This window comes from Variovorax sp. GW460-12-1-14-LB1, assembly GCF_059423605.1.
In genome coordinates this window covers 1-109756 of sequence record NZ_JBWKYF010000001.1, presented here as the reverse complement: position 1 = coordinate 109756, position 109756 = coordinate 1, and the positions used below count along the sequence as shown (strand labels likewise).

General features: G+C 69.1%; 105 protein-coding genes, 2 pseudogenes and 2 riboswitches. Of the genes and pseudogenes, 58 read left to right on the top strand and 49 right to left on the bottom strand.

Features of this window, described 5'->3' with window-relative positions:
- Positions 1-23: 23 nt before the first annotated feature.
- Both AC07Y4_RS00535 and AC07Y4_RS00530 read right to left on the bottom strand, forming a co-directional pair.
- Positions 24-497 (bottom strand): acyl-CoA thioesterase, encoded by a 474-nt coding sequence (locus AC07Y4_RS00535; protein ID WP_495274073.1) that lies wholly within the window; start codon positions 495-497, stop codon positions 24-26.
- On the bottom strand, positions 475-1917 hold the full coding sequence (locus AC07Y4_RS00530; RefSeq protein ID WP_495274072.1) for an NAD-dependent succinate-semialdehyde dehydrogenase: 1443 nt from the start codon (positions 1915-1917) through the stop codon (positions 475-477). The genes AC07Y4_RS00535 and AC07Y4_RS00530 overlap by 23 nt, the downstream gene beginning before the upstream one ends.
- 65 nt (positions 1918-1982) lie before the next feature.
- On the opposite strand from AC07Y4_RS00530, the gene AC07Y4_RS00525 reads away from it, so the two are divergent.
- Complete coding sequence (locus AC07Y4_RS00525; RefSeq protein ID WP_495274071.1) at positions 1983-2624, top strand: glutathione S-transferase; 642 nt, start codon at positions 1983-1985, stop codon at positions 2622-2624.
- A 30-nt stretch (positions 2625-2654) separates the two neighbouring features.
- Here the strand turns inward: AC07Y4_RS00525 and AC07Y4_RS00520 are convergent.
- A pseudogene (locus tag AC07Y4_RS00520) lies at positions 2655-2912 on the bottom strand (alpha-hydroxy-acid oxidizing protein); the annotation flags it as partial.
- A gap of 58 nt (positions 2913-2970) precedes the next feature.
- Here AC07Y4_RS00520 and AC07Y4_RS00515 point away from each other — a divergent pair.
- Positions 2971-3234 carry a hypothetical protein gene (locus AC07Y4_RS00515; protein WP_495274070.1) on the top strand — a complete coding sequence of 88 codons (264 nt, stop codon included), beginning with the start codon at positions 2971-2973 and terminating at the stop codon, positions 3232-3234.
- Between the two features lie 107 nt (positions 3235-3341).
- Here AC07Y4_RS00515 and AC07Y4_RS00510 read toward each other — a convergent pair whose 3' ends face one another.
- From AC07Y4_RS00510 to AC07Y4_RS00485, 6 genes are read right to left on the bottom strand one after another with little or no spacing between them, the layout of a single operon-like run.
- Complete coding sequence (locus AC07Y4_RS00510) at positions 3342-4499, bottom strand: iron-containing alcohol dehydrogenase (RefSeq protein WP_495274069.1); 1158 nt, start codon at positions 4497-4499, stop codon at positions 3342-3344.
- A 28-nt stretch (positions 4500-4527) separates the two neighbouring features.
- Complete coding sequence (locus AC07Y4_RS00505) at positions 4528-5742, bottom strand: L-dopachrome tautomerase-related protein (protein ID WP_495274068.1); 1215 nt, start codon at positions 5740-5742, stop codon at positions 4528-4530.
- A gap of 46 nt (positions 5743-5788) precedes the next feature.
- Positions 5789-6079: a putative quinol monooxygenase gene (locus tag AC07Y4_RS00500; protein ID WP_354398560.1), complete on the bottom strand. Its 291-nt coding sequence runs from the start codon at positions 6077-6079 to the stop codon at positions 5789-5791.
- A gap of 14 nt (positions 6080-6093) precedes the next feature.
- A complete protein-coding gene (locus tag AC07Y4_RS00495) occupies positions 6094-6888 on the bottom strand; it encodes an SDR family NAD(P)-dependent oxidoreductase (RefSeq protein WP_495274067.1) in 795 nt (264 codons plus the stop codon).
- 19 nt (positions 6889-6907) lie between these two features.
- Positions 6908-7756 (bottom strand): type 1 glutamine amidotransferase domain-containing protein, encoded by an 849-nt coding sequence (locus AC07Y4_RS00490; protein ID WP_495274066.1) that lies wholly within the window; start codon positions 7754-7756, stop codon positions 6908-6910.
- Between the two features lie 26 nt (positions 7757-7782).
- Entirely contained in the window at positions 7783-8487 is a 705-nt protein-coding gene (locus tag AC07Y4_RS00485; RefSeq protein WP_495274065.1) for a type 1 glutamine amidotransferase domain-containing protein, read from the bottom strand.
- 119 nt (positions 8488-8606) lie between these two features.
- Here AC07Y4_RS00485 and AC07Y4_RS00480 point away from each other — a divergent pair, with 119 nt between their 5' ends.
- Positions 8607-9509 (top strand): LysR family transcriptional regulator, encoded by a 903-nt coding sequence (locus AC07Y4_RS00480; RefSeq protein ID WP_495274064.1) that lies wholly within the window; start codon positions 8607-8609, stop codon positions 9507-9509.
- Positions 9510-9829: 320 nt separating this feature from the next.
- Here AC07Y4_RS00480 and AC07Y4_RS00475 read toward each other — a convergent pair whose 3' ends face one another.
- The 4 genes and pseudogenes from AC07Y4_RS00475 to AC07Y4_RS00460 form a co-directional block, all read right to left on the bottom strand.
- Entirely contained in the window at positions 9830-10330 is a 501-nt protein-coding gene (locus AC07Y4_RS00475) for a helix-turn-helix domain-containing protein (protein ID WP_495274063.1), read from the bottom strand.
- A gap of 311 nt (positions 10331-10641) precedes the next feature.
- A complete protein-coding gene (locus tag AC07Y4_RS00470; protein WP_495274062.1) occupies positions 10642-10962 on the bottom strand; it encodes a helix-turn-helix domain-containing protein in 321 nt (106 codons plus the stop codon).
- Between the two features lie 178 nt (positions 10963-11140).
- Positions 11141-11398 (bottom strand): annotated as a pseudogene (locus AC07Y4_RS00465) (helix-turn-helix domain-containing protein); the annotation flags it as partial.
- Between the two features lie 100 nt (positions 11399-11498).
- Positions 11499-11867, bottom strand: a complete 369-nt coding sequence (locus AC07Y4_RS00460) for a hypothetical protein (RefSeq protein ID WP_495274061.1) — start codon at positions 11865-11867, stop codon at positions 11499-11501.
- Between the two features lie 177 nt (positions 11868-12044).
- On the opposite strand from AC07Y4_RS00460, the gene AC07Y4_RS00455 reads away from it, so the two are divergent.
- The 4 genes from AC07Y4_RS00455 to AC07Y4_RS00440 all read left to right on the top strand — a co-directional run bounded on the left by AC07Y4_RS00455 (position 12045) and on the right by AC07Y4_RS00440 (position 15773).
- Positions 12045-12476: a YchJ family protein gene (locus tag AC07Y4_RS00455; RefSeq protein ID WP_095746929.1), complete on the top strand. Its 432-nt coding sequence runs from the start codon at positions 12045-12047 to the stop codon at positions 12474-12476.
- A 27-nt stretch (positions 12477-12503) separates the two neighbouring features.
- A riboswitch (TPP riboswitch) is annotated at positions 12504-12609 on the top strand.
- A 92-nt stretch (positions 12610-12701) separates the two neighbouring features.
- Positions 12702-14585, top strand: a complete 1884-nt coding sequence (gene thiC, locus AC07Y4_RS00450) for a phosphomethylpyrimidine synthase ThiC (RefSeq protein WP_487850296.1) — start codon at positions 12702-12704, stop codon at positions 14583-14585.
- Between the two features lie 82 nt (positions 14586-14667).
- A complete protein-coding gene (locus AC07Y4_RS00445) occupies positions 14668-15360 on the top strand; it encodes an HAD family hydrolase (protein WP_062478714.1) in 693 nt (230 codons plus the stop codon).
- An 86-nt stretch (positions 15361-15446) separates the two neighbouring features.
- A complete protein-coding gene (locus tag AC07Y4_RS00440) occupies positions 15447-15773 on the top strand; it encodes a thioredoxin family protein (protein ID WP_354348244.1) in 327 nt (108 codons plus the stop codon).
- A gap of 279 nt (positions 15774-16052) precedes the next feature.
- On the opposite strand, the gene AC07Y4_RS00435 is transcribed toward AC07Y4_RS00440, so the two are convergent.
- Complete coding sequence (locus AC07Y4_RS00435) at positions 16053-17093, bottom strand: AraC family transcriptional regulator (protein ID WP_095746925.1); 1041 nt, start codon at positions 17091-17093, stop codon at positions 16053-16055.
- Between the two features lie 127 nt (positions 17094-17220).
- Between AC07Y4_RS00435 and AC07Y4_RS00430 the strand changes: the two genes are divergently transcribed.
- The 10 genes from AC07Y4_RS00430 to AC07Y4_RS00385 all read left to right on the top strand — a co-directional run bounded on the left by AC07Y4_RS00430 (position 17221) and on the right by AC07Y4_RS00385 (position 28681).
- Positions 17221-18393: an isovaleryl-CoA dehydrogenase gene (locus tag AC07Y4_RS00430; protein ID WP_062478706.1), complete on the top strand. Its 1173-nt coding sequence runs from the start codon at positions 17221-17223 to the stop codon at positions 18391-18393.
- A gap of 69 nt (positions 18394-18462) precedes the next feature.
- The gene (locus AC07Y4_RS00425) at positions 18463-20130 is read left to right on the top strand and encodes an AMP-binding protein (RefSeq protein WP_487850295.1); all 1668 of its coding nucleotides are present in this window, start codon (positions 18463-18465) and stop codon (positions 20128-20130) included.
- On the top strand, positions 20127-21749 hold the full coding sequence (locus tag AC07Y4_RS00420) for a carboxyl transferase domain-containing protein (RefSeq protein WP_495274060.1): 1623 nt from the start codon (positions 20127-20129) through the stop codon (positions 21747-21749). The genes AC07Y4_RS00425 and AC07Y4_RS00420 overlap by 4 nt, the downstream gene beginning before the upstream one ends.
- Positions 21750-21762: 13 nt before the next feature.
- On the top strand, positions 21763-22557 hold the full coding sequence (locus AC07Y4_RS00415; protein WP_159279449.1) for an enoyl-CoA hydratase/isomerase family protein: 795 nt from the start codon (positions 21763-21765) through the stop codon (positions 22555-22557).
- 19 nt (positions 22558-22576) lie between these two features.
- Positions 22577-23248 (top strand): DUF4126 domain-containing protein, encoded by a 672-nt coding sequence (locus AC07Y4_RS00410; RefSeq protein ID WP_095947914.1) that lies wholly within the window; start codon positions 22577-22579, stop codon positions 23246-23248.
- Positions 23241-25241 (top strand): acetyl-CoA carboxylase biotin carboxylase subunit, encoded by a 2001-nt coding sequence (locus AC07Y4_RS00405; protein WP_307584292.1) that lies wholly within the window; start codon positions 23241-23243, stop codon positions 25239-25241. The genes AC07Y4_RS00410 and AC07Y4_RS00405 overlap by 8 nt, the downstream gene beginning before the upstream one ends.
- Positions 25242-25300: 59 nt before the next feature.
- Positions 25301-26263 carry a DUF4349 domain-containing protein gene (locus AC07Y4_RS00400; RefSeq protein WP_495274059.1) on the top strand — a complete coding sequence of 321 codons (963 nt, stop codon included), beginning with the start codon at positions 25301-25303 and terminating at the stop codon, positions 26261-26263.
- A gap of 279 nt (positions 26264-26542) precedes the next feature.
- The gene (locus AC07Y4_RS00395) at positions 26543-27376 is read left to right on the top strand and encodes a hypothetical protein (RefSeq protein WP_487850293.1); all 834 of its coding nucleotides are present in this window, start codon (positions 26543-26545) and stop codon (positions 27374-27376) included.
- 65 nt (positions 27377-27441) lie between these two features.
- Positions 27442-28071 carry a glutathione transferase gene (gene yfcF, locus AC07Y4_RS00390; protein WP_487850292.1) on the top strand — a complete coding sequence of 210 codons (630 nt, stop codon included), beginning with the start codon at positions 27442-27444 and terminating at the stop codon, positions 28069-28071.
- 34 nt (positions 28072-28105) lie between these two features.
- On the top strand, positions 28106-28681 hold the full coding sequence (locus tag AC07Y4_RS00385; RefSeq protein WP_487850291.1) for a hypothetical protein: 576 nt from the start codon (positions 28106-28108) through the stop codon (positions 28679-28681).
- Positions 28682-28690: 9 nt separating this feature from the next.
- Here the strand turns inward: AC07Y4_RS00385 and AC07Y4_RS00380 are convergent, their stop codons facing one another.
- Complete coding sequence (locus tag AC07Y4_RS00380; protein ID WP_095947916.1) at positions 28691-29005, bottom strand: EthD family reductase; 315 nt, start codon at positions 29003-29005, stop codon at positions 28691-28693.
- Between the two features lie 87 nt (positions 29006-29092).
- Between AC07Y4_RS00380 and AC07Y4_RS00375 the strand changes: the two genes are divergently transcribed.
- The 8 genes from AC07Y4_RS00375 (at position 29093) to AC07Y4_RS00340 (ending at position 36071) form a co-directional block, all read left to right on the top strand.
- On the top strand, positions 29093-30013 hold the full coding sequence (locus tag AC07Y4_RS00375; protein WP_487850290.1) for a 2-hydroxyacid dehydrogenase: 921 nt from the start codon (positions 29093-29095) through the stop codon (positions 30011-30013).
- A gap of 93 nt (positions 30014-30106) precedes the next feature.
- Positions 30107-30856 carry an IclR family transcriptional regulator gene (locus AC07Y4_RS00370; protein WP_487850289.1) on the top strand — a complete coding sequence of 250 codons (750 nt, stop codon included), beginning with the start codon at positions 30107-30109 and terminating at the stop codon, positions 30854-30856.
- A complete protein-coding gene (locus AC07Y4_RS00365; RefSeq protein ID WP_307638112.1) occupies positions 30853-31254 on the top strand; it encodes a cupin domain-containing protein in 402 nt (133 codons plus the stop codon). The genes AC07Y4_RS00370 and AC07Y4_RS00365 overlap by 4 nt, the downstream gene beginning before the upstream one ends.
- Positions 31255-31277: 23 nt before the next feature.
- Positions 31278-32291 carry a Bug family tripartite tricarboxylate transporter substrate binding protein gene (locus tag AC07Y4_RS00360; RefSeq protein WP_487850288.1) on the top strand — a complete coding sequence of 338 codons (1014 nt, stop codon included), beginning with the start codon at positions 31278-31280 and terminating at the stop codon, positions 32289-32291.
- On the top strand, positions 32288-33514 hold the full coding sequence (locus AC07Y4_RS00355) for a CaiB/BaiF CoA transferase family protein (protein ID WP_487850287.1): 1227 nt from the start codon (positions 32288-32290) through the stop codon (positions 33512-33514). The genes AC07Y4_RS00360 and AC07Y4_RS00355 overlap by 4 nt, the downstream gene beginning before the upstream one ends.
- Entirely contained in the window at positions 33511-34680 is a 1170-nt protein-coding gene (locus AC07Y4_RS00350; protein WP_487850286.1) for an acyl-CoA dehydrogenase family protein, read from the top strand. The genes AC07Y4_RS00355 and AC07Y4_RS00350 overlap by 4 nt, the downstream gene beginning before the upstream one ends.
- Positions 34681-34689: 9 nt before the next feature.
- On the top strand, positions 34690-34986 hold the full coding sequence (locus tag AC07Y4_RS00345; protein ID WP_487850285.1) for an acylphosphatase: 297 nt from the start codon (positions 34690-34692) through the stop codon (positions 34984-34986).
- Between the two features lie 164 nt (positions 34987-35150).
- A complete protein-coding gene (locus tag AC07Y4_RS00340; RefSeq protein WP_487850284.1) occupies positions 35151-36071 on the top strand; it encodes a hydroxymethylglutaryl-CoA lyase in 921 nt (306 codons plus the stop codon).
- A 13-nt stretch (positions 36072-36084) separates the two neighbouring features.
- On the opposite strand, the gene AC07Y4_RS00335 is transcribed toward AC07Y4_RS00340, so the two are convergent.
- Genes AC07Y4_RS00335 through nirB form a run of 4 tightly spaced genes read right to left on the bottom strand, consistent with a single transcriptional unit; the run spans position 36085 to position 41602 of the window.
- A complete protein-coding gene (locus tag AC07Y4_RS00335; RefSeq protein WP_487850283.1) occupies positions 36085-37836 on the bottom strand; it encodes a bifunctional protein-serine/threonine kinase/phosphatase in 1752 nt (583 codons plus the stop codon).
- A 17-nt stretch (positions 37837-37853) separates the two neighbouring features.
- The gene (locus AC07Y4_RS00330; protein WP_369645300.1) at positions 37854-38666 is read right to left on the bottom strand and encodes a formate/nitrite transporter family protein; all 813 of its coding nucleotides are present in this window, start codon (positions 38664-38666) and stop codon (positions 37854-37856) included.
- Positions 38667-38716: 50 nt separating this feature from the next.
- Positions 38717-39058 carry a nitrite reductase small subunit NirD gene (gene nirD / locus AC07Y4_RS00325; RefSeq protein ID WP_062477342.1) on the bottom strand — a complete coding sequence of 114 codons (342 nt, stop codon included), beginning with the start codon at positions 39056-39058 and terminating at the stop codon, positions 38717-38719.
- 24 nt (positions 39059-39082) lie between these two features.
- Complete coding sequence (gene nirB, locus AC07Y4_RS00320) at positions 39083-41602, bottom strand: nitrite reductase large subunit NirB (RefSeq protein ID WP_487850282.1); 2520 nt, start codon at positions 41600-41602, stop codon at positions 39083-39085.
- Between the two features lie 449 nt (positions 41603-42051).
- On the opposite strand from nirB, the gene AC07Y4_RS00315 reads away from it, so the two are divergent.
- The 5 genes from AC07Y4_RS00315 to AC07Y4_RS00295 all read left to right on the top strand — a co-directional run bounded on the left by AC07Y4_RS00315 (position 42052) and on the right by AC07Y4_RS00295 (position 45668).
- Positions 42052-42540: a YbaK/EbsC family protein gene (locus AC07Y4_RS00315; protein ID WP_062477348.1), complete on the top strand. Its 489-nt coding sequence runs from the start codon at positions 42052-42054 to the stop codon at positions 42538-42540.
- Positions 42537-42806 (top strand): DUF1289 domain-containing protein, encoded by a 270-nt coding sequence (locus AC07Y4_RS00310; protein WP_487850281.1) that lies wholly within the window; start codon positions 42537-42539, stop codon positions 42804-42806. Before AC07Y4_RS00315 ends, AC07Y4_RS00310 begins: the two co-directional genes overlap by 4 nt.
- Positions 42803-43441 carry a 2-hydroxychromene-2-carboxylate isomerase gene (locus tag AC07Y4_RS00305; RefSeq protein WP_095746907.1) on the top strand — a complete coding sequence of 213 codons (639 nt, stop codon included), beginning with the start codon at positions 42803-42805 and terminating at the stop codon, positions 43439-43441. Before AC07Y4_RS00310 ends, AC07Y4_RS00305 begins: the two co-directional genes overlap by 4 nt.
- A 212-nt stretch (positions 43442-43653) precedes the next feature.
- Positions 43654-45348: an MFS transporter gene (locus AC07Y4_RS00300; protein ID WP_062477354.1), complete on the top strand. Its 1695-nt coding sequence runs from the start codon at positions 43654-43656 to the stop codon at positions 45346-45348.
- Positions 45349-45479: 131 nt separating this feature from the next.
- Entirely contained in the window at positions 45480-45668 is a 189-nt protein-coding gene (locus tag AC07Y4_RS00295; protein ID WP_056577413.1) for a hypothetical protein, read from the top strand.
- A gap of 16 nt (positions 45669-45684) precedes the next feature.
- On the opposite strand, the gene AC07Y4_RS00290 is transcribed toward AC07Y4_RS00295, so the two are convergent.
- Complete coding sequence (locus tag AC07Y4_RS00290) at positions 45685-46815, bottom strand: ABC transporter substrate-binding protein (RefSeq protein WP_495274058.1); 1131 nt, start codon at positions 46813-46815, stop codon at positions 45685-45687.
- A 185-nt stretch (positions 46816-47000) separates the two neighbouring features.
- Here AC07Y4_RS00290 and uvrA point away from each other — a divergent pair, with 185 nt between their 5' ends.
- From uvrA to AC07Y4_RS00265, 5 genes are all read left to right on the top strand, one after another.
- Entirely contained in the window at positions 47001-52751 is a 5751-nt protein-coding gene (uvrA, locus tag AC07Y4_RS00285) for an excinuclease ABC subunit UvrA (RefSeq protein ID WP_487850300.1), read from the top strand.
- 117 nt (positions 52752-52868) lie between these two features.
- Positions 52869-53918, top strand: a complete 1050-nt coding sequence (ocd, locus tag AC07Y4_RS00280) for an ornithine cyclodeaminase (RefSeq protein WP_062477364.1) — start codon at positions 52869-52871, stop codon at positions 53916-53918.
- A 34-nt stretch (positions 53919-53952) separates the two neighbouring features.
- Complete coding sequence (locus AC07Y4_RS00275; protein ID WP_487850280.1) at positions 53953-54999, top strand: histone deacetylase family protein; 1047 nt, start codon at positions 53953-53955, stop codon at positions 54997-54999.
- 106 nt (positions 55000-55105) lie between these two features.
- The gene (locus AC07Y4_RS00270; RefSeq protein WP_095947927.1) at positions 55106-56074 is read left to right on the top strand and encodes a Bug family tripartite tricarboxylate transporter substrate binding protein; all 969 of its coding nucleotides are present in this window, start codon (positions 55106-55108) and stop codon (positions 56072-56074) included.
- A gap of 225 nt (positions 56075-56299) precedes the next feature.
- Positions 56300-57496, top strand: a complete 1197-nt coding sequence (locus AC07Y4_RS00265; protein ID WP_487850279.1) for a porin — start codon at positions 56300-56302, stop codon at positions 57494-57496.
- A 110-nt stretch (positions 57497-57606) separates the two neighbouring features.
- Here the strand turns inward: AC07Y4_RS00265 and AC07Y4_RS00260 are convergent, their stop codons facing one another.
- On the bottom strand, positions 57607-58431 hold the full coding sequence (locus AC07Y4_RS00260) for an HAD-IIB family hydrolase (RefSeq protein WP_487850278.1): 825 nt from the start codon (positions 58429-58431) through the stop codon (positions 57607-57609).
- A gap of 95 nt (positions 58432-58526) precedes the next feature.
- Here AC07Y4_RS00260 and AC07Y4_RS00255 point away from each other — a divergent pair, with 95 nt between their 5' ends.
- The 5 genes from AC07Y4_RS00255 to AC07Y4_RS00235 all read left to right on the top strand — a co-directional run bounded on the left by AC07Y4_RS00255 (position 58527) and on the right by AC07Y4_RS00235 (position 63674).
- On the top strand, positions 58527-59522 hold the full coding sequence (locus AC07Y4_RS00255) for an ABC transporter ATP-binding protein (RefSeq protein WP_487850277.1): 996 nt from the start codon (positions 58527-58529) through the stop codon (positions 59520-59522).
- 8 nt (positions 59523-59530) lie between these two features.
- On the top strand, positions 59531-60373 hold the full coding sequence (locus AC07Y4_RS00250) for an ABC transporter permease (RefSeq protein WP_369630239.1): 843 nt from the start codon (positions 59531-59533) through the stop codon (positions 60371-60373).
- Positions 60374-60458: 85 nt separating this feature from the next.
- Positions 60459-61649: a hypothetical protein gene (locus tag AC07Y4_RS00245; RefSeq protein WP_487850276.1), complete on the top strand. Its 1191-nt coding sequence runs from the start codon at positions 60459-60461 to the stop codon at positions 61647-61649.
- On the top strand, positions 61646-62686 hold the full coding sequence (locus tag AC07Y4_RS00240; RefSeq protein WP_487850275.1) for a DNA methyltransferase: 1041 nt from the start codon (positions 61646-61648) through the stop codon (positions 62684-62686). Before AC07Y4_RS00245 ends, AC07Y4_RS00240 begins: the two co-directional genes overlap by 4 nt.
- Positions 62687-62870: 184 nt before the next feature.
- Positions 62871-63674: an ABC transporter permease gene (locus AC07Y4_RS00235; RefSeq protein WP_487850274.1), complete on the top strand. Its 804-nt coding sequence runs from the start codon at positions 62871-62873 to the stop codon at positions 63672-63674.
- 28 nt (positions 63675-63702) lie between these two features.
- On the opposite strand, the gene AC07Y4_RS00230 is transcribed toward AC07Y4_RS00235, so the two are convergent.
- The 6 genes from AC07Y4_RS00230 to phaP all read right to left on the bottom strand — a co-directional run bounded on the left by AC07Y4_RS00230 (position 63703) and on the right by phaP (position 69036).
- Positions 63703-65331 carry a peptide chain release factor 3 gene (locus AC07Y4_RS00230; RefSeq protein ID WP_062482912.1) on the bottom strand — a complete coding sequence of 543 codons (1629 nt, stop codon included), beginning with the start codon at positions 65329-65331 and terminating at the stop codon, positions 63703-63705.
- Positions 65332-65407: 76 nt separating this feature from the next.
- Positions 65408-66001 (bottom strand): GNAT family N-acetyltransferase, encoded by a 594-nt coding sequence (locus AC07Y4_RS00225; RefSeq protein ID WP_487850273.1) that lies wholly within the window; start codon positions 65999-66001, stop codon positions 65408-65410.
- Between the two features lie 25 nt (positions 66002-66026).
- Entirely contained in the window at positions 66027-67100 is a 1074-nt protein-coding gene (locus tag AC07Y4_RS00220; RefSeq protein ID WP_307584315.1) for an alpha/beta fold hydrolase, read from the bottom strand.
- Complete coding sequence (locus AC07Y4_RS00215) at positions 67097-67540, bottom strand: hypothetical protein (RefSeq protein ID WP_487850272.1); 444 nt, start codon at positions 67538-67540, stop codon at positions 67097-67099. Before AC07Y4_RS00215 ends, AC07Y4_RS00220 begins: the two co-directional genes overlap by 4 nt.
- A 46-nt stretch (positions 67541-67586) precedes the next feature.
- Complete coding sequence (locus AC07Y4_RS00210) at positions 67587-68516, bottom strand: alpha/beta fold hydrolase (protein WP_095947938.1); 930 nt, start codon at positions 68514-68516, stop codon at positions 67587-67589.
- 22 nt (positions 68517-68538) lie between these two features.
- The gene (gene phaP / locus AC07Y4_RS00205; RefSeq protein WP_062482351.1) at positions 68539-69036 is read right to left on the bottom strand and encodes a TIGR01841 family phasin; all 498 of its coding nucleotides are present in this window, start codon (positions 69034-69036) and stop codon (positions 68539-68541) included.
- Positions 69037-69287: 251 nt separating this feature from the next.
- A riboswitch (S-adenosyl-L-homocysteine riboswitch) is annotated at positions 69288-69356 on the top strand.
- A gap of 65 nt (positions 69357-69421) precedes the next feature.
- On the opposite strand from phaP, the gene ahcY reads away from it, so the two are divergent.
- From ahcY to AC07Y4_RS00185, 4 genes are read left to right on the top strand one after another with little or no spacing between them, the layout of a single operon-like run.
- On the top strand, positions 69422-70861 hold the full coding sequence (gene ahcY, locus AC07Y4_RS00200) for an adenosylhomocysteinase (RefSeq protein ID WP_062482353.1): 1440 nt from the start codon (positions 69422-69424) through the stop codon (positions 70859-70861).
- A 5-nt stretch (positions 70862-70866) separates the two neighbouring features.
- Positions 70867-71700 carry a TlyA family RNA methyltransferase gene (locus tag AC07Y4_RS00195; protein WP_487850271.1) on the top strand — a complete coding sequence of 278 codons (834 nt, stop codon included), beginning with the start codon at positions 70867-70869 and terminating at the stop codon, positions 71698-71700.
- A 10-nt stretch (positions 71701-71710) separates the two neighbouring features.
- Complete coding sequence (gene metF / locus AC07Y4_RS00190; protein ID WP_062482359.1) at positions 71711-72535, top strand: methylenetetrahydrofolate reductase [NAD(P)H]; 825 nt, start codon at positions 71711-71713, stop codon at positions 72533-72535.
- Positions 72536-72588: 53 nt separating this feature from the next.
- Positions 72589-73227: a septal ring lytic transglycosylase RlpA family protein gene (locus AC07Y4_RS00185; protein ID WP_307584318.1), complete on the top strand. Its 639-nt coding sequence runs from the start codon at positions 72589-72591 to the stop codon at positions 73225-73227.
- 10 nt (positions 73228-73237) lie between these two features.
- Here the strand turns inward: AC07Y4_RS00185 and AC07Y4_RS00180 are convergent, their stop codons facing one another.
- Positions 73238-74197 (bottom strand): 23S rRNA (adenine(2030)-N(6))-methyltransferase RlmJ, encoded by a 960-nt coding sequence (locus AC07Y4_RS00180; protein ID WP_487850270.1) that lies wholly within the window; start codon positions 74195-74197, stop codon positions 73238-73240.
- Positions 74198-74359: 162 nt separating this feature from the next.
- Between AC07Y4_RS00180 and AC07Y4_RS00175 the strand changes: the two genes are divergently transcribed.
- From AC07Y4_RS00175 to mdtD, 6 genes are all read left to right on the top strand, one after another.
- Positions 74360-74962 carry a hypothetical protein gene (locus tag AC07Y4_RS00175; RefSeq protein ID WP_487850269.1) on the top strand — a complete coding sequence of 201 codons (603 nt, stop codon included), beginning with the start codon at positions 74360-74362 and terminating at the stop codon, positions 74960-74962.
- Positions 74959-76236 carry a S1C family serine protease gene (locus AC07Y4_RS00170; protein WP_487850268.1) on the top strand — a complete coding sequence of 426 codons (1278 nt, stop codon included), beginning with the start codon at positions 74959-74961 and terminating at the stop codon, positions 76234-76236. Before AC07Y4_RS00175 ends, AC07Y4_RS00170 begins: the two co-directional genes overlap by 4 nt.
- Positions 76237-76441: 205 nt before the next feature.
- Positions 76442-76873, top strand: coding sequence for a 50S ribosomal protein L13 (rplM, locus tag AC07Y4_RS00165; RefSeq protein WP_062479213.1), 432 nt, complete (start codon positions 76442-76444; stop codon positions 76871-76873).
- 12 nt (positions 76874-76885) lie between these two features.
- Complete coding sequence (gene rpsI / locus AC07Y4_RS00160; RefSeq protein ID WP_062479216.1) at positions 76886-77278, top strand: 30S ribosomal protein S9; 393 nt, start codon at positions 76886-76888, stop codon at positions 77276-77278.
- A gap of 197 nt (positions 77279-77475) precedes the next feature.
- Positions 77476-77841 (top strand): iron-sulfur cluster insertion protein ErpA, encoded by a 366-nt coding sequence (erpA, locus tag AC07Y4_RS00155; RefSeq protein WP_056577477.1) that lies wholly within the window; start codon positions 77476-77478, stop codon positions 77839-77841.
- Between the two features lie 90 nt (positions 77842-77931).
- Positions 77932-79365, top strand: a complete 1434-nt coding sequence (gene mdtD, locus AC07Y4_RS00150) for a multidrug transporter subunit MdtD (RefSeq protein WP_487850267.1) — start codon at positions 77932-77934, stop codon at positions 79363-79365.
- A gap of 6 nt (positions 79366-79371) precedes the next feature.
- Here the strand turns inward: mdtD and AC07Y4_RS00145 are convergent, their stop codons facing one another.
- The gene (locus AC07Y4_RS00145) at positions 79372-80520 is read right to left on the bottom strand and encodes an anhydro-N-acetylmuramic acid kinase (protein WP_487850266.1); all 1149 of its coding nucleotides are present in this window, start codon (positions 80518-80520) and stop codon (positions 79372-79374) included.
- 17 nt (positions 80521-80537) lie between these two features.
- A complete protein-coding gene (locus tag AC07Y4_RS00140; RefSeq protein WP_062479224.1) occupies positions 80538-81884 on the bottom strand; it encodes a M23 family metallopeptidase in 1347 nt (448 codons plus the stop codon).
- 160 nt (positions 81885-82044) lie between these two features.
- On the opposite strand from AC07Y4_RS00140, the gene tyrS reads away from it, so the two are divergent.
- Positions 82045-83277, top strand: coding sequence for a tyrosine--tRNA ligase (gene tyrS / locus AC07Y4_RS00135; protein ID WP_139706046.1), 1233 nt, complete (start codon positions 82045-82047; stop codon positions 83275-83277).
- 55 nt (positions 83278-83332) lie between these two features.
- Here tyrS and AC07Y4_RS00130 read toward each other — a convergent pair whose 3' ends face one another.
- Together AC07Y4_RS00130 and AC07Y4_RS00125 are read right to left on the bottom strand one after the other, a co-directional pair.
- Positions 83333-83950 (bottom strand): OmpA family protein, encoded by a 618-nt coding sequence (locus AC07Y4_RS00130; protein WP_062479230.1) that lies wholly within the window; start codon positions 83948-83950, stop codon positions 83333-83335.
- A 4-nt stretch (positions 83951-83954) separates the two neighbouring features.
- Positions 83955-84434: a FecR family protein gene (locus AC07Y4_RS00125; protein WP_487850265.1), complete on the bottom strand. Its 480-nt coding sequence runs from the start codon at positions 84432-84434 to the stop codon at positions 83955-83957.
- Between the two features lie 151 nt (positions 84435-84585).
- Between AC07Y4_RS00125 and AC07Y4_RS00120 the strand changes: the two genes are divergently transcribed.
- Both AC07Y4_RS00120 and dtd read left to right on the top strand, forming a co-directional pair.
- A complete protein-coding gene (locus AC07Y4_RS00120) occupies positions 84586-85500 on the top strand; it encodes a cation diffusion facilitator family transporter (protein WP_062479235.1) in 915 nt (304 codons plus the stop codon).
- The gene (gene dtd / locus AC07Y4_RS00115) at positions 85497-85940 is read left to right on the top strand and encodes a D-aminoacyl-tRNA deacylase (protein WP_487850264.1); all 444 of its coding nucleotides are present in this window, start codon (positions 85497-85499) and stop codon (positions 85938-85940) included. Before AC07Y4_RS00120 ends, dtd begins: the two co-directional genes overlap by 4 nt.
- On the opposite strand, the gene AC07Y4_RS00110 is transcribed toward dtd, so the two are convergent.
- The 3 genes from AC07Y4_RS00110 to AC07Y4_RS00100 are packed head-to-tail and all read right to left on the bottom strand — an operon-like array spanning position 85912 to position 87952.
- Entirely contained in the window at positions 85912-86526 is a 615-nt protein-coding gene (locus AC07Y4_RS00110) for a class I SAM-dependent methyltransferase (protein ID WP_487850263.1), read from the bottom strand. The genes dtd and AC07Y4_RS00110 overlap by 29 nt on opposite strands.
- A gap of 15 nt (positions 86527-86541) precedes the next feature.
- A complete protein-coding gene (ybeY, locus tag AC07Y4_RS00105; protein WP_487850262.1) occupies positions 86542-87009 on the bottom strand; it encodes an rRNA maturation RNase YbeY in 468 nt (155 codons plus the stop codon).
- A gap of 1 nt (position 87010) precedes the next feature.
- Positions 87011-87952 (bottom strand): PhoH family protein, encoded by a 942-nt coding sequence (locus AC07Y4_RS00100; protein ID WP_062479248.1) that lies wholly within the window; start codon positions 87950-87952, stop codon positions 87011-87013.
- A gap of 168 nt (positions 87953-88120) precedes the next feature.
- Between AC07Y4_RS00100 and ruvA the strand changes: the two genes are divergently transcribed.
- The 4 genes from ruvA (at position 88121) to AC07Y4_RS00080 (ending at position 92141) form a co-directional block, all read left to right on the top strand.
- Positions 88121-88693: a Holliday junction branch migration protein RuvA gene (ruvA, locus tag AC07Y4_RS00095; RefSeq protein ID WP_056577514.1), complete on the top strand. Its 573-nt coding sequence runs from the start codon at positions 88121-88123 to the stop codon at positions 88691-88693.
- Positions 88690-89586, top strand: a complete 897-nt coding sequence (locus tag AC07Y4_RS00090; RefSeq protein ID WP_487850261.1) for a hypothetical protein — start codon at positions 88690-88692, stop codon at positions 89584-89586. The genes ruvA and AC07Y4_RS00090 overlap by 4 nt, the downstream gene beginning before the upstream one ends.
- Before the next feature lie 35 nt (positions 89587-89621).
- Complete coding sequence (locus tag AC07Y4_RS00085; RefSeq protein WP_095947951.1) at positions 89622-90614, top strand: helix-turn-helix domain-containing protein; 993 nt, start codon at positions 89622-89624, stop codon at positions 90612-90614.
- A gap of 120 nt (positions 90615-90734) precedes the next feature.
- Positions 90735-92141, top strand: a complete 1407-nt coding sequence (locus tag AC07Y4_RS00080) for an aldehyde dehydrogenase family protein (protein ID WP_487850260.1) — start codon at positions 90735-90737, stop codon at positions 92139-92141.
- 34 nt (positions 92142-92175) lie between these two features.
- Here AC07Y4_RS00080 and AC07Y4_RS00075 read toward each other — a convergent pair whose 3' ends face one another.
- The 10 genes from AC07Y4_RS00075 to AC07Y4_RS00030 all read right to left on the bottom strand — a co-directional run bounded on the left by AC07Y4_RS00075 (position 92176) and on the right by AC07Y4_RS00030 (position 106085).
- On the bottom strand, positions 92176-93327 hold the full coding sequence (locus AC07Y4_RS00075; protein WP_487850259.1) for a serine hydrolase domain-containing protein: 1152 nt from the start codon (positions 93325-93327) through the stop codon (positions 92176-92178).
- Entirely contained in the window at positions 93324-95633 is a 2310-nt protein-coding gene (tynA, locus tag AC07Y4_RS00070) for a primary-amine oxidase (protein WP_487850258.1), read from the bottom strand. The genes AC07Y4_RS00075 and tynA overlap by 4 nt, the downstream gene beginning before the upstream one ends.
- Positions 95634-95702: 69 nt before the next feature.
- Entirely contained in the window at positions 95703-96665 is a 963-nt protein-coding gene (locus AC07Y4_RS00065; protein ID WP_095746874.1) for a helix-turn-helix domain-containing protein, read from the bottom strand.
- Positions 96666-96791: 126 nt separating this feature from the next.
- On the bottom strand, positions 96792-97787 hold the full coding sequence (locus AC07Y4_RS00060) for a Bug family tripartite tricarboxylate transporter substrate binding protein (RefSeq protein ID WP_487850257.1): 996 nt from the start codon (positions 97785-97787) through the stop codon (positions 96792-96794).
- Between the two features lie 25 nt (positions 97788-97812).
- Positions 97813-99087 (bottom strand): alkyl sulfatase dimerization domain-containing protein, encoded by a 1275-nt coding sequence (locus AC07Y4_RS00055; protein ID WP_487850256.1) that lies wholly within the window; start codon positions 99085-99087, stop codon positions 97813-97815.
- Entirely contained in the window at positions 99084-100418 is a 1335-nt protein-coding gene (locus tag AC07Y4_RS00050; RefSeq protein WP_487850255.1) for a DUF1254 domain-containing protein, read from the bottom strand. Before AC07Y4_RS00050 ends, AC07Y4_RS00055 begins: the two co-directional genes overlap by 4 nt.
- A 5-nt stretch (positions 100419-100423) precedes the next feature.
- Positions 100424-101812 carry a DUF1254 domain-containing protein gene (locus AC07Y4_RS00045; protein WP_487850254.1) on the bottom strand — a complete coding sequence of 463 codons (1389 nt, stop codon included), beginning with the start codon at positions 101810-101812 and terminating at the stop codon, positions 100424-100426.
- Positions 101813-101857: 45 nt separating this feature from the next.
- Positions 101858-102859 (bottom strand): Bug family tripartite tricarboxylate transporter substrate binding protein, encoded by a 1002-nt coding sequence (locus tag AC07Y4_RS00040; RefSeq protein WP_487850253.1) that lies wholly within the window; start codon positions 102857-102859, stop codon positions 101858-101860.
- A 29-nt stretch (positions 102860-102888) separates the two neighbouring features.
- Complete coding sequence (locus AC07Y4_RS00035; protein ID WP_487850252.1) at positions 102889-105000, bottom strand: acetate--CoA ligase family protein; 2112 nt, start codon at positions 104998-105000, stop codon at positions 102889-102891.
- Between the two features lie 23 nt (positions 105001-105023).
- Positions 105024-106085, bottom strand: a complete 1062-nt coding sequence (locus AC07Y4_RS00030) for a porin (protein ID WP_487850251.1) — start codon at positions 106083-106085, stop codon at positions 105024-105026.
- 262 nt (positions 106086-106347) lie between these two features.
- Between AC07Y4_RS00030 and AC07Y4_RS00025 the strand changes: the two genes are divergently transcribed.
- The gene (locus AC07Y4_RS00025; protein ID WP_223301435.1) at positions 106348-106971 is read left to right on the top strand and encodes a Crp/Fnr family transcriptional regulator; all 624 of its coding nucleotides are present in this window, start codon (positions 106348-106350) and stop codon (positions 106969-106971) included.
- Positions 106972-106996: 25 nt separating this feature from the next.
- Here the strand turns inward: AC07Y4_RS00025 and AC07Y4_RS00020 are convergent, their stop codons facing one another.
- The 4 genes from AC07Y4_RS00020 to AC07Y4_RS00005 form a co-directional block, all read right to left on the bottom strand.
- Positions 106997-107611: a YdeI/OmpD-associated family protein gene (locus tag AC07Y4_RS00020; RefSeq protein ID WP_095947961.1), complete on the bottom strand. Its 615-nt coding sequence runs from the start codon at positions 107609-107611 to the stop codon at positions 106997-106999.
- Positions 107608-108555 (bottom strand): phosphatidate cytidylyltransferase, encoded by a 948-nt coding sequence (locus AC07Y4_RS00015; protein ID WP_307638136.1) that lies wholly within the window; start codon positions 108553-108555, stop codon positions 107608-107610. The genes AC07Y4_RS00020 and AC07Y4_RS00015 overlap by 4 nt, the downstream gene beginning before the upstream one ends.
- A gap of 5 nt (positions 108556-108560) precedes the next feature.
- The gene (locus AC07Y4_RS00010) at positions 108561-109226 is read right to left on the bottom strand and encodes a lysophospholipid acyltransferase family protein (RefSeq protein WP_487850299.1); all 666 of its coding nucleotides are present in this window, start codon (positions 109224-109226) and stop codon (positions 108561-108563) included.
- Positions 109227-109300: 74 nt separating this feature from the next.
- Positions 109301-109741, bottom strand: coding sequence for a hypothetical protein (locus AC07Y4_RS00005; RefSeq protein WP_062482724.1), 441 nt, complete (start codon positions 109739-109741; stop codon positions 109301-109303).
- Between the last annotated feature and the right edge of the window lie 15 nt (positions 109742-109756).

Here is a 109756-nt window from a genome sequence, read left to right as displayed (position 1 = left end):
TGGCTCCTCGTCCGCAGCCCTGGTTAGTGCTTCGGCGTGACGGCCGGCGGCGAGACCGCCGCGATGCGCTGCCGCACCGCGTCGGGCCAGGGCACCGGGCGGTGCGTGTGGTCGTCGCAGATCACCGTCGTCACGCGGGCCTCGAACAGCGCCTGCGCTTGCGCCGGGTCCTCGAGCCTGCAGAGCACCTCGGCACTGGTGCGGCCCAGGCGCAGCACCCGCATGCGCATGTGCAGTTCGGCGTCGCGCGGCGCCGGGCGCAGGTAGTGCACGTCGAGGCGCAGGATGACCTGCGAGCAGGCGCCGCTGCCCGGCGCGGGCAGCCCGACGGCCACCGCATGCTCGTTGCGCGCGTCCTCGCACCAGCGCAGGTAGGCCAGGTGATGGACGTGGCCCAGCGCATCGAGGTCGCTCCAGCGCACCTGCACGCGCAGGCTCCAGTCCCAGGGGGGTGGAGCCTCCGCCGAAGCTTCTTCAGGCGACGCCCATGCAGACATACTTGAGTTCCATGTAGTCGTCGATGCCGTGGCGCGACCCTTCGCGGCCCAGGCCCGATTGCTTGATGCCGCCGAAGGGTGCCTCGGCGGTCGAGATCAGGCCGGTGTTCACGCCGACCATGCCGAACTCCAGCCGCTCGGCGATGCGCCAGCTCCGGCGCAGGCTGCGCGTGTAGATGTACGAGGCCAGCCCGAACTCGGTGTCGTTCGCAATCCGGACCGCCTCGTCCTCGTCGGCGAAGCGGATCAGCGGCGCGAGCGGGCCGAACGTCTCCTCGCGGGCCACGAGCATCGAGGACGTGACGCCAGTCATCACGGCCGGCTCGAAGAAGTTGCCCTCCAGCCGCCGCCCGCCGACCGCCAGCTTCGCGCCGCCGGCGAGCGCATCGGCGATGTGCTCCTCGACCTTCTGCACCGCCTTGGCATCGATCAGCGGCCCGATCTGCACGCCGGCCGCGACGCCGTTGCCGACCCGCAGCGCCGCGACCCGCGCCACCAGCTTGGAGGCGAAAGCGTCGTACACCGCATCGTGCACGAGGATGCGGTTCGCGCACACGCAGGTCTGGCCGTTGTTGCGGAATTTGGCGACCATCGCGCCCTCGACGGCCGCGTCCAGGTCGGCGTCGTCGAAGACGATGAAGGGCGCATTGCCGCCGAGCTCGAGCGACAGCTTCTTGATGGTGGGCGCGCTCTGCTTCATCAGCTGGCGGCCGACTTCGGTCGAGCCTGTGAAGCTGATCTTGCGCACTTGCGGGTTGGCCGTGAGTTCGCCCGCGATCTCGCTGGCGCTGCCGGTCACGATGTTGATGACGCCCGGCGGAATACCCGCCTGCTCGGCCAGCACGGCCATGGCGAGCGCGGAGAAGGGTGTCTGCGAGGCGGGCTTGACCACCATGGTGCATCCCGCGGCCAGTGCCGGGCCCAGCTTGCGCGCCAGCATGGCGTTGGGAAAGTTCCAGGGCGTGATCGCGGCGCAGACGCCGATGGGCTGGCGCAGCGCGACTAGGCGGGTGTTGGCGTTGGCCGAGGGGATTACCTCGCCGTAGGTGCGGCGCGCTTCCTCGGCGAACCACTCGATGAAGCTCGCGCCGTAGGCGACCTCGCCACGCGCCTCGGCCAGCGGCTTGCCCTGCTCGGTGGTCAGGATCAGCGCCAGGTCGTCCTGCGCGGCCATCATGCGCTCGAACCAATGGCGCAGTAGCTCCGAGCGCCGTTTGGCGGTCAGCGCGGCCCAGGCCGGCAGCGCGGCTTCGGCGGCCTCGATGGCCTGCCGCGTGGCGGCGCCGGACATGCGCGGCACATGGCCGATGGTCTCCGCCGTGGCGGGATTGCGGACCGTGATGGTCTCGGGGGCGTCGAGCCAGATGCCGCCGATCAGTGCTTGCTGGCGAAACAGCGTGGGGTCCTTGAGGCCTTGCATGATGGAAATGTCTCCTTTGAACGAATGATGATGCATGATATATCTTTTGACTGAAAAGCCATGCAATGAAGCTGTTCCACTCTCCCGCGTCGCCCTTCGTGCGCAAGGTCACGGTGACCGCGATCGAGCTCGGACTGGCGTCGAGGATCGAGCCGCTGCCGGCCGCCGCGAGCCCCGTCCGGCCCGACCTCGCGGTGGCTGCGCACAACCCGAGCGGCCGCGTGCCGACCTTGCTGACCGACGACGGCATGGCGCTCTACGACTCGGCGGTGATCTGCGAGTACCTCGATGTGCTCGACGGCAGGCAGCGCGTCTTTCCCGCGCCGGGTCCCCTGCGCTGGCGGGCGTTGCAGGCGCAGGCGCTGGGTGACGGCCTGCTTGAGGCCGCGCTGCTCGCGCGCTATGAAGGCACGCTGCGGCCCGAGTCCTGCCGCTGGCCTGCGTGGACGGAAGGCCAGTTGCGCAAGGTGAGCGCCTCGCTGGACGCGGCGGCGGCCCATGTCGCAGGCGCCGACGATGCCTTCGACATCGGCCACATCACGATCGCCTGCGCGCTGGGCTACCTGGACTTTCGCTTTCCGGCCCTGGCCTGGCGCGAACGTCGGGCGGAGGCGGCGGCTTGGTTCGAGGCGGTGCAACAACGTCCTTCGATGGTCGCTACCCGGCCCGCCGATGGCGGCGCCCGCCAGGCTCCATCCGGCCGCTGAAGGGCCTGCCCGGGTGCCGCGCGGCTTCGTTCAGCCCCGGCGGGCGATCAGGCAGTCGGCGTTCAGATCCCCGATGCCGGCCACGCAGAGCATGGCCATGTTGCGGCCGATCTCCTCGCGCAGCAGCCAGATGGCATGTGCGACACCGGCCTGTCCGCCCACGGCCGCCGCTTACATGAAGGGACGCCCGACCCACACGCAACTGGCGCCGAGCGCGAGTGCCTTGAGCGCATCGCCCCCGCGGCGCACACCGCTGTCGAGGAGCACGGGAATGCGGCCGCCGACAGCGCCGCCACGGTGTCGGCGCAGTCCAGCAGTTCAAGCGTGCCGTCGCGCAGATGTGGGTATGAGCCGCTGGGATGAACCAGCGTCCATCGGCGGTTCTGTAGAAGTCCGACTTGAGTTCGCGTGCCTGGGAGGCCTGCGGCACGCGGTGCCCGTGCTGCGTCTGAAAATGGGACGGTTCGAGCGCGCATGCGGCCTGGACCGCATCGATCTCGGTCGTCTGCGGTTGCCGCTGCGCGTGGCAAGGTGCTGCGCCGTCAAGACCATGCCGTTCTCGCCGGTTGTCGGTGCTTGCGAGGGGGCATGGGCGGCTTCGTTGGCTTGACGACGGAAGAATGGAACGGGCAAGTGCCATGGGGCCGTAAATTAATCGGAGCGTGGTGCCACGAATCGATGCCTCGGGCCGTTGGGCCCGCCCTGCGCCCCGCTCCGTCAAAGACTGGCCAACAGCACCGCGCGGCTGACGTCCAGCGTGACGTCCTGCCGCTCGCCGAGCTGCGTCATGCCGTGCGCCGCGAGCTGGGCCACGACCTTCTCGACCTCCTCGGCACCGATGCCGTAGGACGACAGGCGCGTCGGGATGCCCAGTTGCTCGAAGAAGGCACGCGTGTGGGCGATGGCCTGGTCGATGCGTTGCTCCTCGCTGCCGCCGGCCAGTCCCCAGACGCGTTCGGCGTACTGCAGCAGTTTGGTGCGTTTGGCCTCGCGGCGCACCTGCAGCATCGACGGCAGGACGATCGCCAGCGTGCGCGCGTGGTCGATGCCATGCAGCGCGGTCAGCTCGTGGCCCACGACGTGCGTGGCCCAGTCCTGCGGCACACCCGCGCCGATCAGGCCGTTGAGGGCGAGCGTCGCTGACCACATGAGGTTGGCGCGCAGCGCCTCGTTCTTGGGCTCGGCCAGCGTCCGCGGGCCGATCTCGATCAGGAGCTGCAGCAGGCCCTCGGCCAGGCGGTCCTGCACCATGCCGCCCGCGGGATGGGTCAGGTACTGCTCCATCACGTGCGTGAACGCATCGGCCACGCCGTTCGCCACCTGCCGTGCCGGCAGCGTGAAGGTCTTGGTCGGGTCCAGGATCGAGAAGGCCGGAAACACATGCGGGCTCATGAAGACCAGCTTGGTCTGCGTGGCCTGGCGCGTCACCACCGCCGCGTTGTTCATCTCGGAGCCGGTCGCGGGCAGCGTCAGCACGCAGCCCAGCGGCAAGGCGCGGTGCACGTTGCGGCCCTCGCTCTCGAGGATCTGCCAGGGGGCGCCCTCGAAGTCCGCGGCCGCGGCCACGAACTTGGTGCCGTCGATGATCGATCCGCCGCCGACCGCGAGCAGGAAGTCGCGGCGCTGCTCGCGCACTTGCGCGACGGCGCGCATGAGCGTCTCGTAGGTGGGGTTGGGCTCGATGCCGCCGAATTCCTGCACGTCGCGCTGGCCGAGGGCGCGCCGGACCTCGTCCAGCGTGCCGTTCTTCTGCGCGCTCGCTCCGCCGTAGAGCAGCAGCACCCGTGCGTTGGCGGGGATCCGCCGGTCCAGCTGCGCGATGGTGCCGGGGCCGAAGACGATGCGTGTGGGGTTGTGGAAATCGAAGTTCATCATGGTGCTTCTTTCTTGGCGCAGGCCGTCTTCAGCGGGTCGATGCCTTGCGGGCGCCGAGCGGCAGCCGCCACAGGTCGTAGCGCTCCGCGCCGCTCTTCACGGCGCCGGCGAAATGGTTGTTCAGCGCGCTAGAGGTGAAGACCAGGTCGCCGCCCGGCAGGAGGGCAGGCGTGTCCGGCCAGTGCACGCCGTCGTCCGAAGCGATCAGCGACATCGTGTTCGTGCGCGGGTCGTACTTCACGATGCCGTTGCGCGTGACGTCGGTGATGTAGAGCGCACCCTTCGCGTCGGTGACGATGCCGTCGGTGTTGCCGCCAACCGGGCCCAGGTCGCGGACGGCCGCTGTGACCTGCGCCTCGCTCGCATCGGCCTGGCGCAGGATCGCGGTCGGGATCGCATGGGCGCGGGTGCCCGTGGTCACGGTCCAGTACAGCGTGCGGCCATCGGGCGACAGCGCGATGCCGTTGATGCCGATTAGCAGTGGGTTGCCGGCCCAGACTTCGGCGCCGTGCGAGACGACCTTCGCCTCGCGCTCGATCTGCAGCGCTGGATGCCGGTCCAGCACGCGCCGGGCCTGGCCCGAGGCGAAGTCCAGCACGATCACGCCGACCATGTTGTTCGGCGCGCTGCGCATCCCGCTGTCGGAGATGTAGGCCACGCGGCGGCGCTCGTCAACCGCGATGTCGTTGAGGAAGCTGCCCTTGCGGTCGGCCACACCGTCGAGTGGAATGTGCTTGACCGTGCGGCCGGTCTTGAGGTCGAGCACCAGCACCTTCTGGGCGCCGGCCGGGGCCTCGGACTCACCAGCGATGAAGCCCATGTCGAGCGCCCAGAGCCAGCCGTTGCGACGGTCGACGTGGAAGCCGAGCACGTTGCGCAGATTCTGTTCGGGTGCCGCGGTCGTGGCGTTGCCGGTCAGCGAAGGGAAGGCTGTGAGCCTCGCCGGGCCGCTGCGCGCGCTCAGGTCCAGTCGGCTGAGGGTCGCCGGCGCGGCGGCTGAGATCAGGCGCGGCGTGCTCACATAGGCTTGGCCCTGGGCGTCGAAGTGGATGCCGGCGATCGGCGCGCCGACCGAGCCTGCGAAGGGTGCCGGATCGGCGCCGCCCTCCGAGGCGGCCCAACTGACGCCGGCATAGCTGCGCCAGCGTTCGAGCGGCAGGCCTTCGGCCGCGTGGGCGGCGTGCGTGCCGGTGACGAGGGCCGCCAGTGCGAAGGCGGCGATGCGGAAGGAGCGATTGAACATGGTGGTGCTTTGTATGGAAGGAAAAGGAAGGGATAGGGCGGCGCCCTCATGCGACCTGCTTTAGGTGCAGCAGCTCGAAGGCGCCGATCAGCGGGCCGGCGGTGGCACGGAAGTCGTCCATGTGCGGGCCGCGCATGTGGAGTTCCCAGGACGCGCGGTCGCGCCAGCGTTCGAAGAACACGACGCGGCCGGGCTGCGCCAGCGACTCGTGCAGCTCGTAGCTGATGCAGCCCGCCTGCGCGCGTGCCAGCGGCGCGAGCGCAGCCTGCGCCCTCACGAGCGTGGCTTCATGGCCCGGCTTGGCCTGGACGAGGGCGACGATGACGAGATCGGACATGCGGTGCGCCCGGCTCAGAGGATCGAGCGGAAGGTGCCGCCCTCGACGCGCACGGCCGCGCCGTTGGAGGCCGCGCCCTTCGGGCTGGCCAGCAGCGCCACCATGGCCGCGACCTCGTCGGCTTCGATCATCCGGGCGATCAGCGAGCTGGGGCGGTAGGTCTTGAAGAAGTGGGCTTCGATCTCCGCGTCGCTCATGCCGGCACGCGGCGCGGTCTGGCGCAGGTAGTCCACGATGCCTTCGGAGCGGGTGGCGGCCGGCAGCACGCTGTTGACCGTCACGCCCGTGCCCTGGGTCAGTTCGGCCAGCCCGCGCGAGACCGCGAGCTGGGCCGACTTGCTCACGCCGTAGTGCACCATGTCCGGCGGCGTGAACGCACCGACCTCGCTCGAGATGAAGATCACCCGGCCCCAGTTCTTCCGCAGCATGCGCGGGAAGTAGTGGCGCGACAGCCGCACGCCCGACATCACGTTGACGTCGAGCATGCGCAGCCAGTCGTCGTCGCTAATCTCGGCGAAGGGCTTGGCTTCGTAGTAGCCCAGGTTGTTGACGAGGATGTCGGTGTCGGGCTGCGCCGCGATCAGTGCGGCGGCGCCGTCGGCGGTGCTCTGGTCGGACACGATGGCCGACAGCCTGGTGCCCGGTGCCGCCGTGGCGATCTCCGCCACGGCGGCGTCGAGCTTGTCGCGGCTGCGTCCGGTGATCGTGACCGCCACGCCTTCGGCGGCCAGGGTGCGGGCGATGGCCAGTCCGATGCCGGCCGTGGCGCCGGTGACGATGGCCGTCTTATCTTGGAGTTGCAGATCCATGGAGAATTCCTCGAGAGGTTTACTGGAGTCGTTTGAGCATTTCGTGGGCGACACCGATCGCCGACGCGGGGTTCTGGCCGGTGATCAGCTCGCGGTCCGTCACCACGTTCGCGGTGAAGGGCGTCTGGTTGCTGCGGTAGCTGCCGCCGGCCTGCTGCAGCGCGGTCTGGGGGTAAAACTTCATGACGCCGCCCTGCAGCAGGGCCTTGGCGAGCTCTTCCTCCTGGTTGCTGATCACGGTCATGCGGTAGCCGGCGTAGATCCAGTCCGGCCGCTGCGCGACCGTGCCGCTCGCCGCCAACTGGCGCGTGAAAGCCGGCGCATCGGACAGCGTCGACAGCAGGGCGATCGGGCCGTGGCACACCAAGGCCGTGGTCTTGCTGCGGGCATGGAAGTCCGCTAGCAGCCGGCCGAGCGCGGGGCTGGTCAGCAGGTCCTGCATGGGCGCGTGGCCGCCGGGCACGTAGACCGCGTCGAAGCGCGCGTAGCCGATCTGCTCCACGCGCGAGAGGCTGATCACCGGCGATTCCGTGCGCGAGGTGAGCTTGAGCTTGTCCAGCAGCGCCTGGTGTTCCCGCAGCGCGGCTTCGTCGCCGTCGAAGTGCGTCTTGTCGGCCGAGGACACGTCCAGTGTCGGCGCATCGCCCTTGGGCGTGGCGAAGGTCAGCTGGTGGCCGGCCTCGAGCAGCAGCTTCACCGGCTGCATCAGCTCGTTGAGGTAGAAGCCGGTGGCGAAGACCTTGCCGTCTTTCAGGTCCAGGCGGTCGGCATCCGACAGCACGACCAGCACGTTAGCGGCTTGGGCGCCGAGGGCGGACAGGCCGAGCAGGGCCGCGGCGACGAGTTGGCGAAGTGGCAGGTGGGGCATGGGGTGGCTCCGGTTGGCGTGGGTGCTCAGTCCTGGCGCAGCAGCAGGTCGCGCATCGCGGCGCCCACGCCCGCGGCCGACTGCGGGTTCTGGCCCGTGACGAGCCGGCCGTCGACCACGACCTTGGCGGTCCAGTCGGGCGCCGGATGGTGGTGCGCGCCACGCTGGGTGAGCATGGAGGCGAGCAGGAAGGGCACGACCTGCTCGAGCTGCACCGCGCGTTCCTCGTCGTCGGTGAAAGCGCTTAGATTCTTGCCTGCGACCAGGTAGGCGCCGTTGCCCAGCGTCACGTTGACCAGTGCCGAGGGGCCATGGCACACCGCGCCGACCACGCCGCCCGCTTCGTAGATCTCGCGCGTCACGCGGGCCACGTCGGGGCTGGTGGGGAAGTCCCACATTGCGCCGTGTCCGCCGGCGAAGAAGATCGCGCTGTACTTCGAGGCGTCGACATCGCCGAGGGCGCGCGTGTGGCTCAGAGCATCACGGAATGCAAGGTCCGCCCAGTAGCGGACGTTGACTGCATCCTTGAAGTCAAGGCCATCGACCGGCGGTTCGCCGCCCTGGATGGAGGCGAGCTCGAACGGAATGCCTGCGGCCTCGAGTTCGGCCAGCGGATGGGTCAATTCGCCGAGGTAGAAGCCGGTCGGCTCGCCGGTGGCGCCTTTGGTGCCGTGGCTGGTGAGCACCATCAGCACAGGCTTGCGGGCGGCGGTGGGAAGTGTGGAAGTCATCGTTGGCTCCTGACAAGGTGAGGGAAATAGGTGTTGACGTCCTATGCATTGAATGTATTGACCGCTCTCTCGGGGATAAACTGACCCTCGGGAAAAACATTTGTTCTTCAGGAGTCAAGATGAGTCGGCGATTCGATCACCTCGGGGATGTGGAGACCTTTGTGACGGTGATCGAGAAGGGTTCCATGACGGCGGCTGCGGTCGTGCTGGGGACGACGCCTTCCGTTCTCAGCCGTGCGATCACGCGCCTCGAGGGCCGGTTGGGCGTGCAGTTGCTGCGCCGCACGACGCGGCGCTTGAGCCTTACCGAGCACGGCCGGCTTTACCTGGAACAGTCGCGCGCGGCCTTTGCGCTGATCGACGACGCCGAGCGCGCGATGCAGGGGCAGGGCGACGAACTGACGGGCAGCGTGCGCCTGAGCGTTCCCACCACGTACGGGCATCACCGGCTGCCGATGCTGCTGCAGCGCTTCTCTGCCGCGCACCTGCAGGTGCGCGTCGAACTGAACATCACCAACCGCAACGTCGACCTCGTCGCCGAGGGCTACGACCTCGCGATCCGGTTGGGCCAGCTGCCCGACAGCGGGCTGGTTGCACGCAAGCTTGAAGACGCGCCGATGTGCCTGATTGCGGCTCCGGGCTACGTCACGCGCGCAGGTGCGCCGGGCAGCATCGGCGAACTGGCGCGGCACGCCTGCCTGCCTTTCGTGATGCCCAGCACGGGCCGTGTGTCGCCCTGGATCCTGCAGGATGACGGGCGCGACGTGGATTGGACGCCGCACGGCAGCCTCCATGTGTCGGATGACGTGCTGGGTGTGGTCTCGCTCGCGCTGGGCGGCCTGGGCATCTGCCAGACCTACGACTTCATTGCGCGCGATCTCATCGCACAGGGGCGCGCGGTCGAAGTGCTGACGCAGGCGCGCGGGCGCTCGCGGCCGTTTTCCGTGATCTATGCGCCACACAGGCGACTGTCGTCCGCGTCGCGGGTGCTGATCGATTCCTTGGTTGGGGCGGTGACTTGAGTTGGCGGCTGGATCGCCTGGGGCGTCGCCTTCATGCTGACCGTCGGCTTGGCCTCAGTGGGTTCGTTGAAGGGGCGCGATCGACAGGAGCTCGATGCGCAGCACCGAAACGCGGCCCGCATGAGACGCTCATTGCTGCAATTCTCAGGTCTGGGAATTCGATACGGTAACCCTGAGTGACCCCACAGCACTACACCGAACATACTGCGTAGTTTGACAAGAGTGGCTTCAATGCGACGACCTCGCTTCGACGCGGCGTGAGGGCAGCCGCCGGTCGCGCGGCCGCAACCGACGGCGACGAACGGGCGGCTCGTCAGCTATCAGAGGGTGCGACCGACCAAGCCCTCGATGATTGCGCTCGGGGAACTGGCCGTACGCAGGAGTCGATCCACATCTTGCCGCGACGGCGCGCCGAACTCGCGACGGTACTCGCGGCTGAACTGCGAAGGGCTTTCGTAACCGACATGAAAAACTGCGGTAGAGGCATCCAGCTGCTCTGTGAGCATCAGCCGGCGTGCCTCATAGAGGCGAAGGTGCTTCCAAAACTGCAGTGGACTCATGACAGTCAGTTGCCGGAAGTGGTGGTGAAAACGGGAAGGGCTCATCTGCACGAGATCGGCCAACGATTCGACGTGCAGCAGTTGGGCGGAATTCGACTTCAGCCAGCCAATGGCTCGGGCCACGCGGTGGCCTTGACTTCCCACGGACGCTAGCTGCCACAGCAGCCCGCTGCGCTCGCCGAGGAGAACACGGTAGTAAATTTCCCTCTCGATCAAAGGGGCGAGAACTGTGATGGCCTGCGGTTCGCCAAGCAACTGCACCAGCCGGTCGTCTACCCGCCGTCGGCTACTTGATCGACCAGGGGGCTGACGTCGAACATGCGATCAGCGTAGTCCAGAATTCCTGCCGATTCCATAAAGGGGGGGCGGCTCCCTTTCGACATCACCTGCCCCGCCTGCCAGTCCTAGTGCCATCGGTAAGAAGGCTAGCGCAGCCATCGGCAATGTCGCCGATGCGGTCGTGGCATCGCTGGTGTAGCGCTGGGAGAGGCTCGATGTTGAAAATCCAGCCAAAACTTCTGGATTCCAGAAATTTTCAGACCTATATGACTGAGGTGAGCACGCAGGAGAGCTCAGCTCTTTCGAGTTGGCTTTCGTGCATGACCGACGGGTTTGTCCAGGTCCTTAAAAAATTCTGATGGTTGGACGCCGAGGCCTTCGATGATTTTGAGGATGTTGATGAGTGCGAGATTGTGCTCGCCGCGTTCAATTCCACCCATATAGCTGCGATCTATTCCGCAAGCATCGCCAAACGCCTCTTGCGAATAGCCAAGGTCCTTTCTGCGGCGGCGAACGGCTTCTCCGAAAGCCACTAGCTCCGAGGCTTTCTGTTTGTCCGATGTACCAGTTTTGACCATCCGCCAATGGTCTTGCCATCCCGCATAAAGCTCCACGGGATAAAATTGCGCGGGATATAGTTACCATTTGAGAAAAGAGTTTCAAAGAGCGTCGAGAGCCTTGGGTGTTGGATTCCGCCGATCGCTGACCCTAGATTTCCATTGAATACTGACCCACCCGTTTTGTGAGCCTGAAGGCTTCACAGTGTGGATAAGTGCTTGGTGTTCTCCTTGTGTGGATCTGCCGCAGATTGCGCCGCTGTTTGCGCGATTTGGTTGCCTCGATCGCGAGCCAGGTCGCGAGCTTCTCGGCATAGGGATCGAGCTTGCTTGAACTCGTCCGCTTGGCGTAGCGCGGCTCTTCATCGCCGGCTCGCAGGTACTTCTTTACGGTGTTGCGAGACAGGCCTGTACGCCTGGCTATCTCGCGAATGGACATCTGCTCGCGCAGGGCCCAGCGTCTGATGACACTCAATGTCGCCACGTCTATCACTCCTAGGATCCCCTGCTTTAAAAATCAGCAGGGTAGGGTTTTACGTGGGTCAGTCTTAGACGGAAATTACTGCGTTAACTGGGTCAAATTTCGGCGGCAATCAACACGCCCCGACGATGGCAAGCCCAACCGACCACGGAATGTCCATGTCACTGCGCTCGCGACGCGAGACGCCATCCATACGGGTCAGCATCGTGCGTCGCTGGTCCGGCGTGTTGATGAGGAACTTGACGACGCCTGCAATGCCGCAAAGGGCAACAGCGCCTCCGATGATCATCAATCCCCAGACTTCCATATTGAACGTGAGGGGAAATGCACCATCGGCGCTTGCGACAAAGGGTTCGCGTCCCCTTCGCGTGACAACGATTTGTCCGGCGCGCCATGCGTTGAATCCGTGCAGAAAGGCAAAGACGCCCAAGGAGAGGGTCGCAGTGAGCATGAAGAACAGCTTGAGGAATCGCAAAAGCATGCTTTGGTGTTCAGCTTGAAGGAACGAAACGCCAGACGACTGTAGCGACACAAGCCATTGGCGCAAGAGGCCCTGGCGCCTTTGGCCCCGGCAGGTCCTCGCAAAGCGGGCATGCCCGAAGCCCCCCACACCCCACCTTCAGCCCCCGCCGCGCCAAGTGTTCCAATAGAGCCCTTCATGAGCGCCACCGACCCCACTCCCGGCCCCTGCCCCTGCGGCCGCACCGACCGTCGCGACAAGCCCATTGGCTACGCCCTGTGCTGTGGGCGCTACCTCGACGATTTCGAGAACACGCCGGCGCCCGACGCCGAATCGCTGATGCGTTCGCGCTACTCGGCCTTCGTGCTGGCGCGTGCCGACTACCTGCTCGCCACCTGGCATGCGTCGAAGCGACCGGCTTCGGTCGAGTTCGAGCCGGGCGTCAAATGGCTGGGGCTGGACATCCGCTCGCGCTCGGTGCTCGATGCCGACCATGCCGAGGTCGAGTTCGTCGCCCGCCAGCGCGGCGCGACAGGCGTGGCGTTCCGCCTGCACGAGCGCAGCCGCTTCGTGCGCGAGGACGAGCGCTGGTTCTACGTCGACGGCGACCTGCACCAGCCCCCGGGTTGACGGCGGCGGGCTTCGGCCCGCACAATCGGCCCCGCTCCGGGGTGCACGCATGTGGTGTGCTGAGATGGCAAAGCTGCCGACCCGCGAACTTGATCCGGGTCATACCGGCGTAAGAAGAGCTGCACTCCCTGACTTCGGTCCGTCACTCACTTTTTCGGTGGCGGGCCTTCCGAGGTCCATCGAGCGATTGCGGAGCACCCTTTCCCTCAACAAGGAGTGCCCCCGATGAATGCCCCCGACAAATTCACCTCGCTGCTGTCGCTGACGCGCGAACCCTTTCCCGCCTCGCACAAGTGCGTCATTCCGGGCAGCCGGCCCGACCTGTTCGTGCCCGTGCGTGACGTGGCGCTGACCAACGGCGAAACCGTGTCCCTGTACGACACCTCGGGCCCCTACACCGACCCGAAGGTCGAGATCGACGTGCGCCGCGGCCTGCCCGACGTGCGCAGCGCCTGGGTCATCGAGCGTGGCGACACAGAAAGCTACGAAGGCCGCACGCACCACGCGCTGGACGACGGCGCCAAGAACGAAGACCGCGACGCGCAGCGCCTGGCCGAGCTGCGCGCCGGTGCCTCGGCGCTGCAACGCACGCCGCGCCGCGCCAAGTCGGGCGCCAACGTCACCCAGATGCACTACGCGCGCCGCGGCATCGTCACGCCCGAAATGGAATACGTGGCCGTGCGCGAGAACGGCAAGCGCGAGTGGATGGCCGAGTACCTGGCCAACGAGGAGCGCGCCAAGCGCGTGGCGGGCAACCCGATGGGTGCGAGCATTCCGCGCATCATCACGCCCGAGTTCGTGCGCGACGAGGTGGCCCGTGGCCGCGCGATCATTCCCGCGAACATCAACCACCCCGAGGTCGAGCCGATGGCCATCGGGCGCAACTTCAAGGTGAAGATCAACGCCAACATCGGCAACTCGGCCGTCACCTCGAGCATCGAGGAAGAGGTCGAGAAGCTGGTGTGGGCCATCCGCTGGGGCGCCGACAACGTCATGGACCTGTCGACCGGCAAGAACATCCACACCACGCGCGACTGGATCGTGCGCAACTCGCCGGTGCCCATCGGCACGGTGCCGATCTACCAGGCGCTCGAAAAGGTGGGCGGCGTGGCCGAAGACCTGACCTGGGAAATCTACCGCGACACGCTCATCGAGCAGGCGGAGCAGGGCGTGGACTACTTCACCATCCACGCGGGCCTGCGCCTGCCGTTCATCCACCTCACGGCCGACCGCATGACGGGCATCGTGTCGCGCGGCGGCTCGATCATGGCCAAGTGGTGCATCGCGCACCACAAGGAGAGCTTCCTCTACACGCACTTCGAGGACATCTGCGACATCATGAAGGCCTACGACGTGAGCTTCTCGCTCGGCGACGGCCTGCGTCCCGGCAGCGGTGCGGATGCGAACGACGAGGCGCAGTTCGCCGAGCTGCGCACGCTGGGCGAGCTCACGCAGATCGCCTGGAAGCACGACGTGCAGACCATGATCGAAGGCCCGGGCCACGTGCCGATGCACATGATCCAGGCGAACATGGACGAGCAGATCAAGCACTGCCACGAAGCGCCGTTCTACACGCTCGGCCCGCTGACCATCGACATCGCGCCGGGCTACGACCACATCTCCAGCGCCATCGGCGCCGCGATGATCGGCTGGGCCGGTACGGCGATGCTCTGCTACGTGACGCCCAAGGAGCACCTGGGCCTGCCCGACCGCGACGACGTGAAGCAGGGGATCATTGCCTACAAGATCGCCGCGCACGCGGCCGACGTGGCCAAGGGCCACCCGGGTGCGCGCTCGCGCGACGACGCGCTGAGCAAGGCACGCTTCGAGTTCCGTTGGCAAGACCAGTTCAACCTGGGCCTGGACCCCGACACGGCGCGCGAATTCCACGACGAGACGCTGCCGAAGGACTCGAGCAAGGTGGCGCACTTCTGTTCGATGTGCGGCCCCAAGTTCTGCTCGATGAAGATCACGCAGGAAGTGCGTGAGTACGCGGCCAAGAAGGGCGTGGCCGAGGCGGCTGCCATGGCCGAGGGCATGGAAGAGAAGTCGAAAGAATTCATGGCCGGCGGCGGCGAGATCTACATCCCGATCCGGCCAGTGGCCTGAGATGGCCCGATAGCCTGAGTCTCCCCGTGCGGAAAGGGGGCGTTGCTACCATGGGGCCAGACCCCTGAACTCCTGCCTCGCAATGACCCCTTTCCCCTTTTCCGCCGTTCTCTTCGATTGCGACGGCGTGCTCGTCGATTCCGAACCCATCACCAACCGCGTGCTCGCCGACATGCTCGGCGAGCTCGGCTGGCAGCTCACGGCCGAGGAATCGATGAACATCTTCACCGGCAAGGCCGTGAAGGACGAGACGGCGCTCATCGAGGCCAAGACAGGCTTCAAGATCACCGACGACTGGCTGCGCGGTTTCCGCGCCCGCCGCAACGAGGCGCTGGACCGCGACCTCGTCGCCATTCCCCATGCGCCCGCCGCCATCCGCGAGATCCATGCGCGGCTCAAGGGCCGCATCGCCTGCGCCTCGGGCGCCGACCGCCACAAGGTCGAGCTGCAGCTGGCCAAGGTCGGCCTGCTCGACTGCTTCGAGGGCCGCATCTTCAGCGGCCACGAGATGCCGCGTTCCAAGCCGCATCCCGATGTGTACCTGGCCGCGGCGGAAGCGCTCGGTGTCGATCCGAAGCGCTGCGCGGTGGTCGAAGACACGGTCACCGGCGCGATGGCCGGCGTGGCCGCGGGCGCCACGGTGTTCGGCTACAGCACGGGCGAGTCGGGCCACAGCGGCCCGGGTGCGCTGCGCGCCGCGGGTGCCGTGGCCGTGTTCAGCGACATGACCGGGCTGCCCGCGTTGCTGGCCGGGTACGGCCTGCAGGCGGCCTGAGTTTCTGGTGCAATGACGCCCGTCAGCGCGTGGCGCGCCCGTCGCCTTCACGCGCTTCTTCCCACGAATTCGCAAGGACCCTGCCCATGACCTCCGAGTACCAGACCGAGCAACCCGACCGCAGCGAGATCGACGCGCTTCAGGGCCCGGCCGTGGTGGAGTTCGGCACCAACTGGTGCGGCATCTGCAAGGCTGCGCAGCCGAACATCGCCGAGGCCTTTGCCAAGTACCCGAACGTGCGCCGCATCAAGGTGGAAGACGGCAGCGGCCGCCCGCTGGGCCGCTCGTTCAACGTGCGGCTGTGGCCCACGCTGGTGTTCCTGCGCGACGGGCAACAGGTCGCGAAGCTGGTGCGGCCGGAAGACAGCCAGTCGATCGCCGATGCGCTGGCGTTGATCGATTCGCCGGCCTGAGTTCCGTTATTGAGGGCGACGCTCCCGCCGACGGGGAGCCTTGCTCCGCGAATGTCCCCCGGGGCTTCGCCCCTCCTCCTTGATTTCGCTGCGCAAGGCACCCCATCGGCGTGAGCGTGGGGCAGTGCGGTTGTTGATCGGCCGCACACCAGCGCTGTTTCCCGTGCGCAGGACACTGGGTGCTTCCCGCAGCGAAATCAAGGAGGAGGGGCGAAGCCCCGGGGGACATTCGCGGAGGGAAGTACCCGGTGGCCTGTGCACGCGCCCTGAACAAGCGCCCTACAACCCCAGCTGCCGAAAATCCCGAGGCGCGTGCCCCGTCCACTGCAGGAACGCGCGCGAAAAGCTCTTCTCGTTGCGAAAGCCCACCGCCAGCGCCACCTGCTTGATCGGCCGCGTCGTCCGGCGCAGCTGCTCCACCGCCAGCTCGTGCCGCACTTCGTTCTTCAGCACCTGCAGCGAGGTGCCTTCCTCATGCAGCTGCCGGTGCAAGGTGCGCCCCGACACGTTCAACAGCCCCGCCAGCGCCTCGGCCGTGGTCGCCTCGCCCGCGCGCGCGCGCAGCAGTTCGCGCACGCGCTGGCCCAGCAGGCGGTCGCGGCGGTACTGCAGCACCGTGAGCGGCAGGGCGCGCTTGAGCATGGTGCGCAGCGCGCGCTCGTCGCGCAGCAGCGGCAGCGCGAGGTAGCGCTCGTCGAAACTGATGCTGGCCTGCGGCGCGTCGAAGTGCACGTCGGGCGTGAACATCAGCGGGTAGGCGTCGCGGTGCGGCGGCGCCGCGAACGGAAAGGTGGCCTGGCGCAGCGAGATGCGCGAGTCGATGGCCCAGCACACGTAGCCGTGCATGAAGCGCAGGCTGGTCACCAGGCAGAACTCGCGGAATGCAGGGTCGAGCGGGCGGTTCTCGGTGATGCGCAGCGTGGCCACGCCGCCGGTCACTTCCAGCGCGAGCGTGATGTCCTCGGTCAGCAGGCGGTGGTGGCGGCACCAGCGTTTCATGGCCACGCCCAGGTCGGGCGAGGTGAGCGAGGCGCGGCACAGCATGCCGTAGCTGCCCCAGGGCAGGCGGCGCGAGAACCAGCCCAGCGCCTCGTCGTCCAGCTCCTGCATCGCGTGGCCCGACAGCGCCTCGAACTGCGCGGCCGTCACCCGGGCGCCCGGACGGGCCAGTTCGCGCGGCGCGATCTGTGCCGCCTGCAGGGCCTGCGCCGGGTCCTTGCCGTAGCGGGCATACCCTTGCACGATGGCTCGCACGAAGGCCATCGGCGTGACGGCGCGGGCGGGTCGCAGGAAGGCGGGGGACGACGTGGTGGAGGGCATCGGTCGTGGCGCAATTTGCAACCATTGTGGCGCCAATTGCGGCGCCACGAGGCGTAAGCTGCGTTTTTTCAAGCGCCATCCGCGCGGGCAGCCCTGCGCGCCGACCCCTTCAGAGGAGACAAGACTCATGCACGATTTCGGCCTCAACTTCGACCTGGGCGACGACATCGACGCGCTGCGCAGCGCGATCCAGGACTTCGCCGCCAACGAAATCGCGCCCCGCGCCGCCGAGATCGACCGCGACAACCTGTTCCCTCACGACCTGTGGCAAAAGCTCGGCGAGCTGGGCCTGCACGGCATGACGGTGAAGGAAGAATTCGGCGGCACCGAGCTGGGCTACCTGGCCCACATCGTGGCCATGGAAGAAGTCTCGCGCGCCTCGGCCTCGGTGGGCCTGTCGTACGGCGCGCACTCCAACCTGTGCGTGAACCAGATCCACCGCAACGGCAGCGAAGCGCAGAAGAAGAAATACCTGCCCAAGCTGGTGAGCGGCGAGCACGTGGGCGCGCTGGCCATGAGCGAGCCCAACGCCGGCTCCGACGTGGTGAGCATGAAGCTCAAGGCCGACAAGAAGGACGGCTACTACGTGCTCAACGGCGGCAAGATGTGGATCACCAACGGCGGCGACGCCGACACGCTGGTCATCTACGCCAAGACCGAACCCGAAATGGGCGCGCGCGGCATGACCGCCTTCATCGTCGAAAAGAATTTCAAGGGCTTCTCGGCCGGCACCAAGCTCGACAAGCTCGGCATGCGCGGCTCCAACACCTTCCCGCTGTTCTTCGACAACTGCGAAGTGCCCGAAGAGAACGTGCTCGGCGGCGAAGGCATGGGCGCCAAGGTGCTGATGAGCGGCCTGGACTACGAGCGCGCCGTGCTCTCGGGCGGCCCGCTGGGCATCATGGCCGCCTGCATGGACGCCGTGATCCCCTACATCCACGAGCGCCAGCAGTTCGGCCAGAGCATCGGCGAGTTCCAGCTGATGCAGGGCAAGATCGCCGACATGTACTCGACCTGGCAGGCCACCCGCGCCTACGTGTACGCCGTGGGCAAGGCCTGCGACCGCAACGACCATGCGCGCACCTTCCGCAAGGACGCGGCCGGCGCCATCCTGTACTCGGCCGAGAAGGCAACCTGGATGGCCGGCGAGGCGATCCAGACGCTGGGCGGCGTGGGCTACACCAAAGACTTCCCGGTCGAGCGGCTGTGGCGCGACGCCAAGCTGTACGAGATCGGTGCGGGCACGAGCGAAGTGCGCCGCATGCTCATTGGCCGCGAGCTGTTCTCAGAAACCGCATAAGTCGCGCTGCTCACCCTCACCCCCACCCTCTCCCCGTAGGGAGAGGGCGCCAGACAAGGAGACAAGACGATGCCACTGACGCAGAGCCTGGCCCAAGGCGCCACGGACGTCCCCCTCATCGAGCAAGCCATCGGCGACTTCTTCGACGACATGGTTGCCAAGCAACCGGAACGCGAAGCCCTCGTCAGCCGCCACGAAGGCCAGCGCTTCACCTACCGCGAACTGCAGACCGCGTCGAACAAGCTGGCGAGCGCGCTGCTGAACCTGGGGCTCGTGCCCGGCGACCGCGTGGGCATCTGGTCGCACAACAACGTGCCCTGGGTGCTGATGCAGATCGCCACCGCCAAGGTCGGCCTGATCCTCGTCAACATCAACCCCGCCTACCGCACCTCGGAACTCGAGTACGCGCTCAACAAGGTCGGCTGCAAGGCGCTGGTGACGATGGCGCAGTTCAAGACCAGCGACTACCTGGGCATGCTGCGCGAGCTGGGCCCGGCCAAGCTGCCGCTGCTGCAGCACACCTTCTGGATCGACAAGCTCGGCCAGGGCGACGAGCAGCCCGGCATGCGCCGCTTCAGCGAGCTGCTGGCCAGCGGCGATGCGGCCGACGCGCGCGTGGCCGCCACGCAGAAGACGCTGAAGGCCACCGACCCGATCAACATCCAGTTCACCAGCGGCACCACGGGCTTTCCCAAGGGCGCGACGCTCACGCACCGCAACATCCTGAACAACGGCTTCTTCATCGGTGAGTGCATGAAGCTCACGCCGGCCGACCGCCTGTGCATCCCGGTGCCGCTGTACCACTGCTTCGGCATGGTGCTGGGCAACCTGGCCTGCCTCACGCACGGCTCGGCCATCGTGTACCCGAACGACGGCTTCGATCCGCTCACGGTGCTCGAGACGGTGCAGGCCGAGAAGTGCACGGGCTTGCACGGCGTGCCCACGATGTTCATCGCCGAGCTGGACCATCCGCGCTTCAAGGAGTTCGACCTGTCGACGCTGCGCACCGGCATCATGGCCGGCTCGCCGTGCCCCATTGAAGTGATGAAGCGCGTGGTGAACGAGATGCACCTGGGCGAGATCACCATCGCCTACGGCATGACCGAGACCAGCCCCGTGAGCTGCCAGAGCAGCACCGACACGCCGCTGGACCGCCGCGTGTCGACCGTGGGCACCGTGCAGCCGCACCTCGAGGTGAAGATCATCGACCCCGAGACCGGCGCGATCATGCCGCCGGGCCAGTCGGGCGAGCTGTGCACGCGCGGCTACTCGGTGATGCACGGCTACTGGGAAGACGAGCCCAAGACGCGCGAGGCCATCGACGCCGAGCGCTGGATGCACACCGGCGACCTCGCCACCATGGACGCCGAGGGCTACGTGAACATCGTCGGGCGCATCAAGGACCTGGTGATCCGCGGCGGCGAGAACATCTACCCGCGCGAGATCGAAGAATTCTTGTACCGCCATCCGAAGGTGCAGGACGTGCAGGTGGTCGGCCTGCCCGACAAGAAGTACGGCGAAGAGCTGTGCGCCTGGATCATCGTCAAGCCCGGCCAGACGGCCACCGACACCGAGATCCGCGATTTCTGCAAAGGGCAGATCGCGCACTACAAGGTGCCCAAGTACATCCAGTTCGTCTCCGAGTTCCCGATGACGGTGACCGGCAAGATCCAGAAATTCAAGATCCGCGACGCCATGACCGAGCAGCTCGGTCTCAGCCAAGAAAAGACAGCATGAGCAAACTCGAAACCAAACTGAATGCGCGTTCGGCCGACTTCCAGGCCAACGCCGCGGCCATGCGTGCGCTGGTCGACGACCTGCAGCAGCAGTTCGCGAAAGTGGAGCAGGGCGGCGGCGAGGCCGCGCGCGCCAAGCACACGGCACGCGGCAAGCTGCTGCCGCGCGACCGCGTGGCCGAGCTGCTCGACCCGGGCACACCCTTCCTCGAGATCGCGCCGCTGGCCGCGCATGCGATGTACCTCGATGCCAAGGGGGCCGAGTCGGCGCCGGGCGCCGGCATCATCGCGGGCATCGGTCGGGTGAACGGCGTCGACTGCATGATCGTGTGCAACGACGCCACCGTGAAGGGCGGCACCTACTACCCGATGACGGTCAAGAAGCACCTGCGCGCGCAGGAGATCGCCGAGCAGAACCGCCTGCCCTGCATCTACCTCGTGGACTCGGGCGGCGCCAACCTGCCGAACCAGGACGAGGTGTTTCCGGACCGCGAGCACTTCGGCCGCATCTTCTACAACCAGGCCAACATGAGCGCCCAGGGCATTCCGCAGATCGCGGTGGTCATGGGCTCGTGCACGGCCGGCGGCGCGTACGTGCCGGCGATGAGCGACGAATCGATCATCGTGAAGAACCAGGGCACCATCTTCCTGGGCGGCCCGCCGCTCGTGAAGGCGGCCACCGGCGAGGTCGTGTCGGCCGAAGACCTGGGCGGCGGCGACGTGCACACGCGCCTGTCGGGCGTGGTCGACCACCTGGCGCAGAACGACCTGCACGCGCTGGCGCTGGCGCGCTCGGCGGTGGCCAACCTCAACGCGAAGGCCGCCGACACGCCGCAAGGCGCCGCGGTGCGCGCGCCCGACTTCCCGCGCGAAGAGCTGTTCGGCGTGATCCCCACCGACACGCGCAAGCCCTTCGACGTGCGCGAGATCATTGCGCGCATCGTCGACGGCAGCGAGTTCCACGAGTTCAAGGCCCGCTTCGGCGCCACGCTGGTCTGCGGCTTTGCCGAGATCGAGGGCATGCCCGTGGGCATCATCGCCAACAACGGCATTTTGTTCAGCGAGTCGGCGCAGAAGGGCGCGCACTTCATCGAGCTGTGCTGCCAGCGCAAGATCCCGCTGGTGTTCCTGCAGAACATCACCGGCTTCATGGTGGGCCGCAAGTACGAGAACGAAGGCATCGCGCGCCACGGCGCCAAGATGGTGACGGCCGTGGCCACGGCCAACGTGCCCAAGTTCACGATCATCATCGGCGGCAGCTTCGGCGCCGGCAACTACGGCATGTGCGGCCGCGCGTACAGCCCGCGCTTCCTCTGGATGTGGCCCAACGCGCGCATCAGCGTCATGGGCGGCGAGCAGGCCGCGAGCGTGCTGGCCACCGTGAAGCGCGACGGCATCGAACTGAAGGGCGGCAGCTGGAGCGCCGACGAAGAAGAAGCCTTCAAGGCCCCGATCCGCCAGCAGTACGAAGACCAGGGCCACCCCTACTACGCCACCGCGCGCCTGTGGGACGACGGCATCATCGATCCGGCCGACACGCGCCGCGTGCTGGCACTGGGCTTGGCCGCGTCGCGCAACGCGCCGATCCCCGAGCCGAAATTCGGCATCTTCCGCATGTGACGAGGGGCACCGCATGAGCAGCACCTTCACCAAGCTGAACCTCGCCATCGACGGCGCGGTCGCACGCATCTGGCTCGACCAGCCCGACGCGCGCAACGCCTTCGACGACGTCGTGATCGCCGAGCTGACGCAGGCTTTCCTCGAAGCCGGCGCCGCACCGCAGGTCAAGGCCGTCGTGCTCGGCGCGAACGGCCCCGCCTTCTGCGCGGGCGCCAACCTCAACTGGATGCGCCGCATGGCCGACTACACGCGGGGCGAAAACCTCGCCGACGCGGGCAAGCTGGCCGACATGCTGCGCACCATCGCCGAGTGCCCCAAGCCCACCATCGCGCGCGTGCAGGGCGATGTGTACGCGGGCGGCATGGGGCTCGTGGCCGCGTGCGACATGGCCGTGAGCGTGGACACCGCGTGGTACTGCCTCAGCGAAGTGAAGATCGGCCTCGTGCCCGCGACCATCAGCCCGTACGTGCTGCGTGCCATGGGCCCGCGCGCCTCGCAGCGCTACTTCCTCACGGCCGAGCGCTTCACCGCCGCCGAGGCGCACCGCATCGGCTTCGTGCATGAGGTGGTGGCCGCCGACGCGCTCGACGCCAAGGTCGACGAACTGCTGAAGGCGCTCACCGGCGCCAGCCCCGCCGCCGTGCGCGCCTGCAAGCAGCTGATCGCCGACGTGGCCGGCCGCGAGATCGACAGCGCGCTCATCGCCAAGACGGTCGAAGGCATCGCCGACATCCGCGCCAGCGACGAAGGCCGCGAGGGCGTGCAGGCTTTCCTGCAGAAGCGCAAGCCGTCCTGGCTCGCCGGCTGACAGCCAACCAGGGACCGCCATGAACGCACTCGACATGCCGCAACTGCTCGCACTGGCCGCCGCCATCGGCTGGGCCAGCGGCGTGCGCCTGTACCTCGTCGTGCTGCTGACCGGCCTGGTCGGCTACTTCGGCTGGGTGCCGCTGCCTGCGGGGCTGCAGATGCTCGCGCATCCAATCGTGCTCGCGGTCAGCGGCTTCATGGTGTTCGTCGAGTTCTTCGCCGACAAGATCCCGGGCCTCGACTCGCTCTGGGACGTGGTGCACACCGCCATCCGCATCCCCGCCGGCGCGGCGCTCGCGGCCAGCGTGTTCGGTGCCGACCATGGCGCCATGGCCGTCGTCGCGGCGCTGCTGGGCGGCGGCTTCGCGGCCACGGCGCATGCGGCCAAGGCCACCACGCGCGCGGCCATCAACACCTCGCCCGAGCCGTTCTCGAACGTCGGTGCGTCGCTGGTCGAAGACTCGATGGTGCCGGCCGGGCTGTGGCTCGCGGTGGCGCATCCGCTGGTCTTTCTCGTGCTGTTCGTCTTCGTGCTCGTGCTCAGCGTGTGGCTCATCCGCAAGAGCTGGCGCTTTCTGCGCGCGCTGTTCAGCCGCGTGGCACGCATCTTCAGTGGCCGGCCCGATCCGGGCGTCACGTCCGCTTTTCAACTGAAAAAGAATCCTCCGGGAGACACTCCGAATGTTTAAGAAGATCCTCATCGCCAACCGTGGCGAGATCGCCTGCCGTGTCGCAGCAACCGCACGTCGCATGGCCGTTCGCACCGTGGCGGTGTACTCCGATGCCGACGCGCACGCCAACCATGTGCGCGCCTGCGACGAGTCGGTGTACCTCGGCGGCAGCGCCCCGAAGGACAGCTACCTGCGCTGGGAAAAGATCCTCGAGGCCGCCAAGGCCACGGGCGCCGAAGCCGTGCACCCCGGCTACGGCTTCCTCAGCGAGAACGAAGAGTTCGCGCAGGCCTGCGCCGACGCCGGCCTGGCCTTCATCGGCCCGCCGCCCTCGGCGATCAAGGCCATGGGCCTGAAGGCCGAGTCGAAGCAGCTGATGGAAAAGGCCGGCGTGCCGCTCGTGCCCGGCTACCACGGCGCCGACCAGGACCCGGCACTGCTGCAGCGCGAAGCCGACCGCATCGGCTACCCGGTGCTCATCAAGGCCAGCGCCGGCGGCGGCGGCAAGGGCATGCGCGCGGTCGACAAGGCCGCCGACTTCGAGGCCGCGCTGGCCTCATGCAAGCGCGAAGCCATCAACAGCTTCGGCGACGACGCGGTGCTGATCGAGAAGTACGTGCAGCGCCCGCGCCACATCGAGATCCAGGTGTTCGGCGACACGCAGGGCAACTACGTCTACCTGTTCGAGCGCGACTGCTCGGTGCAGCGGCGCCACCAGAAGGTGCTCGAGGAAGCGCCCGCGCCCGGCATGACCGAGGCGATGCGCAAGCAGATGGGCGAGGCCGCCGTGGCCGCGGCACGCGCCGTGAACTACGTGGGCGCGGGCACGGTGGAGTTCATCGTCGAGCAGCGCGAAGGCGGCGAGATGAACTTCTTCTTCATGGAGATGAACACGCGCCTGCAGGTGGAGCACCCGGTGACCGAAGCCATCACCGGCCTCGACCTCGTCGAGTGGCAACTGCGCGTGGCCTCAGGCGAGCCGCTGCCCGCCAAGCAATCGGAATTGCAGATCCACGGCCACGCCATCGAGGCGCGCATCTGCGCCGAGAACCCCGACAACAACTTCCTGCCCGCCACCGGCACCTTGCGCGTGTACCGCAAGCCGCAGGCGACCGCCTTCCAGCGCAGCCGCGTGCGCATCGACGACGGCGTGCGCGAGGGCGGCGAGATCTCGCCCTTCTACGACTCGATGATCGCCAAGCTCATCGTGCACGGCAGCACGCGCGCCGAGGCGCTGGCCCGGCTCGACGCCGCGCTGGCGCAGGTGCAGATCGTGGGCGTGTCGACCAACGTGCAGTTCCTGCGCGGCATCCTGGCGACCGAGTCGTTCTCGAAGGCCAACCTCGACACCGCGCTCATCGAGCGCGAGCGCGCCGTGCTGTTCGACCGTGAGCCGCTGGGCCTGCCGCTGGCCGCGGCCGCTGCCATCACGCGCACGCTGGTCACCGAGTGGCCGACGCAACTGCCCGACCCCTTCGAGCGCCGCGACGGCTGGCGTGCGCATGGCGAGTACAAGCGCCGCTTCGACTTCGAGTTCCGTGGCACCGAGCACAGCGCGCTCTTGACCTACCGCCGCGACGGCGGCCTGCACCTCGAAGTGGGCGGTGTCGAAGGCCCGCTCACCATCGGGCGCTTTCCCACGGGCGAGTTCGAGCTCGAGTTCGCCGGCACGCGCCAGACCCTCGACGTGCACCTGGACGGCGCCACCGCCCACGTGTTCGCGGCGAAGGGCGCCACGCGCCTCACGGCCATCGACCGCCTCGCGCACGCGGGCGACACCCACGCCGAAGGCGGCCGCCTCACGGCGCCGATGCCCGGCAAGGTCGTGTCCTTCGCGGTCAAGGCCGGCGACAAGGTCAGCCGCGGCCAGCCGCTGGCCGTGATGGAAGCCATGAAGATGGAGCACACCATCGCCGCGCCGGCCGACGGCACGGTGGAGGAGCTGATGTTCTCGCCGGGCGAGCAGGTGGCGGAAGGCGACGAATTGTTGCGAATGGCGGCTGCCGCTTAACCCCGATCCGGGCGCTCGCCCGTATCAGCGGTGGTAGTCATTCTTTTCAAGGAGTCCTGATGATCCGCCGCACCCTTTCCATGTCGACACCCCGCGCCGCCGTGCGCCACCGCGCAGGCGCTGTCCTGCTGGCCCTGGCGGCCGCCCTGTCGCTGGCCGGCTGCGACCGCCAGCGCAGTGCCGAGTCGGCCGCGCCGGCCTCCGCGTCCATGCCGGCGCCGCCGATGGGCTATGGCGGTGCCATGAAAGCACAGCGGGCGAGCGCACCGCAGGCCGAGATCGCCGCGTCGCAGTCCGACGAGGCGCGGCAGGGCAGTGGCGAGACCGCGCTGCAGCGCTTCCTGGCCGTGCGGCAAGACCTGAACGTCGAAGTGCCGGCCGAACAGCTGGCCGACGCCTGGGGCAAGGTGCGCGACCTGTGCGGCACGCTGAAGTGCGAGCTGCTGTCGTCCTCGCTGCTGCGCGAGACGCCGCAGCAGCCGGGCAACGCCCTGCTCGAGATGCGCGTGGAACCCGCCGACGTCGACAAGCTGCTCGGTGGCCTGGCCGGCGTGGCGAACGTGGTCTCGCACACCACCACCAGCGAGGACAAGACCTCCGAGGTGATCGACGTCGAGGCCCGCATCAAGAACCGCACCGAGTTCCGCGACAGCCTGCGCGTCATGCTGCGCGACACCGTCACCAAGCGCACCATGGCCGACCTGCTGGCGATCCAGCGCACGCTGTCGGACACCCAGGCCGAGCTCGACGCCATCGCCACCCAGCGCAAGGTGCTGGCGCAGCAGACCAGCAAGCAGCACATCCAGATCCAGTTCACGCCCAAGCGCGCGCTGGTGAGCGGCAGCGACGGCTACAGCCCGATGGCGCACGCGCTGCGCAACGCCGGCGACGTGCTGGCCGAAAGCGTGGGCGCGCTCATCACCTTCGTGGCCGCGGCGCTGCCGTGGCTGCTGCTGGTGGTGCTGCCCGTGGGGTGGCTGGTGCGGGTGCTGTGGCGTCGCCGCCGCGCCAAGGTGGCGTGAGACACTGCGCGCCGGCCGCGCCCGACACAGCGCGGCCGCACGACAAGAAGGAGGGGCCGCATGGCGGGTCGATTTCGGAAGTTTCTTGCGGGACTGGGCCTGGGGAAGGCGCAGGACGATGGGGCGGTGCCTGCCTCTGTGCCGGCTGCGCCTGAACCGGCGCCACCGCCCGCAGCGCCCCCTGCACTGCGCTACACCTTCGACGTCAAACTTGCCCAGCCCATGGAACGGTTGATTGCCGCCCCGTGGGCCTCGGCGCCCCCGACGCCGCCGAAGCCCTTGAAGCGCCCACCACGGAACCCGCCCGCGCCACCCGTCGAGGCACCTCCGCCGCAGTTCGACGCGACCCCGGACCTGCCGGAGCCCTTCGGCTACAAGGTCTGCTGGTTTGCCGTGCGCGCCTCGGACCCCGCACAAGTGCTCGATGCCCTCGGATGGGCGTCCGAAGGGCCGGCCAACTGGCACACCGGCATCGCGGCGGCCTACCGCCGGACGTCTGGCGGACAGGCCCCCTGGGTGTTCGCATCACCGCCCGTCGAGGGCTGGGTGTTGCTCGTGGGGGACGGCCTGCCGTATCCCGCCGTGTACCCGGAGGACCGCCTCGAAGGCATCGGGCAGGCCTTCGACGTGATCTTCACGCGCCTGAAGGACCACTTCGGCGAAGCGCAATTCTTTGGCAGCCACCGTGTCGCCGACTTCGTCACCTGGGCGCGCGCACGCCGCGGCGAGCCCGGGCGGCAGTTCTGCTATGCGGGCAGCAGCGGCGAGGTGTATGCGAACGTGGGCGCACAGAGCGCCGAGGAAGCCGCACTGGGCTTTGCCGTGCTCAGCGGACTGTCGCCGGTCGATGCGCGCGATCGGCTCTCGGAACTGCTCGAGGAAGAGTGGGCGCGGAAGGACGCGCTGGTCGCCTCAGGCATGTCGCACCGCGACGCCGACCGGCAGGTCCGCCCGGGCGGCGGCAGCGTCATGCCGGGCGAAGAAGACGTCACGGCGCTGGCCGGTGCGTGGAGTGTCGACCCGACGCGGCTCGACGAAGCGGACCGGGGTTACTTGCCGGGCGTGGGGTTGATGGCCCGCGTTCGGAAAGACCTGGGGCAGGCCGGCGCGTAGCCGCGAGATACCGGCGCTCTAAGATCGCAAGCGGGCCCGTCGCCCTCTACAGGAGTCCCTCCTCGATGCAAGACCCGATACGCCTCTACGTCGACGCCCAGTTCGCCAGCCCCTACGCCATGTCGGTGTTCGTGGCGCTGCATGAAAAGCAGCTGGACTTCGAGATGACACCCCTGGACCTCGCGGCGCGGGAGAACCGGGCCGCCGGTTTCTCGCAGCTGTCGCTCACGCAGCGCGTGCCGACGCTGGTGCACGGCGACTTCGCGCTGTCGGAGTCGTCGGCGATCACGGAGTACCTCGACGAGGTGTTTCCGGGAACGCCGCTGTACCCCCAGGATGCGCGCAGCAAGGCCCGGGCCCGCCAGGTGCAGGCCTGGCTGCGCAGCGACCTGATGCCGATCCGGCAGGAGCGTTCGACCGAGGTGGTGTTCTACGGGCCCACGCACGCGCCGTTGTCCGCGGCGGCGCAGGCGTCGGCCCGCTCACTGTTCGATGCGGCCGAAGCGCTGCTGCCTGCGGATGCGCACTGCCTGTTCGGTGACTGGTCGATTGCCGATGTCGATCTGGCGCTGATGCTGAACCGGCTGGTGCTGAACGGAGATACGGTGCCGCCGAGGCTGGCGGCCTATGCGGGTCGGCAGTGGCTGCGGCCTTCCGTGCAGCGGTGGGTTCAGCAGGCGCGACCGCCGATCTGACATGCCTAGCTTGCGTGCTCCAAGCCGGCGTTCCGTGCTCGCCGTTCTGGCTAGTACTCTTCTTGCTCCACCTGCATTCAGTGAGCCGATGCGGCCGGTCGAGGGGGAGGCCATCGTCGCGTACCTGAATACCCTGGAGCCCGGCGAGCGTGCGCCGAAGTCTCTGGTCGTTGAACTGAGAACGGCGACCCCCTCTGAAGCGATGCTGTCCGAGAGCCTCGACAGGGCGCGCCTCAAGAAGCGGATGCCGCAGGCAACAGATGCCGTGCTCAACGATTTCATTCGCGTATTGGCCGGCCGTTCCGCACTGCAAATTCCTCGGCATCTGGTGCACAAGAACATTCGGTTGCAGATGTCCAGTGAAGCCGAGATCGCTCGCATATTCAAAGCGGATGACGGGCAAGGATGGGGCAACTTCTACAAAGCGTATCCAGAGGCGGGCGGCCTTGTACGACTCTCGCGCGCAGGCCTCGACGAGAAGTCGACTCAGGCGCTCTTTTTCATCTCGATCTCAGGCGGCATGACACGAGGCGCGGGCTTCTTTGTGCTGATGCACAGGCGCCTCGGCATGTGGCGCATCCTCGCCACGGAGCAGGCGTGGATCAGTTGATGACCCGCGTCAGCCCATCACCACTTCGCTGATCTGCATCACCGGCGCGATGTCGGTGTAGTTCTTCACGTCGCCCATGATCTCCTTCACGTGCGGGCCGAAGGCCTTCTGGAAGGACTCGACCGATTCGGCGAACACGTGGCACATGCCGACGTAGGTGGGCGGCGAGCCCGGTGCGCCGCCGCCCAGGCCCTTGTCGATGGTGTACGAGAGGCAGGCGTCGCCCATGCGGGCCTTGAGCATCGGCATGTGCTGGTCGCGGTAGTAGTCGTGGTCGAACCGCGCGCCGGGGGTGTGGGGGTACATCACGCTGACTTTGATCATGGAAGGTGTCTCCTGGGTGGCTGAATGCGGTCGAGCATAGGAGATGGCGCGCGACGCAACAAGCCGGTGCCTTCTAAGATGGCGCCCATGCGAATCTCCGTCTACCTCACCGACAACCGTTCCGATCCCTGGATCGATGGCCTGAAGGCCGAACTCCCCGAAGCCACCATCGAAGCCTGGACGCCCGGCGCGCCGCAGGCCGACCACGGCGTGGTGTGGGCGCCGCCCCAGCAGTTCCTCGACGAGCAGCCCGACCTGCGCGGCCTGTTCAACATCGGCGCGGGCGTCGATGCGCTGCTCAAGCTCAAGGTGCCGGCGCACACGCGCATCGTGCGCTTGGACGACGCGGGCATGTCGGTGCAGATGGCCGAGTACGTGTGCCACACGCTCATTCGCCACTTCCGCGAGTTCGACGTGTACGAAGCGGATGCGCGCGAGGGCAAGTGGAGCTACCGCAAGCCGAAGCTGCGGCGCGACTTTCCGGTCGGCATCATGGGCCTGGGCGTGCTCGGCGAGCGCGTGGCCAAGGCGGTGGCGCAGTTCGAATTTCCGGTGCTCGGCTGGAGCCGTTCGCCCAAGGCGCTCGACGGCGTGCAGGTGTTCAGCGGCGAGGCGCAGTTCGACGAGTTCCTGGCCTCCACGCGCGTGCTGGTCAACCTGCTGCCGCTGACCGAGTCCACGCGCGGCATCCTGAACCGCACGACGCTGGGCAAGCTCAAGCCCGAGGGCTACCTCATCAGCATCGCGCGCGGCGGCCACCTGGTGGAAGACGACTTGATCCCGATGCTCGACGCCGGCCAGCTCGCGGGCGCGACGCTCGACGTGTTCCAGGTCGAGCCGCTGCCGGCCGACCACGCTTTCTGGCGCCACCCGAAGATCACCGTCACGCCGCACGGCTCGGCGCGCACGCTGCGCGAGGAGTCCATCGCCCAGATCGCCGGGAAGATCCGCGCGATGGAGCAGGGCCTGCCGATCGCCGGCATCGTCGATCCCGTCCGCGGCTACTGACGCCCCTGCGCCGACGACGACGAACCGGCTGACACGCGGCCGGCGGGGGAAAACCCCGACGCTTTTGTTTTTTACATACGAGAAAATTTCTTCATGGTTGTGAAAACAGCGTTTCGCGTGATCGAGATCGTCGAGCTCTTCGCCCGGGAGAAGCAGCCGCTGGCCCTGTCCGAGATGGCGCGGCTGCTCGACATGCCGGTGTCCAGCTGCCTGGGCCTGATCCGCACGCTCGAAGAGCAGGGCTACATGTACGAGACCGGCCGCCGCCAGGGCTACTACCCCACGGGCCGGCTGCTGGCCATGGCGCAGGTCATCGCCGCGCACGACCCGGTGCTCGACCGGGTGAAGGCCACGCTCGAGGAACTGCGCGACGCCGCCTGCGAAACGGTGGTGTTCGGCAAGTTTCGTGATGCGGAAAACGTCGTCTATCTTGACGTGCTGAGCGCACCGCAGCGCATCCGCTACACGGCCGAGTCGGGCGAAACGCGCCCCGCGTACGCCAACTCGATGGGCCGCGCGCTGCTGTCCACGCTCGCACCCGAAGCGCGCCGCAAGCTGCTCGAGGGCATGACGCTCGCGCCGCTCACCGATGCCACGCTCACCACCGCCGAGGCCATCGAGGCCGAGCTGCAGCGCGGCGCCGCGCGCGGCTGGTACGGCAACCTCGGCGAAAGCATTCCCGACCTGATCGGCCTGGCCTGGCCGCTGCGCATCGGCGGCGAGGCCTACGCGATCTCGGTGGCCGGCCCGCGCTACCGCATGGAAGCGCGCATCGACGACATCGCCGCGATGCTGCGCTCGGCCTGCCTGGCGATCGAACCCAAGACAGAGAACCCCCGATGACCGCACCCGCCACTGCTGCTGCCGCGCGCTACTTCGTCCGCGAGGACGAGATCACCGGCTACCACCCCGCCAACCACACCGGCACGCTGAACAAGCGCCTGATCGGTCCCGAGACGGTGGGTGCGAAGCAGCTCGAGGTGCTGGTGGGCCATATCCAGAAGGGCAAGGGCGCGCTGCCGCATGCGCACCCGGGCATCGAACAGGTCTGCTACATGCTCGAAGGCCGCGCGGTCGCCGAGGTGGGCGGCCAGCGGCAGGAGCTGCATCCTGGCGACAGCTGCTTTTTTCCGGCCGACGCGATGCACACCTTCACGGTGGTGAGCGACGAGCCGGTGCGCGTGCTGGTGATCTACAGCCCGCCGTACGAGGAATCGCCGGAGCGCGTGATCCGGCCCTGAACGATAACCCCGGAGACACAACCATGCAGACGAAGAACGCGACAGAAACAGTCGCGGTGGAAAGCCGCCGCCGTTTCATTTCCATCGGCGCTGCCGCGGGCCTCGTGGGCGCCGCGCCCTGGGCCTTTGCGCAGGACGGCGGCTACCCGAGGCAGCCGGTCAAGCTCATCGTGCCCTTCGCGGCCGGCAGCGGCACCGACGCGGTGGCGCGCATCACCGCGCAGATGCTGGGCGAGGCGCTCAAGGCCTCGGTGATCGTCGACAACCGGGCCGGCGCCAGCGGCGTGATCGCGGCCGAGCTGGTGGCCAAGGCGCCGCCCGACGGCTACACGCTCTTCATGACGACCAACACCACGCACTCGGCCAACCCGAGCCTGATGAAGTCGCTGCCCTACGACCCGGTGAAAGACTTCGCGCCCGTCAGCCGCATGGGCAACCTGCCGTTCATGCTGGTGGTGAACAACGACCTGCCCGTGAAGAGCGTGGCCGAGCTGCTGGCCTGGGGCCGCGCGCATCCGGGCAAGCTGACTTATGCGAGCGGCAACAGCACCGGCATCGTGAGCGGCGCCACGCTGTCGCGCATGAGCGGCATCCCGATGCTGCACGTGCCCTACAAGAGCACGCCACCGGCCATCGCCGACCTCATTGGCGGGCAGGTGTCGATGATGGTGGTCGACCTCGCCGCGGGGCTCGCCACGGTCAAGGCCGGCAAGATGCGCGCGATTGCGGTCACCACGCAGGAGCGCACCAAGCTCTTTCCCGAACTGCCGCCGCTGGCCGACACGCCCGAGCTCAAGGGCTTCGACATCACCTCGTGGAACGGCGTGTTCGCGCCGGCCGGCACGCCACGCGATGTCGTGCTCAAGCTCAACAAGGCACTCGCGGACATGGCGAACGGCGCGGCGTTTCGCGAGCGCGTGACGAAGCTGGGCTTCGATGCGTTCGGCAGCACGCCGGAAGAACTCGGGACCTTCACCGTGTCCGAACTGGCGAAGTGGAAGAAGCTGATCCAGGCCGCGGGCATCCAACCCGAATGAGCGACGCGACCGGACCCCTCGAAGGCATCCGCATCCTCGACCTCACGGCCGTGGTGATGGGCCCGTACGCCACGCAGACGCTCGGCGACCTCGGCGCCGACGTCATCAAGGTCGAGCCGCCGTCAGGCGACAACCTGCGCGCCGTCGGCCCGATGCGCCATGCCGGCATGGGTGCGATGGCGATGCACCTGAACCGCAACAAGCGCTCCATCGTGCTCGACCTCAAGCAGCCCGAAGGCCGCGAGGCCTGCCTGCGGCTCGCGGCGGGCTGCGATGCGCTCATCTACAACACGCGCCCGCAGGCGATGGCGCGGCTGGGGCTCGGCTACGAGGCCGTGGCCGCGGTCAATCCGAAGATCGTGTACCTCGGCGCCTTCGGCTACGGCGAAGAAGGCCCCTATGCCGGCAAGCCCGCGTACGACGACCTGATCCAGGGTGCGGCCGGCGTCGCCTCGCTCTTCGCGCAGCAAAGCGGCGGGGCACCGCGCTACGCGCCCGTCACGCTGGCCGACCGCGCCGTGGGCCTGCAGGCCGCCATCGCGCTGCTCGCCGCCGTGCTCAGCGCGCAGCGCACCGGCCAGGGCCAGGCCGTGGAAGTGCCGATGTTCGAGGCGCTCTCGCAGTTCGTCATGGGCGACCACCTCGGCGGCCACAGCTTCGAGCCGCCGCTCGGGCCCACCGGCTACGCGCGCCTGCTCGCGGAGCACCGCAAGCCCTACGCCACGGCCGACGGTTACCTCGGCGTGCTCATCTACAACGACAAGCACTGGCAGGCCTTCTTCGACGTGATCGGCCGGCCCGAGCTGCGCAGCTCGCCGATGTTCGGCACGCACACGGCGCGCGCCGCGAACATCGGCGCGGTCTACGCGTTCGTGGCCGAGGTGATGGCCACGCGCGGCAGCGACGAATGGATGGCGCTGCTCGAAGCCGCCGACATTCCCGTCGCCCGCCTGCACACGACCGAGAGCCTGCTCGACGACCCGCACCTGCGTGCCGTCGATTTCTTCCCCGAGTTCGACCACCCGAGCGAAGGCCGCATCCGCACGCTCGCGCCCGTCGGCCGCTACAGCGCCACGCCCGCGGCCATCCGCCGGCCCGCGCCGCGCATCGGTGAGCAGAGCGTGGAGTTGCTGCGCGAAGCGGGCTACGGCGACGACGCCATCGACGGCATGCTCGCGCGCGGCGTCACGCTGCAGGCGGACCTCCTGAAAGACAGCGAATGAATTTCTCCCTGAACGAAGACCAGCGCTCGCTCGTCGCGGCCATCGAGCGCCTGTGCGAAGACTTCCCCATCGACTATTGGCGCGACCACGACGACCGCGCCGTGTTCCCGCACGAATTCCACCGTGCCGTCGCCGACAGCGGCTGGCTCGGCATCGCCATGCCCGAGGCGCAGGGCGGCGCGGGGCTGGGCATCACCGAGGCGGCGCTGATGATGCGTGCCATCAGCGCATCGGGCGCGGGCATGTCGGGCGCCTCGTCGGTGCACATGAACATCTTCGGCCTCAACCCGGTGGTGGTGTTCGGCACCGAGGCGCAGCGCCAGCGCTTTTTGCCGCCGCTCATCGCGGGCACCGAGAAAGCCTGCTTCGCCGTGACCGAGCCCGACGCGGGGCTCGACACCACCAGCCTCAAGACCCAGGCGGTGCGCCAGCCCAGCGGCAGCTACCTGCTGCACGGCCGCAAGATCTGGATCTCGACCGCGCAGGTGGCCGACCGCATGCTGATCCTCACGCGCACCACGCCGCTGGACCAGGTGAAGAAGCCCACGCAAGGCCTCACGCTCTTCTACACGGCGCTGGACCGCAGCAAGGTCGAGGTGCGCGAGATCCACAAGCTGGGCCGCGCGGCGGTCGACTCGAACATGCTCTTCATCGACGGCCTCGAAGTGCCCGAAGAAGACCGCATCGGCGAGGAGGGCCGGGGCTTCGAATACATCCTGCACGGCCTGAACCCCGAGCGCATATTGATCGCGGCCGAAGCCATCGGCATTGGCCGCGCCGCGCTGCGCATCGCTTCGCAGTACGCGCAGGAGCGCGTCGTCTTCGGCCGCCCCATCGGCCAGAACCAGGGCGTGGCGCACCCGCTTGCGCGCGCCTGGGCCAACCTGGAGGCGGCCGACCTCATGATGCTCAAGGCCGCCACGCTGTACGACACGGGCGAGCCCTGCGGCATCGAGGCCAATGCCGCCAAGTACCTCGCGGCCGAGGCGGCGCACGATGCCTGCCAGAACGCCGTGCTCACACTGGGCGGCATGGGTTACGCGAAGGAATACCATGTCGAGCGCCTGCTGCGCGAGAGCTACATTCCGCGCATCGCGCCGGTGAGCCCGCAGATGATCCTGAACTTCATCGCCGAGAAGGCACTGGGGCTGCCGAAGTCGTACTGACCACTGCCCATGAACCCACACGCCACCATCACCCGCCATCTCGTCGTCCACGGCCTCGTGCAGGGCGTGGGCTACCGCTGGTCGATGGTGCAGGCCGCGCAGCGGCTCGGCGTGTGCGGCTGGGTGCGCAACCGGCGCGACGGCAAGGTCGAAGCGCTCGTGGCCGGCGAGGCCGATGCGGTCGAGGCGCTGGTGCACTGGGCGCGCCAGGGGCCGGCCGGTGCGCGCGTGGCGGCGGTCGATGTGACCGAGGCCGAAGCCGCGAGCGATCTGCCCGACGGCTTCGTGCAGCGCGAGACCGTCTAGCGGCTGCTTTCCTGCGGGGCCGACCGGTTGGCACCATTTGCAACCCCACAGGCGCGCATTGCTACCTTCCGCGACTTGTGTACCAAGCAGCGCAAGCCCATGTGTCGGACAATCGAAGCCGGTTTTTCATCATCCTCCCGCGACAGCGACACCAGAGACATCCCATGAAACTCCCCGCCCAGGTCAAGCTCGTCGACGTCGGTCCGCGCGACGGCCTCCAGAACGAAAAGCAACCCGTCTCCGCCGAGGTCAAGATCGGCCTCGTGCACCGCCTGCAGGACGCCGGCCTGAAGGAGATCGAGGTCACCAGCTTCGTCTCGCCCAAGTGGGTGCCGCAGATGGCCGACAACGCTGAAGTGATGCATGGCATCACGCGCAAGCCGGGCGTTCTCTACTCAGTGCTCACGCCCAACATGAAGGGCTTCGAGGCCGCCATCGCCGCACCGCGCGAAGAGTGGCCCGACGAGATCGTGGTGTTCGGCGCCGCGAGCGAGGCTTTCAGCCAGAAGAACATCAACTGCTCGATCGCCGAGAGCATCGAGCGCTTCGCACCCGTGGTCGAGGCGGCGCGCGCCAAGGGCATCGCCGTGCGCGGCGCGATGTCGTGCACCGTGGGCTGCCCCTACGAAGGCGAGATCGCGCCGGCCAAGGTCGGCTACCTCGCGCAACTGATGAAGGGCATCGGCGTGCAGCGCGTGGACGTGGCCGACACCATCGGCGTGGGCACGCCGCGCAAGGTGCAGGCGGCCATGGATGCCACGCTGGCGCACTTCGATGTCGACGCCATCTCCGGCCATTTCCACGACACCTACGGGCAGGCGCTGGTCAACACGCTGGCGGCGCTCGAGCTGGGCGTGTGGAACTTCCAGTCGTCCTCGGCCGGCCTGGGTGGCTGCCCCTACGCCAAGGGCGCGACGGGCAACGTCGCGACCGAAGACGTGGTCTACATGCTGCACGGCATGGGCATCGCCACCGGCATCGACCTGGACAAGCTCATCGACGCGGGCGTGTACATCAGCGAAGCGCTGGGCCGCGAACCGAACTCGCGCGCCTCGAAGGCGATCCGCACCAAGCGCGCGGGCTGAGCCTTCTTATTTCTCAGCGCCCGAAGGCGCGCAGCCCGAGCAGCACCACCACCGCCGCGGCCAGCAGCACGGTGGTGCACTGCCAGAAGAGCACCGGGCGGCGCTCGATCAGCGGCGGCATCCGCGCACTCAAAAACTCCGGGTCCGGCGCGCGCAGGTCGTGCGCGAACTCCGACACCGCCTGCTGCCGCTTCGCGGCCTGCGGGTGCAGCGCCTTCTGCAGCACGGCATCGACCCACGCGGGCAGCTCGGGCCGCAGGTGGCGCACGGGCACATAGCGCAGCCGCCCCACGTCGGCTTGCGTGCGGATGCGCGACACCTGCAGGCCGTAGGGCAGCTGGCCGCACAGCATCTGGTAGACGATCGCGGCCAGCGAGAACAGGTCGGAGCGCGCGCTGCCGCCGTGGCCGGTGAAGTACTCGGGCGCGGTGTACTGCAGCGTGCCTTCGATGGCGAGCGCGCGGGCCTCGCCGCTGCCGTCGGCCAGGCCGGCCACGTGGGTCGCGGCCAGGTCGATGATCTTCACGGTGCCGGCGCGGTCGATCATCACGTTCTCGGGCCGCAGGTCCTGGTGCAGCATCTCCTTGCCGTGCAGCGCCTGCAGCCCGCGCGCCAGCTGCGCGACGATGCCGCGCACACTGTCCAGGTCGGGCCGGGGGTGGTCGACCATCCATTGCGCGAGCGTGTGGCCGTCCACGTACTCCATGGCCACGTACAGGTGCGCGCGCGGGCGCTCCACGGCGCTGGCCTTGAGCACGTGCGGGCTGTCGATGCGCCGCGCCACCCATTCCTCGAGCACGAAGCGGTCGAGGTAGCCGGGGTCGTCGCGCAGGTCGACCGACGGCAGCTTCAGCACGGCGGGCTGGCCGGTGGCGTCGTCGGTGGCCAGGTAGACGTGGCTGCGCGCGCTCATGTGCAGCTCGCGCACGAGGCTGAAGCCCTCGAAGCGCGCCCGCGGCGCCAGCGCCGGCGGCATCGCCAGGCCCTCGCGCTGCAGCTGCGCGGGCGGCGCGGCGGCGTCGGGCAGCTCGTCGATGCGCAGCAGCTGCACCGTGCTGTCGTCGGTGCTGCCCCGGGTGCGCGCGGTTTCCGCGAGCCAGCGCGCTGCTTCGTCGAAGTCGTCGGCATGCAGCGCCAGCGCCTCGTGCACGGCGGCGGCGTCCAGGTGCGTGTAGGCGCCGTCGGTGGCCAGCAGGTAGACCTCGCCCACCTCGGCTTCCCAGCAGCGGTGGTCGATCTCGACATGGGCGCCCGCGCCCAGCGCGCGCCCGAGGTACGACTCCACCGACGACACGCGCACGCGGTGGTCTTCGGTGAGCTGTTCGAGCGCGCCGGCATGCAGCCGGTGGATGCGCGCATCGCCCACGTGCAGCAGGTGCGCGTCGCGGCCCTTGAGGATCAGCGCGCTGAAGGTGCAGACGTAGCCGCTGTCCTTGTCGAAGCGCGCGTCGCTGCGCATCGTCTGCGCATGCAGCCAGGCGTTGGTGGCGCCCAGCACGCGCTGCGCCGCGCGTTGCACCGACCAGGTGTCGGAGGTCGCGTAGTAGTCGTCGAGAAAGCCGCGCACGGCCGCCGCGCTCGCCACCTGGCTCACGCGGCTGGAGCCGATGCCGTCGGCCAGCGCCACGGCGATGCCCTTGGACACGCGCAGCGCGCCCTCGGGCAGCATGGCGCCGTGGAAGTCCTGGTTGACCGGCGCGTGAAGCCCCGCCAGCGAATGCTGGCCGAGCGTCACGCGCAGCTGCTTGCGCTGCGGCGCGGGCATGCGAACGATGCGGTGGCTCAGCCGGCGACGCGCTTGGCCGCCGTCTTGTAGTGCGTGGCGTACAGCGTGAGGCCCACGAAGGTCAGGCCGCCGACGAGGTTGCCGATCACCGTGGGCAGTTCGTTCCAGATCAGGTAGTCCATGAAGGTGAACTTGCCGCCCAGCATCAGGCCGGCGGGGAACAGGAACATGTTGACGATGGAGTGCTCGAAGCCCATGTAGAAGAAGACCATCACGGGCATCCACATGCCGATGGCCTTGCCTGACACGGTGGTCGACATCATGGCCGCGACCACGCCGGTCGAGACCATCCAGTTACACATCACGCCGCGAATGAACAGCGTGAGCATGCCGGCCGCGCCGTGCGCCGCATAGCCGACGGTGCGGCCTTCGCCGATGTGGCCGAGCTTCTCGCCGATGGCGTTGGGCGCTTCGCTGAAGCCGAAGGTGAAGATGATCGCCATGAACACCGCCACCGTGAGCGCGCCCGCGAAGTTGCCGACGAACACCAGGCTCCAGTTGCGCATCACGCCGGCCCAGGTGGCGCCGGGGCGCTTGTCGAGCACGGCCAGCGGCGCCAGCGTGAACACGCCCGTGAGCAGGTCGAAACCCAGCAGGTACAGCATGATGAAACCGACCGGGAACAGCATGGCGCCGACCAGCGCATTGCCGGTGTTCACGGTGATGCTCACGGCGAAGGCCGCGGCCAGCGCGAGGATGGCGCCGGCCATGTACGAGCGGATCAGCGTGTCGCGCGTGGACATCAGCAGCTTGGATTCACCGGCGTCGACCATCTTGGTCACGAATTCGGCAGGGGCGAGGTAGGCCATTCGGGGTCCTTGGAGAGAGGCTGAAAAAATCGGAAGAGGGCGAAGCGGCGTCAGGCCAGCGCGACGAGCACGCGGCCGTCCTCGACGCGCACCGCATGCGCGCGCACCGAGTGCTCGGGCGCCTCCAGGCATTCGCCGCTGCGCAGGTCGAAGTGGTTCTTGTAGAGCGGCGAGGCCACGACGATGCGCTCGCCCAGGCTGCCGACCAGCCCGCGCGAGAGCACGCTGGCGCCGGCCTTCGGGTCGACGTTGTCGATGGCGAAGAGCGAGGGCTCCTGGCCGACGCGAAAGATCGCGACATGCACGCCGTCGACCAGCGCGCACACGCCGGTGTCGGGGAGGATGTCGCCGGCGGCGCACACGGCGGTCCAGTTCAGGGTGTCGGTGGTCATGGGGTTTCCTTCGTTGTCGGTCGCTCAGGCGGCGCTGGTCTCGCGGCGTTCTTCGGGGCGCGCAGGGCGGTTCTGGCCGCGCTCCTGCACGAAGACGATGTGCTCGTCGGGCTTCTCGCTGTTCACGAAGGAACGGAAGCGCTGGCGCGTGGCGGGGTCGTTCACCGCGGTCTTCCATTCGCACTGGTAGGTGTCGACCACGTGCTGCATCTGCGCCTCGAGCTCGGCGCCCAGGCCCAGCGTGTCCTGCAGCAGCACGCCCTTGAGGTAGTCGAGGCCGCCCTCGAGGTTCTCGCGCCAGGTGCTGGTGCGCTGCAGGCGGTCGGCCGTGCGCACGTAGAACATCAGGAAGCGGTCGATCATGCGGATGAGGTCGGCCTTGCTCAGGTCGCTCGCCAGCAGCTCGGCGTGGCGCGGCTTCATGCCGCCGTTGCCGCACACATAGAGGTTCCAGCCCTTGTCGGTGGCGATGATGCCGACGTCCTTGCCCTGCGCCTCGGCGCATTCGCGGGTGCAGCCCGACACGCCGAACTTGATCTTGTGCGGCGCGCGCAGGCCCTTGTAGCGGTTCTCCAGTTCCACGGCCAGGCCGACGCTGTCGTCCACGCCGTAGCGGCACCAGGTCGAGCCCACGCAGCTCTTCACCGTGCGCAGCGACTTGCCGTAGGCATGGCCCGACTCGAAGCCGGCGGCGATGAGTTCTTCCCAGATGGACGGCAGCTGCTCGACGCGCGCACCGAACATGTCCACGCGTGCCCCGCCGGTGATCTTGGTGTACAGGCCGTACTTCTTCGCGACCTGGCCCACGGCGATCAGCCCCTCGGGCGTGACCTCGCCACCGGGCATGCGCGGCACCACGGAGTAGGTGCCGTCCTTCTGGATGTTGCCCAGGAAGTAGTCGTTGCTGTCCTGCAGGCCGGCCAGGTCTTTCTTGAGCACGAACTCGTTCCAGCACGAGGCGAAGATGCTCGCGGCGGTCGGCTTGCAGATGTCGCAGCCCAGGCCCTTTCCATGCTTCGCGAGCAGGTCGGCGAAGCTGCGGATCTCGCCCACGCGGATGAGGTGGTACAGCTCCTGGCGCGAGTAGGGGAAGTGCTCGCACAGGTGGTTGTTCACGGCCATGCCGCGCTTGGCCATTTCCATCTTCATGACCTGCGTGACCAGCGGCACGCAGCCGCCGCAGGTGGCGCCGGCCTGGGTGCAGGCCTTCATCTCGGCGGGCGTGCACACGCCCTGGCCCACGGCCTCGCAGATCTGGCCCTTGGTGACGCTGTTGCACGAGCAGATCTGCGCGCTGTCGGGCAGGGCCTCGACGCCCAGGCCTGGCTTGGCCTTGCCGTCGCTGGACGGCAGGATCAGGAACTCGGGCTCGTCGGGCAGCGCGATGCCGTTGAGCGCCAGCTGCAGCAGCGTGCCGTACTCGCTGGCGTCGCCGACCAGCACCGCGCCCAAGAGCTGGTTGCCGTCTTCGCTGACCACGATCTTCTTGTAGACCTGCTTGCGCTCGTCGATGTACTGGTAGGCGCGCGACTTCGGTGTCTTGCCGTGCGCGTCGCCGATGCTGGCGACGTCGACGCCCATCAGCTTGAGCTTGGTGCTCAGGTCGGCGCCGGTGAAGGCGGCGTCGTCCTGGCCGGCGATGTGGCGGGCGGCCACGCGGGCCATGTCGTAGCCCGGCGCGACGAGGCCGAAGGTCTGTTCGTTCCACGAGGCGCATTCGCCGATGGCGTAGACGTTGCGGTCGCTGGTGCGGCAGTGGCTGTCGATCGCCACGCCGCCGCGCGGCCCCACGGCCAGCAGGCTCTGGCGTGCGAGTTCGTCGCGCGGGCGGATGCCGGCGGAGAACACGATCATGTCGGTCTCCAGGTGCGTGCCGTCGGCGAACACCATGCGGTGCCGCGCGCTCGCGCCGTCGACGATCTCCACCGTGTTGCGGCCGGTGTGCACGTGCAGGCCCAGCGCCTCGATGCTGCCGCGCAGCGCACGGCCGCCGCCTTCGTCGACCTGCACGGCCATGAGGCGCGGCGCGAACTCGACCACGTGCGTTTCCAGGCCCATGTCGCGCAGCGCCTTGGCGCATTCCAGGCCCAGCAGGCCGCCGCCCACCACCACGCCGCTGCGCGACTTGGCGCCGCAGGCCTTCATGGCGTCCAGGTCCTCGATGGTGCGGTAGACAAAGCAGTTCGGCCGGTCGCGGCCCGGCACGGCCGGCACGAAGGGGTTGGAGCCGGTGGCCAGCACCAGCTTGTCGTAGGCGATCACCTCGCCGTCGGCCGTGGTCACGGTGTTGTTGCGCCGCTCGACAGCCACGGCCCGCGCGGCCAGGCGCAGCGTGAAGCCGCTGCGCTCGAAGAAGCCGGGCTCGACCAGCGACAGGTCGTCGGCCGTCTTGCCGGAGAAGTACTCGGACAGGTGCACCCGGTCGTAGGCCGGGCGCGGCTCTTCGCACAGCACGGTGACCTGTGCGCCGGGAATGCCGAGCGTGTGGAGTTGCTCGAGGAACTTGTGGCCGACCATGCCGTGGCCGATGACTGCGATCTTCATTGGGGGTCCTGCACGCAACCGGCCCTGGAAGGCGCCCCCGCAGCCACTGTCGAACAGACAGCGTCGTTGGGGCCCCCGCGACGGAACGGATGCGAAATGGGTTGGAGCAGACGAACCGGCGGCGGGCGGCCATCGGTGCGCTTGAACCCCGCCGTCGTTAGCGGAGGCACTGCGAACCCGCCGCAGAAGCCGGTGGGTCGCCACCGTGTTCAGCAATAAGCGTGCCGCGCTCAAAAGCCCGTGCGGCGGGCCTTGTCGGCCGATGGCGCACCGAAATCGGACCGGGGCCGGCACGCCGCGCACGGGCGTCGTGCGCCGGCGCTCTCCGCATTGGTGCGCCGGGGTGCAGGGGCGCAAGGGGGCGGCGGCGCCGGTGCGCGGGGCTTTTCCGTATGCTCGGGGCCTTGCAACGCAGGGCGAACGCCCCCACGAACCCCGAAGAACTTGCCATGTGCGGCTCCGAACTCCATTCCCTCCCTGAAGGTGTCCAGCGCGTCTCCCGCGTGCTGCAGGACGCCGGCCATCCCCATGCACCCCGCATGCTCGACGACGCCTGCCGCACCGCGCAGCAGGCCGCCGACGCGCTGGGCATCTCGGTCGGGCAGATCGCCAAGAGCATCATCTTCCGGCGCAAGAGCGACGAGGCGGCGGTGCTGGTCATCACCTCGGGCGACAAGCGCGTCGACGAGAAGAAGGTCGATGCCATCGTCGGCAAGACCGGCCGCGCCGACGCCGACTTCGTGAAGGCGCGCACCGGCTTCACCATCGGCGGCGTGTCGCCGGTGGGCCATGTGACCAAGCCCGTGGTGCTGATCGACCGCGAGCTGTTCCGCTTCGAGGAGATCTGGGCCGCCGCGGGCCATCCGCACGCCGTGTTCCAGCTGCACCCGACCGATTTAGAGAAGCTCACCGGCGCGCCGGTGGCCGACGTGGTGTGAACTTCGACGAAGCGCATGCGCTCGCCGAGCGCGCCGGGACCGTGCAGCGCATGGCGGGCGAGGTGCCTTCGCCGTGCTCGTCGGTGTGCCGCATGGACCGCCTGAGCGGCTTCTGCGAAGGGTGCCTCCGCACCATTCCCGAGATCGCCGGCTGGAGCAAGATGGAAGACGACAGCCGCCGCCAGGTGTGGCGCGCGATCGAGCTGCGGGCCCAGGCCGGCATCTGGCGCGTGCCCGAACCCACCACAGGAGACCACGACGCATGAAGCACATCGACTTCTATCTCGATTTCATCTCGCCCTACGCGCACCTGGCGTTCGAGCACCTGCCCGAGGCGCTCGAAGGCCTGAGCGTGAGCGTGGCCTACAAGCCGGTGCTGCTGGGCGCGCTGCTCAAGCACCACGGCCAGCTCGGCCCGGCCGAGATTCCTTCGAAGCGCAGCTGGACCTACCGCCACGTGCTGTGGCTGGGCCAGGCGCACGGCATCCCCATCGAGATGCCGGCCTCGCACCCCTACAACCCGCTGCCGCACCTGCGCCTGGCGGTGGCCACGGGCGACGACGGCAGCATCAGCCGCCTGGCGGCCGAAACCCTCTTTCGCCATGTGTGGCGCGGCGGCGAAGAGGCGGGCGATGCCACGCGGCTGGCCGCGCTCACGGCGCAGCTGCAGCCGAAGCGCGACGTGAACGGCGACGACAACAAGGCCCTGCTCAAGCGCAACACCGACGAGGCCGTGGCGCAGGGCGTGTTCGGCGTGCCGTGCTACGTGGTCGACGGTCGCCTGTTCTGGGGTTTCGACGGCCTCGCGATGCTGCGCGCCTACCTGCAGGGCGACGCCTGGTTCGACGGTCCGCAATGGACCGGTGCCGACCAGCGCCCCTCGTTGCTGCGCAAGAGCTGAGGCTTTTTGCTGCTTCGCAGCAAGGACTGAGGACAAACCCGCGCAGGGTCCTTGTTTCTTACAAGCTGAAACGAGCAGCGCGGGTTTCACCCTAAACCGTAAGCGCCCGTTCAGTTTCGCGAAAGCCTCGGGTCAGTCGCGCCTCCAAGAATGCCCCACGGTCCCGAATGCCGGGAACCGATGGACGCATACATACACACCAGGAGACGACGATGGCAGCCACGCTAGATTCAAGGGGAGTGCCGCATCCGGCCCCCCGGCCCATGTCCGCGGAGGAGAAGAAGGTCATCTTCGCCTCCTCGCTCGGCACCGTGTTCGAGTGGTACGACTTCTATCTGTACGGTTCGCTCGCCGCGATCATCGCGAAGCAGTTCTTCAGCGGCCTGGATGCGGGCGCGGCCTTCATCTTCGCGCTGCTGGCGTTCGCCGCCGGCTTCCTGGTGCGTCCGTTCGGCGCCATCGTGTTCGGCCGCCTGGGCGACATGATCGGTCGCAAGTACACCTTCCTGGTGACGATCCTGATCATGGGCCTGTCGACCTTCATCGTCGGCCTCTTGCCCAGCTACGCGACCATCGGCGTCGCGGCGCCGGTGATCCTGATCGCGCTGCGCATGCTGCAGGGCCTGGCGCTCGGCGGCGAGTACGGCGGTGCCGCCACCTACGTGGCCGAGCACTCGCCGCACGGCAAGCGCGGCGCCTACACCTCGTGGATCCAGACCACGGCCACGCTCGGCCTGTTCCTGAGCCTGATCGTGATCCTGGGCGTGCGCACCTGGCTCGGTGAGCAGGCCTTCGGCGAGTGGGGCTGGCGCATTCCGTTCCTGGTCTCCATCCTGCTCCTGGCCATCTCGGTGTGGATCCGCCTGACGCTGTCGGAGTCGCCGGCCTTCCAGAAGATGAAGGCCGAGGGCAAGACCTCGAAGGCGCCGCTGGCCGAATCCTTCGGCCAGTGGAAGAACCTGAAGATCGTGATCCTGGCGCTGATCGGCCTCACGGCCGGCCAGGCCGTGGTCTGGTACTCGGGCCAGTTCTATGCGCTGTTCTTCCTGACGCAGCAGCTCAAGGTCGATGCGACCACCGCCAACCTGATGATCGCCGCCGCGCTGCTGCTGGGCACGCCCTTCTTCGTGGTGTTCGGCACGCTGTCCGACAAGATCGGCCGCAAGCCGATCATCATGGCCGGCTGCCTGCTGGCCGTGGTCACCTACTTCCCGGTCTTCAAGATGCTGACCGAAGCCGCGAACCCCGACCTGGCCCGCGCACAAGCCACGGCCGGCGTCACCGTGACGGCCGACCCGAAGACCTGCTCGTTCCAGGGCAATCCGGTGGCTCGCGAGATCGACTTCAAGAGCTCGTGCGACATCGCCAAGCGCTACCTCGTGCAGAACTCGGTGAGCTATGAGAACGTGGCCGGCGCGCCCGGCTCCGCGGCCGTCGTGAAGATCGGCGACAAGACCGTCGAGGCACCCACCGGCGTGGTCGCGAACTCCAAGTTCGACGAGACCAGCGTCAAGGCCATCGCCGCCTTCAAGAAGGGCGTGGCCGAAGACCTGAAGGTCGCCGGCTACCCGTCCAAGGCCGATCCCGCCAAGATCAACAAGGTGCTGACCATCGTGCTGCTGTTCTGGCTGGTGCTGCTGGTGACCATGGTCTACGGCCCGATCGCCGCGATGCTGGTCGAGATGTTCCCCACGCGCATCCGCTACACCTCGATGAGCCTGCCGTACCACATCGGCAACGGCTGGTTCGGCGGCCTGCTGCCGACCACCGCCTTCGCCATCGTGGCCTCGACCGGCAACATGTACAACGGCCTGTGGTACCCGATCATCATCGCGGGCATCACGCTGGTGATCGGCACGCTGTTCATCCGCGAGACCAAGGACGTGGACATCTACGCCAACGACTGATCGGCGGCATCTGGAGGGGGCCGCGCGGCGGCTGCCCTCCGTTCAACAAAGAGGCTTCATGCCCCGCGGCATGAGGCCTTTTTCTTGAACCCTCTTCATCCCCCGTTTCACCTTCTCAGGAGACAGTACCCATGTGGAAAATCGTTGTCGGCTTCGTCATCTTCGCCGCCATTGCCCTGTATGTGATTTCGATGGGCGGCGACAAGATCGACATGTCCGGCGAGAAGCACGGCGGCGACACGACGCACGCCCCCGCACCGGCGGCCACGCCGGCGCCTGGCGCATCGGCACCGGCCGCCGCGGCCTCCGCCGCGAAGTAACGCAACGGGGCGCGCGTCAGCGCTTGAAGCGGCCTTCGCTGATGATCGCGAGGTCCGCGAAGTCGATGCCGCTGTGGTCCTGCGGCGAGTAGCTCACCTCGAGCCCGCCGCCCAGGTCGTAGCCCTTGAGGCTTTCGAGCGCCGCGAGCACCTTGGCGCGCGTGGGCTTGGGGCCGGCGCGGCGCAAGGCCTCCACCAGCACCTTGGCCGAGGCGAAGCCTTCGAGCGCGGCCGGTGACAGCTCGCCCTGGCCCTTGGCGCGGGCCAGCGTCAGCGCCTCCTTCACCATCGGCTGGCCCATCGAGCGCTCGCTGGGGAACACCTGCGTCACGATCACGCCGCGGCTGGCGTCGCCCAGCTGCTTGATGAAGCCCGACGAGGCGTTGTTCGACAGCGTGACCACCTGCGCCGCCGAGCCCGCGGCGCGCAGCGCCTTGATGCCGTCGACCACCGCCACGCCCGAGCCGATCCACACCACCGCCTGCGCGTCGGCCTTCATGATGGCGGGCACGATGGTCTTGTAGTCGGGCTTCTCGCGGTCGGCCGGCATGGTCGCGATCGGCTGGGCCTTGCCCTTGGTGAAGCCGTTCATCGCACCCTGCAGCGCGTCGGCACCGAACGAGTCGGTCACGTGGACCACGGCGATGCGCGTCAGGCCGATGGTCAGCAGGTGCTGCACCGCCTTCTCGGCCTCGCGCTGGTAGGTGGCGCGCACGTTGAACACGTGCTTTTGCAGCGGCTTGTGCAGCACCATCGCGCCGGTCGAGGGACCGATGAGCGCCACCTCGTTCTTGTCCAGGTACGGGATGATGGCCTGCGAGTGCGGCGTGCCGCGGCTCATGAAGAGCGCCAGCACCTTCTTGTCCTCGATCAGCACGCGCGCGTTATCGCCCGCGCGTTTGACGTCGAAGGCGTCGTCCATGCGGATCACTTCGATCTTCTCGCCGTGGATGCCGCCCTGGGCGTTGGCTGCGTCGATCACCAGTTGCGCGCCGCCGATGGTCTCGTTCACGCTGGCGGCCACCGAGCCGGTCATGCCCGCGGTCTGGCCGATCACGATCTGGGCCGAGGCGCCCATCGCGCACAGCGCCAGCAGGGCGGCCACGCCGAGCGCGTGCCGTGAACCTGCCACTTTCTTCTTCGTCATGAAAGCCTTTCGGAGCCTTCGGGAGACTCGCTGAACAATTGTGAAAACAAATGTCGCATTTGTTTCATAAAGTGTCTTTGGACGCATCCAGACAAACCCCTGCGCGGGCGCCGCCCATGCGCCGGCGTGGGCCGAAGCGTCACGAAGCACTCCCTAGAATGTTTGCCCCACCCCCCAAGGCACTCATGACACAGGGCTCCATCCGGATTCGCGGCGCGCGCCAGCACAACCTCCAGAACCTCGACCTCGACATCCGCACCGGCGAGATGACCGTGGTCACCGGGCCCAGCGGCTCGGGCAAGTCGAGCCTCGTGTTCGACACCCTCTACGCCGAAGGCCAGCGCCGCTACGTGGAGACCTTTTCCGCCTACGCGCGCCAGTTCCTGGACCGCATGGACAAGCCCGCCGTCGACAAGGTGGAGGGCGTGCCGCCCGCCATCGCCATCGACCAGACCAACCCGGTGCGCTCCTCGCGCTCCACGGTCGGCACGATGACCGAGCTGAACGACCACCTGAAGCTGCTCTACGCGCGCGCGGCCCAGCTGTTCGACCGCGAGACCGCGCTGCCGGTGCGCCACGACTCGCCCGACAGCATCTATGCGCAGATCGCCGAGCGCGCGGCCGCCGCGGGCGACCCGCGCATCGTCATCACCTTCCCGGTCGAACTGCCGGCCGGCACCACGGCGGACGAAGTGACGCAGTGGCTGTCGGCCAGCGGCTTCACGCGCGTGCAGGCCGAGCGCGAGGTGGCCACGCCCACCGGCCCGCGCAAGGTGCTCGACGTGGTGGCCGACCGCTTCCGCATCTCGAGCGCCGAGCGCGCGCGCGTGGTCGAAGCGATCGAGGTGGCGCTCAAGCGCGGCAGCGGGCGCGTCACCGTGCACGCGACCGGCGCGGAAGAGAACGCACCCACCGACGTGTGGAAGTTCTCGACCGGGCTGCACTGCCCTGAAAGCGACATCCGCTACACCGACCCCATCCCGTCGATGTTCTCGTTCAACTCGGCGGTGGGCGCCTGCGACACCTGCCGCGGCTTCGGCCGCGTGATCGGCGTCGACCTGGGGCTCGTGATCCCGAACGACAAGCTCACGCTGCGCGCCGGCGCCATCAAGACCATCCAGACGCCCGCGTGGAAAGAGGCGCAGGACGACCTCATGCGCCACGCCGAGGCGGCCGGCATTCCGCGCGACACGCCGTGGAACAAGCTCACCGAGGAGCAGAAACACTGGGTGATCGAGGGCACGCCCAACTACAAGGACGGCAACTGGAACAAGCAGTGGTACGGCGTGCGCCGCTTCTTCGGCTACCTGGAGAGCAAGGCCTACAAGATGCACATCCGCGTGCTCTTGTCGAAGTACCGCAGCTACACGCCGTGCCCGGTTTGCAGCGGCGCGCGCCTGAAGCTCGACCCGCTGCTGTGGCGCATCGGCAGCAAGGACGACGCCGACGCCGTGCTGCCGCCTGAAAAGCGCTTCCTGCCCACCGGCGCGAAGTGGAGCCGCGCGCAGCTCGAAGCGCTGCCCGGCCTGTGCCTGCACGACCTGATGCTGCTGCCCATCGAGCGGCTGCGCAAGTTCTTCGACCGCGTGGAGCACCACGGCAACGGCAGCCCCGCCAGCGAAGGCGAGGCGCAGGCGCTGAAGCTGCTGTTCGAAGAGATCACCACGCGCCTGCGCTATCTGCACGACGTGGGCATCGGCTACCTCACGCTCGACCGCCAGAGCCGCACGCTCAGCGGCGGCGAGGTGCAGCGCATCAACCTCACGACCGCGCTGGGCACCTCGCTGGTGAACACGCTGTTCGTGCTCGACGAGCCCAGCATCGGCCTGCACCCGCGCGACATGAACCGCATCACCGAGGCCATGCTGCGCCTGCGCGATGCCGGCAACACGCTGGTGGTGGTCGAGCACGACCCGGCCGTGATGCTCGCGGCCGACCGCGTGATCGATATGGGCCCCGGCCCGGGCGCGCGCGGCGGGCAGATCGTGTTCGACGGCGGCACCGACCAGCTGCGCGACGCCGACACGCTCACCGGCCAGTACCTGGGCGGGCGCAAGAAGATCGGCATGGGCTTCAAGCGGCTCGTGAGCGAGAACACGCACCGGCTCATCCTCGAAGGCGTGCGCGAGCACAACCTGAAGAACATCACGGTCGACTTTCCGCTCGCGCGCCTCGTGTGCGTGACCGGCGTGAGCGGCTCGGGCAAGTCCACGCTCATCCAGGACGTGCTGGCGCCCGCGCTCATGCGCCACTTCGGCAAGGCCACCGAGACGCCGGGCGCGCACGACCGCATGCTCGGCGCCGATCACCTGGGCGACGTGGTCTTCGTCGACCAGTCGCCCATCGGCAAGACCGCGCGCTCCAACCCCGCGAGCTACGTGGGCGCGTGGGACGCCATCCGCGAAATCTTCGCCACCGCGGCACTGTCGCGCCAGCGCGGCTACACGGCGAGCAAGTTCAGCTTCAACTCCGGCGACGGGCGCTGCCCCACCTGCGGCGGCTCGGGCTTCGAGCACGTCGAGATGCAGTTCCTGTCGGACGTGTACCTGCGCTGCCCCGATTGCGACGGCAAGCGCTACCGGCCCGAGATCCTCGAAGTGAAGATCGAGCGCAAGGCCAAGGGCTACAACGTGGCCGACATCCTGGAGCTCACCGTGGCCGAGGCCGCGGCGCTGTTCGACACCGACCGCGACGTGCTGCGCGTGCTGCAGCCCATCGTCGACGTGGGCCTGGACTACGTGAAGCTCGGCCAGCCCGTGCCCACGCTCTCGGGCGGCGAGGCGCAGCGCCTGAAGCTGGCGGGCTTCCTGGCCGAAGCGGCCAAGAGCGCGACCGCGAGCCGCCAGATGGTGGCGCGCAAGGGCACGCTGTTCCTGTTCGACGAGCCGACCACCGGCCTGCACTTCGACGACATCGCGCGGCTCATGCGCGCGCTGCGCAAGCTGCTCGACGCGGGCCATTCGCTGATCGTCATCGAGCACAACCTCGACGTGATCCGCGCCAGCGACTGGCTCATCGACCTCGGCCCCGAAGGCGGCGACGCCGGCGGCCAGGTGGTGGCCGAGGGCACGCCCGAGCAACTGCGCGAGAACCGCGCCTCGCTCACCGGCGCGGCGCTGGCCGACTACGAACTCGCCGTCGGGCCCGGCGCCTACAAGGTGGCCGAACGCGCCGCGCGGCGCTACATCGCCAACGCCAAGACGGCGCCGGGCGGCAACGCCATCGAGATCGTCAACGCGCGCGAGCACAACCTGAAGAACCTCAGCGTCGACATTCCGCGCGGCAAGTTCAGCGTGGTGACGGGCGTCAGCGGCTCGGGCAAGTCGACGCTCGCTTTCGACATTCTTTTCAACGAAGGCCAGCGCCGCTACCTCGAATCGCTCAACGCTTATGCGCGCAGCATCGTGCAGCCCGCGGGCCGGCCCGAGGTGGACGCGGTGTACGGCATTCCGCCCACGGTGGCCATCGAGCAGCGCCTGTCGCGCGGCGGGCGCAAGAGCACGGTGGGCACCACCACCGAGGTGTGGCACTTCCTGCGCCTGCTGTACGTGAAGCTGGGCATCCAGCACTGCATTCACGACGGCGCCGCCGTGCAGCCGCAGACGCCCGACAGCATCGCCGCGCAGCTGATGCGCAACTTCAAGGGCCAGCACATCGGCCTGCTCGCGCCGCTGGTGAGCAACCGCAAGGGCGTGTACACCGAGCTGGCCGACTGGGCGCGCCCGCGCGGCTTCACGCACCTGCGCGTGGACGGCGACTTTTTGCCGACCACGGGCTTTCCGCGCATCGACCGCTTCAAGGAGCACAGCATCGAGCTGCCCGTGGCCAGCCTCGACGTGCTGCCTTCGCAGGAGAACGAGCTGCGCGCGGCGCTCACCAGGGCGCTCGAGCACGGCAAGGGCGTGGTCCATGTGCTGAGCGAACTCGACGGCCTGCGCGCCGCCATGATGGCCGGCGTGTCCGCCGTGGGCATCGGCCGCGTGCAGGTGTTCTCCACGCTGCGCGCCTGCCCGGTGTGCAGCACCAGCTACGCCGAGCTCGATCCGCGCCTGTTCAGCTACAACAGCAAGCACGGCTGGTGCCCCGACTGCGTGGGCACGGGCGTCAAGCTCAGCAAGGACCAGCGCAAGGTCTTCGACGATTCGATCCGCGACGACGACAGCAAGGGCCGCGAACAGACCTTCGCCGAGCCCGAGGTGGAAGACCTCGCCGACGTGGCCTGCCCGACCTGCGAGGGCACGCGCCTGAACGCGACCGCGCGCGCCGTGGGCTTCGGCACCGCGGCCGACGGCTCGGGCGGCATCGGCATCACGCAGCTGGCGCGCATGAGCGTGACCGAGGTGCGCCAGTGGTTCGAAGGGCTGGTGCTCAACGGCCGCGAAGCCGAGATCGCGCGCGACCTCGTGCCCGAGATCAAGAGCCGCCTCGAATTCCTCGAGGAGGTGGGCCTGGGCTACCTCACGCTCGACCGTGGCGCGCCCACGCTCTCGGGCGGCGAGGCGCAGCGCATCCGCCTGGCGGCGCAGCTGGGCAGCAACCTGCAGGGCGTGTGCTACGTGCTCGACGAGCCGACCATCGGCCTGCATGCGCGCGACAACCAGATCCTGCTGAACGCACTGCACAAGCTCGGCGAGAAGGGCAACACGCTGGTGGTGGTGGAGCACGACGAAGACACCATCCGCCGCGCCGACCACATCATCGACATCGGCCCGAGTGCCGGCAAGCGCGGCGGCCGCCTCGTGGCCGAGGGCACGGTGGCCGACATCCAGAAGGCCGGCGATTCGCAGACCGGCCGCTACCTGCGCGATGCCATCAAGCACCCGCTGCAGGCGCGCCGCCTCATTCCCTCGCCCGATCCGAAGGCGGAAGACAGCGGCAATTGGCTCACCGTGCATGGCGCCGACCTGCACAACCTGCAGGACGTGACCGCCACGCTGCCGTTGCATCGCCTCGTGGTGGTCACGGGCGTCAGCGGCTCGGGCAAGTCGACGCTGGCGCGCGACGTGCTGCTGGCCAGCGTGCAGGGCATCGTGGTGCAGCGCATGACCAAGGCCGGCCGCGACGCCGATGCCGCGGGCAAGCGCCCGGCCTGGACCGGCTGCCGCGGCGTCGACGGCTACGAGGTCATCGACCGCGTGCTCGAGGTCGACCAGACGCCTATCGGCAAGACACCGCGCAGCTGCCCCGCCACCTACATCGGTTTCTGGGACACCATCCGCAAGCTCTTTGCCGACACCCTTGAGGCCAAGGCGCGCGGCTACGGCCCGGCGCGCTTCAGCTTCAACACCGGCGAAGGCCGCTGCCCGGGCTGCGAAGGCGCGGGCGTGCGCACCATCGAGATGAGCTTCCTGCCCGACGTGAAGGTGCCCTGCGAGGTCTGCCACGGCGCGCGCTTCAACCCCGAGACGCTGGCCGTGAGCTGGCGCGGCAAGAGCATCGGCGACGTGCTGAAGATGGAAGTGGACGAGGCGGTCGAGTTCTTCGCGGCCATGCCCAACATCAGCCATCCGCTGCAGTTGCTCAAGGACGTGGGCCTGGGCTACCTCACGCTGGGGCAGCCGTCGCCCACGCTGTCGGGCGGCGAGGCGCAGCGCATCAAGCTGGTGACCGAACTCAGCAAGGTGCGCGACGACATCACCCGCCGCGGCCAGAAACCGCCGCACACGCTGTACGTGCTCGACGAGCCGACCGTGGGCCTGCACATGGCCGACGTCGAGAAGCTGATCCACGTGCTGCACCGGCTGGTGAACGGCGGCCACAGCGTGGTGGTGATCGAGCACGACCTCGATTTGATCGCCGAAGCCGACTGGATTCTCGACCTCGGGCCCGAAGGCGGCAACGCCGGCGGGCGCATCGTGGCGGCGGCGCCGCCGGAGGAGGTGGTGCGATTGGGTACGCACACTGGCGTAGCTCTAAAGGCCGTGTTGGCACGTTGACGCGCACAGGCGCACAATGGCCTCAACCCTTGGCGCAGGCGCATCCTGAATCAGCCATGGTGGAGACCGTGTGAACGGATGAAGCGCCGTGCAGGGGGCTACGCAAGGAGCCGCGCCATGACCCGCTTCATCGATGTTCACAGCCTGGTTCGCCTGGTGGATGAGACCGGCGTCCCGGAATTCCTCGTCACGCTGGCCGACGCGCTGCGCGACGACTTCCTGCGATGGCGCGAGTTCGACAAGAAGGCGCGCGTGGCCAGCCATTCGCACCTGGGCGTGATCGAGCTCATGCCCGTGGCCGACGACGGCGCCTATGCCTTCAAGTACGTCAACGGCCACCCGCACAACACGCAGGTCGGCCTGCCCACGGTCATGGCCTTCGGCGTGCTGGCCGAGGTCGACACGGGCTACCCCGTGCTGCTGTCCGAACTCACGCTCACCACCGCGCTGCGCACGGCCGCCACCTCGGCCATGGCCGCCAAGGCGCTGGCGCGGCCCGACGCGCGCAGCCTGGCGCTCATCGGCAACGGCTCGCAGAGCGAATTCCAGGCGCTGGCCTTCCATGCGCTGCTGGGCATCGAGCAGGTGCGCGTGTTCGACATCGACCCGCGCGCCACCGACAAGCTGGTGCGCCACCTCGCGGCCTGCACGCCGATGGAGATCGTGCGCGCCGACTCCACCGCCGAGGCGGTGCGCGGCGCCGACATCGTGACCACCATCACCGCCTACCAGGGCCACGCGACCGTGCTCACGCCCGACATGATCGAGCCCGGCATGCACATCAACGCCGTGGGCGGCGATTCGCCCGGCAAGACCGAGCTGCACCCCGACGTGCTGCGCGGCGCGCGCGTGTTCGTCGAGTACGAGCCGCAGACCCGCATCGAGGGCGAGATCCAGCAGCTGGCGCCCGACTTCCCGGTGCACGAGCTGTGGCGCGTGCTGCTGGGCGAAGTGCCGGGCCGCGAGCGGCCGGAGCAGGTGACGGTGTTCGACTCGGTCGGCTTCGCGCTGGAGGACTACACGGCGCTGCGCTGCATCCAGCAGCTGGCGCTGGAGCGCGGCGTGGGCCGGCAGATCGCGCTGGTGCCCGAGCTCGACGACCCGAAGGACCTGTTCGGCCTCACCGCCTCGGGGCGGCGCCGGGCGGTGCTGCGGCGTGCGGCATGATGGCAGGCCCTGTCGTCACGCCCTTCGCCGCTTCATGCTCACCATCTACAACGACCAGCACGCCCTGCACCAAGGCCAAGTCGAAATGTTCCGGGGCGAGCTGGTGCCCTGCTTCGAGGTGCCCGCCCGCGTCGACCATGTGAGGCACGAGCTCGAGCGGCGCGGCCTCGGTCCGCTGCAGGCGCCCGACGCGTTCGACGACGCGCTGCTGGCGAAGGTGCATGCGCCGCGTTACCTCGACTTCATCGCCCATGCCTGGGACGAGTGGGTGGCGCTCGATGCCGCCAACGCCACGCGCGACGCGCTGCCCTCGTACTGGCCCACGCGCGGCATGCGCACCGATGTGTTGCCGAAGAGCTTTCCCGCGCGCCTGGGCCTCTTTGCGTTCGACGCCGGCACGCCGCTGATGGCCGGCAGCTGGGCCGCCGCGCGCCACGGCGCGGCCTGCGCGTGGACCGCGACGCAGCGCGTTGTCGGCGGCGAGCGCAGTGCCTTCGCGCTCACGCGCCCGCCCGGCCACCACGCGGGCGCCGACTTCTTCGGCGGCTACTGCTTCGTCAACAACGCCGCCGTGGCCGCGCAGGCGCTGCGCGATGCGGGCGTCGAACGCGTGGCCGTGCTCGATGTCGACTACCACCACGGCAACGGCACGCAGGCGATCTTCTACGAACGCAGCGACGTGCACTTCGCCAGCCTGCACGGCGACCCGCTGACCGACTACCCGTACTACCTGGGCCATGCCGACGAGCGCGGCGCAGGCGTGGGCGAGGGCTTCAACCACAACCTGCCGCTGCCGCGCGGCACCGACTTCACGGCCTGGCGCACGGCGCTCAAGACGGCGCTCGACGGCATCGCAAAGGTCAAGGCCGGCGCGCTCGTGGTCTCGCTGGGCGTCGACACCTTCGAGGGCGACCCGATCTCGGGCTTCAAGCTGAAGAGCGACGACTACCTGCGCATGGGCGAAGACCTCGCGCGCGCGGGCTTGCCGACGGTGTTCGTGTTCGAGGGCGGCTATGCGGTCGCCGAGGTGGGTGTGAACGCGGTCAACGTTCTCGAAGGCTTCGCGCAAGCCGCGGGCTGAGCGGGCGAGTAGCCCCGGCGACAGCAGTCGGGTGAGCCCCGATTGCTGCACCGGGCGGGGCAGGGCCCAATGCGCGGCTCGATCCACGCTTCAGGAGCCTTCCGTCATGTTTCGCCGTTCCCTTCTCCGTGCCGCCACGCTGGCCGCCTGCGGCCTCGCCGCGCCGCTGGCGGTGCTTGCACAGGCCTTTCCCGCGAAGCCCATCAAGCTCGTGATCGCCTTTCCCGCGGGCGGCCCGACCGACATCACCATGCGCCAGCTGGCCGACAACGCCAGCAAGATCCTGGGCCAGCCCGTGATCATCGACAACAAGCCCGGCGCCGGCGGCACGCTGCCCGCGCAGGCGCTGCAGACCGCGCAGCCCGACGGCTACACCGTCGCGCAGATTCCGCTCGGTGTGTTCCGCCTGGGCTACACCACCAAGATCAACTGGGACCCGCTCAAGGACATCAGCTACGTGCTGAACGTCACCGGCTATGCCTTCGGCATCGTCGTGCCGGCCGACAGCCCGTTCAAGACCTGGGCCGACTTCGTCGCCTACGCCAAGGCCAACCCCGGCAAGCTCACCTACGGCTCGACCGGCAACCTGACCAGCCCGCACCTCACGACCGAGATCGTGGCGCAGAAGGCCGGCATCACGCTGCAGCACGTGCCCTACAAGGGCAGCGCCGACCTGATGCTGGCCGTGGTCAGCGGCCAGCTCATGGCGGCGGCCGACAGCACCGGCTTCGCGCCGCAGGTCGAGGCCGGCAAGCTGCGCGTGCTCAACACCTGGGGCGAGAAGCGCCTGGCCAAGTTCCCCGACGCGCCGACGCTGAAGGAGCTGGGCTACGACGTGGTGCAGAACTCGCCCTTCGGCATCGGCGCACCCAAGGGCACCCCGCCCGAGGTCGTGAAGAAGCTGCACGACGCCTTCAAGCAGGCGATGGAAGAGCCCAGCTACGTGGCCTCGCTCGGCCGCTACGACATGCTGCCCAACTACATGAGCTCGGCCACGTACACCAAGTTCGCGCAGGACACGGTGGTGCGCGAGAAGGTGATCATCGACAAGCTGGGGTTGGCGAAAGAGAAGTAAGCGCCCGCCGGAAAAGGGGAGGCGTTGCGACGCCTACCCCGATCCGCGACCGCTGTCCTGAACTCACCCCCTATATCCCTCCGTAATCTAGGCGTTAACCCTATGTAATCCCTTTGTCTTCCAGCGCAGGAAAACTCGGACCCAGTCTCGCGGCAACAAGGCCCGGACGTCCCAAAGTCGCGCCCGGTCTCGGCGCAGCGACATCCCCCTCCTGGAGTGACACCAATGAAAAAATCCCTGCTTGTTCTGGCTGCCATCGCAGCCTGCGGCGCCGCGTCGGCGCAATCGACCGTGACCCTGTTCGGCGTGGTCGATGCCGCCTACCGCAACGTAGCGAACAAGAGCGTTTCGACCACCCCCTTCGGCCCCGCCTACAGCGTGAAGGCCAGCCGCACCGAGCTGGCGAATTCGGGCCTGAGCTCGAGCCGCCTCGGCTTCCGCGGCGTGGAAGACCTGGGCGGCGGCCTGTCGGCCAGCTTCTGGCTCGAAGCCCCGATCACGAATGACGACGGCGCCACCGGCGTGTCGAACTTCACCCGCCGCTCGACCGTGAGCCTGGCAGGCAGCTTCGGCGAACTGCGCCTGGGCCGCGACAAGACCGCGACGGTGATGAACGAAGAGCAGTTCGACCCGTTCGGCGACACCGGCATCGGCGGCTCGCTGATCATCGACGCCAACGAAGCCAGCGTGCCGGGCAGCGGCTACGGCAGCAACGGCACCTACAAGCGCGCCAGCAACATGGTGCAGTACTTCCTGCCGCGCCTGGGCGGCTTCTACGGCAACGTGGCCTACGGCCTGGCCGAGCAGACGCGCCTGTCGCCCGACACCGCCGCCAGCACCAACACCGGTCGCCACATCGGCGGTCGCCTGGGCTACACGACGGGCCCGTTCGACATCGCCGCCAGCTACGCGCAGAACGACACCAGCTTCACGACCGGCAGCGGCGCCGCCGCCGTGGCACGCCCGGGCAAGGTCAAGACCTTCAATCTCGGCGCGACCTACGACTTCGGCGTGGCCAAGCTGTTCGGCGAAATCTCGCGTTCGAAGGACGAGCGCAACGCGCTGAACATCTTCACGCCCGGCCAGGACGTGGACCTCACCGGCTACCTGCTGGGCGTGACCGTGCCGGTCGGCCCGGGCGTGATCCGCGCGTCGTACTCGCAGGTCAAGTACGACTTCAACCGCGTGCCCGTGTTCGGCGTGAACAACGCCGATCCGAAGGCCAGCAAGCTCGCGCTGGGCTACGTGCACAACCTGTCCAAGCGCACCGCGCTGTACGGCACGGTCGCGCGCGTCAGCAACAAGAACGGCGCAGGGCTCACGGTGGGTGCAGGCCCGTCGTACGCCACGACGTTCAACCGCACCGCGCTGCAGGCCAAGAGCTCGATGGGCTACGAGTTCGGCATCCGCCACACGTTCTGATGTCCTGAAGGGTCGCGCATTGCGCGACCCTCACCCCTGCAAGTTTCTCCAAGGGTCGTTCAACCGGTCCATTCGGCCCGCCCTGCGCGGGCCTTTTTTTCGTGCGCGGCTCAGCGCGCCGACAGCACCGCCTGCGCGGCCTGCGCAAACCCCGCACCGCGCTCGCCCTGCGTCACATAGCGCGGCAGGTGCTCCAGTTGCGGCACGAAGCGCGCGACGTTCGCCACGCCGATGCTGTGCGCGAAGCTGCGGAACATCAGTTGGTCGTTGGTGGAATCGCCCACGTAGGCCCAGCGGTCCATCTCGTCGTCGAGCGTGCGGCCCCACAGCTCGCGCACGATCCAGCGCGCGCCTTCGAGCTTGTCGTTGTCGCCGTACCAGCCGTTGATGTGGATGCTGCTCACGGTCGCGTGCATGCCTTCGCTGCGCATCAGCGCGACGACGCGCGCGATGGTGTCGTCGCTCAGCGTCACGAACTCGCTGTGGTCGATGGCGATGTCGGTCTCGCGCCCCGGCGAGTCGGTGGCGCGGCCGGCGCCCGGAATCTCGCGCTCGATGCGCGCCAGCACGGCTTGCATGCGCGCGAAGTTGGTGGCGCGCGTGGCGGCGTCCTGCTGGTAGCGCTTCTCGACACCGCCGCCCGTCGCTGGGCGCAGCGCCACCGCGCCGTTCTCGGCCACGATGGCATCGACCGGCCAGCTGTTCACGAAAGGCAGGCTCCAGCCCACGGGCCGGCCGGTGATGGCAACCACCGCCAGGCCGGCGGCCTTCAGGTCGGCCAGCGCCTTCAGCGCGTCGGGCGTGATCGCGCCGTCGGTGGTGAGCGTGTCGTCGATGTCGGTGAACACGCCGACCAGCGCGGCGCGCGCGTCGGCGGGCCAGCGCGCGAGCGGCAGCAGGTGGTGGGGCGAGGCGGGCAGGGGAGGCGAAGACATGGACAGGATTCTCGAAAGGGCCCGTGATCGTACCGGCGCTTTCGTGTAGCATCCCGCCCCCGCCGCGCTTTCGGGCCGGCGCGGCGCTTCTCACCATGCCTCACATCCTCGTCGACAACCTCCGCAAGACCTACCGCGTGTCCGAGCGCGACCCCGGTCTGCGCGGTGCGCTGCGCGGCCTGCTGCAGCGCCGTCACCGCACGGTGGAGGCGCTGTCGGGCGTGTCGTTCGCGCTGGAGCGCGGCGAGCTGCTGGGCTTCATCGGGCCGAACGGCGCGGGCAAGTCGACCACCATCAAGATCCTCTCGGGCATTCTGCGGCCCGACGGCGGGCGCGTGGAAGTCGACGGCCGCGACCCCTTTGCCGACCGCGAACGGCACGTGGGGCGCATCGGCGTGGTCTTCGGCCAGCGCACGCAGCTGTGGTGGGACCTGCCCGTGGGCGACGGCTTCGACCTGCTGCGCGACATCTACCGCGTCGATCCGCAACGCTACCGCCGCACGCGCGACGAGCTGGTCGCGCTGCTGCACCTGGAGCGCGTGCTCGACCAGCCGGTGCGCCAGCTGTCGCTGGGCCAGCGCATGCGCGCGGAGATCGCGGCGGCGCTGCTGCACGAGCCCGACATCCTGTTCCTCGACGAGCCGACCATCGGCCTCGACGCGCCCTCCAAGCTCGCCGTGCGCGACTTCGTGCGCCGCGCCAACCGCGAGCGCGGCACCACCGTGCTGCTGACCACGCACGACATGCACGACATCGAGGCCCTGGCCCAGCGCGTGATCGTCATCGGCCACGGCCGCGTGCTGGCCGACAGCCCGGTCGAGGCACTGCGCGCGCAGGTGATGGCCGAGCGCCGGCTGGTGGTCGACTTCGCGCAAGACGCCACGCTGCCCGCGCAGGTCGACGGCGCCACCGTGCATTCGCGCGACGGCCAGACGCTGGTGCTCGACTTCGACCCCAAGCAGACCCCCGCGCCCGCGCTCATCGCCCGCATCGCCGGCGCGCACGCCGTGGAAGACATCCGCCTCGAAGGCCTCGCGATCGAAGCCGTGATCGCGCGCTTCTACGCCATGCACGGAGCGGCCGAGGCGTGAGGCCGGCCATGGGCCCGCGCGACCTCGCCCGGCCGTATGTCGCGGCGTTCGTCTCGCGCTTCCTGCAGATGCTGCAGTACCGCACCGCGGCGCTCGCAGGCTTTGCCACGCAGTGCTGGTGGGGCGGCATCAAGGTGATGGTGTTCGCCGCGTTCTACAGCGGCAGCGCCATCGCAGGCGCGGCCTCGTCGATGTCGCTGGCCCAGGCCATCACCTACACCTGGCTCGCGCAGGGCCTGTTGGTGCTCATGCCCTGGCTCGGCGATCCCGAAGTGGCACAGGCCGCGCGCACCGGCGCGGTCGCCTACGACCGGCTGCGCCCGGTGGACGCCTACGCGCTGTGGTTCGCGCGCACCGCCGGCTGGATCGCCGCGCGCCTGCTGCCGCGCGTGGCACTGATGGCGGCCTTCGCGGCGGTCGCATTGCCGCTGGTGGGGCTCGGCGACTGGGCCTGGCAACTGCCCGCGAACGCGCTGGCCGGCGCGGCGTTCCTGCTGTCGGTGGTGCTGGGCCTGTTGCTCTCGACTGCGATGGTGATGCTGCTCAACGTGGCGACCACGGCGGCGCTCAACGAGCGCGGCATCCAGGCCGTGGCGACGCCCGTGGTCATCGTGTTCTCGGGCAACCTGCTGCCGCTGGCGCTGCTGCCCGACGCCTGGCAGACCGCGCTGCTGGTGCAGCCGCTGGCGGGGCTGTTCGACATTCCGGCGCGGCTGTACTTCGGGCAGCTGAGCGGCTGGCATGCGCTGGCCGCGCTGGGGCTGCAGTGCTTCTGGATCGTCGCGCTGGTCGCGTTCGGGCGGATGGCGATGGGGCGCACGATGCGCAGTCTGCAGGTGCAAGGTGGCTAGGGTGACGGACGCGCGCAGGGAGCCACTCCCGCCCTCGGAGGCAGCGCTGTCGTATGGTGGCGGGTGCGACAACCCCGCCCCTGCCATGCGCCCCGTCATTCCCGTTGAAGCCGATGCGCCGACGCCTCTCGCCGTGCGGGCCGTGACCTGCGCGATTGACCAGATCGCCGTGGCCGATCTGCCGCGCAGCGCGAGTTCCCCGCTCTTCGAACGCCTTCGCCGCTCCGTGCGCGGGGTGACCCTTCGCACGCCGCCTTCGAACGAGGCCGCGCGCTGGCACACGCACACGATCGGCGGCGTCGCGCGGCGCTTTGCGCAGCCCCTCACGTTCACGCCGTACGCCTCCGTGAAGCCTTGTTCGGCACGTTGCGGCTTTTGCTCGGAAAACCTGCGCAAGACCGACGGCGGAACCTCGGCGTCCCGACTGCGTCCGGCGCCCGACTACTTCGACGGCCTGTCTCGCGCGCTGCGCGCCTTGCGCGGCGTGCCGTTGTCGTGGTCGCTCTCGGGCCTGGAAACGAGCGACGACGCCGACTGGATGCTCCGGCTGCTGCACACGCTGGCCGCGGGCGAAAGCGAGGGCCCGGTGGTCGAGGACCGTGTGCTCTATACCAACGGCGCAGGCTTTGCCGGACCGCAGGGCGAGGTGCTGCGGCGCGCGCTGCAACGCTTCGGAATGAGCTGGCTGGAGCTGTCCCGCCATCACCACGACGGCGCGGTCAACCAGGCCATCATGCGGTTCCGGCCCGAGGTGGCCATCGGCGACCCCGTCGTGTTCGAGCGCACCGCGCGCCAGCTCGCCGATGCGGTGGCGCTGCGGCTCGTGTGCATCCTCCAGCGCGGCGGCGTCGCGCAGCCGACCGACGTGGCCGCGTACCTCGCGTGGGCACGGCAATGCGGCGCCGGCACCGTCGTCTTCCGGGAGTTCTCGCGGCTCGACGACGGCTATCGCGACAACGCCACCGCGCGCTATCTGCGCACGCAGCGGGTCTCGATGGACGCGCTGCTGACGGCCTGCCTCGACGCTCCCGACATCTCGCGCGGGTGGACCCTCGAAAGCCTCACCGAGGGCTACTACTTCTGGAACCTGCGCCTGCGCACCGACAGCGGCCTGACGGTCGTCTTCGAAAGCGCCGACTACGGCGCCATGCGCGCGCGCCACGCGACCGGCGATGTCTACAAGCTCGTCTACTTTGCCGACGGACAGCTGTGCGCCGGCTGGGAGCCGGGGCACGACGTGCTGCTCGACACGCGCACCGCGAAGGCCTGTCCATGAGCAGTCACAGCTGGCTGATGCTCGACCATGAATCGCCGCGCTACCGGCTGCCGGACGACCTGCGCACGCGGGACCCGATGGGCGGGCGCGATTGCGGATGGCTCGAGCAGATGCTGCCCTTCGTGCGCCGGTTCTCGCAACCGGGCGACACGGTGTTCGATCCGTTCGCCGGCTTCGGCACGACGCTGCTCGCGGCGCGCCTCGAGCAGCGCCAGGCGCTGGGCTGCGAAGTCGATGCCAACCGCATCGACCTCGTTCGCGAGCGGCTGTCACGCCACGGCCTCGCACACGGCACGACGCTCCTGCACGCCTCGTGCGATGCGCTCGAAGACGCCGCGCTCCCGCCCTTCGACCTGTGCCTGACGAACGTGCCCTACTTCGGTTGCCGCTGGACCGGTGCGCAGGAAACCTCCCAGCTTTACGGCAGCCCGAGCTACGCGCAGCACCTCGACGGCCTGCGCAACGTCTTCCACCGCGTCCGTGCCGGATTGCGCGAGGGCGGTGCCTGCATCGCGATGGTGGAAAACCTCCGGATCGGCGATCGCGTGCTGCCGCTGGCCTTCGATCTCGCGCGCATCCTGGGTTCGCTCTTCACGATGGAGGAGGAGCGCGTGCTGGTCTATCCGCACGACGCGGCAGACAGCGACACCGATGCCCGCACCGACCGGCGTCACGAACACGCGCTGGTCTTTCGCAAGCAGCGCGAGCGCATCGACCTGTCGGCCACGGCCGCGCTGCTCGATGCCATGCGCGCCGCAGGACTCGCCTTCACGCTGTTCGGCAGTTTCGCGCGCTGGCAGCAGGACCCGCAAGGCACTGCGCCCGCAGACGCCGACATCCGCGTCGACGCCGACCCGCAGCGCCTGGACGCCCTGCTGCGATGGCTGCAAGGGCAGGGCTTCTCGGTGACGAGCTGGGGCGACCCGGTCACCGTGCCCCTTCACCTCGACAGCTACCGCGGCCGCTTCTACTTCCGAGCCGACCGCATCGATGCCCGCGGCGCATTGATCAGGCTCGACATCTGCTACGAGCAATGAGTGGCATGACGCAATCCGCACAGCGGTGGACCGACCCGCACCACGACCGCGCTCGGTGTGCGCAGGACACCGGATGCTTCCCACAGCGAAATCAAGGAAGAGGGCGAAGCCCGAGGGACATTCGCGGAGGGAAGTACCCGGTGGCCTGTGCACGCGCCCTGAACAGCGGCGGGGGCCATTGAAGATGGGCGCCCTCCCTCTTTTCTTCCGCCTCATGGCCGCCTCCATCAGCGGCCAGGCCAGGTACCCCGCGTCCGCGCTGCTGCTGACCCTCGGCCAGTTCCTGGGCACAGGCATCGAGGTGGTCGCCGTCTGGGCGCTGTTCCATCGCTTCGGCGAGGTGCAGGGCTGGGGCATCGGCGAGGTCGCGTTGTTCTATGGCCTCGTGAACTGCATGTTCGCCCTCGCCGACGCACTGGGCCGCGGCTTCGACGTGCTGGGCACCGAGTTCCTGCGCACCGGCACCTTCGACCGGCTGCTGCTGCGCCCGCGCCCGCTCGCGCTGCAGCTCATGGGCCACGACGTGCGCATCAGCCGCCTCGGCCGTCTGCTGCAGGGCCTGCTCGTGCTGGCCTTTGCGACCGTGCAGGCCGACATCGCATGGACCCCCAGCGCCGTGGCAATCGCAACGTTCGCCCTGGCCGGCGGCATCGCGCTGTTCCTCGGCATCCTCGTGCTGCAGGGCACGCTGTCGTTCTGGACCGTCGAAAGCCTGGAAATCGCCAACGTGCTCACCTATGGCGGCGTGCAGGCGGCGCAGTACCCGCTGGCGCTCTATGCGCAGTGGTTTCGCCGCGTGCTGACCTTCATCGTGCCGCTGGCCTGCGTGGCGTACTACCCGGTGCTGGCGATCCTGGGCAAGCCCGATCCGCTGGGCGCGCCGGCCTGGGTGGGGTGGGTGTCGCCGCTCGCGGGCTTCGTGTTCCTCGCGGCGGCGTTCGGTGCGTGGCGCATCGGGCTGCGCCACTACACCTCGTCGGGCAGCTGACGCGCCCGACGGTCATCCGATCGATCGATCAGCCCGCGCTCTGCAGCGCCAGCCCCGCGTGCTCGCGCAGCGGATGGAAGTGGATCTTCGGAAAACGCTCCTGCGCCAGCCGCACGTCGTACGGCGAGGTGCACAAAAAGGCCAGCGTGTCGGCCGCATCCTTGGCCATGCGCACCGGGTACGCGTGGACGAACTCGCGCAGCTCGGCCGGGGTGTCGGCCGTGATCCAGCGCGCGCCCGTGTACTGGCAGCCTTCGAGCCGCACGTCGGCGTCGTACTCGGCCTTCAGGCGGTGCTGCACCACTTCGAACTGCAGCTGGCCGACCGCGCCCAGCAGCATCGGGCCGCCGACCTCGGGGCGGAAGACCTGGATCGCGCCTTCCTCGCCCAACTGGGCCAGGCCCTGCTGCAGCTGCTTGGTGCGCAGCGGGTTCTTCAGGATGACGGTCATGAACAGCTCGGGCGCGAAGAAGGGCAGTCCGGTGAACTGCAGGTTCGCGCCGTCGGTGATGGTGTCGCCCAGCTGCACGCCGCCGTGCGTGGTGAAGCCCACGATGTCGCCGGCGTAGGCCTCTTCCACCGCCTCGCGGCGCTGGCTCATGAAGGTCACGACGCTGGTGGGACGCAACTCCTTCGCGGTGCGCTGCACCTTCAGCTTCATGCCCGGCGTGTACTTGCCCGAGGCCATGCGCACGAAGGCGATGCGGTCGCGGTGGTTGGCGTCCATGTTGGCCTGCACCTTGAAGACCACGCCCGCGAAGTCCTTGTCCTCGGGCTGGATCTCTTTCACCACCGGCTGGCGGTTGACCAGCGTGGTGCTGGTGCGCGACTGCGGCGAGGGGGCCAGGTCGACCAGCGCGTCGAGCACTTCCATCACGCCGAAGTTGTTCACGCCCGAGCCGAAGAACACCGGCGTCTGCTTGCCGGCCAGGAAGGCCTCGCGGTCCCAGGTGGGGGAGGCGCCGGTGGCCAGTTCCATGCTTTCCATGGCGTGCTCGAAGTCGGCGCCGAAGCGCTTGACGAGCGTGTCGCGCTCGCTCAGCGGGATGGTCTCGAAGTCGTGCGGCAGCCGCTCGCTGCCCGACTCGAACACCGTCATCGCCTGCGTGCGCAGGTTCATGATGCCGCGGAAGCTCTTGCCCTGGCCCACGGGCCAGGTCATGGGCACGCAGGGCATGCCGAGTTCGCGCTCCACCTCGTCCAGGATGTCCAGCGGCTCGCGCACTTCACGGTCCATCTTGTTGACGAAGGTGATGATGGGCGTGTCGCGCTGGCGGCAGACCTCGATCAGCCGGCGCGTCTGCGCTTCCACGCCGTTGGCCGCATCGATCACCATCAGCGCCGAGTCGACGGCGGTGAGCACGCGGTAGGTGTCTTCCGAGAAGTCCTTGTGGCCGGGCGTGTCGAGCAGGTTGATCACGTGCTCGCGGTACACCATCTGCATCACCGACGAGGCCACCGAGATGCCGCGCTGCTTCTCGATTTCCATCCAGTCGGAGGTGGCGTGGCGCGAGGCCTTGCGGGCCTTCACCGAGCCGGCGATCTGGATCGCGCCCGAGAACAGCAGCAGTTTTTCGGTCAGCGTGGTCTTGCCGGCGTCAGGGTGGGAAATGATCGCGAAGGTGCGACGGCGGCGGGTTTCGGCGAGAAAAGACAAGGTGGGCAATCTGCAGGGGAATCCCCCGATTTTAGGAGGCCGCCCCGCCAAGCCCCTGAACCCCTCGCCGATGGGCCTAAAACGCCTCCGTCACCCCGTACGCCCGCATCTGCGCCTCGACCTGCGCCGCGTCCTGGCTCAGCACCACGAGGTCGTGCGCCTTGCCCTCGCGGTCCTTCACGTGGCGCCTGAGCAGGGCCTCGGGCCGGAAGCCCAGGGCCTGGAAGACGGCGATGGCGCCGCGCTGGTCGACGGTCATCTGGGCGACGATCTTTTCCTGCCCGTGCGCGAAGGCCAGCGCGCAGCCCTCCTGCGCCAGCTGCTGGCCCAGGCCGCCGCCGCGCAGCGTGGGCGACACCAGCACGCGCAACTCGGCGACGTGGCCCGACCACGAGTGCGGGTCGCGGATGACGGCGGCGCAGCCCAGCACGGCGCCGTCGCGCACGGCGAGCACGCTGTCGATGTCGCCGCGCTCGATGGCGCGGACCCAGGCGGCCATCACCTTGGGCTCGGTGATGTCGCGCGGCAAAAAGAGCAGGTCGTGCGCCGGCAGCGCTTGCGCGAAGGCCAGCACGGCGGGCGCGTCGGCGCCGGTCATCAGGCGCAGGGCGATGTCGCCGTCCGCGTGGGAAACGGTGCGCGGGTAGGTGCGGGAAGAAGATGCGGTCATGAGCGTAGGGGGAAGGTTGTGTTCGTCAGGTGGAGCGCACGCCCAGCCATTCGTCGAGCTTGGGCCACAGCCGCCGCACGGCGTTGGTGCCGGCCGCCAGGCTCACGTGGCCGCCCTTGAGCACCACCTCTTCCTTGTCGGTGGAGCCGATGCCGGCGATCAGCGGCTGGCCCGCCTCGTAGGGCACGATGTGGTCGTGCTGCGCCAGCGCGTGCAGCACCGGCACGGTGATGTTCTTCAGCAGCACCGGGCGCCCGCCGAGCACCAGCTCGCCCTTGTGGAGCTTGTTGTCCCACATGAGCTCCTTCACGGTCTGGCGGAAGTACTCGCCGGCCAGCGGCAGCATCTCGGCGCCCCAGCGGTCGAACATGCGGTACGACTTGACGAACTCGTCGTTGGCCATGTTGTCCCACAGCTGCACCAGCCCGGCGCCGCGCCCGGCGGGGCGCAGCATGTCGAAGGAGGCGAACAGCATCTCGGGCGGCACGTTGCCCACGGTGTCGATCAGGCGGTCGACGTCGAAGTAACGCCGGTCGGACCACGCATGAAAGAGCTTCATGCGGCTGAAGTCGATCGGCGTGGTGAAGAGCGCCAGGTTCTTCATCGGCCCGCCGGGGTGCAGCGCCGCGTACAGCGTGGAGAGCACGCCGCCCATGCAGTAGCCGGCGATGGTCACGTCTTCCTCGCCCGAGTCTTCCTGCACGCGGCGGATCGAATCGGGGATGAAGTCGAGCACGTAGTCCTCGATGCGCAGGCGCTTCTCGTCGGGGCGCGGCGCGTTCCAGTCCATCACGTAGACGTCGTAGCCCTTGAGCAGCAGGTACTCGACCATGCTCTGGCCCGGCGCGAGGTCGAAGATGTAGGCGCGGTTGGTGGTGGCCATCACCATCAGCACCGGCACGCGGTAGATCTCGTCGACCATCGGGCGGTAGTGGTACAGGCTCAGCGTGCCGCGCCGGTGGATCTCGTCCTTGGGCGTGAGGCCGACGGCGGGCGCGGTCGACGTGAGGAAGTCCAGCCCCTTGATGTTGCGCTGGATGGTGCGCTCGATCTCGCCGCGGATGTCGGGCAGCTGGAAGGTGTCGGGCGGCGCGCTCATGGGCGGCGCTTTCCGGCGGGGCGTTTCTTGGGGGCGGCGGTCTTGGCGGCCGGTGCAGTCGCAGCCGTCGCTGCGGGCGGCTGCTTGGTGCGACGTGGCCGGGGCGGTGCGGTGGCCGCATCGGCGGTCCGCGCGGTGGGTCTGGCCCCGCCTTCCAGCGCGCGGCGGATGCCCGCCAGGTGGTCGTCGATGCGGTGCAGCTGCTCGCCCAGCGCCTGCAGGTCGGCGCGCGTGGGCAGGTTCAGCAGCGTGAGGTAGCGCGCCATCAGGTCGCCCACCGCCTTCTGCGCAGTGAGCGAGGCGTTCATGCCGCCATGCATGCCCTGTCGGAACGGGTCCGAGGCCATGGCTTCGTTGGCGAATTCGTTGGTGCTTTTTTCCCACTGGGCCGTGAGCTCGCGCCACAGGGCCATGGGATCGAGGGACGGAAACTGGCTCATGAAAAACACCTCCGTCTGGGTTCGTTGTCGTGTCTCTTTTTTCTTTTCAGTGATCGTCGCGCCGCGCCGCCCGTGCGGTGTGCGCGGCGATGGCCTCGATGATCTGCGGCCACATCGCGATCGGCAGCGCGTGGCCCATGCGCGGAATGCGCAGCAGCGTCGCGCCGGGAATGGCCTCGGCCACGTCGATGCCGCAGGCTACGGGCACCAGCGGATCGACGTCGCCGTGGATCACCAGCGTGGGCACCTGCACCGCGCGCAATGCCGGCTTGCGGTTGCCCGATGCGAACACGGCCGCCAGCTGCCGCGCCACGCCGCCCGGGTTGAGGCCGCGCAGGAAGGCCAGCTGCGCGCGCTCGGCGTCGCGCGCCTCGTCGAGCGGAAAGGCGTCGGGCCCGCGCAGCACGCGCCACAGCTTGGCGTGGTGCGGCAGGTAGGCCTCGAAGCTCGTCGGCGCGGGCGCGAACAGCACCGCCAGCGCCTCGGGCGTGGGCGGCGGCAGGGCCGGGTCGCCGGTGCTCGACATGATGCTGGTGAGCGAACGCATCCGCCCCGGGTGATGGATGGCCATCTCCTGCCCGATGGCGCCGCCCATCGACGCGCCTACGACGTGGGCGCGCGCGATGCCCAGCGCGTCGAGCAGGCCGGCGCAGTCGTCGGCCATGTCGCGCAGCGTGTAGGGCACCTGCAGCGGGCGCCCGGCCATGGCCTGCAGCATCAGCGCCTGGATGTCGGGCACGCCGGCGTGCGGCAGGTGGGTGGAGTGGCCGATGTCGCGGTTGTCGAAGCGGATCACATGGTGGCCGCCGGCCTGCGCCAGGGCGGCGCAGAACGCGTCGTCCCACGCGACCATCTGGGCGCCGAGGCCCATGACCAGCAACAGCGGCGGCGCCTCGGGGTCGCCGAAGCTGTCCCAGGCCAGTTCGATGCCGTTGGCGCGGGTGCGCCGTTCGGTGCGGGGCGCGACGGCGGTCATGCGGGCCTTTCTTTTCTTCCTGTTACTTGCGCTGCAGCAGCTTCGTGACCTCGTCCACGTTGGCCTGGATGCGCTGGCGCACCACGTCGAACGCATCGGCCTGCGACTTGGCGGCCAGGGTGGCCAGTTCCTTGATGTCGTCGACGGCGCGCTGGAACGACTGGCGGCCCAGCTCGTCGAGCTTGGCCAGGTTTTCCTTCGGGTCCTTGCCCGGCATCGCCTTGGCGGCGGTCTGCCATTCAGCGATGGCCGTCTTGATCATCTCGGTCTGTCGCTGCACCACGGTCTGCAGGCCCTGGTAGGACTTTTCATTGGCCTGCATCAGCGCCTGCAGGTCCTTGCGGCCGCTGTCGAGCAGCTTGCCGGCGCCGCCGGTCAGGTTCAGGTTCTGCAGGCGCTCGGCCATGCCCTTGAGGTTCTTCATCGGATCGAGCATGTCCGCGGCGGACGGCGCCGCCTGCTTCGCGCCGGCGCTGCTGGCGGTGGTTTTTTTCGCGGCGGCTTTCTTGGCAGTGGCCATGGTGCGGAATCTCCTGTGTCGGGTGATGAAAACAATCGAACGGGTGGATGCAGGCAGCGGCCGGGCGGCCGGGGCCCGCCGCCACGATACGCCGGGCCGGCGCGGCTCAGGGCGCTCCAAGCGCGGATTTGCCTGCGGAGTTTCCCGGGGTGGCCCGCGCCGCACGGCCCGGCCTGGCGGGCGCCCGCGCTTTCCGTGATGTGGGATGCCCCGGTCGATTGGCGGGCCGGGCGGCCGCGACTACAATCCGGCGCTCCGAGGAGCGTTGCAGCGCCGTCAGGCGTGAGGCTCGGACCACATCGCAACCACGCTCACCCGCTGTTCTCGCGGTGAGTCTTTCTTCCCCGTACGCAGTGGCATCTTTCAAACCAGTTTTGGAGTTCACATGAGCGCTGTACTCAAGCCCACCCCCGTCTCGACCGCCGACCAGGCGATTGCCGACCTGTCCCTTGCCGCCTGGGGCCGCAAGGAAATCAAGATCGCCGAAACCGAGATGCCCGGCCTGATGGCCATCCGTGAAGAGTTCTCGAAGGGCCAGGCCCTGAAGGGCGCGCGCATCACGGGCTCGCTGCACATGACCATCCAGACGGCCGTGCTGATCGAGACGCTGCAAGCCCTGGGCGCCGAAGTGCGCTGGGCCTCGTGCAACATCTTCTCGACGCAGGACCACGCCGCCGCCGCCATCGCCGCCGCCGGCACGCCGGTGTTCGCCATCAAGGGCGAGTCGCTGAAGGACTACTGGGACTACACCCACGCCATCTTCGACTTCGGTCCCAAGGGCTCGAAGGGCGAAGGCCCGAACATGATCCTGGACGACGGCGGCGACGCCACGCTGCTCATGCACCTGGGCCAGCGCGCCGAAAAAGACCTGGGCGTGCTCGCCAACCCGACCAGCGAAGAAGAACGCATTCTGTACGCCGCCATCAAGGCCAAGCTGGCCGTGGACGACACCTGGTACACCCGCAAGTCGGCCGAGATCATCGGCGTGACCGAAGAGACGACCACCGGCGTGCACCGCCTGAACGAGATGAGCGCCAAGGGCACGCTGCTGTTCCGCGCCATCAACGTGAACGACTCGGTCACCAAGAGCAAGTTCGACAACCTGTACGGCTGCCGCGAATCGCTGGTGGACGGCATCAAGCGCGCGACTGACGTGATGATCGCCGGCAAGGTCGCTTGCGTGGCCGGCTACGGCGACGTGGGCAAGGGCTCGGCCCAGGCGCTGCGCGCCCTGAGCGCCCAGGTGTGGGTCACCGAAATCGACCCCATCAACGCTCTGCAGGCCGCGATGGAAGGCTACAAGGTCGTGACCATGGAGTACGCCGCCGACAAGGCCGACATCTTCGTGACCACCACCGGCAACAAGGACGTCATCACGCACGACACCATGGTCAAGATGAAGGACCAGGCCATCGTCTGCAACATCGGCCACTTCGACAACGAGATCGACGTCGCGTCGATCGAGAAGTACGAGTGGGAAGAGATCAAGCCGCAGGTGGACCACATCACCTTCCCGGACGGCAAGAAGATCATCCTGCTGGCCAAGGGCCGCCTCGTGAACCTGGGCTGCGGCACGGGCCACCCGAGCTTCGTGATGTCGTCGTCGTTCGCCAACCAGACCATCGCCCAGATCGAGCTGTTCACCAAGCCCGACGCCTACCAGGCCGGCAAGGTCTACGTGCTGCCCAAGCACCTGGACGAGAAGGTCGCGCGCCTGCACCTGAAGAAGGTCGGCGCCATGCTCACCGAGCTGACCGACTCGCAAGCCGCCTACATCGGCGTGGACAAGAACGGCCCTTACAAGCCGGACACCTACCGCTATTGATCCGCGTGCGCGCCGATCAACTGTTGGTGGAGCGCGGCCTGGCCGCGTCGCGTTCGCAGGCGGTCCGGCTCATCGCCGGCGGCATGCGCTGGCGTGACGCGGGCACGGGCGACGCGTGGCGCAACGTCGCCAAGAACAAGGACGAAGTGCCCGAGTCGGCCGAGCTCGAGCTCGCCGACGCCGCCGAGGCACGCTACGTGTCGCGCGGCGGCCTCAAGCTCGAAGGTGCGCTGAAGACCAGCGGCGTGGACCCGACGGGCAAGCTGTGCCTGGACGTCGGCCAGTCGACCGGTGGCTTCACCGACTGCCTGCTGCAGCATGGCGCCGCCAAGGTGGTGGGCGTCGATGTGGGCCACGGGCAGCTGCATGCGCGCATGCGCGAGGACGAACGCGTGGTCGCCATCGAAGGCGTCAATGCGCGGGCGTTGTCGCCGGCCGACCTGCAGGTGGACGATGGCGAGGACGACGAGGTGGGCGAGGCGCTCGAAGTCGTCGAAGCCCCGGCCGAGCCGCGCTTCGACCTCATCGTCGGCGACCTGTCCTTCATCTCGCTCACGCTGGTGCTGCCGGCCGTGGTGCAGTTCCTGGCCGACGACGGCCAGTTGCTGATGCTGGTCAAGCCGCAGTTCGAGCTGCAGCCCGGCCAGGTCGGCAAGGGCGGCATCGTGCGTGACGAGGCGATGTACGCTGTGGTCGAGAAGCGCCTGCACGACGCCTGCGCGGCGCTCGAGCTGAAGGTGCTGCGCTGGTTCGACAGCCCGATCGCCGGGGGCGACGGCAACCGCGAGTTTTTCATTCACGCCGTTCGTGCTGCTGCCAAGGCGGGCGACGGTTCCTAAGGAGACGCAGGTGCGCCTTCCGCTGAGTTTCGAATTCTTCCCGACCAAGACGCCCGAAGGCGCGGTCAAGCTGCGCGCCGTGCGCCAGCAGCTGTATGCGCGCAAGCCGCAGTTCTGCTCCGTCACCTACGGCGCGGGCGGCTCCACGCACCAGGGCACCTTCGGTGCGGTGCAGGAGATCCTGGCCGAAGGCGTGGACGCCGCCAGCCACTTCTCGTGCATCGGCGCCACGCGCGCCACGGTGCGTGAGCAGCTGGCCGAGCTGAAGGCCATGGGCGTGAAGCGCCTGGTCGCGCTGCGCGGCGACCTGCCCAGCGGCTACGGCATCGGTGGCGAGTTCCAGTACGCGAGCGACCTCGTCGCCTTCATCCGCGAGGAGACCGGCCGCGACTTCCACATCGAGGTGGCCTGCTACCCCGAAGTGCATCCGCAGGCGCGCTCGCCCGAAGCCGACCTGCAGGCCTTCGCGACCAAGATGAAGGCCGGCGCCGACTCGGCCATCACGCAGTATTTCTTCAGCCCCGAGGCCTACTTCCGCTTCGTCGACGACGCGCGCAAGCTGGGGCTCGACACGCCGATCGTGCCGGGCATCATGCCCATCACGAGCTCGACGCAGCTCATGCGTTTCTCGGACGCCTGCGGCGCCGAGATTCCGCGCTGGATCCGCCTGCGCCTGCAGGGCTTCGGCGACGACACGGCCTCCATCAAGGCCTTCGGCCTGGACGTGGTGACCGACCTGTGCGCGCGCCTGCAAGCGGGCGGCGCACCCGCGATCCACTTCTACACGATGAACCAGTCGGCGGCCACGCTGGCGATTCTGGAGCGCCTGGATTGAGAGGGCTGCGCGCGGTCGCCGTCGCGGTCTCCTGCGTGCTCGCAGGGTGCACCATGCCGCCTGCCACGCAGGAGAAAGACGCGGACACCACCGCCGCGCCGGCGGCGTCCGGCAAGCGGCTGCAGCCGCTGGGACGCGGCCTGGCCGTGCCGCCCGGTGCCGCGCCGCGCTCGGCCGTGCCGTCGGTGCGCTACGACCTCGCGGTGTCGGGCACCGGCGAGTCGCTGGACGACGGCGTGCCCGGCGATGAGCCGCGCGAGATCTTCGAGCGTGGTGGCGCGTCGTGGTACGGCATCCAGTTCCACCAGCGCAAGACCGCCAACGGTGAGCGCTTCGACATGGGCGCCATGACGGCGGCCCACAAGACGCTGCCCTTCAACACGCGCGTGTGCGTGCGCAGCCTGGTCAACGGCAGCGAGGTGCTGGTGCGCGTCAACGACCGCGGGCCCTTCACGCCGGGCCGCATCATCGACCTGAGCCGCGCCGCGGCCGACCGCATCGGTCTCACGAGCATGGGCATCAAGCAGGTGGCGCTGTCGGTCATCGACCGCGAGGGCATGCGCTGCGGCGGCCAGGCCGTGGCGGCGGAAGATCTGCAGCCCGCGCTGTTGCCCGAGGCGCCGACCTCGCGCGTTCGTGCGCCGGCCCCTGCGCGCAAGCGGGTGATCGTGCCGCCGCGCAAGCGCCGCTGAGCGGCCGGCCTCAGCCGCCGCTCTCGAGCGAGTAGGCGGCGTTGCGGTCCTGGGCCAGGCGCTCGGCCAGCTGGGGCAGTGCCTCGGCCAGTTGCGCCTTCAGCGTGTAGGGCGGGTTGATCAGGAACATCCCGCTCGCCGGCAGGCCCGGACGCTGCGTTTCTCCCGAGGCGGCGTCCTTCGTGATCTTGCTCGACTTGACCGTCAGCGTGGCGTGCAGCCACGGCTTGCCGGCCTTGGTCGCCATCGTCTTCAGGCGGCGCGGCAGATCGTGCGCCTCGGGGCGCGGAATGATCGGGTACCAGACGGCGTAGGTGCCGGTGGCGAAGCGCTTGAGCGCCTCGGCCGCGAAGTCGAGCACGCGGCCGTAGTCGGTCTTCATTTCGTAGCTCGGGTCCATCAGCACCAGCGCGCGGCGCGAGGGCGGCGGCAGGAACTTGGTGGCGCTGCCGAAGCCGTCGTCGCGCAGCACGGCGATGCGGCGGCCGGCCTCGAGCTGGGCGATGTTGGCGTCCAGCGTGCGGGCGTCGGTCGGGTGCAGCTCGAACAGCTTGAGCTTGTCGTGGTCGCGCAGCAGGTGCTGCACGATGAACGGCGAGCCGGGGTAGACGCGGGCGCCACCCTTGGGGTTGAAGTCGTGGATCACGCTCAGGTAGCGGGCGATGGCTTCGGCGACCGGCTTTTCGTCGGCGGGGGCTGCCGCTTTCTTGCCAGCCGTTTTCGTGGCTGGCGCGGGCGTTTCGGTCGCTTTTGTCGGCGCGGGGAAGAAGCGCAGCACGCCGTCGGCCGCTTCGCCGCTGGTGCCGGCGTAGTCGCCGTCGAGCCGGTACAGGCCGGCACCGGCGTGGGTGTCGACGACGGTCAGCGCGGCGTCTTTTTCAAGCAGGTGGTCGAGGGTGGCAATCAGGACCGTGTGCTTGAGCACGTCGGCGTGGTTGCCGGCATGGAACGCGTGGCGGTAACTGAACATGGAATGAGGCCTGAAAAAGTGGAAAGGGGAGCGCTAGACTCGCGCGGCGCTACATTGATTTACAAAACACAACGAGGGGCAGCAATGCGAGGAGCCGGATGGCGATTTTGGGGCCTGTGCGTCGGCGCGGGTGTTTTGTCTATTTTGACGGGCTGCGCCTCCGTGACCCACGGCACCACGCAGAACGTGAAGGTCGAGACCCTGTCGCCCGAGGGCAAGGTGGTCGACGGCGCCCGCTGCCGGGTCTCCAACGACCGCAATGATGCGGTGGTGCGCTCCGGCCTGACCCTGCCGGTGCGGCGCTCGGGCGAGAACCTGAACATCGAATGCACCCAGTCCGGCCTGCCGCCGGCCCGCGGCCAGGCGATTTCGCGCGTCAACGTGGGCCTGGTCGGCAACGTGATGATCGGCGGCCTGGTCGGCGTGGCGATCGACACCGGCACCGGGGCGGGCTTCAACTACCCGAGCTGGATCCAGCTGATCTTCGGCGAGGTGCGCAGCTTCGACCGCAGCGCGCAGACCGGCGACGAGGCGACGGCCGGCATGAAGATCGGCACGACCGAGATGGCGGCCGCGCCGGCGCCGAAGACGGCCGCAGCAGCGCCTGTGCCTGCGCCCGCGCCGGCCGTGGTCGCGCCACCGCCGCCTCCCGTGGCGGTCGCACCGCCCGCTCCGGTGCGCCCCGCGCCTGCAGCGCCGTCCGCCGCGCCCGACGCCCGCGTCTCGATGGACGACCTGCGCGGCCTGCTGCCCGCCAAGCCGTGAAGCCGATCTGGAAGAACGCCGCGCCGTGGCTGTGCGCCGCGGGCGCCCTGCTGGCTGCCGGCCCCGCCGCCGCGCTGGAGCCCGACGCCCTGTTCGCCAAGCTGACCGGCAGCGTCTGGGCCGTGCGCACCTTCGACGCGCAGGAGCGCCCGCTGCGCGCCGGCAGCGCCGTGGTGATCGCGCCCGGCCGCCTCGTCACCAACTGCCACGTGCTCGCCAAGGCCAGCAATTTCGTGGTCAAGCGCGACAACGTCACCTACGGCGCCACGCTCGAATACCCGGACCCGGGGCGTGACCTGTGCCAGATCAAGGTCGCCAACTTCACGGCAACCCCGGTGACCCTGGCGCCCGCCGGCACCGCGCGGGTGGGGCAGCGCGTGTACGCCATCGGCAACCCGCGCGGGCTGGAAAACACACTCAGCGAAGGCCTGCTGTCGGGCCTGCGCGGCGGCGACGGCGAGGCGCGGCTGCTGCAGACCACGGCGGCGATCGCGCCCGGGTCGAGCGGCGGCGGGCTGTTCGACAGCGACGGCCGCCTGCTGGGCATCACCACCTTCGCCGCCCGCGACGGCGGCAACCTGAATTTCGCGATGCCGGCCGAGTTCCTGGCGGAACTGCCGGCCCGCGCCCAGGCGCAGCTGGCGGCTCGGGCCCGGGAGCCTGCGGGCGCTGCCGCCCGACGGGTGGCCGACGCCGGTGGGGCGGGCATCCCGCTGACCGAGCCGCTGCGCGCCGGCGACGCGCTCGAGTACGTGCGCACGGACCGGCTGACGGGCAACCGGGCGCCAGTGATCTACCGGGTGGACCGGGTCAGCGGCGACGAGGTGTCGTTCAATGCCGGCAGCCGGATCGAGAAGACCAACGGGCAGGTGGTCTCCATCACGTCGCCGGCCGGCGGCCTGTTCGACACCGCGTCGCCGCCGGGCGGCTGGGCATTGCGCAAGGACGACATCCAGCCCGGCATGCGCTGGCAGCTCGACTACGTGACGACCACCGGCGACCGGCTGCGGCATGAACTCACCGCCTCGGTGGGCGGCGAGCAGACGATGCGTGTGGACGGGGTGGAGTTGAACGTGATGCGCATCGGCTACGAGGGCTGGATCTTCGCCTCCAGCACCACCAGCTTGCCGCTGACCGGCGCCAGCACGCGCTTTCGGGGCGCCGCCTGGTACAGCCCCGAGCTGGGCCGGGTCGTCCGTTTCGAGGGCGAATACCAGCGCGGGGTCTCCTCGGGGGCCAACGAGAGCCTGGAACTCGTCCGCATCCAGCGCTGAGGCCCCCGGAAGCCCGGAAATTGGCCGTTTGGCCATTTCTTCATATAATCGCGGGCTTCGCAGCGTTTTTGTAGCCCCGCGGCGAAGGCATGCCAGCCACCCTTTCATTGGGCGGAAGGCGTGAAAACCCACCTAAGAGATTCCCATCAGAGGAACGCCGACCGTGGAAAAGGGCTCGCCAAACCCTCTTTCAAGAGAAAAACTCATGACCAAAACGTTCAGCGCCAAGCCCGCTGACGTGACGCACGAGTGGTTTGTGATTGACGCGACCGACAAGGTCCTCGGACGAGTAGCCAGCGAAGTTGCTCTCCGTTTGCGCGGCAAACACAAGGCCATTTACACGCCTCACGTCGATACCGGTGACTACATCGTCATCATCAACGCCGCGCAACTGCGCGTCACCGGCGCCAAGTCGATCGACAAGGTGTACTACCGTCACTCGGGCTACCCGGGCGGTATCACGGCGACGAACTTCCGCGACATGCAGAACAAGCACCCGGGCCGCGCCCTGGAAAAGGCTGTCAAGGGCATGCTGCCCAAGGGCCCGCTTGGTTACGCGATGATCAAGAAACTCAAGGTGTACGGTGGTGCTGAGCACCCGCATACCGCCCAACAGCCCAAAGTGCTGGAACTGTAAGGAGCCTTGAGAATGATTGGTGAATGGAACAATGGCACCGGCCGTCGCAAATCCAGCGTCGCCCGCGTGTTTCTGAAAAAAGGCACCGGCAAGATCACGGTCAACGGCAAGGACATCCAAGCGTTCTTCGGCCGTGAAACCTCGATCATGATCGCCAAGCAGCCCCTGGCGCTGACCAACAACCTCGAAGCTTTCGACGTGATGGTCAACGTGAACGGCGGCGGCGAATCGGGTCAAGCCGGCGCCACGCGCCACGGCATCACCCGTGCCCTGATCGACTACGACGCTTCGCTGAAGCCCGTCCTGAGCCAAGCCGGCTTCGTGACGCGTGACGCACGTGAAGTCGAGCGTAAGAAGGTCGGTCTGCACTCCGCCCGTCGCCGCAAGCAGTTCAGCAAGCGCTGATCCCCTGCTCGTTGCGAGACAAGAAGCCGCCCTCGGGCGGCTTTTTCGTGGCCGCGTCCCCCAGGTGCCCCTGGTGGATGCGGCGCCCGACCCCACTTGCGATGGGTGCTCGCCACAGTCGGCCTGCCGAAAATGCGGCATTGCAGTAGCATCCGTCCCATTGGCCGCCCAAGCGGCCCCCCAAGGAGTTTCACCCCATGAGCGCTGTTGCCGAAAACATCCAGACCCAGATGCCCGAGCCGATCGTCTTCACCGACAGCGCGGCCGCCAAGGTCGCCGACCTGATCGCCGAAGAGGGCAATCCCGACCTGAAGCTGCGCGTGTTCGTGCAGGGTGGCGGGTGCTCGGGCTTCCAGTACGGTTTCACCTTCGACGAGATCACCAACGAAGACGACACCACCATGACCAAGAACGGTGTGTCGCTGCTGATCGACGCCATGAGCTACCAGTACCTGCTCGGCGCCGAGATCGACTACAAGGAAGACCTGCAGGGCGCCCAGTTCGTCATCAAGAACCCGAACGCCACCAGCACCTGCGGCTGCGGTTCCAGCTTCTCGGCCTGATGCCTGGATGCTGCTGACCAGCCCCCTCGAAAAAGCCGCCTCCGGGCGGCTTTTTGCTGCCTGTCGTTTGTCCGAACCCGCGCCTTCCCGATGAGCCCCGACACCGCCGTCCCCGTCGATCCCGCCCGCAAGAGCCTGCTGTGGCTCGTGGCCGTGGGCTTCTTCATGCAGACGCTGGACGCCACCATCATCAACACGGCGCTGCCCGCCATGGCCGCCAGCCTGGGCGAGAGCCCGCTGCGCATGCAGTCGGTGGTGGTGGCCTACGCGCTCACGATGGCGATGCTGATCCCGGCCTCGGGCTGGATCGCCGACCGCTTCGGCACGCGGCGCGTCTTCTTCTGCGCCATCGTGCTGTTCGCCGCCGGCTCGGTGCTGTGCGCGCTCTCGCAGGGGCTGGGGCAGCTCGTGGCGGCGCGGGTGGTGCAGGGCCTGGGCGGGGCGCTGCTGCTGCCTGTGGGGCGCCTGGCGCTGCTGCGCACGGTGCCGCGCGGCGAGTTCCTGCAGGCGATGAGCTTCGTGGCCATTCCGGGGCTCATCGGGCCGCTGCTGGGGCCCACGCTGGGCGGCTGGCTGGTGCAGTACGCCTCCTGGCACTGGATCTTCCTGATCAACGTGCCGGTGGGGCTGGCCGGCTGCATCGCCACGCTGCGCTACATGCCGGACCTGCGCGGCGCCCTCCAGAAGCGCTTCGACGGCGTGGGCTACGCGCTGCTGGCCTTCGGCATGGTGGCGATCTCGCTGGCGGTCGACGGCGTGTCGGGGCTCGGGCTGCGCCAGGGCGGGGTGATGGCGGTGCTGATCTTCGGCTTCGCCGCCGTGGTCGCCTACTGGCTGCGCGCGGCGCGCACGCCCGAACCGCTGTTCTCGCCCGCGCTGTTCGGCATTCCGACGCTGAGCATCGGCCTGCTCGGCAACCTGTTCTCCCGTCTGGGCAGCAGCTGCATGCCCTTCCTGGTGCCGCTGCTGCTGCAGGTGTCGATGGGTTATTCGCCGGTGCGCGCCGGGCTGATGATGCTGCCGGTGGCGCTGGCCGGCATGGCCATGAAGCGCTTTGCCACGCCGCTGATCACGCGCCACGGCTACCGCCGCGTGCTGGTCGCCAACACGGTGCTGGTCGGCTGCACCATGGCCAGCTTCGGCCTCACGGCGCCGGGGCAGCCGGTGGCGCTGCACCTGCTGCAGCTGCTGGTGTTCGGCGCGGTCAACTCGCTGCAGTTCACGGCCATGAACACCATCACCCTGAAGGACCTCGACGGCGGCATGGCCAGCAGCGGCAACAGCCTGCTGTCGATGGTGCAGATGCTCGCGATGAGCCTGGGCGTGGCCGCAGCCGGCGCCGTGCTGGCGGGCTACAACGGCGTGTTCGGCACGGCAACGCCGATGCAGACGCTCGATGCGTTCCAGGCCACGTTCGCGACCATGGGGCTCATCACGGTGGCTTCGGCGCTGATCTTCTGGCATCTGCCCGCAGAAGTGCGCGCGGCCCAGCCTGCGCAGCCGGAAGTTTCCGGCCAGGGCTGACGCAGATCAGGCGGGGTAGATCGCGCCGAGCACCCGCGCCCCGCGCGCGCCGGTCACGCTCGCGAGGTTGCCGGGCTCGCGCCGGACGGTGCGCCGGGCCAGCCACGCAAAGGCGGCCGCCTCGACCTGCTGGGGCGGCAGGCCGTGTTCCGAGGACGCCTGCACCTGCACGCCGGGCAGCAGGGCGCGCAGGCGGGCCATGAGGTGGTCGTTGAGCGCACCGCCGCCGCAGACGATCAGCAAGGCGCTCTCTTTTTGATAGCTACGCAGCGCTGCCGCACAGGTGCTGGCGGTCAGCTCGGCCAGCGTGGCCTGCACATCGACAGGCGCCCAGGCGGCCGTGCCCAGGTGGCCGGCCAGCCAGTCCGGATGGAATAAATCGCGCCCCGTGCTCTTCGGCGGCGCCTTGGCGAAATACGGTTCGGCCTGCAGCCGGGCCAGCAGTTCGGGCAGCACGCGCCCGCTGGCGGCCCACTGGCCGCCCCGGTCGAAGGGCTGGCCGAGGTGGCGCAGGCACCAGTGGTCCATCAGCGCGTTGGCGGGGCCGCAGTCGAAGCCCAGCAGGGGCGCGGTGCCCGCCGGCGCGCTCGTGGCGGGCAGCAGGCTCAGGTTGGAGATGCCGCCGAGGTTCAGCACGGCGACGGGCGCGTCGGGCCGGGCGAACAGGGCCTGGTGAAAGGCCGGCACCAGCGGGGCGCCCTGGCCGCCGGCCGCGAGGTCGCGGCTGCGGAAGTCGGCGACCACGTCGATGCCGCTCAGCTCGGCCAGCAGCGAAGGGTTGTTGACCTGCAGCGTGTAGCCGGTGCCATCGAACTCGAGGGGCCGGTGGCGCACGGTCTGGCCGTGAGCGCCGACGGCGGTGACGGCGCTCGGCGCCGTGCCGGTGCTGGCCAGCAGCTGCGCGACCACGTCGGCATACACCCGTGCCAGGCCGTTGCCGGCCAGGGCCGCGCGGTGCAGTTCGTTGTCGCCGGGGGTGTTGAGCGCCAGCAGCTCGGCGCGCAGCGGGGCGGGAAAGTCGGCGCTGGCGTGGCCGATCACCGCGAGGTGGCCGTCGTCGGAGAAATCGGCAATGACGCCGTCGACCCCGTCGAGCGAGGTGCCCGACATCAGGCCGATGAAGCGTTGCTGCGGCGGCTGCGGTGCGGCGGCCATGCCCAGGGGAGCGAGGCTCAGTCGGCGCTGGCCTGGATCACCGAGAAGGCCGCAGCCAGCTCGGTGCGGGCGCCCACGGCGATGCGTTCGAAGGCCGGGCGCAGGGCGGCGGTGATCGGTGCGCCGCCTTCCTGTGCGATCGTGGTCGGGTCCTGGTAGGCCCCGCCGACGCGGTATTCGAAGTGCAGGTGCGGGCCGGTGGCCCAGCCGGTGGAGCCGACGGCGCCGATGGTCTGGCCCTGGCTCACGCTCTCGCCGGCCTTCACGTTGATGCGGCTCAGGTGGGCGTAGGCCGTCTGCTGGTTGTTGCGGTGGTTGATGATGACGATGTTGCCGTAGCCGCTTTGCGTGCCGGCGAAATCGACCGTGCCATCACCGACCGTGCGCACCGCGGTGCCCGTGGGCGCCGCGTAGTCGATGCCGTTGTGCTGGCGCCAGCTGTTCAAAATCGGGTGCATGCGCATCGCGAAACCGCTGGACACGCGCGAGAACTCGACCGGCGAAGCCAGGTAGGCCTTGCGCAGGCTGTCGCCGTTCGGCCGGTAGTAGCTGCCCTTCTGGCCCGCGCCCGGGGGCTGGAACCAGACGGCCTGGTGGACCTTGCCGTTGTTCTCGAACTCGGCCGAGAGCACGCGGCCGCTGCGCAACGCCTGGCCGTCGGCTTCGAAGGTCTCGTAGACCACGGCGAAGCGGTCGCCCTTGCGCAGCGAGCGCACGTCGACGTCGCCCGCGAAGATGTCGGCCAGCTGGCTCGCCACGGCGTCGGGAATGCGCGAGTCGTCGGTGGCGGCGAACAGCGAGCTGCGGATGGTGCCGCTGGCCAGGCGCGTGCCCGGCGTCAGCATGTCGCGCTCGGTGCGGGCGACAAAACCGGTGGGCGTGCGCTCGACGACGAAACGCTTGAAGCCGCCGTCGGCGTCGGGAATCCAGCGGGCGCTGAGCTTCTGCAGCTGGTTTTCCTGCGTGGCTTCGGCCGTCACGGTGCGGCCCACGCGCGCGAACAGCGCCATGCGCGCCTCGGCGTTGCCGCGCACGAAGGCGGTGGCGGCGGGGTCGGAGATGCCCAGGCGCTTCATCAGCGCCTCCGCCGTGTCGCTGGAGCGCGAGACGTCGGTGCGGAACAGCGTGAAGCTGAAGTTCTCGAGCGACGCCGACTGGTCGGCGAAGGACACCGGCGCGGTGGCTTCGAGCACTTGCTGGATGGGGAGGTCGGACGCGTCGGGACCGAGCGAGGCGACCGCGAGGGTGCCGGCGCTGAGCAGCATCGCAGCGATCGCTGCGGTGATCTGCTTGGGGTACGTCCGGAATGTGTACGCCACGCGGGAAGCGAGAAGCTCCTCGGCGGCAAGGATGCCGTTGATCAAACTGTGGATTCCAACTCAGGTTCTGCAGGTCCGTGCTGCAAGGCCCAGTGCGTTCAGGGCGGCAGGAGACGGTGCGGAAAAAAGCGCCGCTTAGAATCCGGCGCTTGAAAAGTCGGGCTGAGTATAGCTTCGGCCACCGGAAAAACCGCCAAAAAAGCCCATGAACGCCGAATCTGTTACATCCACCAGCCTCTCCGATGGTGTAAGACAAGCCCTCGAAATATCCCTCCGCGGCGCTGACGAACTGCTGCCGCAGGACGAGTGGGTCAAGAAGCTCCAGAAGGCGGAAGCCAGCGGCAAGCCGCTGCGCATCAAGCTGGGCCTGGACCCGACCGCACCGGATATTCATATCGGACACACGGTGGTGCTCAACAAGATGCGCCAGCTCCAGGACCTGGGGCACCGCGTGATCTTCCTGATCGGCGACTTCACCTCCCTGATCGGCGACCCCTCTGGCCGCAACAGCACCCGCCCGCCGCTCACGGCCGAGCAGATCCGCGCCAACGCCGAGACCTACTTCGCCCAGGCCAAGCTGGTGCTGGACGAATCGAAGACCGAGATCCGCTACAACTCCGAGTGGAGCGACCCGCTGGGCGCGCGCGGCATGATCCAGCTGGCGGCCAAGTACACGGTGGCGCGCATGATGGAGCGCGACGACTTCAACAAGCGCTTCAAGGCCGGCCAGTCGATCTCGGTGCACGAGTTCCTGTACCCGCTGATGCAGGGCTACGACTCGGTGGCGCTCGAAAGCGACCTCGAGCTGGGCGGCACCGACCAGAAGTTCAACCTGCTCGTCGGCCGCCATCTCCAGCAGGAATACGGCCAAGAGCCGCAGTGCATACTCACTATGCCACTGCTCGAAGGGCTCGACGGCGTCGAGAAGATGTCCAAGAGCAAGGGCAACTACATCGGCATCAGCGAAGACGCCAACAGCATGTTCGCCAAGGTGCTGTCGATCTCCGACACGCTGATGTGGCGCTGGTACACGCTGCTGAGCTTCCAGTCGGTGGCGCAGATCGAGGCGTTGAAGGCCGAGATCGCGGCCGGCCGCAACCCGAAGGACGCCAAGGTGGCGCTGGCCAAGGAAATCACCGCACGCTTCCATAGCGCGGCGGCGGCCGATGCGGCGGAGCAGGACTTCATCAACCGCAGCAAGGGCGGCGTGCCCGACGAGATTCCCGAGGTGGCGCTCAGCGGCGCCCCGCTGGGCATCGGTCAGCTGCTCAAGCAGGCCAACCTGGCGTCGTCGTCGGGCGAGGGCAACCGCCTGATCGACGGCGGCGGCGTGCGCATCGACTCGGTCGTGGTGTCCGACAAGGGCCTGAAGCTGCCCGCGGGCAGCTACGTGGTGCAGGTCGGCAAACGCAAGTTTGCGCGGGTGACCCTGAGCTGATCGCAAGAAAAAAAGGCCCCTCGGGGCCTTTTTCAATGGGAGCAGGGCGGCGGGGTCAGCGGACCTCGATGGTCACGCGCCGGTTGCGGGGCTCGTCCACCTCGTCGGCGGTGGGCACGGCCAGGTCGCGTTCGCCGCGGCCGACGGCCTCGATGCGGTTCGCCGGGAACTGGCGCTCCACGAACAACTGCACCACTTCCTGCGCGCGGCGGCGCGACAGCTGGTCGTTCTGCTCGCCGGCACCCTTGGTGTCGGTGTGGCCGGTCACCACGATGTCACCACCGCTGCGGGCCAGCGCGGCGGCCAGCGCCTCGGTCATGATCTGCTGCGACGCCGCCGTCAGCGTGGTGGTGCCCACTTCGAAGAACACCGTGTAGCGCTGCGGAAGCGGCGGGCGCATGTCGAACAGGGGCTTGTTCTCGGCCTGGACCTTGGCCGCGTCGGCCTGGTCGACCACCGGTGCGCCGCTCGCGCCTACTGCGGCCGTGGCGCGCTGGTAGGGCTTGGAAAGTACTTCTTCGCCGTCCTTGGCGCGCACCACCACGGCGGAGGGCGTGCCGTCAGCCTGGGGCAGGAGCACCACGCGCGTGCCCGGCGAGGAGCAGGCGGCCAACAAAAGGGCGACCAGCGCGGTCGCGGGAAGAAGGGGGGAGCGGCGTGGCGGTGTCTGCATCTTTTCAGGGTTGGCCGTCGGTCTGCACGATGAAGTCCGTGCCCCGAATGCCGATGGTGGCGGTCTGGGTTTCGACGCGCACGGCGTCGGGGTTGGTCTTGCCGATGAGGCCGGTGATCATGCGCATCGAGCCGCGCAGCAGCGACACGAGCATGCCGCCGTCGCGGGTGGTGCCGTCGAAGTGGAATTCCTTCAGGTCCATGCGCGAGGACGGGCCGACCATCAGCGTGGTGTTGTCGCGCAGCACGACGGCGGCCGACGAATCCGGGCCGGTCACGATGCGGTCGACCGCGCCCAGCGCGTCGCCGGGGGCCGCCGTGCGCGTGGCGCCGGCGCTGTCGAGCAGTTGGACGTTGCCGCGCACCGTCTTCACGAAGCCGGCCTGCTGGGGCGCGGCCGCTGCTGCGGCGGGTGCCTGGGCCTGTGCCAGGGTGGCTGCGCCGACGATGGCGAGCCCGAGGGCGGCGGTCAAAAATTTCTTCATCATTTGCCTCTCTGTGACTGATTGCTTCGCAATGAGCGCAAATATTAAGGCGAAGGCGTTACATATGGTCACGCGGCTGATAATTCAGTCGATTCCTGCGACGTAATGCCCGCCCGCACAGGCCCTTTTTACCTGATCTTGTTCTTTCTGCATGACGTTGACCCCTAAAACGCTGCTTCGCGTCTCCGTCGCGGTGGCCCTGATCACCATCCTCCTGAAGGGATGGGCCGGCTACCTGACGAACTCGATGGGCCTGATTTCGGACGCCATGGAGTCCTGCGTCAACCTCGCCAGCGCCATGTTCGCGCTGGCCATGGTGACCATCGCCGAGCGCCCGGCCGACGAGGACCACCCCTACGGCCACCACAAGGCCGAGTACTTCTCGTCCGGCTTCGAGGGCCTGCTGATCGTGGCCGCCGCCGTCGCCATCCTGTGGGTGTCGGTGCTGCGGCTGCTGTCGCCGCAGCCGCTGGAGCAGCTGGGCTGGGGCCTGGCGCTGTCGGTGATCAGCTCGGGCTTCAACGCGGCGCTGGCGTTCGTGCTGTTCCGGGCGGCGCGCGCGCACCGCTCCATCGCGCTGGAGGCCGACGGGCGCCACCTGATGACCGACGTCTGGACCTCGGTCGGCGTGCTGGTCGGCATCGTGGCCGTGCATTTCAGCGGCTGGCTCTGGCTCGACCCGCTGATCGCCATCGGCGTGGCGCTCAACATCGTGCGCGAGGGCTTCAAGCTCGTGTGGCGCTCCTCGCAGGGCCTGATGGACGAGGCGCTCGATGCCGAGACGCTCGCCACCGTGCGCGCCACGCTCGACGCCTTCGCCGCCAACCATGCCGAGGGCGACCGGCTGCGCTTCGACGACATGGTGACGCGCGGCGCCGGCCAGCGCCGCTTTGCCGACCTGCACATGCACGTGCCCGGCGACTGGACCCTGCAGCGCGCCGCCAACCTGCGCGACGAGCTGGAGCAGGCGCTCATGGACGCCGTGCCCGGCCTGCGCGTGACCATCCAACTGCTGCCGCTCACCATGGAAGCGCGCGCCACCCGACTCGAGGACCACCATTCATGAAAGCCGTGCTCCAGCGCGTCGCCCACGCCCGCGTCGACATCGCGGGCCAGACCGTCGGCGCCATCGAGGCCGGCCTGCTGGTGCTGCTGTGCGCCGAACGCGGCGACATCGACAACGTGGCCGACCGCCTGCTCGCCAAGATCCTCAAGCTGCGCATCTTCTCGGACGAGGCCGGCAAGATGAACCGCAGCGTGCAGGACATCGGCGGCGGCCTGCTGGTCGTGAGCCAGTTCACGCTGGCCGCCGACGTGAGCGGCGGCAACCGCCCCAGCTTCACGCTCGCGGCGCCGCCCGACGAGGGCCGCCGGCTCTACGAATACTTCGTGGCGCAGGCGCGCGGCGCGCACCCGGTGGTGGCGACGGGCGAATTCGGCGCCGACATGCAGGTGCACCTGCTGAACGACGGGCCGGTCACGATCCCGTTGCAGATGACGGCGTAGGCCGGATCACCGCTTCCCACGCCACCTTCGGCTCGTCGTAGCGCAGCACGCGCACCTCCTCGAGGTGCTGCAGCTGCCAGCCGTCGGCAAACAGCCGCTCGACCGCGGCGCGGTCGAAGAAGCGCTTGGGAATGCCGTCCACCGTGTAGAAAAAATCCTCGTCCCGCCCGCTGGTTGACGGGCCGCGCGCGCCGTGGTGCAGGTCGTTGACCGAGTTGAGGCGGCACAGCAGCACGCCGCCGGGCCGAAGCACGCGGTGGATGCGCCGCACCAGCGCCAGCGTCTCGTCCCACGCGAAGTAGTGCAGCGACAGGCTCGCGAGCACGGCGCCGACCGTGGCGCCCTGCGCCAGCGGCCACGCGTCGCGGAAATCGCCGCAGTGGAACTCGGCGCCTGTCGGCACGCGTTGCCGCGCCTGCGCCAAGGCGTCGGACGACAGCTCGACCGCCACCACCCGCAGTCCGGCCTCGACCAGCGTGGCGGTGTCGCGACCCGCTGCACACCCCAGTTCGAGCACCGGCCCGTCGCCGGCGCATGCGCGCAGCAGCGGCAGCCAGCGCGGCAACCAGGGATCGGTGTCCGACACCGCCGCGGCCTCCGCTCAGCGCCCGTACGGGCTGCGAATGCCCAGGCCCGCGAGGATCTCGATTTCGTACGCTTCCATCTCGTCCGCGTCGGCGTCGCTCGTCTCGTGGTCCCAGCCCTGCGCGTGCAGCGTGCCGTGCACCAACAGGTGCGCGTAGTGCGCGGCGAGTGTCTTGCGGTTTTCCTTGGCCTCGCGTGCCACCACGGGCGCGCACAGCACCAGGTCGGCCATCACGACCGGGCCCTGCGCATAGTCGAAGGTGAGCACGTTGGTGGCGTAGTCCTTGCCGCGGAACTCGCGGTTCAGGCGCTGGCCCTCCTCGGCATCGACGATGCGCACGGTGATCTCGCCGTCGATGTCCAGCGCATGACGAATCCAGCGGTTCACGCTGTGGCGCGGCAGCGCGGCGCGGTGGCGCTCCACGCCATTGAAGCGCCCGAACTGCAGCGACAGCGACAGGGCCGGAAGCAGGGAGGCCGCCATGTCAGTGGCCTCCCGAGCGCTTGCGCTGCCCGTCGTAGGCATCGACGATCTTCGCCACCAGCGGGTGGCGCACCACGTCGGCGCTCGTGAAGTGCGTGGTCGCGATGCCGGCCACGCGCTTGAGCACGCGCTCGGCGTCGATCAGGCCGCTGAGCTGCTGCTTGGGCAGGTCGATCTGGCTCACGTCGCCCGTCACCACCGCCTTGGCGCCGAAGCCGATGCGCGTGAGGAACATCTTCATCTGCTCCACCGAGGTGTTCTGCGCCTCGTCGAGGATCACGAAGGCGTTGTTCAGCGTGCGACCGCGCATGAAGGCCAGCGGCGCAATCTCGAGCACGTTGCGCTCGAAGGCCTTCTGCACCTTCTCGTAGCCCATGAGGTCGTACAGCGCGTCGTACAGCGGGCGCAGGTACGGGTCGACCTTCTGCGTCAGGTCGCCCGGCAGAAAGCCCAGGCGTTCGCCCGCTTCCACGGCCGGGCGCGTGAGCACGATGCGCTGCACCGCCGCGCGCTCCAGCGCATCGACCGCGCAGGCCACTGCCAGGTAGGTCTTGCCGGTGCCGGCCGGGCCGATGCCGAAGGTGATGTCGTGCTTGGCGATGTTGTCCAGGTACAGCGCCTGCGTGGGCGTGCGGGCGCGCAGGTCGGCGCGGCGCGTGACGAGCATGGCCGCGTCCTCGTCGCTCATCGATCCGTCGCCGGCCAGCGTGAGCTGCACCACGGCCGGGTCGATGGCGCGCTGGGCGATCTCGTACAGCGCCTGCAGCACCTCCATGGCCCGCTGCGCCGGGGCCTTGGGGCCGTCGACCTTGAACTGCTCGTGGCGGTGCGCGATCTTCACGCCCAGGGCGTCCTCGATGCGGCGCAGGTGCGCATCCAGCGGGCCGCACAGGTGGCCGAGGCGCGAATTGTTCAGGGGGGTAAAGGTGTGTCGCAGAATCACGCGGTATCCATTTCCATCTAATTGGCAGCCCATGCAAGACCAGCCACGCTCGAAAAAACGCAATCCAAGGCGGGTAACACCGCGGAACCGGCTTTGCCGGGCCGCCGGTGTTGCCCCCTTGAGGGGGGAAGCGGCTACACGAAGTGAGCAAGCAACGGGGGGGAGCCAATGATAGGCAAACTGACCGGCACGCTCGCAGAGCGCAACCCCCCGCAGGTGGTGGTGGACTGCAACGGCGTCGGCTACGAGGTCGACGTGCCGATGAGCACGTTCTACAACCTGCCCAACGTCGGCGCGAAGGTGTCGCTGCTCACGCACTTCGTCGTGCGCGAGGACGCGCAGATTCTCTACGGCTTCGGCACCGCCGAGGAGCGGGCGGCCTTCCGCCAGCTCATCAAGATCACCGGCGTGGGCCCGCGCACCGCGCTGGGCCTGCTCTCGGGCATGAGCGTGGGCGAGCTCGCGCAGGCCATCACCACGCAGGAGCTGGGCCGGCTCGTGAAGATCCCGGGCATCGGCAAGAAGACCGCCGAGCGGCTGCTGCTGGAGCTCAAGGGCAAGCTGGGCGCCGACATCGGCCTGCCGGCGCATGCCGCCTCCGACGCGCAGGCCGACATCCTGCAGGCGCTGGTGGCGCTGGGCTACAGCGACAAGGAGGCCGCGCTGGCGCTGAAGGCGCTGCCGAAGGATGCGAGCGTGAGCGACGGCATCAAGATGGCGCTGAAAGCCCTGGCGAAGTGAGTTGGCGGGAGGCGTGGTCGCGCGCGCAGGCGCTGCGCCACGAGTCGGCCGAGACCGACGCCGTGCTGATGCACACGGCCATGGCCTTGTCGGTGCCGATCATCTGGCTCTACGGCTTTGCGGGCGTGGCCTACGGCCAGCTGCCGATGCTGACGCCGGCCGGCTTCGTCGACATGCCGGGCGTTTGCGCGTGGCTCACGGCGGTCATGGCCTTCGCGGTCGGCGTCCTGTTCATCGACTGGCTGGTGCGCGGTGACCTAGCACCGCCGCCGGTGCCGACGTCGATCGTCGTGCGGCACTGGCAGTCGGGCTGGCCCCGGTCGCCGGCGTTGCCGCCGGAGCCATCGCCCGGCTTCCTGCAAGGCAGCGCCTCGCCGTTTCGCAGCGTGTGCCTGCTCGTCGCGGCCGTGGCCTGCGTGTCGGCGCTGGTGTTCAGCGGCCTCGACACGCTGGGCTGGTCGGTCGTCGCGCGGCCGGGTGGGTTGGCGCCGCGCGCCGAATGGCCGCTGTACCCGCTGCCGTGGATCTGGCCCTGGCTGCTGCCGCTGGCGTGCCAGCCCTTCGCGCTGGGCACCGTCGCGGTCGGCGCGGTGCTGCTCGTCGCGGCGATCTTCATGCGCTGGCGCCGGATGCGCGGCGCGTGGTTTCCGTTCTTCACGGCGCTGCCGATCCTCGTGGCACCGCATTTCCTGGGCGCCGCAGGCTTCGACTACGCCGCCGCGCGCGGACTCGGCGGCCTGAACGAACCCGCACTGGCGAGTGCGCTCGCGCAGCATCCGGGGCGCTACAACGTCTACACTTTCCTGAGCCTGTGGGGCGGCATCGGTGCCGGCACGGTCGGCCTGGTGCTCGGCTTCTGGTTCGGCCGCTCGCGGGTCATGGACGAGGACTGAGCGCTGGCCCGGCGCCCTGCAAGGAGACACCCTCTGTGAGCGCTTCTTTCTTCGATTCGCCCGCGCACCTGAGCGGCGGCCCCCTCACGCCGCGGATGCGCGCCGAGATGCCGTTCGAGCTCGTCGGCCCGCGCCTGCAGGCCGTGTGCGGCAACTTCACGCCCGTGCCCATGCCGCGCCAGCAGACCGTGTCGGGTGGTATCGAGGTGCGGCGCGCCGGCGGTGTCGACGTGGCGCTCATCGGCCAGAACCTGCAGCGCGTGCACCGCGATGCGCAGGCCATCCGGCGCGACGACCGCGAGCATTTCTTCCTCGTGTTCCAGGACCATGGCGGCGCGCTCATGTGCCAGGGCGCGCAGCAGATCGCGGTGCAGGCCGGCGACATCGTGCTGATCGATTCGGCGCGGCCTTCGGAATTCGTCTACGACGGCGCCAGCTCGCAGCAGGTGTCGGTGCACCTGCCGCGCGCCGACATGCTCGCGCGCTTCGGCCCCACGCTGCAGGGCGGCGTGTGCGTGCGACGCGGCGACGCGCTGGGCTTCGCGATGCGCGCCATCCTCGCGCGCCTGCTCGACAGCGGACAGTCCGACGACGCGCACCTGGTCGAGGCCTTTCTCGGCGTGTTCGGCTCGGTGCTGGTCGAGCGCGCGCGGCAGGCGCCTGCGCTGCTGTCGCGCAACGCGGGCGAGGGCGTGCTGCGCCGCGCGATGGACCACGTGGCGCTGCAGTTCCACGACCCGGCCTTCCACGCGGGCGAACTGGCGCGCCACCTGGGTGTGTCGCCGCGGCTGCTGCAGCGGGCCTTCGAGGCACTGGGCGTCTCGCCGAGCCGCCACATCCTCGACACGCGGCTGGCGGCGGCGCGCGCTGCGCTCGATGCGGCGGCCCGGCAGGGCGGCCCCGCGCCGGCCATCGCGGTGGTCGCCTACGACTGCGGCTTCAACGACCTGTCGTTCTTCTACCGCGAGTTCCGCAAGCGCTACGGCGTGCCGCCGGGGCGCCTGGCGCTTGGACCCCTGACGCACTGACGCCTGAGTCCATTCGCTGACGCCTGGCTCCAAGACGCCGGTCCCTGCTTTTCCTACAGTGACCTGGCGCGCCCGCCCTGCGGCGGCGCGCGCCAGCGTCAACCCAACCAGGACAAAGCAATGCAAGAGACAAGAATGACGATCGGCGGTCGCGCGGTGCCAGGCACGGCCTCCTTCGAAGTGCGCAACCCCGCCAACGGCCAGGTGATCGGCACCGCGCCGAACGGTTCGCGCGACGACCTCGCCGCCGCCGTGGCCGCCGCGCAGAAGGCCTTCACGAGCTGGTCGCGAAAGTCCGACGACGAACTGGCCGCCGCCTGTCGCGCCGTCACCGAGAAGATCGGCGCGCACGCCGAAGAGCTGGCGCGCCTGCTCACGCTGGAGCAGGGCAAGCCGCTCAACGGCCTGGGGTCGCGCTGGGAGCTGGGCGGCGCCGCGGCCTGGGCCGGCGCCACCGCGGCGCTGTCGCTGCCGCCGCGCGTGCTGCAGGACAACGCGCAGGGCCACGTCGAGATCTTTCGCAAGCCCGTGGGCGTGGTCGGCTCGATCACGCCGTGGAACTTCCCCGTGCTGATCGCCGTGTGGCACGTGCTGCCGGCGCTGCGCACGGGCAACACGGTCGTCATCAAGCCCTCGCCGTACACGCCGCTGGCCACGCTGCGCTTCGTCGAGCTGCTCAACGAGGTGCTGCCCGAGGGCGTGGTCAACAGCGTGAGCTGCGACGACCGCACCTCCAACCTCGGCGCCGACATGGCGAGCGACCCGGTCATCCGCAAGATCGTGTTCACCGGCTCCTGCGCCACCGGCAAGAAGGTGATGCAGTCGGCCGCCAGCACCATGAAGCGGCTCACGCTCGAGCTCGGCGGCAACGACGCCGGCATCGTGCTGCCCGACGCCGACCCCAAGGCCATTGCCGAAGGCCTGTTCTGGGGCGCGTTCCTCAACAACGGCCAGACCTGCGCGGCCATGAAGCGCCTGTACGTGCACGCCAGCATCCACGACGACGTGTGCGAGCACCTCGCGGCCTTTGCGAAGCAGGTGCCGATGGGCGACGGCATGGACGAGAAGAACGTGCTCGGCCCGGTGCAGAACCGCATGCAGTTCGACAAGGTCGCGCGGCTCGTGGCCGACGCGAAAAAGAAGGGCCAGGTGCTCACCGGCGGCGAGCCGGGCGAGGGCCTGTTCTTCCCCGCGACCATCGTCGCGGGCCTGAAGAACGGCGATGCACTGGTCGACGAAGAACAGTTCGGGCCCGCGCTGCCCGTCATCCGCTACACCGACGTCGAAGAGGCCATCCGCGCCGCCAACGACAGCGAGAACGGCCTCGGCGGTTCCGTGTGGTCCAAGGACATCGAACACGCCAAGCGCATCGCCTCGCGCCTGGAGTGCGGCTCGGTGTGGATCAACAAGCACGGCGCCATCCAGCCCAACGCGCCCTTCGGCGGCGTGAAGGCCTCGGGGCTCGGCGTGGAGTTCGCGGAAGAAGGGCTGAAGGAGTACACCGACGCGCAGGTGATCTTCTCCTGACGCGTTGCAGAGCGTGGCGCGCGCCACGCTCTGTTCAGGTGCGCAGCGCGGCGGTCAGTGCGCCGAGCAGCGCATCGGTCTCGACCAGGCTCGGCGGATGGATCGGCGCCGGCCACGTGCTGTGGATCGCGACCACGAGCCGTTCCTTCGGGTGGATGTAGACCTGCTGGCCGAAGATGCCGAGCGCGGCGAACAGGCCGCCGTTGAGTCCGGGCAGCGCCTTCGCGCCGGTCGGGAAGGTCCACCATTGGTAGCCGTACCCCATCGGTTCGAAGCCCGCGAGCGTGCCGGGCGCGAGGTGGCTCGATGCATCGACGCGCGTGGCATCGGCCACCCAGCCGTCGGGCAGCATCTGCTGGCCGCCGGCCATGCCGCCGCCGAGCACGAACAGGCCGAAGCGCCCGAAGTCGCGCAGCGTGGCGTTCACGCCGCTGCCGGTGAACTCCTGGCCATCGACCGCATCGAGCTGCCAGTAGGCGTCGGCCTCCATGCCGAAGGGCGCCCAGATTTTTTCCGAGAGGTAGTCGCTGATCGGCCGGCGGATCGCGCTGGCCAGGATCTCGCCGACCAGGCAGGTCTCGCCGGTGCTGTAGTTGAAGCGCGTGCCCGCCGGTGCCACGCGCGGGCGCTGCGCCATGAACTTCAACACCGCGCCCTTTTCGCGCGTGAGCTGCACGCGCATCAGCTGGCGCCGGTCGGAGTCGGCGTCGAGGTAGTCCTCGTTCCAGGCCACGCCCGAGCTCATCTGCAGCACCTGCTTCACCGAAACCTCGTCGTAGGCCGAACCGCGCAGCGCGGGCAGGTAGCGCACCACCGGGTCGTCGAGGCTGGCGATGTGGCCATCTTTCACGGCCGCGCCGACCAGCGTGGAGGTCAGCGACTTCGCGACCGAGAACGACAGCCACTTCGTCGCCGCGTCGTTGCCCATGGCGTAGCGTTCGAGCACGACGTGGCCGTCCTTGATCACCAGCAGCCCGGCCGTGTGGTTGCGCGCCATGAAGCCGTCGATGCCGAAGCGCTGCGCATCGACCGGCGTGCCCTCGGGCAGCGGATGCACCTGCGTGCCGCGCCGGATCGCGCGCGTCGCGTAGAGCCGGTCCATCTGGCGGTAGGTCGGCGCCTGCAGCGCGGGCGCCAGCGTCATCAGGTCTTCGTAGCGGCCGATGGCCGCGTCGTTCGCGGTCATTTCGCAGCAGGCCGGTTCAGCCCCAGCGTCGGCGTCTCGTCGAAGAAGTTCCAGGGCTTGAGCAGCGCATGCACCCACTCGGTGGGCATGATCGGCCACTCCTCGGCGCGCGCGACGTGCGTGGTGCCGGTGGTGAGCCACACGACGTTGTCGGTGTTCACGATCTCCTGGTTGTCGGCCGTGAACTGGCCCAGGCCCGTGTCCTTGTTCGAGCGGTTCGGGTACTTGCCTTCGGGGAACAGCTCCTCGGGGTCGTAGCGCGTCACCCAGAGCTGGCGGTCCATGAAGCTCAGGCGGTGGTTGATCCACTCGTCCTTCGCGAAGTTGGCGCCCTTGGCAATGGGGTGCGTGCCGCCCGCGTACGGCACCAGCTGGTAGGACACCGGGTTGCCGACCTTGTTGTTCTTCGCCGGGTTGCTCAGCAGGCGGATGGTCGAGGGGTCGAACTTCTGCGCCGCCTGCTGCTCGGTGCGCACCGTGCGCTGCACCGTCTGCATGGTGCTGGTGCGCGGGCCGCCGCGCGTGTTGGGCAGCACCACCGGGTCGACCTCGGTGAGCGTGTTCTGCTCGCCGTCCACATCGAGGTCGAGGCGGAAGTTGTAGATGTGCTGGTGCGTGGTGCCGACGATGTGGTGGTCCAGCAGCGTGCCGTAGCGCGTGTCCTCGGCGGCCGTGGGGTCCTGCATGGTGCGCGACTTCACGCCCTTCACCGCCTCGATGCCGGTGGCGCCCGCGTGGATGCCGATGGTGCCGTTTTCGGCGAACACCCAGTCGAACAGGTAGTCGTAGTTGCCCACCGTGCTGATCCAGCGCACCACCAGCTCGCGCCGCTCGGTGCTGATGTTGGGCTTGCCCATTTCCTGGTGCTTGAACTCGGGGTCGGCATAGCGTTCGAAGACGGCGATGGCGCGCGGCACCTTGGTGGGCGCGCCGGTGTAGTCGGCCAGCGTGGCGTCCAGCAGCACCGCGTTCTGCGGCGCATCCTTGTTCGGCTCGATGGGCGAGGTGAGCGTGCCCATGCCGTACTCGCCCGAGTCGAGGTAGGCCTTGAAGTACCAGCCGGTGTCGGGGTCGCCGTAGGGCACGATCATGCCGCCCAGCGAACCTTCGTACATCACCTTGCGCTTGGTGCCCTTGTCGTTGTACGTGACGGTAGAGAGCACCAGGCCCACGCGCGAGTCGAGCCGCACGTGGAAGTCCCAGTTGCGCCAGTGCATCGTGTGGCCGGTGATCGTGTAGTTCTTGCCTTCGGGCTCGGTGATCTCCAGCGGCTTGGGCGCCGGCGTGGCCGCGCGGTCGCGACCGTCGTAGGGCGTGGGCTTGAGCGGCACGGGCACCAGGCCGCCGTCCTCGATCTTGATGACCTTCTTCTGTTCCAGGTCGACCACCGCCACCAGGCCTTCGATGGGGTGCGCCCAGTAGTTGCCGTCGCCCACGTCCAGGTAGCTCACCACCTTCAGCAGGCGGTCTTCCTGGCGCAGCGAATCCTTGCCGTCGAAGTAGCCCACGGTGAGCGGAGTGGCCACCACCTTCTTCACGTCGGCGATGCCGCGCGTGGCGAGCGCCTTGGCGTAGTCGGGGCTGGCCTCGATGGCGCTCTGCACGGTGGCGAAGTCGTCCAGCAGCACCATGCCGTGCGCGCCCTCGATGGGCTTCCATGCGGTGAGCGTGCGCGCCGCGAGATCGACCGTGCCTTCGATGACCTTCTTGCCGTCCAGCGCCACGAAGGCCGCCTGGCGCGGCGCGCGCACGGGCTGGCCGGTGAGCGCGAAGTTCCAGACCTCGTCCTTGGGCGGGCGCTTCACGCTGATCTCGGTGAAGCGCAGGCCGGCCTTGTGGCGCCCCGAGGCCTTGAGCACCTCGAGCGTGGCCTGGATCTCGGCCTCGGTGAGCGGGTTCAGCGGGTTGGGCACGCGCTCGACCACGAAGGTCTTGTCCAGGCTGGACTGGAACACCTGGTTCACGAAATCGTGCGGCACGTAGGCCGCGCCCTTGCGCATGACGACGGGCACGTCCAGCTGCATCGGCTGGCCGTTGACCAGCGCCGTCTTCGAGCCGGGCTTCAGGCGCACCAGCGTGCCGTTGCGCGCCACGGTGAACACGTTGGCAAAGCTGTCCCAGCGCAGCGTGCCGCCGAAGTCTTCCACCGTCTTCTTCAGCGGCACCATGTGGGCCGCGCCGCCGTGGGCCCGGGCCGGCTCAGTGCTCAGGGGGCCGAGGGCGAGCGCCAGGGCAGAGGCCAGGGCGGTGCCCAGGAGACGCCGTGCGGCGCCGCGGCCGGGCGTTCGGTGGTAGCTGCTGCGCATGGCTGCATCCTTCTTCGCGTGTTGTGGTGGACAACCGCGAAGGTAAGAGCGCCGCCGGCGCGGGCGTTATCAAGATTTGGCAAACCACCGCGCGCGCGTGGCGGACGGCAGCTCGCCGAACAGGCGCGCGTAGTCGATGGCAAAGCGCGACAGGTGCCAGAAGCCCCAGCGCGCGGCGATGTCGCCGATGGTGTCCTCGCGGCAGGCCTGCATCTCGCAGCGCACGCGGTTCAGGCGCATCACGCGCAGGTAGGTGACGGGGCTCAGGTGCAGCACGTCCTCGAAGGCGTACTGCAGCGAGCGGCGCGACACGCCCGTGGCCGCGCACAGGTCGGGCACGCTGATGGGCTCGTCGGCGTGCGCCTGCATGTACTCGCGCGCCTTGGCCACGATGTGGCGGCGCGCCGCCGTGCTGGCGGGCAGCCGGGCCTCGAAGGCCTTCGAGCCCATGCACTGCAGCACCGCGTCGGCCAGCGACAGCGACAGCATGTGGCGCGCGGCCGGCTGTTCCAGCTGCGCGAGGTTGTCGCGTGCCAGCGACAGGGCGGCGCCCAGCAGGCGGGTGAAGGCGGTTTCGTCGAAGCCGGGGTGCTGCACCGGCGCGGGCGCCGGCATGCGCAACTCGAAGTCGGGGCCGAACAGGGTGGTGGCCAGCTTGGCCAGCGGTTCGGTGTCGACGCACACGGCCATCAGGTCCATGCCGGCGCCGGCCAGCAGTTCGAACTCGCCCCGCGGCGGCAGCGCGCTGAGCTGGCGCCCGCCCAGGTCGTGGCCGCAGTACCAGCTGCCCGGTGCGGCCGTCTCGGTGAGCGCGAAGGCGATGGCGCCGGGGCGGCCCCGGCCGCGCTGCAGCACGGTCTGGTTGGCGCGCTCGTGGAAGACCTGCACGAAGTCCAGGTGCAGGTCTTCGGCCAGCCCCTCGAAGCGGCCGTTGGACAGCTGCTCGTAGTGCTGGTCCCAGGCGCCGACGCCCGAGGCCTGCGCCTGGGCTTCGGCGGTGAGTTGTCGGCTGAAGTGAAGAAGCTCGGTCATGGTGCGCGCTGGCGCAGTTGCCATCGCGCAGCCGATGAGCAGAAACCGTGCCTGTCACGGCGCAGTGTGTGGGAAGCGCCGCCGCCCGACCATGTTGCTTACCCTTGGTCAGGTCCGCTCAGGCGCTCATTCGAGCGTCAGCCCGATGTCCTTCACCAGCGCGCCCCAGTCGCGCAGGTCGCTGCGGATCGTGGCGGTGAATTGCTCGGGCGTGTTCTGCGGCAGGTCGTTGAAGTTCAGCTCGTACATGCGGCGCACCACCGCGGGGTCGCGCAGCACCTGGTTCACGGCCTCGTTGAGCTTCTTCACGACGGCGGGCGGCGTCTTGGCCGGCGCCAGCAGGCCGTACCAGGCGTAGGTGGTGAAGGGGTAGCCGCTCTCGGTCATGGTCGGCACGTCGGGCAGCATCGGGATGCGCGAGGGGCCGCTGTTGGCCAGCGCGCGGATGCGGCCGGCGCGCACGATCTCCACGGTCGAGGAGATGTCGGCGAAGGCCGCATCGACCTGGCCGCCCACGAGGTCCTGCACGCAGGGGCCGCTGCCCTTGTAGGGCACGTGCGTCATGACGAGGCCGGCCTGCTTCTTGAGGCTTTCCATCGCCAGGTGGCCGCCCGAGCCGTTGCCCCACGAGCAGTAGCTGAGCTTGTCGGGGCGCGCCTTGGCGTAGGCGACGAACTCCTGGATGGTCTTCACCGGCAGGTCCTTGCGCACCAGCAGCAGGTTGCCGCCGCGCCCGACCTGGGCGATCGGCACGAAGTCCTTCAGTGGGTCGTAGGGCAGCTTCTTGTAGAGGCTGGGGTTCACCACCATCGTCGCGGCGTAGGTGAACAGCAGCCGGTAGCCGTCGGGCGTGGAACGCGCCACCACCTCGCTGCCGAGGATGCCGTTGGCGCCCGGGCGGTTGTCGACCACGAAGGGCTGCTTCAGGATCTTGCCGAGGCCGTCGCCGATCAGCCGCGCGATGGTGTCGGTGCCGCCGGCCGCCGCGGTGGGCACCACCAGCGTCACGGGCTTGTCGGGGTAGCTGTCGGTCTGTTGTGCGTGGCTGGCTGTTGCCAGTGCGGCCAGGGAGCAGGCGGCCAGCATGCGCAGGCCGAAGCGGAATGGTGTTGTCGTTGTCATGGTCCGTGTCTCCGATGGAAAGGCTTCAGCGGATGCCGAAGCGCGCCTGCGTGCCCTGTTCGATCATGTCCGCGCCCACGCGATACAGGTTGCGCGAGACGTAACTGGGCACTTCGCGGGCCCGCTCGCGCAGCCATTCGGCCTTGAGCGAGCGCGCCTCGGCGATCTCGCTGGCCTCGCCCTCGGCGGTGGCCAGCAGGTCGATCACGTGCAGCGCGAGCTGCCACTGCCTGCCCGCCGCCAGCGCACGCGCCTGGTCGATCACACCGCGCTTGTCCGTGATGGCGTCGGCCACCGCACGGCCGATGGCCTCGGGCGCGGCCGGGTGCAGCGAGGTCGGGTTGCGGTCCCACCAGCCGTTCTCCGAGCGGTAGATGTCGCGCACGATGTAGCCCGGGTCGCCGTAGGTGGGCTTCATCCACTCGACCGCGAACAGCTCGTCGGGAAAGCGGATGCGCGCCAGGATGTCGCGCTCGTTGAGCCCCTCGTTCATGAGCCGCACCACCTCGGCGCGCACCCAGCGCAGCGCGCGGGCCGTGTGCACGAGCACGTGCTGCACCTGGTCTTCGCCCTCGAGCGTGGCGCCGAATTCGCGCACCGCCTTGCGCGGCTTCAACGCCGCCAGCGCCTCCAGCGTGTCGGCCCAGCGCACCGTGTCGCGCATCGTGCGAAAGGGCGTGCCGATGTTGGGAATGGAATCGATCAGCGCCGCACCGCCGTACAGCACGCGCTGCGCCGGGCTCCACAGCGCGATCGCGTCGTCGGTTTCCGAGGGCGCCCAGCGCAGCTCGATGCAGCGCTCGCCGCTGCCGATCTGCAGCACGTCGTCGAAGGTCTCGGTGGGTGGGTGCGTCACCAGCCGGTGGTCGAAGAAGCCGGCGGGGCGGTTGAACTGGATCTCGGCCATGCGGTGCTGCAGGGCCAGCGTCTCGCGGTAGCGCGCCAGGCGGCGCGGCACGTTGCGGTGCGCAATGATGCGCGGCGGCGCATCGCCGCGCGCGGCGGCATGGGCCAGCCACATCGGCACGCCGGCGTTGTAGCCGATGTGGCCGTGGCTGAAGCACAGCGCATGCACCGGCGCGTCGCTGAGCTGGCGCAGCGCGTCGATCATGCCCTGCGTCACCGAGCCGCCCGGGCCGGCGTCGATCACGACCAGGCCCACGTTGGTCTCGGCCACGAACGACTGGCCCTGCCCGCGCAGGATGTGCAGGCCCGGCGCCACGGTCTCGGTGCCGGTGCCGACGATGAGGAAGGGCTTTTCTTCTTCGGTTGCTTTTGGTTTTTCAGCGGTGGCGCTCATGCGGAATCCTTGGTGACGGTGAGGGGCGGCAGCTGGTAGCGGCCGTCGAGCAGTTCGGCGCGCGGCACGTAGGCGCGCAGGCACAGGTAGAAGCTGCCTTCGGGCGCCGGCAGCCAGTTGGCGAATGCGGCCTCGCCTTCAGGCGGCGCGTGCTGGATGTGCAGCGTGAGCCCGCCGTCCGCGTCGCGCCGCAGCCCCGGCGTGCGGTCGCCGAAGGCGTAGCGGTCGATCGGGTTGTCGACCAGCATGTAGTCGCGCGTGTCGTACATCGTGAGCGACCAGAAGGCGTCGACCGGCGGCAGCGCGTCGGGCGCGAAGCGCAGCGTGTAGCGACGCTGGCCGGTGAGGGCTTCGCCGGTGGCGTCGTGCCAGGCCATGGGGTAGGTGGCCTCGCGGCTTTCGAGCATGCCGATGTACTTCAGCGCGATCAGCGCGCGTGCCAGGTGGTCGTCGCCGAAGGAGCCTTCCACGAGCGGCATCTGCACCCAGCCCGAGGCCGTGGTGCGGCCCGACTGTGCCTCGCGCAGCCGGGGCAGCACGGTGTCGAGCGCGGCCTGCAGCGCGGCGCGCTGGCCGTCGTCGAGCGCGCCTGCATCGGCCCCGATGCCGAGCGATGCGTAGCGCGCCAGCCGCGCTGCATCACCAGCCGGCGGCGCGTTGTCGCGCAGCGCCGCGTTCACCTGCGTGGCGAAGTGCGCGGCCGTGAGCGGCGCCTTCGGGTCGCAGGCCGGATCGAAGGCGCGCGGCGCCGAGCGGTGGCCGGCCTCCCAGTCGGCCAGCGTGCGCACGAGAAAACCGTCCTGCAGCGCGTTGACGGCCGGCACGTCCTGCGGGCCGTCGACCAGCAGGCGCCCGATGATCCACAGCCAGCGCGTGGGCGCCTCGATGCGCGCGCCCGGCGCATCGAAGGCCGCGGGCAGCGTGCCGCGCCATCCCGGCGGCGTGACCACGAAGGCGCGCGCCGCCGTGCCCGTGAGGCGCTGGCCCAGGTGCGCGAAGGGGTTGGTGAAGAAGTCGAGCAGGCCCAGCACGTAGTAGCGCCCGGCCGTGTCGGGCACGTCGATCACGAGCGGGCCCTCGCCCAGGTCGAGCCAGGCGTTGGTGTAGAGCGTGTCGTTGTTCGGCGTGACGACGCGGCTCTTGCCCGCGCCCAGCAGCTGGCGCGCGTGCGTGAACACGTTGCACCAGCGCAGCGGCTTGGGCGCCTCGCCGGCGGCGTCGGTGCGCTGCGGCGAGGTGGCCGCGCGCATGCGGCACATCTCGTACAGCGGGTAGGCGTAGACGACGGCCTCTTCGGCCAGGGCTTGCAGGGTGTCGGTGTGCGGCTGCATCGCGCTCAGCCCTGTTGTGCCTGCAGCGCCGGGATGCGCCAGCTCTGCACGCCTTCGCGCGGGTAGTACATGCGCAGGATCAGGTAGAAGCGCCCGGCCGGCGCGGGCAGCCAGTTGGCGGCGTCGGCGGGGCGTGCGTGGCTCACCACCAGTTCGAGGCTGCCGTCGGCGTTGCGCTTCAGCCCGGGCGTGCGGTCGCCGATGGCGTGGCGGCGGATGTCGTTGGGGTAGAGAAAGCGGTCGCTGTCGTACAGCGTGACCGACCAGAAGGCGTCCGCGGGCGGCAGGTCGCCGGCCTCGAAGCGCATCGTGTAGCGGCGCTGGCCGTCCAGCGGCTCCTGGGTCGCGTCGTGGTGCGCGGCGGCGTACACCGCCTCGCTGGTGGCCAGCGCGCCCAGGCCCAGGTAGGCGGTGCGCGCGCGGCCGAGGAACTCGTTGCCGTAGCGGCCGGTGGCCGGCGTCATCGACCAGGGCTTGGGCCGGCGGTTGCGGCCCACGGCGCCGACCAGCTGCACGCCCTCGGCGAAGCCTTCGATCAGGCCTTCGCGCAGCGGTGCTTCGAGCGCGTCCCACGAGAACGCGGCATTCGCCAGCAGCCCGCCCTGGCCGAACCACGCCACGAGGCCACGGTCTTCCACGCGGCCCGGCGCTTCGGCCAGCGCATGGCACACGTTGGTGAAGAAGCGCGGCGCCACGTCTGCGGCCGGCTCGCCGTGCTCGAAGGCGGAGGCCATGGCGTCTTCGTGCGGGCCGGCCCACTGTTCGATGGCGGCCGGGCGGCCTTGCAGCACGGTGCCGGGCGCGGGCTTCAGTTGGATCTCCGACTGCAGCGCGCGCGCTGCCGGCCAGTCGCTTTCGTCGCCCACCAGGATGCGGCCGATGAGCCAGACGAGGTTCGTCGGGCAGCGCACCACGCGGTGGCCGGCGAGCGATTCCGGCACCGTGCCGCCGGGGCCCACGAGCACCACGGTCTCGCCCTCGGGGTTGCAGTTGCGCGGGCCCAGGTTCTCGAAGTTCTCGGTGTAGGCGTCGTACAGCGGCAGCACGAAGTAGCGCCCCGGATGGCGCGCCGACGCGGGCACGGTGAGCAGCATCGGCCCGTGCGCCAGGTGCAACCAGGCCATGGTGTAGAGCAGGTCGTTGGCGGGCGTGACCACGTCGCGGTCTTCGTGGGTGGACGGGCGCGGCGCGTGGTGCAGCGTGTTCAGCGGCGCGCGCACGTCGGAGCCGGCCGAGGCGCCGCTGCGGCGTTCGGCGCGCGGCGCGGTCTGTAGGGCGCAGGTGCGGTAGGTCTCGGTGAGCGGGTAGCCGTAGACGAAGGCGGCCAGCCCGATGGAGCGGGCGAGCGCCTTGCGGGCGGCGGCGATGTCGGGCACGGGAGCGGGAGCGTTCATGGGGAAGACCTCGGGGTTCTGAAAGGGGGAGAGGGGGAAGGCGGGTCAGTCGAGCTTCACGCCCGTGGCCTGCGTGAGCTTCAGCGTCACGGGCAGGAAAGCCTTGTAGGCCGCGGCGGCCTCGGGCGGCAGGTTGCCCACGGGCTCGGCGCCGAGCTCCTCGATGCGCCGGCTCACCTCGGGCTGGCGCACCACCGCGCTGACCTCGCGGCCCAGGCGCTCGACGATGGCGTCGGGCGTCCTGGCCGGCGCCATCAGCGAGGTCGGGCCGGTCATGGCGTAGACCTCGTCGGCGTAGCCCTGCTCGGCGAAGGTGGGCACGTCGGGCAGCGCGCGGGCGCGCCTGGGGCCGGCCACGGCCAGCGGGCGCAGCTTGCCGGCCTTGATGTACGGCTGCAGCGTGGTGACCGAGCCCACGGTCATCTGGATCACGCCGCCGATCAGGTCGATCGCCATCGGGCTCTCGCCCTTGTAGGGCACGTGCATCGTCTGCAGGCCGTAGGCCTTGTCCATGTAGACCTGCACCTGGTGCGGCTGCGTGCCCGGGCCCCACGAGCCCATCGAGTACTTGCCGGGCGCGGCCTCGGCGGCGGCGATCAGGCTCTTGAAGTCGGTCGCCGGCACCGAGGGGTGCACCGCCAGCACGGTGCGCGTGGTGGCGATGTCCGACACCATGCGCAGGTCGGTGCGCGGGTCGTAGGGCAGCTTGCTGTAGAGCACCAGGTTCGCCGTGACGGGCCCCGGCACCGTGAGCAGCAGCGTGTGGCCGTCGGGCGGGCTCTTGGCGACGTAGTCGGTGCCGATGATGCCGCCCGCGCCGCTGCGGTTCTCGACCACCACCGGTTGGCCCAGCCGCTTGGACAGCCCCTCGGCCACGAGCCGCGCGAGGATGTCGGTCGAGCCGCCCGCTTGGTACTGCACGATGATGCGCACGGGCTTGGAGGGGAAGGGCGCCTCCGTGGCTGCCGCCGCCGCGCTTGCCGCGAGCACCAGTGCTGCGCCCAGGCCGAGTGCGCGCGAAAGGCCGTTCTTCGATGTCGTCGTCATGCGATGTCTCCGGTGGTTGTTGTTGTGCGTCAGGGCGCGCGGCCGACGACCAGCGCGTCGACCGCCACGCAGCCGCCCTCGGCCTGCGGGCGCGCGATCAGCGGGTTGATCTCGGCGCTGTCGAGCGAGTCGCCCGCGCGCTGCGCGAAGTCGGCCAGCGCGCACAGCGCATCGGCGATCGAGTCGAGGTCGACCGGCGGCCGGCCGCGCGCGCCGTTCAGGATCGCGAAGGCGCGCAGCTCGCGCACCATGGCCAGTGCGTCGTCGCGCGTGATGGGCAATGCGCGCAGCGACACGTCGCGCAGCGTCTCGACGTGGATGCCGCCCAGGCCGAACATCAGCACCGGCCCGAACACCGGGTCGCGGTGCACACCCGCGATGCATTCGACGCCGCCGCTCAGCATGCGCGCCACCAGCGCGCCGTCGAGCCGCGCCTCGGGCCGCGCCGTGCGCGCGAGGTCGCGCGTGCACTCGAAGGCCGCGCGCGCCTGCGCCGCGCCGCGCAGCCCGAGCGCCACGCCGCCGACGTCCGACTTGTGCGGGATGTCGGCGCTGACGATCTTCACCACCACCGCCTCGCCGAGCGCCTCGGCGGCGGCCGCCGCCTCGTCGGCGCTGCGCACCACGCGGTGCGCGACCACGGGCACGCCGGCATCGGCCAGCAGCGCGAGCGCGTCGGGCTCGGACATCGTGCCGGGCGCGAGCGTCAACGGCGCCTGGATCGACGCGGGTGCCGCAGCCACCGCCGCCGCAGGCTTCAGCCCCGCGAGCGCGGCGATCGTGCGGATGCCGTCCGACGGGTCGGCGAACACCAGGCAGCGCATGGCCTCGAGTTCGGCGCGGCGATCTGGCGTCAGCAGCGTGCTCACCGCCAGTAGCGTGTCGGGATAGGCCTCGCGCAGCGACGCCACGAGCGAACGCAGCACCGGCCAGAACGCGTCCGACGCGCCCGCGGCGGCCAGGAAGCCCATCCACGAGGCGAAGCCCTGGTCGTCCAGCATCACGCGCGCCGTGCGATCGATCAGCGTCATGTCGTTGGTGACCTGGCCCGTGATGTCGACCGGGTTGCGCGGCGCCGCGAAGGGCACCCAGCGGCGCAGCGTGTCCTGCGCGGCCTCGCTCAGCGGCCGGGCATCCAGGCCCTGGGCCGAAGCCTCGTCGGCCATCAGCGCGCCGACGCCGCCCGAGAGCGTGAACAGGCCGATCGAGCGGTCGCGCGGGCGGCCCGCCACGGCGGCGCTGTGGGCCAGGTCGAAGAACTCCGTGAGGTTGCGCGCGCGCAGCACGCCGTACTGGCGGAACACGGCGTCGTACACCGCGTCGTCGCCCGCCAGCGCGGCGGTGTGCGAGGCCGCGGCCTCGGCACCCAGTGCGGTGCGCCCGACCTTGACCATCACCACCGGCTTGCCGTTGGCCTGCGCCAGGGCCAGCGCGGCGCGCAGGCGGGGGCCGTCGCGGCAGCCTTCCATGTAGGCCATGATCACGTCGGTGTCGGGGTCCTGCGCGAGCCAGGCCAGGCAGTCGGCGACCTGCACGTCGGCCTCGTTGCCGGTGGTGGCCCACAGCGACAGGCCGACGCCGCGCGCCCGCGCCATCGCGTAGGCATAGGCGCCGAACGCGCCCGACTGGCTCACCAGCCCGATGCGCCCCGGCATCACGCGGCCCACGCCGGGCGCCGGTGAGAAGGTGGCGTACACGTGGCGCGCGATGTTCATGAAGCCCAGGCAGTTGGGGCCGACCAGCCGCACGCCCGCGGCACGCGCCTTGTCGCCCAGCCGCGCCTGCGCCGCCGCGCCCTCGGCACCCACTTCGGCAAAGCCCGAGGAGAACAGCACCACGCCCTTCACGCCCGCCGCGATGGCGTCGTCGAGCGCACCGTCGACCAGCGCCGACGGCACCGCGAGGATGGCCAGGTCCACCGGCTGGCCGATGGCGCGCAGGCTGGGGAAGGCCGGCAGGTCCTGGATGCGGTCGGCGTTCGGGTTGACCGGGTACAGCGCGCCCTCGAAGCCGAAGCGGCGCTGGTAGTCGACGGGAATGCCGCCGATCTTCTGCGCGTTGGACGAGGCGCCGACCACCGCGATGGCGCGCGGCGCGAACAGCGCCGACAGGGATTCGGCTTGCGAAGAGAAGAAGTCCATGGGCATGGCGGAGGGTTCGGAAGTCAGAAGTTGTGGCGGATGCCGGTGGCGAGCACGCGCACGTCGTTGCCGCTGTTCGGCGTGACGGCGATGGTCGCGAGCGAGGCCGAGGCGCCGTGCCGGTTCAGCAGGCGCAGCCAGCGCGCATAGACCACGGTGCGTTTGCTCAGGTAGTAGTCGTAGCCCAGCGTCCAGGCCAGCTGCGAGCGTTCGCTCTCGGCCACCTTGCGCTGCGTGGCGCCGAAGATCAGGTTCGAGGCCGGCGTCACGTTGTAGGTGGCGCCCAGGTTCACGAGCTTCGCGGTCGGCACGTTGGGCAGGCTCGAGGCGTTGCGCACGTAGCTGGCGTACAGCTGCAGGCCGATCGAGTGCAGCTCGTAGGAGCCGGTCAGCGCCTGGTAGGTCGTGGTGGCGGGCGAGGCCACGGGCGCCGCCGCCGAGCCCGAGCGCGCGCGCTGGAAGGCGTAGGCGATGTAGTAGGGCTTGCGCGCCCAGCCGATGTTGCCGCCGTAGACGTTGCCGCTCTGGTGGCTCGGCGCGCTCGATTCGCCGGGCGCGTAGGCCAGGTCGGCAAAGAACTCCATGCTGGCCGGCGTGCGGTAGCGCACCATGTTGCTGGCGCGGGCCGCGAAGGGCGTGAGGCCCGGTTGCGCGTCGGTGGCCGCCACCAGGTTGATGGGCGAGAACACCGAGTTCAGGCCGTAGGGGTCGGCCTTGAACAGCGCGTAGAACATCGGCGTGTACATGCGACCCGCGTCGATCTGCCCCCACGGCGCCGAGAACCCGACGAAGGACTGCCGGCTGAACGACATCGCGGGGCCGGGCAGCGTGCCGTTGCCGGTGTCGGGGGCAAAGCCGCTCTCCAGCGTGAAGTGCGCGCCCAGGCCGCCGCCCAGGTCCTCGGTGCCGCGAAAGCCGATGCGCGAGGCGGTCTGGCCGCCGTCCTCCAGCCGCGTGGAGGAGGCGGGGCCCGACCTGGCGTGCGCCACGTACAGGTCGAGCGTGCCGTAGACGCTCACGGTGCTTTGCGCGGACGCAAGGGCGCAGGCCGCGAGCGCGAGGGCTGCGGTGGCTGTCTTCTTCATTTGGGTTGTCTCCGGTGTGGCGAGCCGCTAGGCGGTGCCGCCTGTGTGCTTGTCGATGTCCGGGGCTTACGATAGAAATGAAGGGCCCCCGAATCTGTCAACGCTTTGACAGATTCGTGAACACCAGGGCAGGGAGAACCCGCTGACCCGACCACCTGCAACCACCCCTCCCGACGCCGAAGACAGCGCCGAGCTGCTCGACCGCGCGCTGCGCTGGAACGAGCTGTTTTCCCAATGGCCCGACGCGCGCCGCGCCGAGCTCATGAAGTCGGCGCGGCTGGTGCGCTACCGCCGCCGCACGCAGGTGCTGGCGCGCGACCGCCACAAGCGCGAGCTGCTGGCGGTGGTGTCAGGCTGCCTGGAAATCAGCAGCATGAGCCCGCAGGGGCGCAAGTACGTCAACGCGCTGCTCGGGCCCGGCCAGGTGGCGCCGCTGGTGCGCCTGCTCGAGGACGTGCCGCTGCCCTACGACTACCACGCGCACGAAGACTCGGTGATCGTCCACCTGCCCAGCGACGCCGTGATCGCGGTGCTCGACGCCGAGCCCGCGCTGTGGCGCGGCGTGGCCCGGCTGGGCCTGAAGCGCCAGCGGCTGAGCGTGGTGCTGCTGCAGAACCAGATGCTGAACTCGGTGCGCGGGCGCGTGGCCGCCACGCTGATGAGCGTGATCCACTTCTACGGCATGCAGGTGGAGGCGGCGGCGAGCCTGCCGGTGCGGCTGTCGCAGAACGACCTCGCGGCGATGCTGGGGCTGTCGCGCCAGACCATCAACAAGGAACTGGGGCGCCTGGTCGCGGAAGGCGTGATCGACATGAGCTACAAGCGCATCCGCATCGTGGACCCCGACCAGCTCGCGGTCATCGCAACGGGCACCGGGCCGCAGTGAGCGGCGCGCACCGCAAGGCGAAAGCTCAGGGGTGGATCTTCTCGCCCTTGGCGAGCATCTCGACGAACTGCGCGATGCGCCGGGCGCGCGTCTCGGGCTTCTTCGCGCCCTGCGTGCGGAACAGCACGGCGAAGCGGTTGCGCGCATCGAGCGTGGCGAAGAAGGCCTTGGCCTTGCGGTTGGCGTCGAGCGCGGCCTGCAGGTCGGGCGGCACGGTGGCCACGCTCGGGGCGTCGTAGGCCGCCTCCCAGCGGCCGTCGGCGCGGGCGCGCTCGACCTCGGCCAGGCCGCCGGGCTGCATGCGGCCCTCGTCGATGAGCTTCAATGCCTTGTCGCGGTTGATCTTCGACCAGATGCTGCGCGCGGTGCGCGGCGTGAAACGCTGCAGGAAGAACTGCGCGTCCTGGCTCTTGCGCTGGCCGTCGATCCAGCCGAAGCACAGCGCGATCTCCAGCGCCTCGGGGTGGTCGACGGAGGCGATGCCGCTGGCTTTCTTCGCGATGCGCAGCCAGACGCCGGCGTGGCTCGCATGGTGTTTCTTGTACCAACGCAGCAGCGCGGCGGCGTCGGCGCATTCCAGCGGCGTGTCGTCGACGATGCGGTCCACTTTGACCGCGGTCTTCTTCGCCGCCGGGCTCATGGCACCCACCAGTAGCGCAGCGCGTGGAAGTAGATCGGCGCCGCGAAGATCACCGAGTCGAGCCGGTCGAGCATGCCGCCGTGGCCTTCGATCATGGAGCCCCAGTCCTTCACGCCGCGGTCGCGCTTGATGGCCGACATCACCAGCCCGCCGAAGAAGCCCAAGAGGCAGATCATGAAGGCCATGAGCGCCGCCTGCCACGGGTTGAAGGGCGTGGCCCAGTACAGCGCCGCGCCCATCGCGGTGGCGCTGGCCACGCCGCCGATCAGGCCTTCCCAGGTCTTGGAGGGCGAGAGTTCGGGCGCCACCTTGCGTTGGCCGAAGAGCTTGCCCCACACGTACTGCAGCACGTCGCTGCCCTGCACCACGATGACCAGGAAGGCGATCAGCAGCAGGTTGCGGCCCTCGAAGCCCGGGATCTGCAGCGTGAGCAGCGCCGGCACGTGGCTGATGCAGAACACGCACACCATCAGGCCCCACTGGATCTTCGAGGTGCGCTCCAGGAAGCGCTGCGTGTCGCCGCCCACGGCCGCCAAAATCGGCAGCAGCAGGAAGGCGTAGACCGGGATGTAGATCGAGTACAGCCCGTACCAGTCGATCCAGATCAGGAAGTACTGGCCCGGCAGCGCCACGAAGAAGGCCAGCGCGATCGCGCCGTGGTCGCCGCGCCGCGTGTAGGCCAGGCTGATGAACTCGCGCAGCGCATAGAACGAGATCAGGTAGAACAGCACGATCACGCCGCCCTTGCCGAAGGCAAAGGCCAGGCCGATCACCGCCACCATGACCCACCACGCGTTGACGCGCGAGTTGAGGTTGTCGATCACCGAGTGCGGCTGGCCGTGCGCCACGCGCCACTTGAGCAGCGCGCCGATGGCCGAGGCCAGCACGAGCACGCCGAAGACGCCGCCGAAGAGCTTGAAGGTGGTCCAGGCGAAGGGGGACATTTCGATCACGAGGCGGTCCCTCCGTTGGGTTCGATGCGGTCGTACTCCGGGCGCAGGTCGAGCATGGCCGTGCGTGCGCGGGCAAGGAAGGCGACCTTGTCTTCGCCTTCCTCGAGCCGGATCGGCGCGCCGAAGCGCACCGTGCAGGCCAGCGGGATCGGCACCAGCGTGCCCTTGGGCAGCACGCGCTTGAGGTTCTCGATCCACACCGGCACCAGCCGCACGGTGGGGCAGGCGCGCGCCAGGTGGAAGAGGCCGCTTTTCAGCGGCAGCAGGATGTCGTCGCCCGTGTTGCGCGTGCCCTCGGGGAACATGATGAGCGAGTCGCCGCCTTCCAGCGCCTCCTTCATCTGGTCGACCGGGTTGCCGCCCTGGCCCGAGCCGTCGCGGCGGATCATGAGCGCGTTGAACACGTCCTTGCCGATGAAGTTGCGCAGCTTCGAGGCCTCCCAGTAGTCCTGGCCCGCCACGGGCCGCGTGAGCGCGCGCAGGTCGGAGGGCAGCGTGGCCCACAAGAGCACGAAGTCGCCGTGGCTCGTGTGGTTGGCGAAGTACAGCGTCTGCTCGGCCTTGGGCGTGGTGCCCGACCAGATGGCGCGCACGCCGGTCAGGAGGCCGGCCGCGCCGATGATGAGCTGGCCCGCCACCACCGCGAGCCCGCGGCGCACGATGGCGCCGGGGCGGGCGCTGTCGTTGCCGTCGCCATTGCTGCTGCTGTCGTTCTTGTTGTTGCCGTTGTCGTTGTTCAAGCGAGTTCCTGTGTCATGAGGGCGAGCAGGAAGAGCGCGTTCTGGCAGGCGATCACGATGGCGTGGCGCTGCATCAGTTGGCGGGTTCCCTGCACGCGGTCGGCGAGCGCGCGGGCGTTGGGCTGCGGCGGCGGGTCGCGCAGCCCGAGCACCGAAAGGGCGTTGTCCATCGCGCCCAGCGAGGCGATCTGGCCGTTGGCCAGGCCTTCGAACAGCGCCTGGTCCAGCCGCAGCCGGAAGGCGAAGTAGCGTTCGAGCACGCCCAGCACCATCACCGCGGCAAAGGCCAGGATGGCGGTGTTCGAGAGCCCGCGCAGCGTGAGCGCCAGCACCAGGGCGGCGATGCAGGTGAGCGCGAAGCCCCAGAGGGCGAGCATGGCCGCCGCGCGCAGCAGGCCGGCCAGGGTGGTGCAGGTGGCGCGTTCGTTGTCAGTCATGGCGGGAGGGGGCTG

Bases quoted from the DNA above. Each gene is read 5' to 3' on its own strand.
- AC07Y4_RS00535 (WP_495274073.1), bottom strand. From the start codon at position 497: ATGTCTGCATGGGCGTCGCCTGAAGAAGCTTCGGCGGAGGCTCCACCC.
- AC07Y4_RS00530 (WP_495274072.1), bottom strand. From the start codon at position 1,917: ATGCAAGGCCTCAAGGACCCCACGCTGTTTCGCCAGCAAGCACTGATC.
- AC07Y4_RS00525 (WP_495274071.1), top strand. From the start codon at position 1,983: ATGAAGCTGTTCCACTCTCCCGCGTCGCCCTTCGTGCGCAAGGTCACG.
- AC07Y4_RS00515 (WP_495274070.1), top strand. From the start codon at position 2,971: ATGAGCCGCTGGGATGAACCAGCGTCCATCGGCGGTTCTGTAGAAGTC.
- AC07Y4_RS00510 (WP_495274069.1), bottom strand. From the start codon at position 4,499: ATGATGAACTTCGATTTCCACAACCCCACACGCATCGTCTTCGGCCCC.
- AC07Y4_RS00505 (WP_495274068.1), bottom strand. From the start codon at position 5,742: ATGTTCAATCGCTCCTTCCGCATCGCCGCCTTCGCACTGGCGGCCCTC.
- AC07Y4_RS00500 (WP_354398560.1), bottom strand. From the start codon at position 6,079: ATGTCCGATCTCGTCATCGTCGCCCTCGTCCAGGCCAAGCCGGGCCAT.
- AC07Y4_RS00495 (WP_495274067.1), bottom strand. From the start codon at position 6,888: ATGGATCTGCAACTCCAAGATAAGACGGCCATCGTCACCGGCGCCACG.
- AC07Y4_RS00490 (WP_495274066.1), bottom strand. From the start codon at position 7,756: ATGCCCCACCTGCCACTTCGCCAACTCGTCGCCGCGGCCCTGCTCGGC.
- AC07Y4_RS00485 (WP_495274065.1), bottom strand. From the start codon at position 8,487: ATGACTTCCACACTTCCCACCGCCGCCCGCAAGCCTGTGCTGATGGTG.
- AC07Y4_RS00480 (WP_495274064.1), top strand. From the start codon at position 8,607: ATGAGTCGGCGATTCGATCACCTCGGGGATGTGGAGACCTTTGTGACG.
- AC07Y4_RS00460 (WP_495274061.1), bottom strand. From the start codon at position 11,867: ATGCTTTTGCGATTCCTCAAGCTGTTCTTCATGCTCACTGCGACCCTC.
- AC07Y4_RS00455 (WP_095746929.1), top strand. From the start codon at position 12,045: ATGAGCGCCACCGACCCCACTCCCGGCCCCTGCCCCTGCGGCCGCACC.
- thiC (WP_487850296.1), top strand. From the start codon at position 12,702: ATGAATGCCCCCGACAAATTCACCTCGCTGCTGTCGCTGACGCGCGAA.
- AC07Y4_RS00445 (WP_062478714.1), top strand. From the start codon at position 14,668: ATGACCCCTTTCCCCTTTTCCGCCGTTCTCTTCGATTGCGACGGCGTG.
- AC07Y4_RS00440 (WP_354348244.1), top strand. From the start codon at position 15,447: ATGACCTCCGAGTACCAGACCGAGCAACCCGACCGCAGCGAGATCGAC.
- AC07Y4_RS00435 (WP_095746925.1), bottom strand. From the start codon at position 17,093: ATGCCCTCCACCACGTCGTCCCCCGCCTTCCTGCGACCCGCCCGCGCC.
- AC07Y4_RS00430 (WP_062478706.1), top strand. From the start codon at position 17,221: ATGCACGATTTCGGCCTCAACTTCGACCTGGGCGACGACATCGACGCG.
- AC07Y4_RS00425 (WP_487850295.1), top strand. From the start codon at position 18,463: ATGCCACTGACGCAGAGCCTGGCCCAAGGCGCCACGGACGTCCCCCTC.
- AC07Y4_RS00420 (WP_495274060.1), top strand. From the start codon at position 20,127: ATGAGCAAACTCGAAACCAAACTGAATGCGCGTTCGGCCGACTTCCAG.
- AC07Y4_RS00415 (WP_159279449.1), top strand. From the start codon at position 21,763: ATGAGCAGCACCTTCACCAAGCTGAACCTCGCCATCGACGGCGCGGTC.
- AC07Y4_RS00410 (WP_095947914.1), top strand. From the start codon at position 22,577: ATGAACGCACTCGACATGCCGCAACTGCTCGCACTGGCCGCCGCCATC.
- AC07Y4_RS00405 (WP_307584292.1), top strand. From the start codon at position 23,241: ATGTTTAAGAAGATCCTCATCGCCAACCGTGGCGAGATCGCCTGCCGT.
- AC07Y4_RS00400 (WP_495274059.1), top strand. From the start codon at position 25,301: ATGATCCGCCGCACCCTTTCCATGTCGACACCCCGCGCCGCCGTGCGC.
- yfcF (WP_487850292.1), top strand. From the start codon at position 27,442: ATGCAAGACCCGATACGCCTCTACGTCGACGCCCAGTTCGCCAGCCCC.
- AC07Y4_RS00380 (WP_095947916.1), bottom strand. From the start codon at position 29,005: ATGATCAAAGTCAGCGTGATGTACCCCCACACCCCCGGCGCGCGGTTC.
- AC07Y4_RS00375 (WP_487850290.1), top strand. From the start codon at position 29,093: ATGCGAATCTCCGTCTACCTCACCGACAACCGTTCCGATCCCTGGATC.
- AC07Y4_RS00370 (WP_487850289.1), top strand. From the start codon at position 30,107: ATGGTTGTGAAAACAGCGTTTCGCGTGATCGAGATCGTCGAGCTCTTC.
- AC07Y4_RS00365 (WP_307638112.1), top strand. From the start codon at position 30,853: ATGACCGCACCCGCCACTGCTGCTGCCGCGCGCTACTTCGTCCGCGAG.
- AC07Y4_RS00360 (WP_487850288.1), top strand. From the start codon at position 31,278: ATGCAGACGAAGAACGCGACAGAAACAGTCGCGGTGGAAAGCCGCCGC.
- AC07Y4_RS00355 (WP_487850287.1), top strand. From the start codon at position 32,288: ATGAGCGACGCGACCGGACCCCTCGAAGGCATCCGCATCCTCGACCTC.
- AC07Y4_RS00350 (WP_487850286.1), top strand. From the start codon at position 33,511: ATGAATTTCTCCCTGAACGAAGACCAGCGCTCGCTCGTCGCGGCCATC.
- AC07Y4_RS00345 (WP_487850285.1), top strand. From the start codon at position 34,690: ATGAACCCACACGCCACCATCACCCGCCATCTCGTCGTCCACGGCCTC.
- AC07Y4_RS00340 (WP_487850284.1), top strand. From the start codon at position 35,151: ATGAAACTCCCCGCCCAGGTCAAGCTCGTCGACGTCGGTCCGCGCGAC.
- AC07Y4_RS00335 (WP_487850283.1), bottom strand. From the start codon at position 37,836: ATGCCCGCGCCGCAGCGCAAGCAGCTGCGCGTGACGCTCGGCCAGCAT.
- AC07Y4_RS00330 (WP_369645300.1), bottom strand. From the start codon at position 38,666: ATGGCCTACCTCGCCCCTGCCGAATTCGTGACCAAGATGGTCGACGCC.
- nirD (WP_062477342.1), bottom strand. From the start codon at position 39,058: ATGACCACCGACACCCTGAACTGGACCGCCGTGTGCGCCGCCGGCGAC.
- nirB (WP_487850282.1), bottom strand. From the start codon at position 41,602: ATGAAGATCGCAGTCATCGGCCACGGCATGGTCGGCCACAAGTTCCTC.
- AC07Y4_RS00315 (WP_062477348.1), top strand. From the start codon at position 42,052: ATGTGCGGCTCCGAACTCCATTCCCTCCCTGAAGGTGTCCAGCGCGTC.
- AC07Y4_RS00305 (WP_095746907.1), top strand. From the start codon at position 42,803: ATGAAGCACATCGACTTCTATCTCGATTTCATCTCGCCCTACGCGCAC.
- AC07Y4_RS00300 (WP_062477354.1), top strand. From the start codon at position 43,654: ATGGCAGCCACGCTAGATTCAAGGGGAGTGCCGCATCCGGCCCCCCGG.
- AC07Y4_RS00295 (WP_056577413.1), top strand. From the start codon at position 45,480: ATGTGGAAAATCGTTGTCGGCTTCGTCATCTTCGCCGCCATTGCCCTG.
- AC07Y4_RS00290 (WP_495274058.1), bottom strand. From the start codon at position 46,815: ATGACGAAGAAGAAAGTGGCAGGTTCACGGCACGCGCTCGGCGTGGCC.
- uvrA (WP_487850300.1), top strand. From the start codon at position 47,001: ATGACACAGGGCTCCATCCGGATTCGCGGCGCGCGCCAGCACAACCTC.
- ocd (WP_062477364.1), top strand. From the start codon at position 52,869: ATGACCCGCTTCATCGATGTTCACAGCCTGGTTCGCCTGGTGGATGAG.
- AC07Y4_RS00275 (WP_487850280.1), top strand. From the start codon at position 53,953: ATGCTCACCATCTACAACGACCAGCACGCCCTGCACCAAGGCCAAGTC.
- AC07Y4_RS00270 (WP_095947927.1), top strand. From the start codon at position 55,106: ATGTTTCGCCGTTCCCTTCTCCGTGCCGCCACGCTGGCCGCCTGCGGC.
- AC07Y4_RS00265 (WP_487850279.1), top strand. From the start codon at position 56,300: ATGAAAAAATCCCTGCTTGTTCTGGCTGCCATCGCAGCCTGCGGCGCC.
- AC07Y4_RS00260 (WP_487850278.1), bottom strand. From the start codon at position 58,431: ATGTCTTCGCCTCCCCTGCCCGCCTCGCCCCACCACCTGCTGCCGCTC.
- AC07Y4_RS00255 (WP_487850277.1), top strand. From the start codon at position 58,527: ATGCCTCACATCCTCGTCGACAACCTCCGCAAGACCTACCGCGTGTCC.
- AC07Y4_RS00250 (WP_369630239.1), top strand. From the start codon at position 59,531: ATGGGCCCGCGCGACCTCGCCCGGCCGTATGTCGCGGCGTTCGTCTCG.
- AC07Y4_RS00245 (WP_487850276.1), top strand. From the start codon at position 60,459: ATGCGCCCCGTCATTCCCGTTGAAGCCGATGCGCCGACGCCTCTCGCC.
- AC07Y4_RS00240 (WP_487850275.1), top strand. From the start codon at position 61,646: ATGAGCAGTCACAGCTGGCTGATGCTCGACCATGAATCGCCGCGCTAC.
- AC07Y4_RS00235 (WP_487850274.1), top strand. From the start codon at position 62,871: ATGGGCGCCCTCCCTCTTTTCTTCCGCCTCATGGCCGCCTCCATCAGC.
- AC07Y4_RS00225 (WP_487850273.1), bottom strand. From the start codon at position 66,001: ATGACCGCATCTTCTTCCCGCACCTACCCGCGCACCGTTTCCCACGCG.
- AC07Y4_RS00220 (WP_307584315.1), bottom strand. From the start codon at position 67,100: ATGAGCGCGCCGCCCGACACCTTCCAGCTGCCCGACATCCGCGGCGAG.
- AC07Y4_RS00215 (WP_487850272.1), bottom strand. From the start codon at position 67,540: ATGAGCCAGTTTCCGTCCCTCGATCCCATGGCCCTGTGGCGCGAGCTC.
- AC07Y4_RS00210 (WP_095947938.1), bottom strand. From the start codon at position 68,516: ATGACCGCCGTCGCGCCCCGCACCGAACGGCGCACCCGCGCCAACGGC.
- phaP (WP_062482351.1), bottom strand. From the start codon at position 69,036: ATGGCCACTGCCAAGAAAGCCGCCGCGAAAAAAACCACCGCCAGCAGC.
- ahcY (WP_062482353.1), top strand. From the start codon at position 69,422: ATGAGCGCTGTACTCAAGCCCACCCCCGTCTCGACCGCCGACCAGGCG.
- AC07Y4_RS00185 (WP_307584318.1), top strand. From the start codon at position 72,589: ATGCCGCCTGCCACGCAGGAGAAAGACGCGGACACCACCGCCGCGCCG.
- AC07Y4_RS00180 (WP_487850270.1), bottom strand. From the start codon at position 74,197: ATGTTCAGTTACCGCCACGCGTTCCATGCCGGCAACCACGCCGACGTG.
- rplM (WP_062479213.1), top strand. From the start codon at position 76,442: ATGACCAAAACGTTCAGCGCCAAGCCCGCTGACGTGACGCACGAGTGG.
- rpsI (WP_062479216.1), top strand. From the start codon at position 76,886: ATGATTGGTGAATGGAACAATGGCACCGGCCGTCGCAAATCCAGCGTC.
- erpA (WP_056577477.1), top strand. From the start codon at position 77,476: ATGAGCGCTGTTGCCGAAAACATCCAGACCCAGATGCCCGAGCCGATC.
- mdtD (WP_487850267.1), top strand. From the start codon at position 77,932: ATGAGCCCCGACACCGCCGTCCCCGTCGATCCCGCCCGCAAGAGCCTG.
- AC07Y4_RS00145 (WP_487850266.1), bottom strand. From the start codon at position 80,520: ATGGCCGCCGCACCGCAGCCGCCGCAGCAACGCTTCATCGGCCTGATG.
- tyrS (WP_139706046.1), top strand. From the start codon at position 82,045: ATGAACGCCGAATCTGTTACATCCACCAGCCTCTCCGATGGTGTAAGA.
- AC07Y4_RS00130 (WP_062479230.1), bottom strand. From the start codon at position 83,950: ATGCAGACACCGCCACGCCGCTCCCCCCTTCTTCCCGCGACCGCGCTG.
- AC07Y4_RS00125 (WP_487850265.1), bottom strand. From the start codon at position 84,434: ATGAAGAAATTTTTGACCGCCGCCCTCGGGCTCGCCATCGTCGGCGCA.
- AC07Y4_RS00120 (WP_062479235.1), top strand. From the start codon at position 84,586: ATGACGTTGACCCCTAAAACGCTGCTTCGCGTCTCCGTCGCGGTGGCC.
- dtd (WP_487850264.1), top strand. From the start codon at position 85,497: ATGAAAGCCGTGCTCCAGCGCGTCGCCCACGCCCGCGTCGACATCGCG.
- ybeY (WP_487850262.1), bottom strand. From the start codon at position 87,009: ATGGCGGCCTCCCTGCTTCCGGCCCTGTCGCTGTCGCTGCAGTTCGGG.
- ruvA (WP_056577514.1), top strand. From the start codon at position 88,121: ATGATAGGCAAACTGACCGGCACGCTCGCAGAGCGCAACCCCCCGCAG.
- AC07Y4_RS00080 (WP_487850260.1), top strand. From the start codon at position 90,735: ATGCAAGAGACAAGAATGACGATCGGCGGTCGCGCGGTGCCAGGCACG.
- AC07Y4_RS00075 (WP_487850259.1), bottom strand. From the start codon at position 93,327: ATGACCGCGAACGACGCGGCCATCGGCCGCTACGAAGACCTGATGACG.
- tynA (WP_487850258.1), bottom strand. From the start codon at position 95,633: ATGCGCAGCAGCTACCACCGAACGCCCGGCCGCGGCGCCGCACGGCGT.
- AC07Y4_RS00065 (WP_095746874.1), bottom strand. From the start codon at position 96,665: ATGACCGAGCTTCTTCACTTCAGCCGACAACTCACCGCCGAAGCCCAG.
- AC07Y4_RS00060 (WP_487850257.1), bottom strand. From the start codon at position 97,787: ATGACAACGACAACACCATTCCGCTTCGGCCTGCGCATGCTGGCCGCC.
- AC07Y4_RS00055 (WP_487850256.1), bottom strand. From the start codon at position 99,087: ATGAGCGCCACCGCTGAAAAACCAAAAGCAACCGAAGAAGAAAAGCCC.
- AC07Y4_RS00050 (WP_487850255.1), bottom strand. From the start codon at position 100,418: ATGCAGCCGCACACCGACACCCTGCAAGCCCTGGCCGAAGAGGCCGTC.
- AC07Y4_RS00045 (WP_487850254.1), bottom strand. From the start codon at position 101,812: ATGAACGCTCCCGCTCCCGTGCCCGACATCGCCGCCGCCCGCAAGGCG.
- AC07Y4_RS00040 (WP_487850253.1), bottom strand. From the start codon at position 102,859: ATGACGACGACATCGAAGAACGGCCTTTCGCGCGCACTCGGCCTGGGC.
- AC07Y4_RS00035 (WP_487850252.1), bottom strand. From the start codon at position 105,000: ATGGACTTCTTCTCTTCGCAAGCCGAATCCCTGTCGGCGCTGTTCGCG.
- AC07Y4_RS00030 (WP_487850251.1), bottom strand. From the start codon at position 106,085: ATGAAGAAGACAGCCACCGCAGCCCTCGCGCTCGCGGCCTGCGCCCTT.
- AC07Y4_RS00025 (WP_223301435.1), top strand. From the start codon at position 106,348: ATGAAGTCGGCGCGGCTGGTGCGCTACCGCCGCCGCACGCAGGTGCTG.
- AC07Y4_RS00020 (WP_095947961.1), bottom strand. From the start codon at position 107,611: ATGAGCCCGGCGGCGAAGAAGACCGCGGTCAAAGTGGACCGCATCGTC.
- AC07Y4_RS00015 (WP_307638136.1), bottom strand. From the start codon at position 108,555: ATGTCCCCCTTCGCCTGGACCACCTTCAAGCTCTTCGGCGGCGTCTTC.
- AC07Y4_RS00005 (WP_062482724.1), bottom strand. From the start codon at position 109,741: ATGACTGACAACGAACGCGCCACCTGCACCACCCTGGCCGGCCTGCTG.